Source organism: Leucobacter sp. UCMA 4100, from assembly GCF_027853335.1.
In the GTDB taxonomy this organism is placed as follows: Bacteria; Actinomycetota; Actinomycetes; order Actinomycetales; family Microbacteriaceae; genus Leucobacter_A.
This window is the reverse complement of record NZ_JAFEUS010000002.1, coordinates 2,236,973-2,352,315: the sequence shown is the minus strand read 5'-3', so window position 1 is coordinate 2,352,315 and position 115,343 is coordinate 2,236,973. Positions and strand designations below refer to the sequence as shown.

The 115,343-nt window shown below is 61.1% G+C and carries 106 protein-coding genes, 4 tRNA genes and 1 other RNA gene (2 of these 111 running past the window's edge); 29 read left to right on the top strand and 82 right to left on the bottom strand.

The features are described 5' to 3' along the window. From JSO19_RS10915 to JSO19_RS10900, 4 genes are all read right to left on the bottom strand, one after another. Positions 1-1,468: the 5' portion of a polyribonucleotide nucleotidyltransferase gene (locus JSO19_RS10915; protein WP_270911700.1), read on the bottom strand. It extends 815 nt beyond the left edge of the window; the window shows 1,468 of its 2,283 coding nt (coding positions 1-1,468); the start codon lies at positions 1,466-1,468; its stop codon lies off the left edge, out of view. A gap of 329 nt (positions 1,469-1,797) precedes the next feature. Continuing rightward, positions 1,798-3,393, bottom strand: coding sequence for a phosphoglycerate dehydrogenase (gene serA / locus JSO19_RS10910; RefSeq protein WP_270911699.1), 1,596 nt, complete (start codon positions 3,391-3,393; stop codon positions 1,798-1,800). Between the two features lie 80 nt (positions 3,394-3,473). Next, positions 3,474-3,875, bottom strand: coding sequence for a hypothetical protein (locus tag JSO19_RS10905; protein WP_270911698.1), 402 nt, complete (start codon positions 3,873-3,875; stop codon positions 3,474-3,476). Next, positions 3,872-4,324 (bottom strand): hypothetical protein, encoded by a 453-nt coding sequence (locus JSO19_RS10900; RefSeq protein WP_270911696.1) that lies wholly within the window; start codon positions 4,322-4,324, stop codon positions 3,872-3,874. Before JSO19_RS10900 ends, JSO19_RS10905 begins: the two co-directional genes overlap by 4 nt. Positions 4,325-4,467: 143 nt before the next feature. Here JSO19_RS10900 and JSO19_RS10895 point away from each other — a divergent pair, with 143 nt between their 5' ends. After that, positions 4,468-5,361 (top strand): hypothetical protein, encoded by an 894-nt coding sequence (locus tag JSO19_RS10895; RefSeq protein ID WP_270911695.1) that lies wholly within the window; start codon positions 4,468-4,470, stop codon positions 5,359-5,361. A gap of 8 nt (positions 5,362-5,369) precedes the next feature. Here the strand turns inward: JSO19_RS10895 and JSO19_RS10890 are convergent, their stop codons facing one another. The 5 genes from JSO19_RS10890 to ilvD all read right to left on the bottom strand — a co-directional run bounded on the left by JSO19_RS10890 (position 5,370) and on the right by ilvD (position 11,573). After that, on the bottom strand, positions 5,370-6,245 hold the full coding sequence (locus JSO19_RS10890; RefSeq protein ID WP_270911694.1) for an EamA family transporter: 876 nt from the start codon (positions 6,243-6,245) through the stop codon (positions 5,370-5,372). 223 nt (positions 6,246-6,468) lie between these two features. After that, positions 6,469-7,494 (bottom strand): ketol-acid reductoisomerase, encoded by a 1,026-nt coding sequence (gene ilvC / locus JSO19_RS10885; protein ID WP_270911692.1) that lies wholly within the window; start codon positions 7,492-7,494, stop codon positions 6,469-6,471. 50 nt (positions 7,495-7,544) lie between these two features. Continuing rightward, positions 7,545-8,051: an acetolactate synthase small subunit gene (ilvN, locus tag JSO19_RS10880; RefSeq protein WP_217134393.1), complete on the bottom strand. Its 507-nt coding sequence runs from the start codon at positions 8,049-8,051 to the stop codon at positions 7,545-7,547. A 3-nt stretch (positions 8,052-8,054) separates the two neighbouring features. Further along, positions 8,055-9,836, bottom strand: a complete 1,782-nt coding sequence (locus tag JSO19_RS10875; RefSeq protein ID WP_270911690.1) for an acetolactate synthase large subunit — start codon at positions 9,834-9,836, stop codon at positions 8,055-8,057. Between the two features lie 45 nt (positions 9,837-9,881). Beyond that, complete coding sequence (gene ilvD / locus JSO19_RS10870; RefSeq protein WP_270911689.1) at positions 9,882-11,573, bottom strand: dihydroxy-acid dehydratase; 1,692 nt, start codon at positions 11,571-11,573, stop codon at positions 9,882-9,884. 159 nt (positions 11,574-11,732) lie between these two features. Here ilvD and JSO19_RS10865 point away from each other — a divergent pair, with 159 nt between their 5' ends. Together JSO19_RS10865 and nhaA are read left to right on the top strand one after the other, a co-directional pair. Beyond that, on the top strand, positions 11,733-11,921 hold the full coding sequence (locus JSO19_RS10865) for a hypothetical protein (protein WP_270911688.1): 189 nt from the start codon (positions 11,733-11,735) through the stop codon (positions 11,919-11,921). A 163-nt stretch (positions 11,922-12,084) separates the two neighbouring features. Next, positions 12,085-13,335 (top strand): Na+/H+ antiporter NhaA, encoded by a 1,251-nt coding sequence (gene nhaA, locus JSO19_RS10860; protein ID WP_270911687.1) that lies wholly within the window; start codon positions 12,085-12,087, stop codon positions 13,333-13,335. A gap of 36 nt (positions 13,336-13,371) precedes the next feature. Here nhaA and folE read toward each other — a convergent pair whose 3' ends face one another. After that, positions 13,372-14,016 carry a GTP cyclohydrolase I gene (gene folE / locus JSO19_RS10855; RefSeq protein WP_270911685.1) on the bottom strand — a complete coding sequence of 215 codons (645 nt, stop codon included), beginning with the start codon at positions 14,014-14,016 and terminating at the stop codon, positions 13,372-13,374. A gap of 465 nt (positions 14,017-14,481) precedes the next feature. Between folE and wecB the strand changes: the two genes are divergently transcribed. The 3 genes from wecB to JSO19_RS10840 all read left to right on the top strand — a co-directional run bounded on the left by wecB (position 14,482) and on the right by JSO19_RS10840 (position 17,479). Then, positions 14,482-15,870 (top strand): non-hydrolyzing UDP-N-acetylglucosamine 2-epimerase, encoded by a 1,389-nt coding sequence (gene wecB, locus JSO19_RS10850; protein ID WP_270911683.1) that lies wholly within the window; start codon positions 14,482-14,484, stop codon positions 15,868-15,870. Then, a complete protein-coding gene (locus tag JSO19_RS10845) occupies positions 15,867-17,234 on the top strand; it encodes a glycosyltransferase family 2 protein (RefSeq protein WP_270911682.1) in 1,368 nt (455 codons plus the stop codon). Before wecB ends, JSO19_RS10845 begins: the two co-directional genes overlap by 4 nt. Before the next feature lie 89 nt (positions 17,235-17,323). Beyond that, positions 17,324-17,479, top strand: coding sequence for a hypothetical protein (locus JSO19_RS10840; protein ID WP_270911681.1), 156 nt, complete (start codon positions 17,324-17,326; stop codon positions 17,477-17,479). A 171-nt stretch (positions 17,480-17,650) separates the two neighbouring features. Here the strand turns inward: JSO19_RS10840 and JSO19_RS10835 are convergent. Further along, positions 17,651-17,725, bottom strand: a tRNA-Lys gene (locus JSO19_RS10835). A 96-nt stretch (positions 17,726-17,821) separates the two neighbouring features. Between JSO19_RS10835 and JSO19_RS10830 the strand changes: the two genes are divergently transcribed. Beyond that, positions 17,822-18,634: an inositol monophosphatase family protein gene (locus JSO19_RS10830; protein WP_270911680.1), complete on the top strand. Its 813-nt coding sequence runs from the start codon at positions 17,822-17,824 to the stop codon at positions 18,632-18,634. Further along, positions 18,631-19,011, top strand: coding sequence for a DUF3054 domain-containing protein (locus tag JSO19_RS10825; RefSeq protein ID WP_270911679.1), 381 nt, complete (start codon positions 18,631-18,633; stop codon positions 19,009-19,011). Before JSO19_RS10830 ends, JSO19_RS10825 begins: the two co-directional genes overlap by 4 nt. A 9-nt stretch (positions 19,012-19,020) precedes the next feature. On the opposite strand, the gene ssrA is transcribed toward JSO19_RS10825, so the two are convergent. From ssrA to prfB, 5 genes are all read right to left on the bottom strand, one after another. Beyond that, positions 19,021-19,391, bottom strand: a transfer-messenger RNA (tmRNA) gene (gene ssrA, locus JSO19_RS10820). A gap of 102 nt (positions 19,392-19,493) precedes the next feature. Then, entirely contained in the window at positions 19,494-19,970 is a 477-nt protein-coding gene (gene smpB, locus JSO19_RS10815; RefSeq protein ID WP_270911677.1) for an SsrA-binding protein SmpB, read from the bottom strand. A 94-nt stretch (positions 19,971-20,064) separates the two neighbouring features. After that, a complete protein-coding gene (gene ftsX, locus JSO19_RS10810) occupies positions 20,065-20,979 on the bottom strand; it encodes a permease-like cell division protein FtsX (protein ID WP_217134364.1) in 915 nt (304 codons plus the stop codon). Beyond that, positions 20,976-22,169: a cell division ATP-binding protein FtsE gene (gene ftsE, locus JSO19_RS10805; RefSeq protein ID WP_270911676.1), complete on the bottom strand. Its 1,194-nt coding sequence runs from the start codon at positions 22,167-22,169 to the stop codon at positions 20,976-20,978. Before ftsE ends, ftsX begins: the two co-directional genes overlap by 4 nt. Before the next feature lie 81 nt (positions 22,170-22,250). After that, on the bottom strand, positions 22,251-23,363 hold the full coding sequence (prfB, locus tag JSO19_RS10800; protein WP_217134361.1) for a peptide chain release factor 2: 1,113 nt from the start codon (positions 23,361-23,363) through the stop codon (positions 22,251-22,253). Between the two features lie 209 nt (positions 23,364-23,572). Here prfB and JSO19_RS10795 point away from each other — a divergent pair, with 209 nt between their 5' ends. Together JSO19_RS10795 and JSO19_RS10790 are read left to right on the top strand one after the other, a co-directional pair. Next, entirely contained in the window at positions 23,573-24,040 is a 468-nt protein-coding gene (locus JSO19_RS10795) for an Lrp/AsnC family transcriptional regulator (RefSeq protein WP_217134352.1), read from the top strand. A 2-nt stretch (positions 24,041-24,042) separates the two neighbouring features. Beyond that, a complete protein-coding gene (locus JSO19_RS10790; RefSeq protein ID WP_270911672.1) occupies positions 24,043-25,437 on the top strand; it encodes an aspartate aminotransferase family protein in 1,395 nt (464 codons plus the stop codon). Positions 25,438-26,969: 1,532 nt separating this feature from the next. Here JSO19_RS10790 and rpsO read toward each other — a convergent pair. The 5 genes from rpsO to JSO19_RS10765 all read right to left on the bottom strand — a co-directional run bounded on the left by rpsO (position 26,970) and on the right by JSO19_RS10765 (position 32,511). After that, a complete protein-coding gene (rpsO, locus tag JSO19_RS10785; protein WP_270911671.1) occupies positions 26,970-27,239 on the bottom strand; it encodes a 30S ribosomal protein S15 in 270 nt (89 codons plus the stop codon). A gap of 132 nt (positions 27,240-27,371) precedes the next feature. Then, entirely contained in the window at positions 27,372-28,538 is a 1,167-nt protein-coding gene (locus JSO19_RS10780; RefSeq protein WP_270911670.1) for a dipeptidase, read from the bottom strand. Further along, positions 28,538-29,650 (bottom strand): DUF917 domain-containing protein, encoded by a 1,113-nt coding sequence (locus tag JSO19_RS10775; RefSeq protein ID WP_270911668.1) that lies wholly within the window; start codon positions 29,648-29,650, stop codon positions 28,538-28,540. Before JSO19_RS10775 ends, JSO19_RS10780 begins: the two co-directional genes overlap by 1 nt. 5 nt (positions 29,651-29,655) lie before the next feature. Then, complete coding sequence (locus JSO19_RS10770; RefSeq protein WP_270911667.1) at positions 29,656-31,197, bottom strand: hydantoinase/oxoprolinase family protein; 1,542 nt, start codon at positions 31,195-31,197, stop codon at positions 29,656-29,658. Positions 31,198-31,203: 6 nt separating this feature from the next. After that, a complete protein-coding gene (locus JSO19_RS10765; RefSeq protein ID WP_270911665.1) occupies positions 31,204-32,511 on the bottom strand; it encodes a purine-cytosine permease family protein in 1,308 nt (435 codons plus the stop codon). Between the two features lie 117 nt (positions 32,512-32,628). On the opposite strand from JSO19_RS10765, the gene JSO19_RS10760 reads away from it, so the two are divergent. From JSO19_RS10760 to JSO19_RS10750, 3 genes are all read left to right on the top strand, one after another. Continuing rightward, positions 32,629-33,744, top strand: a complete 1,116-nt coding sequence (locus JSO19_RS10760; RefSeq protein WP_270911663.1) for a DUF917 domain-containing protein — start codon at positions 32,629-32,631, stop codon at positions 33,742-33,744. A 188-nt stretch (positions 33,745-33,932) separates the two neighbouring features. After that, positions 33,933-35,132: a PucR family transcriptional regulator gene (locus JSO19_RS10755; protein ID WP_270911662.1), complete on the top strand. Its 1,200-nt coding sequence runs from the start codon at positions 33,933-33,935 to the stop codon at positions 35,130-35,132. 93 nt (positions 35,133-35,225) lie between these two features. After that, on the top strand, positions 35,226-36,065 hold the full coding sequence (locus tag JSO19_RS10750; protein ID WP_270911660.1) for an inositol monophosphatase family protein: 840 nt from the start codon (positions 35,226-35,228) through the stop codon (positions 36,063-36,065). Between the two features lie 123 nt (positions 36,066-36,188). On the opposite strand, the gene JSO19_RS10745 is transcribed toward JSO19_RS10750, so the two are convergent. Beyond that, positions 36,189-37,640, bottom strand: coding sequence for an NCS2 family permease (locus JSO19_RS10745; RefSeq protein ID WP_270911658.1), 1,452 nt, complete (start codon positions 37,638-37,640; stop codon positions 36,189-36,191). 178 nt (positions 37,641-37,818) lie between these two features. Continuing rightward, positions 37,819-38,190 (bottom strand): FKBP-type peptidyl-prolyl cis-trans isomerase, encoded by a 372-nt coding sequence (locus JSO19_RS10740; RefSeq protein WP_270911656.1) that lies wholly within the window; start codon positions 38,188-38,190, stop codon positions 37,819-37,821. A 120-nt stretch (positions 38,191-38,310) separates the two neighbouring features. Here JSO19_RS10740 and JSO19_RS10735 point away from each other — a divergent pair, with 120 nt between their 5' ends. Then, a complete protein-coding gene (locus JSO19_RS10735) occupies positions 38,311-39,174 on the top strand; it encodes a fumarylacetoacetate hydrolase family protein (protein WP_270911654.1) in 864 nt (287 codons plus the stop codon). A gap of 395 nt (positions 39,175-39,569) precedes the next feature. Here JSO19_RS10735 and JSO19_RS10730 read toward each other — a convergent pair whose 3' ends face one another. The 8 genes from JSO19_RS10730 to JSO19_RS10695 all read right to left on the bottom strand — a co-directional run bounded on the left by JSO19_RS10730 (position 39,570) and on the right by JSO19_RS10695 (position 47,744). After that, positions 39,570-40,976 carry an aspartate ammonia-lyase gene (locus JSO19_RS10730; protein ID WP_270912138.1) on the bottom strand — a complete coding sequence of 469 codons (1,407 nt, stop codon included), beginning with the start codon at positions 40,974-40,976 and terminating at the stop codon, positions 39,570-39,572. 106 nt (positions 40,977-41,082) lie between these two features. Beyond that, entirely contained in the window at positions 41,083-41,955 is an 873-nt protein-coding gene (locus JSO19_RS10725; RefSeq protein WP_270911652.1) for a M48 family metalloprotease, read from the bottom strand. 6 nt (positions 41,956-41,961) lie between these two features. After that, positions 41,962-42,528: a LemA family protein gene (locus tag JSO19_RS10720; RefSeq protein ID WP_270911651.1), complete on the bottom strand. Its 567-nt coding sequence runs from the start codon at positions 42,526-42,528 to the stop codon at positions 41,962-41,964. A gap of 51 nt (positions 42,529-42,579) precedes the next feature. Further along, positions 42,580-43,881, bottom strand: a complete 1,302-nt coding sequence (locus JSO19_RS10715; RefSeq protein WP_270911650.1) for a D-arabinono-1,4-lactone oxidase — start codon at positions 43,879-43,881, stop codon at positions 42,580-42,582. Then, the gene (locus JSO19_RS10710) at positions 43,878-45,131 is read right to left on the bottom strand and encodes an alanine racemase (protein WP_270911649.1); all 1,254 of its coding nucleotides are present in this window, start codon (positions 45,129-45,131) and stop codon (positions 43,878-43,880) included. The genes JSO19_RS10715 and JSO19_RS10710 overlap by 4 nt, the downstream gene beginning before the upstream one ends. A 135-nt stretch (positions 45,132-45,266) precedes the next feature. Beyond that, complete coding sequence (locus tag JSO19_RS10705) at positions 45,267-45,506, bottom strand: hypothetical protein (protein ID WP_270911648.1); 240 nt, start codon at positions 45,504-45,506, stop codon at positions 45,267-45,269. Between the two features lie 158 nt (positions 45,507-45,664). Beyond that, a tRNA-Leu gene (locus JSO19_RS10700) sits at positions 45,665-45,741 on the bottom strand. A 185-nt stretch (positions 45,742-45,926) separates the two neighbouring features. Beyond that, positions 45,927-47,744 (bottom strand): phosphoenolpyruvate carboxykinase (GTP), encoded by a 1,818-nt coding sequence (locus JSO19_RS10695; RefSeq protein WP_270911647.1) that lies wholly within the window; start codon positions 47,742-47,744, stop codon positions 45,927-45,929. 160 nt (positions 47,745-47,904) lie between these two features. On the opposite strand from JSO19_RS10695, the gene JSO19_RS10690 reads away from it, so the two are divergent. Further along, complete coding sequence (locus JSO19_RS10690; RefSeq protein ID WP_270911646.1) at positions 47,905-49,377, top strand: helix-turn-helix transcriptional regulator; 1,473 nt, start codon at positions 47,905-47,907, stop codon at positions 49,375-49,377. Positions 49,378-49,647: 270 nt separating this feature from the next. Here JSO19_RS10690 and JSO19_RS10685 read toward each other — a convergent pair whose 3' ends face one another. The 8 genes from JSO19_RS10685 to JSO19_RS10650 form a co-directional block, all read right to left on the bottom strand. Then, entirely contained in the window at positions 49,648-50,982 is a 1,335-nt protein-coding gene (locus JSO19_RS10685) for an NAD(P)/FAD-dependent oxidoreductase (protein WP_270911644.1), read from the bottom strand. A gap of 258 nt (positions 50,983-51,240) precedes the next feature. Further along, the gene (locus tag JSO19_RS10680; protein WP_270911642.1) at positions 51,241-51,714 is read right to left on the bottom strand and encodes a DUF501 domain-containing protein; all 474 of its coding nucleotides are present in this window, start codon (positions 51,712-51,714) and stop codon (positions 51,241-51,243) included. A gap of 24 nt (positions 51,715-51,738) precedes the next feature. After that, the gene (locus JSO19_RS10675) at positions 51,739-52,170 is read right to left on the bottom strand and encodes an FtsB family cell division protein (protein WP_270911640.1); all 432 of its coding nucleotides are present in this window, start codon (positions 52,168-52,170) and stop codon (positions 51,739-51,741) included. A 60-nt stretch (positions 52,171-52,230) separates the two neighbouring features. Further along, entirely contained in the window at positions 52,231-53,511 is a 1,281-nt protein-coding gene (gene eno / locus JSO19_RS10670; RefSeq protein ID WP_270912137.1) for a phosphopyruvate hydratase, read from the bottom strand. A 70-nt stretch (positions 53,512-53,581) separates the two neighbouring features. Next, positions 53,582-54,880 carry a histidine--tRNA ligase gene (gene hisS, locus JSO19_RS10665; RefSeq protein ID WP_270911639.1) on the bottom strand — a complete coding sequence of 433 codons (1,299 nt, stop codon included), beginning with the start codon at positions 54,878-54,880 and terminating at the stop codon, positions 53,582-53,584. A 92-nt stretch (positions 54,881-54,972) separates the two neighbouring features. Continuing rightward, positions 54,973-56,583, bottom strand: a complete 1,611-nt coding sequence (locus JSO19_RS10660; protein WP_270911637.1) for a solute symporter family protein — start codon at positions 56,581-56,583, stop codon at positions 54,973-54,975. After that, positions 56,580-56,957 (bottom strand): DUF485 domain-containing protein, encoded by a 378-nt coding sequence (locus JSO19_RS10655; RefSeq protein ID WP_270911636.1) that lies wholly within the window; start codon positions 56,955-56,957, stop codon positions 56,580-56,582. Before JSO19_RS10655 ends, JSO19_RS10660 begins: the two co-directional genes overlap by 4 nt. 60 nt (positions 56,958-57,017) lie before the next feature. Continuing rightward, on the bottom strand, positions 57,018-59,006 hold the full coding sequence (locus tag JSO19_RS10650) for an AMP-binding protein (RefSeq protein WP_442915687.1): 1,989 nt from the start codon (positions 59,004-59,006) through the stop codon (positions 57,018-57,020). A gap of 104 nt (positions 59,007-59,110) precedes the next feature. On the opposite strand from JSO19_RS10650, the gene JSO19_RS10645 reads away from it, so the two are divergent. Continuing rightward, complete coding sequence (locus JSO19_RS10645) at positions 59,111-59,989, top strand: LuxR C-terminal-related transcriptional regulator (RefSeq protein ID WP_270911635.1); 879 nt, start codon at positions 59,111-59,113, stop codon at positions 59,987-59,989. A 23-nt stretch (positions 59,990-60,012) separates the two neighbouring features. Here JSO19_RS10645 and JSO19_RS10640 read toward each other — a convergent pair whose 3' ends face one another. Beyond that, a complete protein-coding gene (locus JSO19_RS10640; RefSeq protein WP_270911634.1) occupies positions 60,013-60,678 on the bottom strand; it encodes a MazG nucleotide pyrophosphohydrolase domain-containing protein in 666 nt (221 codons plus the stop codon). Positions 60,679-60,832: 154 nt separating this feature from the next. Between JSO19_RS10640 and JSO19_RS10635 the strand changes: the two genes are divergently transcribed. Next, positions 60,833-61,309, top strand: a complete 477-nt coding sequence (locus JSO19_RS10635; protein ID WP_270911632.1) for a hypothetical protein — start codon at positions 60,833-60,835, stop codon at positions 61,307-61,309. Between the two features lie 84 nt (positions 61,310-61,393). Here the strand turns inward: JSO19_RS10635 and JSO19_RS10630 are convergent, their stop codons facing one another. The 8 genes from JSO19_RS10630 to JSO19_RS10595 form a co-directional block, all read right to left on the bottom strand. Further along, entirely contained in the window at positions 61,394-62,008 is a 615-nt protein-coding gene (locus JSO19_RS10630) for a GNAT family N-acetyltransferase (protein WP_270911631.1), read from the bottom strand. 51 nt (positions 62,009-62,059) lie between these two features. Beyond that, positions 62,060-65,653, bottom strand: a complete 3,594-nt coding sequence (gene mfd / locus JSO19_RS10625; protein ID WP_270911630.1) for a transcription-repair coupling factor — start codon at positions 65,651-65,653, stop codon at positions 62,060-62,062. After that, a complete protein-coding gene (gene pth / locus JSO19_RS10620; RefSeq protein WP_270911628.1) occupies positions 65,650-66,240 on the bottom strand; it encodes an aminoacyl-tRNA hydrolase in 591 nt (196 codons plus the stop codon). The genes mfd and pth overlap by 4 nt, the downstream gene beginning before the upstream one ends. A 116-nt stretch (positions 66,241-66,356) precedes the next feature. After that, entirely contained in the window at positions 66,357-66,953 is a 597-nt protein-coding gene (locus tag JSO19_RS10615; RefSeq protein ID WP_270911626.1) for a 50S ribosomal protein L25/general stress protein Ctc, read from the bottom strand. A 153-nt stretch (positions 66,954-67,106) separates the two neighbouring features. Further along, positions 67,107-67,565: a MarR family winged helix-turn-helix transcriptional regulator gene (locus tag JSO19_RS10610; protein WP_270911625.1), complete on the bottom strand. Its 459-nt coding sequence runs from the start codon at positions 67,563-67,565 to the stop codon at positions 67,107-67,109. A 111-nt stretch (positions 67,566-67,676) separates the two neighbouring features. Then, positions 67,677-68,654 carry a ribose-phosphate diphosphokinase gene (locus JSO19_RS10605; protein ID WP_217134266.1) on the bottom strand — a complete coding sequence of 326 codons (978 nt, stop codon included), beginning with the start codon at positions 68,652-68,654 and terminating at the stop codon, positions 67,677-67,679. Beyond that, positions 68,651-70,096 (bottom strand): bifunctional UDP-N-acetylglucosamine diphosphorylase/glucosamine-1-phosphate N-acetyltransferase GlmU, encoded by a 1,446-nt coding sequence (glmU, locus tag JSO19_RS10600; protein WP_270911624.1) that lies wholly within the window; start codon positions 70,094-70,096, stop codon positions 68,651-68,653. The genes JSO19_RS10605 and glmU overlap by 4 nt, the downstream gene beginning before the upstream one ends. A 44-nt stretch (positions 70,097-70,140) precedes the next feature. Next, a tRNA-Gln gene (locus JSO19_RS10595) sits at positions 70,141-70,212 on the bottom strand. An 84-nt stretch (positions 70,213-70,296) separates the two neighbouring features. Between JSO19_RS10595 and JSO19_RS10590 the strand changes: the two genes are divergently transcribed. Both JSO19_RS10590 and JSO19_RS10585 read left to right on the top strand, forming a co-directional pair. Next, positions 70,297-70,797: a MarR family winged helix-turn-helix transcriptional regulator gene (locus JSO19_RS10590; RefSeq protein WP_217134256.1), complete on the top strand. Its 501-nt coding sequence runs from the start codon at positions 70,297-70,299 to the stop codon at positions 70,795-70,797. A 53-nt stretch (positions 70,798-70,850) separates the two neighbouring features. Then, entirely contained in the window at positions 70,851-72,788 is a 1,938-nt protein-coding gene (locus tag JSO19_RS10585; RefSeq protein ID WP_270911623.1) for an ABC-F family ATP-binding cassette domain-containing protein, read from the top strand. Positions 72,789-72,944: 156 nt separating this feature from the next. Here JSO19_RS10585 and JSO19_RS10580 read toward each other — a convergent pair whose 3' ends face one another. After that, complete coding sequence (locus JSO19_RS10580; protein WP_270911622.1) at positions 72,945-73,256, bottom strand: XRE family transcriptional regulator; 312 nt, start codon at positions 73,254-73,256, stop codon at positions 72,945-72,947. Positions 73,257-73,374: 118 nt separating this feature from the next. Further along, entirely contained in the window at positions 73,375-74,772 is a 1,398-nt protein-coding gene (locus JSO19_RS10575) for an NAD(P)-binding domain-containing protein (RefSeq protein ID WP_270911621.1), read from the bottom strand. 291 nt (positions 74,773-75,063) lie between these two features. On the opposite strand from JSO19_RS10575, the gene JSO19_RS10570 reads away from it, so the two are divergent. From JSO19_RS10570 to JSO19_RS10555, 4 genes are all read left to right on the top strand, one after another. Next, a complete protein-coding gene (locus tag JSO19_RS10570) occupies positions 75,064-76,407 on the top strand; it encodes a transcriptional regulator (protein WP_270911620.1) in 1,344 nt (447 codons plus the stop codon). 115 nt (positions 76,408-76,522) lie between these two features. Then, the gene (gene adh, locus JSO19_RS10565; RefSeq protein WP_270911619.1) at positions 76,523-78,046 is read left to right on the top strand and encodes an aldehyde dehydrogenase; all 1,524 of its coding nucleotides are present in this window, start codon (positions 76,523-76,525) and stop codon (positions 78,044-78,046) included. 95 nt (positions 78,047-78,141) lie between these two features. Beyond that, a complete protein-coding gene (gene adhP, locus JSO19_RS10560) occupies positions 78,142-79,161 on the top strand; it encodes an alcohol dehydrogenase AdhP (protein ID WP_270912135.1) in 1,020 nt (339 codons plus the stop codon). A gap of 73 nt (positions 79,162-79,234) precedes the next feature. Then, positions 79,235-79,648, top strand: a complete 414-nt coding sequence (locus JSO19_RS10555) for a DUF779 domain-containing protein (protein WP_270911618.1) — start codon at positions 79,235-79,237, stop codon at positions 79,646-79,648. A gap of 31 nt (positions 79,649-79,679) precedes the next feature. Here the strand turns inward: JSO19_RS10555 and JSO19_RS10550 are convergent, their stop codons facing one another. From JSO19_RS10550 to metG, 5 genes are all read right to left on the bottom strand, one after another. Then, a complete protein-coding gene (locus JSO19_RS10550; RefSeq protein WP_270911617.1) occupies positions 79,680-79,865 on the bottom strand; it encodes a hypothetical protein in 186 nt (61 codons plus the stop codon). A 26-nt stretch (positions 79,866-79,891) separates the two neighbouring features. After that, positions 79,892-80,797 (bottom strand): GHMP family kinase ATP-binding protein, encoded by a 906-nt coding sequence (locus JSO19_RS10545; protein ID WP_270911616.1) that lies wholly within the window; start codon positions 80,795-80,797, stop codon positions 79,892-79,894. 84 nt (positions 80,798-80,881) lie between these two features. Then, positions 80,882-81,760 (bottom strand): 16S rRNA (adenine(1518)-N(6)/adenine(1519)-N(6))-dimethyltransferase RsmA, encoded by an 879-nt coding sequence (gene rsmA, locus JSO19_RS10540; RefSeq protein ID WP_270911615.1) that lies wholly within the window; start codon positions 81,758-81,760, stop codon positions 80,882-80,884. Continuing rightward, positions 81,744-82,631 (bottom strand): TatD family hydrolase, encoded by an 888-nt coding sequence (locus tag JSO19_RS10535; protein ID WP_270911614.1) that lies wholly within the window; start codon positions 82,629-82,631, stop codon positions 81,744-81,746. The genes rsmA and JSO19_RS10535 overlap by 17 nt, the downstream gene beginning before the upstream one ends. Positions 82,632-82,645: 14 nt before the next feature. Then, entirely contained in the window at positions 82,646-84,220 is a 1,575-nt protein-coding gene (gene metG / locus JSO19_RS10530; RefSeq protein ID WP_270911613.1) for a methionine--tRNA ligase, read from the bottom strand. A 65-nt stretch (positions 84,221-84,285) separates the two neighbouring features. Here metG and JSO19_RS10525 point away from each other — a divergent pair, with 65 nt between their 5' ends. After that, positions 84,286-85,629: an aminotransferase class III-fold pyridoxal phosphate-dependent enzyme gene (locus JSO19_RS10525; protein WP_270911612.1), complete on the top strand. Its 1,344-nt coding sequence runs from the start codon at positions 84,286-84,288 to the stop codon at positions 85,627-85,629. After that, positions 85,626-86,624, top strand: a complete 999-nt coding sequence (locus tag JSO19_RS10520) for an asparaginase (protein ID WP_270911611.1) — start codon at positions 85,626-85,628, stop codon at positions 86,622-86,624. The genes JSO19_RS10525 and JSO19_RS10520 overlap by 4 nt, the downstream gene beginning before the upstream one ends. Positions 86,625-86,639: 15 nt before the next feature. Here the strand turns inward: JSO19_RS10520 and JSO19_RS10515 are convergent, their stop codons facing one another. The 15 genes from JSO19_RS10515 to prmC all read right to left on the bottom strand — a co-directional run bounded on the left by JSO19_RS10515 (position 86,640) and on the right by prmC (position 99,392). Next, positions 86,640-87,257: a phosphoribosylanthranilate isomerase gene (locus tag JSO19_RS10515; protein ID WP_270911610.1), complete on the bottom strand. Its 618-nt coding sequence runs from the start codon at positions 87,255-87,257 to the stop codon at positions 86,640-86,642. Between the two features lie 27 nt (positions 87,258-87,284). Continuing rightward, complete coding sequence (locus JSO19_RS10510; RefSeq protein WP_270911609.1) at positions 87,285-88,145, bottom strand: PP2C family protein-serine/threonine phosphatase; 861 nt, start codon at positions 88,143-88,145, stop codon at positions 87,285-87,287. 42 nt (positions 88,146-88,187) lie between these two features. Further along, entirely contained in the window at positions 88,188-88,967 is a 780-nt protein-coding gene (locus JSO19_RS10505) for a YaaA family protein (protein WP_270911608.1), read from the bottom strand. 18 nt (positions 88,968-88,985) lie between these two features. Beyond that, entirely contained in the window at positions 88,986-89,249 is a 264-nt protein-coding gene (locus tag JSO19_RS10500) for a F0F1 ATP synthase subunit epsilon (protein WP_270911607.1), read from the bottom strand. Between the two features lie 2 nt (positions 89,250-89,251). Then, positions 89,252-90,706 (bottom strand): F0F1 ATP synthase subunit beta, encoded by a 1,455-nt coding sequence (gene atpD, locus JSO19_RS10495; protein ID WP_217134222.1) that lies wholly within the window; start codon positions 90,704-90,706, stop codon positions 89,252-89,254. Between the two features lie 26 nt (positions 90,707-90,732). Further along, a complete protein-coding gene (locus tag JSO19_RS10490) occupies positions 90,733-91,623 on the bottom strand; it encodes a F0F1 ATP synthase subunit gamma (protein ID WP_270911606.1) in 891 nt (296 codons plus the stop codon). Between the two features lie 71 nt (positions 91,624-91,694). Beyond that, entirely contained in the window at positions 91,695-93,323 is a 1,629-nt protein-coding gene (atpA, locus tag JSO19_RS10485) for a F0F1 ATP synthase subunit alpha (protein WP_217134218.1), read from the bottom strand. A 48-nt stretch (positions 93,324-93,371) separates the two neighbouring features. Beyond that, the gene (locus tag JSO19_RS10480) at positions 93,372-94,148 is read right to left on the bottom strand and encodes a F0F1 ATP synthase subunit delta (protein WP_270911605.1); all 777 of its coding nucleotides are present in this window, start codon (positions 94,146-94,148) and stop codon (positions 93,372-93,374) included. Continuing rightward, positions 94,149-94,691, bottom strand: a complete 543-nt coding sequence (locus JSO19_RS10475; protein WP_270911604.1) for a F0F1 ATP synthase subunit B — start codon at positions 94,689-94,691, stop codon at positions 94,149-94,151. A gap of 37 nt (positions 94,692-94,728) precedes the next feature. Further along, positions 94,729-94,962, bottom strand: a complete 234-nt coding sequence (gene atpE / locus JSO19_RS10470; protein ID WP_217134833.1) for an ATP synthase F0 subunit C — start codon at positions 94,960-94,962, stop codon at positions 94,729-94,731. 42 nt (positions 94,963-95,004) lie between these two features. Next, entirely contained in the window at positions 95,005-95,805 is an 801-nt protein-coding gene (atpB, locus tag JSO19_RS10465; protein WP_217134214.1) for a F0F1 ATP synthase subunit A, read from the bottom strand. A gap of 171 nt (positions 95,806-95,976) precedes the next feature. Next, entirely contained in the window at positions 95,977-96,456 is a 480-nt protein-coding gene (locus JSO19_RS10460; protein ID WP_270911603.1) for a 3-oxoacyl-ACP reductase, read from the bottom strand. A 21-nt stretch (positions 96,457-96,477) separates the two neighbouring features. Continuing rightward, on the bottom strand, positions 96,478-97,599 hold the full coding sequence (locus JSO19_RS10455) for an MraY family glycosyltransferase (RefSeq protein WP_270911602.1): 1,122 nt from the start codon (positions 97,597-97,599) through the stop codon (positions 96,478-96,480). A 3-nt stretch (positions 97,600-97,602) separates the two neighbouring features. Beyond that, complete coding sequence (locus JSO19_RS10450) at positions 97,603-98,430, bottom strand: L-threonylcarbamoyladenylate synthase (RefSeq protein ID WP_333735213.1); 828 nt, start codon at positions 98,428-98,430, stop codon at positions 97,603-97,605. An 80-nt stretch (positions 98,431-98,510) separates the two neighbouring features. Next, positions 98,511-99,392 carry a peptide chain release factor N(5)-glutamine methyltransferase gene (gene prmC / locus JSO19_RS10445; protein WP_270911600.1) on the bottom strand — a complete coding sequence of 294 codons (882 nt, stop codon included), beginning with the start codon at positions 99,390-99,392 and terminating at the stop codon, positions 98,511-98,513. Between the two features lie 104 nt (positions 99,393-99,496). Here prmC and cysK point away from each other — a divergent pair, with 104 nt between their 5' ends. After that, positions 99,497-100,435 (top strand): cysteine synthase A, encoded by a 939-nt coding sequence (gene cysK / locus JSO19_RS10440; protein WP_270911599.1) that lies wholly within the window; start codon positions 99,497-99,499, stop codon positions 100,433-100,435. Between the two features lie 10 nt (positions 100,436-100,445). Next, on the top strand, positions 100,446-101,015 hold the full coding sequence (gene epsC / locus JSO19_RS10435) for a serine O-acetyltransferase EpsC (RefSeq protein ID WP_270911598.1): 570 nt from the start codon (positions 100,446-100,448) through the stop codon (positions 101,013-101,015). On the opposite strand, the gene JSO19_RS10430 is transcribed toward epsC, so the two are convergent. The 10 genes from JSO19_RS10430 to argS form a co-directional block, all read right to left on the bottom strand. After that, positions 101,012-102,415: an MFS transporter gene (locus tag JSO19_RS10430; RefSeq protein ID WP_270911597.1), complete on the bottom strand. Its 1,404-nt coding sequence runs from the start codon at positions 102,413-102,415 to the stop codon at positions 101,012-101,014. The two genes, epsC and JSO19_RS10430, sit on opposite strands and share 4 nt — an antisense overlap. A 77-nt stretch (positions 102,416-102,492) precedes the next feature. Next, on the bottom strand, positions 102,493-102,984 hold the full coding sequence (locus JSO19_RS10425) for a hypothetical protein (RefSeq protein WP_270911596.1): 492 nt from the start codon (positions 102,982-102,984) through the stop codon (positions 102,493-102,495). Between the two features lie 34 nt (positions 102,985-103,018). Next, entirely contained in the window at positions 103,019-104,242 is a 1,224-nt protein-coding gene (locus tag JSO19_RS10420; protein ID WP_270911595.1) for a pyridoxal phosphate-dependent aminotransferase, read from the bottom strand. Positions 104,243-104,370: 128 nt separating this feature from the next. Next, positions 104,371-105,447: a peptide chain release factor 1 gene (prfA, locus tag JSO19_RS10415; protein ID WP_270911593.1), complete on the bottom strand. Its 1,077-nt coding sequence runs from the start codon at positions 105,445-105,447 to the stop codon at positions 104,371-104,373. 47 nt (positions 105,448-105,494) lie between these two features. Then, the gene (rho, locus tag JSO19_RS10410; RefSeq protein ID WP_270911592.1) at positions 105,495-107,750 is read right to left on the bottom strand and encodes a transcription termination factor Rho; all 2,256 of its coding nucleotides are present in this window, start codon (positions 107,748-107,750) and stop codon (positions 105,495-105,497) included. Positions 107,751-107,916: 166 nt separating this feature from the next. After that, entirely contained in the window at positions 107,917-108,828 is a 912-nt protein-coding gene (thrB, locus tag JSO19_RS10405; RefSeq protein ID WP_270911591.1) for a homoserine kinase, read from the bottom strand. A gap of 96 nt (positions 108,829-108,924) precedes the next feature. Further along, a complete protein-coding gene (locus JSO19_RS10400) occupies positions 108,925-110,247 on the bottom strand; it encodes a homoserine dehydrogenase (protein ID WP_270911590.1) in 1,323 nt (440 codons plus the stop codon). 32 nt (positions 110,248-110,279) lie between these two features. After that, positions 110,280-111,659, bottom strand: coding sequence for a diaminopimelate decarboxylase (lysA, locus tag JSO19_RS10395; protein ID WP_270911588.1), 1,380 nt, complete (start codon positions 111,657-111,659; stop codon positions 110,280-110,282). 185 nt (positions 111,660-111,844) lie between these two features. Next, positions 111,845-112,609: an LmeA family phospholipid-binding protein gene (locus tag JSO19_RS10390; protein WP_270911586.1), complete on the bottom strand. Its 765-nt coding sequence runs from the start codon at positions 112,607-112,609 to the stop codon at positions 111,845-111,847. Continuing rightward, a complete protein-coding gene (gene argS / locus JSO19_RS10385; protein WP_270911585.1) occupies positions 112,609-114,270 on the bottom strand; it encodes an arginine--tRNA ligase in 1,662 nt (553 codons plus the stop codon). Before argS ends, JSO19_RS10390 begins: the two co-directional genes overlap by 1 nt. 118 nt (positions 114,271-114,388) lie before the next feature. Here argS and JSO19_RS10380 point away from each other — a divergent pair. Beyond that, a tRNA-Arg gene (locus JSO19_RS10380) sits at positions 114,389-114,461 on the top strand. Positions 114,462-114,540: 79 nt separating this feature from the next. Here the strand turns inward: JSO19_RS10380 and JSO19_RS10375 are convergent. Together JSO19_RS10375 and JSO19_RS10370 are read right to left on the bottom strand one after the other, a co-directional pair. Then, positions 114,541-114,831 carry a hypothetical protein gene (locus tag JSO19_RS10375; RefSeq protein WP_270911584.1) on the bottom strand — a complete coding sequence of 97 codons (291 nt, stop codon included), beginning with the start codon at positions 114,829-114,831 and terminating at the stop codon, positions 114,541-114,543. Then, a complete protein-coding gene (locus tag JSO19_RS10370) occupies positions 114,828-115,130 on the bottom strand; it encodes a hypothetical protein (RefSeq protein ID WP_270911583.1) in 303 nt (100 codons plus the stop codon). Before JSO19_RS10370 ends, JSO19_RS10375 begins: the two co-directional genes overlap by 4 nt. Positions 115,131-115,215: 85 nt before the next feature. On the opposite strand from JSO19_RS10370, the gene JSO19_RS10365 reads away from it, so the two are divergent. Further along, on the top strand, positions 115,216-115,343 hold the 5' end (the start) of the coding sequence (locus JSO19_RS10365) for a LysR family transcriptional regulator (protein WP_270911581.1). Its footprint extends 706 nt past the window's final position; only the first 128 of its 834 coding nucleotides appear in the window; its start codon is at positions 115,216-115,218; its stop codon lies beyond the right edge, outside the window.

Genomic DNA, 115,343 nt, shown 5'->3' with positions numbered 1-115,343 from the left:
ACAGGGTCGAAGCGCAGACCGAACCCATTGAGGTCGAGCCGTTCGAACTCAGCGCCTCTGATACCTGGCGAATCGCGTACGGGAACTCTTCGCGGGTCGGAAGAACCGGAACGAGCGCGCGCTCTGCGAGGAAGCCGTGGCCGATCTCGCGACGCTTCGGGCTGCCAACGCGGCCGGTCTCACCGGTCGAGTACGGCGGGAAGTTGTAGTGGTGCATGTAACGCTTCGACGTGACCGGCGAGAGCGAGTCGATCTGCTGCTCCATCTTGAGCATGTTGAGCGTGGTGACGCCCATGATCTGGGTCTCGCCGCGCTGGAAGATCGCTGAGCCGTGCACGCGAGGCAGAACCTGCACCTCTGAGTCGAGCGAGCGAAGATCGCGCAGGCCACGGCCGTCGATACGCTGGCCCTCGGTGAGAATGCGACCGCGAACGATCTCCTTCGTTACCGACTTGTACGCCGCTGAGACCTGCTCTTCGGCGCCCGCAGGCAGCTCGCCAGCCTCAACCTTGGCCGCGACAGCCTCTTTAACGCTTGCCTTGAGCGCATCGTCAGCATCCTGACGCTCCTGCTTGTCGGCAATCTGGTAAATCGAGGTGAGCTCGGCGCGTGAGAGCGCGTCAACGGCCGCGAGAACCTCGTCGGTGTAGGGCATGAACACGGGGTATTCCTGCGCCTCGCGTGAAGCCTGGGCAGCCATCTCTGATTGTGCCTTGCAAAGCTGTGCAAGGAAGGGCTTTGCAGCTTCGAGGCCCGAAGCCACAACGGCCTCGTCGGGGCGCGTTGCGCCGCCCTTGATGAGGTTCCAGCTGCCCTCGGTTGCCTCAGCCTCAACCATCATGATGGCGACGTCTTCGACACCGTTCTTATCGGTGACGATGCGGCCAGCAACCATGAGGTCGAAGACGGCAAGCTCGAGCTGCGCTGCGTTCGGGAAGGCAACCCACTGGCCTGCCTCGCCACCCTGCCCCGGAATGAGCGCGAGGCGAACGCCCGCGATCGGTCCCGAGAAAGGCAGCCCTGAGATCTGGGTTGACGCCGATGCCGCGTTGATCGCGAGTGCGTCGTAGAACTCACCGGGCGCGATCGAGAGTACGGTCACAACGATCTGAACCTCGTTGCGCAGGCCGTCAACGAATGACGGGCGCAGCGGGCGGTCGATGAGGCGGCACACGAGAATCGCCTCGGTCGAGGGGCGACCCTCACGGCGGAAGAATGAGCCGGGAATCTTGCCGGCAGCGTACGAACGCTCTTCAACGTCGACGGTGAGCGGGAAGAAGTCGAAGTGCTCCTTCGGCTGCTTCGATGCGCTCGTTGCCGACAGGAGCATCGTCTCGTCGTCGAGGTACGCGGCAACCGCGCCCTGAGCCTGCTGCGCGAGGCGGCCGGTCTCAAAGCGAATCTTGCGTGAACCGTACTTACCGTTGTCGAGAACGACCTCTGAGAACTTAATTTCTGGACCCTCCACGGGCACTCCTAACTGTTTCAGCACGCTCGCGACGCACACCAGTGCGTCGCATCAAGCGGGCGCTGATCAACAGTAGAAAACCACTCACGTACTCTGGTGAGGGATTTGCCACCGGTGACCAGCTCGCTACCCGCGTGCTTGCGTCATATGTGAGCGAGCATAACGCTCGCACAGCCAGAATAGCAGTACTCCTGAAAGATGCCCCAGAAGCCGGGTTACCGGGTGAGCCCGCGCGCGTCTCGAATCGTGCGCAGACGACAAAGGGGCGGATCCGCACGCGAACCCACCCCTTGCAAAACCCCGCGCGCTAGGCCGCGAGGCCACGCGCCTTAGAGGTCTTCAATAATGTCGATCACGTGCACCTGCGGGGTGCCAACAGCGTCGCGCAACGAATCGGCGAGCTCGTCGCTCACGGGTGAGTCGACGGTGAGCACGCTGAGCGCGATGCTCTGCTTGTCGTCGCGGGCGATCTGCAGGGCCGCAATGTTGATGCCGGCCTCGCCGAGCAGCACACCGTAAGCCGCGACGATGCCGGGGCGATCTTCGTAGCTCAGGATAACGAGGTGATCAGCCAGCGGCAGCTCGAGGTCGTAGCCGTTCACTTCAACGATCTTCTGAATCTGCTTCGGTCCCGTGAGCGTGCCCGAGATCGAAACCGTCGAACCGTCTTCGAGGGCACCGCGCAGCGTGATGACGTTGCGGTACTCCTCTGATGCGGTCTCGGTGATGAGTCGGGTCTGAATGCCACGCTGCTCAGCGAGCAAGGGGGCGTTCACGTACGAAACGGGGTCGTTCACGATCTGCGTGAAGAAGCCCTTGAGCGCAGCGAGCTCGAGCACGCTGACGTTGTGGGCAGCGATCTCACCGCGGGCGATAACGTCGATCGAGGTGACGCGGCCCGAGGCGAGCTGCGCGAACGCCTGGCCGAGCTTCTCGGTGAGCGGCAAGCCCGGGCGTACATCTTTCGCGATAACGCCGCCGGCAACGTTCACGGCGTCGGGCACGAGTTCACCGGCGAGCGCGAGGCGCACCGACTTCGCGACCGATACTCCGGCCTTTTCCTGAGCCTCGTGCGTCGAGGCACCGAGGTGAGGGGTCACGTTCACGTTGGGGAGGCCCGTCAGGCGCTGATCGGCCGGAGGCTCTTCCATGAACACGTCAAGCGCCGCGCCAGCAATCTCGCCGGCCTCGAGGGCTGCCTGCAGGGCCGCCTCGTCGATGAGACCACCGCGCGCAACGTTGACCACGTATGCGCTCGGCTTCATCGCCTTCAACTGCTCGGCACCTATCATGCCGAGGGTCTCTGGCGTGCGAGGCATGTGGATCGTGAGGAAGTCTGCGCGAGCGACAAGCTCATCAAGCTCGACAAGCTGCACGCCGAGCTGGCCCGCGCGGGTCGCCGTGATGTAGGGGTCGTACGCAATGAGGTCAACACCAAAGCCCTTGAGACGCTCGGCGACAAGAGCGCCGATGCGGCCGAGGCCAATGATGCCGACGGTCTTCTCGTAGAGTTCAACGCCGGTGTACGAGCTGCGCTTCCATGCACCGTCAGCGAGCGACTGGTGCGCACGCGGAAGGTGGCGTGCGAGCCCAAGAATGTGTGCCACCGTGAGCTCTGCGGCACTCGTAATGTTTGAGGTGGGCGCGTTCACAACCATGACACCCGCGGCGGTTGCCGCCTTGATATCAACGTTGTCGAGACCAACGCCAGCGCGTGCGATCACCTTCAGCTTCGACGACCACGAGACGGCCTCTGCGTCCATTTGCGTCGCCGAGCGCACGAGAATCGCGTCGGCATCGGCGAGTGCGGCTTTGAGCGCGCCCCGATCGGTACCGTCGACGTGCACGACGTCAAAATCTGGGCCGAGGGCCTCGATGGTTGCTGGTGAGAGTTCTTCTGCGATCAACACGACCGGTTTCGCCACGGTATATCCTCATTCAGTTACTTTGAGCCTCCCGCTGAATACGGGCACAAGCTCTATTGTACGCCGCGAAACAAGAAGCCCTAACCCAAATACGTCGTCGTTGGCACGAGGTGCATCATGTCGAGTTGCAGCACCGCGACCACGGTGAGCCCTGCGACCATGAGCAGAAGCTTTGTTGAGCGTTTCTTCCCCACGCCGATCAGCAGCGACACGAGCAGCGTGAGCGAGGGCACCGCAACGCCAACGACGAGCCACACGCGCCCAATATCAGAGAGCCCGTCAGCGAGAATCGTGGCCAGCTGATCCATACCGATCCAGTTGCCGATCGCCGCAGAGATCGCGTAGGCGTAGAGCCCGATCACCGCGATGCAGCCAACCCAAAACCAGATCGTGTGCGAAAGCTTCGACGGCGCAGCTGCCTCGTGCGCCTCGACCTCTTGCGCAGCTGGTTCGTTCGTCTCGACGTCCTGTGCGTTGGTCATTGTCCGCCACCCCCGTAGAGCATCGGGAGCGGAACAAGAATAACCACTCCCAGAATGAGCGCTACCGCGAGCGCGAGATGACCAGCCTTCTTCGTGAGCTTCAGCGAGGTCACGAACCACACGAGTGGCGCAAAGGGAGCCAGCCAGAAAATAAACTGCTGCAAGAAGCTGCCGACAATACCGCTCCCGCTCGCGGCGGCTTGGTTGATCGACGAGTATGCCTTCGCGATTTCAAGCCACCCCCACGTGTACAACAGGTAAAGGCCGCCGAATACGCCGAGCAGCATGAGGACAACGTTACTCACGCGCTCGGTCTCGGTACCGGGCTCGACTTCGCTCTCGTCATTCTTGGGAGCGACGGTTGGGGGCGCTGGCGCAGACTCGGGTTGCACGGTCCACCCAGCCGCCAGACCACTCACGCGTGGTTCTACGGGCTCAGGATTCGTCACGGTTTCGAGTGTACTAGCCCCGTCTGGGCGCAAGCTTCAGTGAGCAGAAGACGCAACAGCTAGCAGACAGATGACCCGTAACGTATGATCAAGCATGAGTACACCATTCGGGCTGTTGGAGTCCGCCTTGTCTAGGAGCACCCATGACCGAGTCGCCAAGGAAGAAAAAGGTCGTCAAAGCGTCTGAGGTACAACCGAAGAGCAGTACCAGTGCGCAGGGCTCAGCCCGCCCCTCTGACGGGCCGATCTGGACCCCCACCGAAGAGGCCGCGCGCAAAGCGAAAACCTCACGCTTCATCGCGTGGGGTTCGTGGGCTATCGCCATCATCACCGAGATCGCGACGATCATCTGGGTTCTCCCCCACGCCAGCGAAAAGCTCTGGTTGCTCCTCGTCATGCTCATCCCGATCGCGCTCTTCGCGATCGCGGGCAACCTCATGTGGAAGAAGGCGAATCGCCTCTCCCCTGCTTCACGAGAAAACGCGTTTGCCTTCTTCGTGCAGAACCAGCTCGGCGCCATCATGACGGTGATCGCGTTTCTGCCCCTCGTCATCGTTATTCTGCTCGACGAGAACATGAGTGGAAAGCAGAAGGCGGTCGCTGGCGGGCTCGCGGGCCTCGCCCTCGTGCTCATCGCGACGCTCACCGGCATTGAGCGGGACGGCGGGCCGTCACAAGAGCAATACGCCGAAGAAGAAAACATCATGCTTCAGCTCACCGGCAAAGACGAGGTGTTCTGGGTCAAGAACGGTTCGGTCTTCCATGTTTGCGAGGCAGTACCCGACGTGAACAAAGAATCAGCCGACGGGCGCATCTTCACTGGAAGCGTTGCCGAAGCGCACGAAGCTGGCAAGGATCGACTCACGAAACGCTGGCAGAGTGAAGCGGTCAAGCACTGCGGCTACACGCAAGAAGACGTTGACAAGGTCACGCAAACTGAACCGCAACCGCTGGAAGATCCACCGGCAAAAGACGGCGAAGACTCCGGAGACGACGAAGTCGAACCAGACGATCAGGGTTCAACAGACACGCAATAGCCTCGTGCTCAGCCTTCGACGAAGGCCTCGGGCGATTCAGCACCCTTACCCGAGAACCAAACGATACCAGCGCCAGCGAGAATCACGAGCAGCATGCCTACGAGGGCACTCGCCGAGATCACCTGTCCCAGCACGAGCAGTCCAAGAATCGTGCCAACCACCGGGTCAAACGCAAAGAGCACCCCGACAATGCGCGCCGACGTGAGCTTGCCCGCCAACGTGTCGACCGAGTACGGGATCGCTGTGCCGAGAATGGCCGAACCGAGCAGCATAAGCCACTGACCTGGTTCAGCCGCGATACCGGCGGGAACCGAAAAAGGAAGCGTGAGAACCGCTGCCGCGAGCACCGCTAGCGCAACGTCTGAGACCCCACCGATGCTCTTGCCAACGCGCACGGCGAGCAAGGTATAGAGCCCGAAGCTCAACCCAGCCCCACCAGCGAAGAGCAGGCCGAGCGTGTCGAAGGGGCCACCAAAACCGGCGATGAGCACGACCCCCGCAAAGGCGACCAGTGCGAGCACACCTTCCATCACACTCCGCGAAGCAAAGAGCGCAACGATGCAGGGGCCGAGAAAATCGATCGTCGTTGCAACGCCGAGAGGAATGCGGTCGATCGCAAAGTAGATACAAATGTTGCCGGCCGCCATCGAAGCGCCAAAGGCGACAATGGGAAGCCACTCGGCCATCGTACGGCCACGCACCTTGGGCCGAAAGACGAGCAATAAGACAACCGCAGCAAGCGCCATGCGGAGCCCGCTCGTTCCAAGCACACCAAGATCATCAAACAGCTGCATCGCAATAATCGACGAGAACTGCGTTACGGTCGCACCCAAAACCAGCAGTAAAACCGCCCGAATCGTGCTCGCACGATGCACCTGCCCCATGGTTCCTCACTTCATCGTCAAGAAGGCGGTTTTGCGACCGCAGAAAAGAAAAACGTGGGGTGCGGATTCCTCCGCACCCCACGAGAAGTGCTCTGTGAGAGCCAACGTTGCTAGCCTACCGTGTCCCGAAGGCGCAGACGGCTAGCGCGCAGCGCTACCCTCAACGCGTGCGGATCGCACACGATCCGCACAAAAAGCTGAGCCTTCTGAGATTACGTTGAGGCTAGCGCGCAGCGCTACCCTCAACGTAATCTTCGTCCTGGTCCTGCCACGAGAAGAGACCGCGCAGCTCGCGACCGGTGGTCTCGATCGTGTGGGCCTCTGCCTTCTTGCGAAGCTCGAGGAACTCGGGAGCACCGTTGTTCTGGTCTTCGATGAAGCGGGTCGCAAATGCGCCGCTCTGGATGTCTGCGAGAACGGCCTTCATGTTCTCCTTGACGCTCGGGTCGATGACGCGGGGGCCCGATACGTAGTCGCCGTACTCAGCGGTGTCTGAAACTGACCAGCGCTGCTTGGCGATGCCGCCCTCCCACATGAGGTCAACGATGAGCTTCAGCTCGTGAAGTACCTCAAAGTACGCGATCTCGGGCTGGTAGCCGGCCTCAACGAGGGTCTCAAAGCCGTACTGCACGAGCTGTGAGGTGCCACCGCACAGCACTGCCTGCTCGCCGAAGAGGTCTGACTCGGTCTCTTCGGTGAAGGTGGTCTTGATAACGCCAGCGCGGGTGCCGCCAATGGCCTTTGCGTATGACTTTGCGGTCTCCCAGGCGTTGCCGGTTGCGTCAACCTCAACCGCGATGATGTCGGGAATGCCACGGCCTGCGACGAACTCGCGGCGAACGGTGTGGCCCGGAGCCTTCGGAGCCACGAGAATGACGTCAACGCCCTCGGGAGCGTCAATGTAGCCGTAGCGAATGTTGAAACCGTGTGCGAATGCGAGGGTCTTGCCCGGCGTCAGCTGGTCTTTGATCGACTCGGTGTAGATGTGACGCTGGTGCTGGTCAGGCGCAAGAATCATGATGAGGTCGGCCCACGCTGCTGCGTCGGCGACGTTCATGACGGTGAAGCCTGCCTCTTCGGCCTTCTGGCGCGACTTTGATCCGTCTTTGAGCGCAATGGTAACTTCAACGCCCGAATCGCGAAGGTTCATCGCGTGAGCGTGACCCTGCGAGCCGTAACCGACGACGGCTACCTTCTTACCCTGAATGATCGACAGATCGGCATCGTTGTCGTAATAAATCTCAGCCACTTGAATGTCTCCTTAGTAGTGGTGGTGTTTTCGCGTCACCGCGAATCAGTTTACTTAAATACTCGTTCGCTAATCGATTTTGCGCCACGCCCGATTGCGATGAGCCCAGACTGTGCGATTTCTTTCACTCCGAATGGTTCGAGCACGTTCAAGAACGCGCCGACCTTGCCAGAGTCACCCGTCACCTCAATGACGAGTGCATCGGGTACGACGTCGACCACCCGAGCACGGAACAGGGTTACTGCTTCGAGTACTTGTGAGCGGCTTTGGTTGTCAACGCGAACCTTGATGAGCATGTGTTCGCGTTGTACCGAGCTTTCGGGATCGAGCTCAACAACCTTGATCACCTCTACGAGCTTGTTCAGCTGCTTCGTGATCTGTTCGAGCAGGACTTCGTCCTGATCGACGACGACGGTAATTCGCGACAGACCCGGCACCTCGGTGGGGCCTACCGCGAGAGATTCAATGTTAAACGCACGGCGTGCGAACAGGCCCGCAACTCGGGTGAGGAGGCCTGGCTTATCTTCAACAAGAAGACTCAATACGTGTCGAGCCATGGGTTACTCCTCCTCGAACCATTCTGGGCTGTGGTCTTTCGCATACTGCACGGCGCTGTTTGAGACGCCCTGCGGCACCATCGGCCACACCATCGCCTCGGCACTCACGACGAAGTCGATGATGACCGGCCGGTCATTGGTATCGAGCGCCGTCTGGATGGCCGCATCGATCTCGTCTTCGTGCTCGACGCGAATGCCGAGGCAGCCGTAGGCCTCTGCGAGCTTCACGAAGTCGGGCACACGGACCGTGCCGTGGCCGGTGTTGAGGTGCGTGTTTGAGTACCGCTCGTTGTAGAAAAGGGTCTGCCACTGGCGCACCATGCCGAGCGACGAGTTGTTGATGACGGCAACCTTGATGGGAATGTTGTTGATGACGCAGGTTGCGAGCTCCTGGTTGGTCATTTGGAAGCAACCGTCGCCATCAATGGCCCACACGGTGCGCTCTGGTTCGGCGACCTTCGCACCCATGGCTGCGGGAACCGAGTAGCCCATGGTGCCTGCGCCACCCGAGTTGAGCCACGAGTTAGGGCGCTCGTACTTAATGAACTGAGCAGCCCACATCTGGTGCTGGCCAACGCCCGAGGCGTAAATACCCTCGGGTCCCGTCATCTCACCGATGCGCTGGATGACCTGCTGCGGCGACATCAGGCCGTCGGTCGTCTTCTGGTAGCCGAGCGGGAAACGCTTGCGGTTCTCGTTCAGCTCGATCCACCACTCGCTCTGGTCTGCGAGGCCCTCGTCGCGGCTAATGCGCTCGACAGCCCCGGTGAGGTCAGTGATGACGTCGCGCACGTCGCCCACGATGGGCACGTCGGCGATGCGGATCTTTGAGATCTCGGCGGGATCGATATCGGCGTGGATCACCTTCGCGTTTTGCGCAAACAGGTCAACCTTGCCGGTCACCCGGTCGTCAAAGCGAGCGCCGAGCGTGATAAGCAGGTCAGCCTCTTGCAAGGCGAGAACCGCCGGAACGGTTCCGTGCATGCCGGGCATGCCCAGGTGCTGCTCGTGCGAGTCGGGAAATGCGCCGCGAGCCATGAGCGTCGTCACGACGGGAGCTCCCACGAGCTCAACGAGTGTGCGCAGCTCTTCGGCGGCGTGCGCACGAATGACGCCTCCACCGACGTAGAAAACGGGCTTGCTCGCCTGAGCAATCAGCTCTGCGGCGGCCTGAATCTGCTTTGAGTTGGCCTTCGTGTTCGGGCGGTATCCGGGCAGATCAAGCACGGGGTTCCACTGGAAGTCGAACTCGTCTTGTTGGGCATCTTTGGTGATGTCAACGAGCACGGGACCCGGGCGACCGGTCGAGGCGATGTGGTACCCCTCGGCGATCGCGTTCGGAATGTCGGCGGCACTCTTCACGAGAATTGAGTGCTTGGTGATGGGCATCGTGATGCCCACGATGTCGGCCTCTTGAAAGGCGTCAGAGCCCATGAGGTTTGAAAACACCTGGCCGGTGATCGCGAGCATCGGCACCGAATCCATGTAGGCGTCGGCGATGGCGGTCACGAGGTTGGTCGCGCCGGGGCCCGAGGTCGCAATGCACACCCCGACCTTGCCGGTTGCTGCCGCGTAGCCCTCGGCCGCGTGGCCCGCGCCCTGCTCGTGTCGAACGAGAATATGGCGCAGCTTGGTGCTGTCCATGAGGGCGTCGTACACCGGAATGATCGCGCCGCCCGGCAACCCAAATACATCGGTGACCCCGAGTGACTCGAGGCTGCGCACCACGGCCTGAGCGCCAGATATGCGTTCGCCCGGTTGTGTGTTTCTCGATTGCAGAGTCATCTCTCTTGCTTTCCTAAACGTTGTTGACGGTAATTTGGGCATGCTCTATCCGGTAATCGCACCTTCTGATGCAGAGCGCACCAGTTTCGAGTACTTCGCAAGCACACCCTTTGTGTAGCGAGGTGGTAGAGGGGCCCAGCCTTGTCGGCGGGCTTCGAGCTCGTCAGGGTCTACCAGAACTTCGAGTGTTTGTGCGGAGATGTCGACCCGGATGGGGTCACCGTCCTGCACCAAAGCAATGGGACCACCATCTGATGCTTCGGGTGCAATGTGGCCGATACACAGGCCGGTTGTGCCGCCCGAGAAACGTCCATCAGTCAAAAGTAGCACATCTTTACCGAGACCCGCGCCTTTAATTGCCGCGGTAATTGCAAGCATCTCGCGCATGCCAGGACCGCCCTTCGGCCCTTCGTAACGAATGACCACGACATCTCCGGCAGAGATGTGTCCCTCAGTCAGCGCATCCATCGCTTCGCGCTCGCGGTTGAATACCCGAGCCGGCCCTTCGAAAAGCTCGGCGTCGAAGCCGGCGGTCTTCACCACTGCCCCGCCTGGCGCGAGCGACCCCTTGAGCACCGTGAGCCCACCATTGGCGTGCAGCGGGTTATCGAGGGTGCGAATGACCTTGCCGTCGATCGCGGTGTCGATGCCCGCGAGGTTCTCGGCAACCGTTTTGCCGGTGACCGTGAGCGCGTCTCCGTGCAGGAGGCCTGCGTCAAGCAGCGCTTTCATAATGACGGGCATGCCGCCAACCCGGTCGAAGTCCTGGGCGACGTACTGGCCAAACGGCTTCATATCTGCGAGGTGCGGCGTCACCGCGCCAATGCGGGTGAAGTCGTCAAGGGTGAGGTCGACCTCTGCTTCGCGAGCGATCGCGAGTAAGTGCAGAACAGCGTTCGTCGATCCGCCGAGCACCATCGCGACCGTGATCGCGTTCTCGAATGCCTTCTTTGTGAGAATGTCGCGCGAAGTAATGCCCTGCCTCAGCATCTCGACAACCGCCTCGCCAGAGCGGTGTGCGAAGTAGTCGCGGCGGCGGTCGGCGCTCGGAGGCGCGGCGCTGCCTGGCAGACTCATGCCGAGTGCCTCAGCAACGCAGGCCATGGTGTTGGCGGTATACATACCGCCACAGGCCCCCTCGCCAGGAGCGATCGCACACTCGACCCGTTTGAGGTCGTCTTCTGACATCGTGCCGGCCTTGCAGGCCCCAACCGCCTCGAAGGCGTCGATGATCGTGACCTGCTTTTCGGTACCGTCTGAGAGCTTCACCCAGCCGGGAGCAATCGAGCCCGCGTACAGGAAGACGCTCGCGAGGTCGAGGCGCGCGGCGGCCATGAGCATGCCCGGCAGCGACTTATCACAACCGGCAAGCAGTACCGAGCCGTCGAGACGCTCTGCCATCATGACCGTTTCGACCGAGTCGGCAATCACCTCGCGCGAGACGAGCGAGAAGTGCATCCCTTCGTGGCCCATCGAGATGCCGTCAGACACCGAGACCGTGCCAAACTGCAGCGGATAACCGCCGCCCGCGTGCACACCTTCTTTTGCGCCCTGCGCGAGGCGATCAAGGCTTAGGTTGCAGGGGGTAATCTCGTTCCATGAACTCGCGATGCCGATCTGGGGTTTGTCCCAGTCTTCATCACCCATTCCGACGGCCCGAAGCATGCCGCGTGCTGCGGCCTTCTCGATACCGTCGGTCACGTCACGACTGCGCGGTTTGATATCGATCTCTGACATAGCGACAGTCTATTACGCGCCGCATGCCGCTTCGGCGCATCAAGCGGCATCTGACACGTTTTACCTCACCCGTGCACGAGAAGAAGTTCGCCGAGAGCCACCCTCACGCGTTACGCTGGCATAACACCACCCTGAAGGTTATAAGGAGAGAGCGGCGACATGAAGATCGGTAAGTACGTCACGAACCTCGGAGTCCTGAGCGCGCTGACGGGTGTGTACGGCGTCTCGAAGCAGACCAAGTCGATGCCCGCTGACTGGCGTCGGTACGTCGTTTGGACCGTGTGGATCTTGGGCGTTGTTCTCGCCATCGGCTCGGTCGCAAAAGATACGCCCGAAACCGATCGCTAGCCGAAGTTGCAGGGATGACACTGCCCCAACGTCATCAACATTTTTTCGCTCAACGCACCCAAAACCACGCGAACTGTGCGTTAGAGTAGACACTTAGGTGAGTCGGGAAGTCTGGTCGACATCTATTTTGTAAACCCTGATGTATTGACGAAGGAGTCTTCCCTTGCCAACCGAAACCACCAACTCTGGCGAGCACTTTTCACCCGGCTTCATTGCCCGCATGACCGAACGAATGCGCGGTGACGTCACCGCCGGTGTCATGCTCGTGAGCGCAGCCCTGCTCGGTTTCATTCTTGCGAACACCCCACTCTCAGGCTTCTATGAGGGGCTCCGCGACTTCCGCTTCGGCCCCGAAACGCTCGGGCTCAACCTCACCGTCGGCCAGTGGGCTTCTGACGGCCTCCTCGCCATCTTCTTCTTCATCGTGGGCCTCGAGCTGAAGCGCGAGTTTGTCTCGGGTGACCTGCGTAACCCTCGCACCGCGCTCGTGCCCGTCGCCGCAGCGTTCGGAGGCGTTGCCGTTCCAGCGCTCATTTACGTCGCGTTCAACTGGGGCACCTCTACCCTGCATGGGTGGGCCGTTCCCACCGCAACCGACATTGCGTTCGCCGTGGCTGTGCTGGGTCTCATTGCTCCGCGCATCCCGACAACACTGCGGATCTTCCTGCTGACCCTCGCGGTGGTCGATGACCTCATCGCGATCGGGATCATCGCCGTCGCCTACACCGATGGTCTCAACTGGGGCGCACTGCTCCTCTCGCTCATCCCCATCGCACTCTTTGCGATTCTCGTGCAGATGTTCGGTGGTTTCTTTGTGAAGTCCAAAATTTCTCCGTGGATCATCCTCCTGCCCATCGGAATCGTCGTCTGGGCTTTGTTCCACGCCTCGGGCATTCACGCAACGGTCGCTGGCGTCGTGCTCGCTTTCACCGTGCCCGTCTCGACCAAGCGAGACATCGAAGTTTCAGAGACGTTCGTGCACCGCTTCACGCCCCTCTCGGTAGGTGTTGCGGTTCCCGTGTTCGCGTTCTTCGCTGCTGGTGTCTCGGTTATGGGCGACCACCACTTCCCCGCGAGCCCCGTCGTCTACGGCATCATCGCCGGCCTCGTCATCGGGAAGCCACTCGGCATCGTGCTCACAACAGTGTTGCTGACGAAGCTCACCCCAGCGCGCCTCGCGGGAGAGGTGAACATGCGTGACCTCATCGGTATCGGTTGCCTCGCCGGGGTCGGGTTCACGGTTTCACTGCTCATCACCGAGCTCAGCTTCACTGATCCGATCGATACGAATACCGCTCGCCTCTCGGTCATTGTTGCCTCGCTGCTCGCAATCGTCGTCGCGACGATCATGCTCGCTCGAAACAGGCCACGTGGCGCGACCCGTGTACTCGCGACGGTCAAGGGCACCGACTAGTCACTGCGCTATGCGTTCAGGCCCGACGGCGGGCAGTTACCCCCGTGACGAACCGCCGTCGGCTGCCCCGAGCATGCCCGTTGTTGCGCAGAATGAAAGAAAAGCCGGGTCTTGAGCCGCTTCGCCTCTCAGCTCACGAGTCACAATACGAGCTTCTCGTGCCCTCACACCACGTGCAGCCATGCACATGTGTTGAGCTTCAATCGTGACTGAGAGTGCTTGTGGCTCCAACTGCTGCATGAGGTAATCGGCAACCCGGACCGTCAGCGTCTCTTGCAGGCCAAGATTATGGGCAAAGCTTTCAACCACCTGCGCGAAGGCCGAAAACCCCCCGATGCGTTCACCCGGTATATAACTGATGTGCACACTACCCTGGAACGGAAGCAGATGATGCTCGCAGAGCGAGACAAAGGCGATATCGCGCACACTCACGGGACCCTGCATGTGGTCATCGTTCACGAACACGCTCATCGGTTCTGGGCGCCCTCCTGTCAGCTCAGCGAGCGACAAAGCTACCCGTCCCGGGGTTGCCGCAAATGCTTCTGACCCCGAGTCGTAGCCGAGTGCTTCAAGTAACTCGCCCACGGCATGCTCGGCACGCTGAAGGTCGACCTTTCGCTCGGGCGTCACCGATTCAGGCACTGCTCGCAGGTGCGACGGGGCGGGCCGTGAGTGGGTCACAGGGCATCGTTCCTCTCGGGTGGTTCACACCAGGATACAAGCTCGTGGAACGCACGATTCGCTGTTCTTGCCAAGTTCCCTGAGCGTTTGAACCGTACCGCTGTTATTCCCTTGTCGCAAGAGCGCCAGGAGCGCTCTGCCCCACATACATGCGCTCAATGTCAAGATGTTCATTGCCAGCCGTTATCGTCTCGACACATACCGGGCGATACACCAGCTATGCTCAGCCGCCTCCCCCTTCGTAGCCGACGAAGAAACTCAGGCAAGCGTCGGCACTCTCAGGGTCGGGCGTCAGCACGCTCGTAGGCCTGCATCACCCAGTCAAGTCACGGTTCGTTCAGGGCTTTCACACAGCCCGCTCACACCGTGACAACACTCATGCTTTGTGCGTGCAGCACCCACCCCTATGATCTTTATGGCTCTGCCGCTTCAGCAGACCTCACCCGATGGAAAGAGCACCGACTTATGGCGCAGCACACATACGCCACCGTAACCGACAAACTCGTTACCGAGGCCGAAATGCAGGCACGTTCGCAGGGAGGACGCATGTCGATTCTCGTCGCCGTTGGGACCCGCCCAGAAGCCATCAAAATGATTCCTGTGGTTCGCGCGTTACAGGAGTCGAACGACTTTTGCCCCGTGGTCGTCAGCACCGGTCAGCACGCCCAACTCGTCGATCAGCTCTTTGGGCAGGCGGGGCTCCGCATCGACGCGAATCTCCACGCCGGGCGCAAGGAATACGGTATTGCCCCGACGCTCAATCAGATGGTCGCACGAATCATTCTCGGCATCGATCGACTCTGGAACGAGCAGGCGCTACCGAGCGACCTCGCTGCCAACGGCCATCGTGACCCTCGCGGGGCAATCGCTTGCCTCGTGCACGGCGACACCAGTTCAGCGGCAGCAGCTGCCCTCGCAGCATTCAACCTGCAACTCCCCGTGGTTCACGTCGAGGCGGGGCTCCGTACTTCGAACCTCATGGAACCGTTTCCCGAAGAGGGTAATCGGCAAATTATCTCTCGGCTCGCAGCCGTACACTTCGCTCCGACCTCGGCGAACAAAGCCAACCTCATTCGCGAGGGCGTTGACTTCGACCGCATTGTTGTCACGGGCAACACCTCCATCGACATGCTGCGGCATGCTGCTGAGCACGAGGGCGGATTCGGGCCCGGGCTTGAGCCTCTCGAGGCTGACTCAACTCGGCGCCTCGTGCTCGTCACAGCACACAGGCGTGAAAACTGGGGTGAAGGGCTTGAACGCATCGCTGCCGCGGTGCAAACTCTCGCTGATCGTCACCCAGAAGCAGACTTCGTCGTGCCAATGCACCCGAACCCCACCGCGCGTGAAGCGTTGAATTCAGCTCTTCACGATCGCGAAAATGCGTACCTCGTCGAGCCGCGTGAATACTTCGACTTCATGCGACTGGTGTCACGCAGCACGCTCATCATTACCGACTCTGGCGGGGTTCAAGAAGAGGCCCCGGCGCTCGGCATTCCCGTGCTCGTGACCCGCAGCGTCACCGAAAGAAGCGAGGGGGTAAAGGCAGGGACGCTGACGCTCGTGGGAACCGATCATGACACGATCGTTACCACTGCAGAGCGCGTGCTCGGTTGCAGCGACGAACAGCTCGCCGTGAGACGCGCTTCCGCCCCACAAAACCCATACGGCGATGGTCACGCAGCAGAGCGCATCGTGACGGCCCTCACGCAGATTCGCTGGGGTGGCCCCATGCCTGATCTCTTCGAGGGCGAAACGCTGCGACAGGCCGTCTTTCGGCACATCGGCCGAGCCGACGTGCCTCAAAGGAAGCCGCTCCGAACAGGCGAAGATGACACCGCAGGGGTCATCCAGTGAACACGCTCGATGACGCCTGGGCCTACATCGCCAGCTTCTACCTCGGGATGCCCCCTTGGGCGGTTCCCCTCTTTTGGACGGCAGCGGTCGTGGTGCTGAGTTCAACGCTCTCGCTCGCGATTCTCATCGTGCAGGCCCAGCGCACGATCCGCCACATCGAACGGAGGCCCGAGCACGGAACCGGCGACCGTTTTCAAAGCAACTATCTCTGGGTGTTCGTGGTTCCTGCGCTCAACGAAGAAATCACGATCGCCGACGCTGTCGAGCGGCTTCGAGAGGTACAGGTTGATCACCGGCACATCATCGTGGTCAACGATGGGTCAGACGACCGAACGGGCGAGATTCTTAAGGGGCTCTCGGGCTCAGACCTCACGGTTCTCACGAGGGTCACCCCACAGGCCAGGCAAGGAAAGTCTGAGGCACTCAACGCCGCGTGGCGCCACCTCAGGAGTGAAACGCTCATGCGTGAAGACTTGCGGGGCTGGGACGCTCGCCGCGTCATCGTAACAATCGTTGACGCTGACGGGCGCATTGATCCGCGGGCTGGACGCGTCGCAGGCCACTTCGAAAACCGTCTCGTCGGAGGCGTGCAGTCGCTCGTTCGCATCTACAATCGCCGCTCGCCCCTCACCTGGGCGCAAAACCTCGAGTTTGCGGTCTTTGGGTTCGTCTATCAAATGGGACGCATGTCTTGGGGCACTGCCAATATGGGCGGAAACGGGCAGTTTAACCGCTTACAGGCGCTCAACGAGGTCGCTGTTCAAGGGAGCACAGGCCTCGCCGGCCCTTGGCGAGAGGGCCGCCTCACCGAGGATCAAGATATTGGTCTGCGCATCATCGAGGCTGGGTGGCGTGGCCGCCAATCAACCCTCGTCACGATCGAGCAGCAGGGGCTCAACTCGCTCGGTGCGCTCTACCGGCAGCGCACCCGCTGGGCTCAGGGAAGCTGGCAAATGCTTGACCTCGCTGGGCGCCTCGTACGCAACCCCAGTGTGAGCTTTATCGGCAGGTGGGACCAGTTCTGGTACCTCATGACACCCCTCCTGCAAGCGTTCATGGGCGCGACCGTACTCATCACGGTGATACTGCTCGCATCGGGCATCGTGAGTGTTGTGTGGAGCCTGCCCATCTTCTTGCTCGTGTACGGCTTCTCGGTGGTTCCTGGCGTCGTTGGTGCTGTGTTCGCGAGGCGCTCCGCCAACCCGCTGCGCATCATTGCCCACATTGTCGCTGCGCACGGCTATGTGCTCTACAGCTGGCTTATTTTTCCCGTTGTCTACCGTGCGCTCTGGCGCCAACTGTGCGGCAGGACCTCATGGACGAAGACGAAGCGTGAGGCGCTCGAGCCACCTACTGCTGTTTAAGTGCGACCTTCGGCTCTGCACGAGACCTCTGCTCTGCCCCGCCAAGCGCCACCATCGCCCCGGCACGAACGAGACACTAGATTAGTCATATGGACGATGCAACGTTGATGCTGATTTTTTCGATCACGATGTGGCTCTTGGGCTTTATCATCAGTGCGATCATTCTGTGGGCCATTGTGCGTGGCGCTGTGCTCTCTGCACTCCGTAAGCACTCAGAAGAAGAACGTCACCGGCTGAGGCGTTAGGCGGGGCACTCATGTCGCTGCTTCTGCCCATGATCTCATTGGCATGGTCATTCGAAGCCTGTTTCAAGCAAGAAAGACTAGCCTGACGTCAGAAAGTAGTGAGTTAATAGTGATTTGAGTGATTCTTGGGAAACAAAAAAGCCGCAAGATCGGTGTGATCTTGCGGCTAGTTGGTGCGCCCCCCGGGGCTCGAACCCGGAACCCACAGATTAAGAGTCTGTTGCTCTACCATTGAGCTAGAGGCGCATGTTTTGTTCTCTCTTGAACAAGATGAAACTCTATCACGGTTATTTTTCAGAGTGCAAATTCACCCCTTCGGCGTGTTCTCGATAGGCTTACGATGTGACCGAAAACCATACTCAATACGCCGCAGATCTCGAGTTTGCCAAGCAACTCGCCGACCTTGCCGACAGCATTTCGCTGCCCCGGTTCGAAGCAGCCGACTTCACCGTCGCAACAAAAGCAGACCGTTCATTCGTGACCGATGCCGACACCGCCGTTGAGGCCGCCCTGCGTGCGCACATCGAGCAGCACCGCCCAGACGACGGCTTTCTCGGCGAGGAGTCCGGACAGGTCGACCAGGGTTCCCGACAGTGGATCATCGATCCGATCGACGGCACCTCGAACTTCTTGCGCGGCGTACCCAACTGGGCCACGCTGATCGCGCTCGCGGTCGACGGCAAGCCCGTCGTTGGCGTCGTCTCGGCGCCCGCGTTTGGACAGCGCTGGTTTGCAGCCTTGGGCGACGGTGCATGGAAGTCTGTGCGCGGCGCAGCACCCACACAGCTCGGGGTCTCACAGGTCTCATCACTCGATGAAGCCTCACTCAGCTTCCAAAGCATTGAGCAGTGGGAGCAGGCGGGCCACCTCAGCCCCTTGCTCGACCTCACACGGGCCGTATGGCGCGATCGGGCATACGGAGACATGTGGTCATACATGCTGCTCGCAGAGGGCGTTCTCGACATTGTGGGCGAGTTTGACGTGAAACCGTACGATCTCGCGGCGCTCATTCCCATCGTGACCGAGGCTGGCGGTACTTTTACTGACATCGAAGGCGCCACCTCAGCGTGGAACCTGAGCTCGCTCGCCACGAACGGCCACCTGCACGACGCAACCGTTTCGTTCATTGCCCACGCCAAGGAGTCGCACCGATGAACGCCCGCTCATTCATTCCTGCCTTCGTGCTCGACGCCGTGCTCGTATGCATTTTCGCTGCGCTCGGCCGCAACTCCCACACCATGGGCATAAGCATTGGCGGCGTACTCACGACCGCATGGCCGTTTCTCGCCGGCCTCGCGGTGAGCTGGGCCGCGAGTCTCGCGTGGAGGGCTCCGCTCGCGCCGATCCGCACCGGGCTGCCGTTGTGGATCGGGACCGTTGTTATCGGCATGCTACTGCGGACCCTCACAGGAGCCGGTACGGCGTTCGCCTTCGTTCTCGTCGCAACGGGAACGCTCGGCGTCATGCTCGTCGGTTGGCGTGCACTCTCGGCCATGATTCGACAGGGTAAGACGAAAACCCCACAGCGCTGATGTATCACCCAGTGGAGCCGCCGGGAATTGAACCCGGGTCCACTTCGGAAATTCCGTGTCTTCTACGAGTGTAGTTCGTTGAAGCGTTCTACTCGGCCCCATCCTTTGTAACGAACACCTAGGATGACAGGCCCAGCCTCAGAAAAAGTCCCCACGTGCCCTGAGACTCAGCACGTGAGCAAGCCCTCTTAATGACGCCAGGATCCGGGGCGAAGGCAAACCCGGCCTGACGGACTTGGGTCTCGCGCTTAGGCAGCGAGAGCGAAGTCGGTGCGCTTAGCGTTTGCACCTAGTGATTGCGAAGAGCGTTTACGAGATAACTTCGCCTCCTCGACCCGCTTCCCACGGTCTCACACGACGTGTCGAAACCGATCGGCCCCTGGCGTAGTGCCGTGAAGGCAACCTGCGGGTGATATTCATCAGCGCTATGGAGTTTTCAAGATAACCAAGCATCAGCCTGGGCACATCATGGTAGCAGAGTTTTACTCGCCCATGCGGTTTTTGGTGCGCATTGCGCGCTCAGCCTCACGCTTGTCTTGCTGTTCACGCAGTGTTTGCCGCTTGTCGTACTCACGCTTACCTTTTGCAAGGGCGATCTCGACCTTTGCGCGACCGTCAACGAAATACAGTTTCAGCGGCACGATGGTCATGCCGCCCTCTCGGGTTTTGCCCCAGAGCTTGTCGATCTCTTGACGGTGCAAGAGCAGCTTACGCTTGCGACGAGGCCGGTGATTGGTCCACGAGCCGTTCAAGTACTCGGGAATGTAGGCCGACTCCATCCAGGCTTCACCGTTCTCGATGAAGATAAACCCGTCAACGAGTGATGCCCGCCCCATGCGAAGCGACTTCACCTCGCTGCCGGTGAGCACAAGCCCCGCCTCGAACGTGTCGAGAATGTGATAATCATGCCGAGCCTTCTTATTCGAAGCAATCAGCTGCGTTCCGCTCTCTTTGGGCATGGTCACCCCTTTCTCTGGCGTTACGGTACGTCTCTTGGGTGCCCCGCATACGCGAGGCACAACACATCAGCATAGCGCGCTCACGCGCGAAGCGTTACACCTTCAGGTATCTCGTGATCGCGATCTTCGCCGCGATTGCCGAGAGAATCACGCCAACGCCCACAAGAATGGGCGGCACGATAAGCACATCAGAAACCGTGATGTACGACGTGAACTGCGCGGTCACAGCGAGATAATCTTGCACGAAGAACTTCACGAGCGCCACCGAGGCACCGCCGGCAAGCAACGCGCCAATGAGCGCCGAGATGATGCCCTCGAGCACAAACGGTGTCTCGATGAAGCGGTTCGAAGCACCGACGAGGCGCATGATGCCGATCTCTCGACGTCGCGAAAAGGCCGAGAGCCGAATCGTGGTCGAGATGAGGAGCATCGCCGCCACGAGCATGAGCCCGGCGATACCGATTGCGGTGTAACTCGCAATGGCGAGAACCGTGAAGATTTGATCGAGCAGACTGCGCTGATCGGAGACGCTCTGTACGCCTGGAACCCCAGAGAAAGTCTCAATAATCACGTTCGAGTCAGAGTGGTCTTTCAACTTCACCCAGTAGGTCTCGTTGAGTTGCTCTGGCGTCGTGATCTCAGCGATCGGGTTCCCGTCGAACTGCTTCGTGAACTCGTCGTAGGCCTGATCTTTGTCAACGAAGAAGAACTCTTCGACGTACGGCGCGAGAGCTTCAGAGTCGAGCGCGTCTTCAATCGCTTGCTTCTGCTCGTCGTCGGTTGCCGTACCGCCACAGGTTTGGCTCTCATCGAAGTCGGTGCAGAGATACACGGCGACCTGCGCACGGTCGTACCAGAACGACTTCATCTCTTGTACCTGCAACTGCATGATGATCGCCGCACCCACGAAGGTCAGCGAAACGAAGGTCACCAGAATCACTGAAACTACGACCGAGAAGTTGCGGCGAAGGCCCTGAAAGACCTCGCTCATTACGAGTCCAAGTCTCATCGTACGGGCCCCACATTCGTCTCATCGTCGTTCTCGTCTTCAATGCCCAGCTGCTTCGCGAAGCCGCCGGCCTCAGCGAGTGCCGCCGGATCGAAGGCAGGGTCAGAGGGCTGCAAGAAAGCAGGGATCTCGGGCTGCTCCTGTTGTTCCGGTTGCCCCGCCACGTCTGCGGGGGGTGCGGGGTCGGGAGTCGCAATCTTCGTGGCTTCGTCAGGGAGCTCGTACGGCAAAGCCTCGGCCTCTGGAGCGAGCCCCGGTGTTCCGGTCGCTTCGGTGAAGCCCGGGTACTCGCGACCGCCCTGCGGCTCACCGTCGGTCTCAGGCCATGCCACAGCACCAAGAAGGTCGTTCGATTCGGCGAGCTCATCGAGGGCATCACCCTCGGGCGCCGCTGCCTCGGCAGGGACCACGGGAGCCTGCGGCGAGAGCGCGGCACGAACCGCTTCTTCACTCGCGCGCAGCACCTGCTGCCTGCCGTCAAGAGCATCTTTGAGGGGGATCGCGGCCGTTGTGCCGTACCCGCCTGAAATCTCGTCGCGCACGACAACACCCTGGGAAAGCTCAATCACGCGCTGCTGCATGATGTCAACAAAGACTGCCTCGTGAGTCGCCATCACGACCGTCGTGCCTGCTGCGTTAATCGCGCGCAGCAACTGCATGATGCCGAGGCTCGTTGCGGGGTCGAGGTTACCCGTGGGCTCGTCAGCGAGCAGGATTGCGGGTTTGTTGACAATCGCTCGCGCAATAGCAACGCGCTGCTGCTCGCCACCCGACAACTCATGGGGGAAACTCTTTGCCTTGTGTGACAGCCCGACCATCTCGAGCACATCGGGCACTGCTTCCTGGATGAAGCCACGTGACTTGCCGATGACCTGCAACGAGAAGGCGACGTTGTCGAAGACATTCTTATTGGTGAGCAGACGAAAGTCCTGAAAGACAACGCCGAGGTTGCGCCTAAAGTAGGGAACCTTTCGAGACGAAATCTTATTCAGGTTCTGGCCGAGCACGTGAACCGTGCCGTTCGAGGCTTTCTCTTCACGCAACATCATGCGCAAGCAGCTCGACTTACCCGAGCCCGAAGCACCCACGATAAACACGAACTCGCCGCGGTTAATATCGAGGTTAATGCCATCGAGCGCAGGCTTTTTCGCACCCTTGTACTTTTTAACGACGTTCTCAAACAGAATCATGACGCTTCGATAGTACGCTTGTGCCCCTTAAAAGTTGTGGGCGGCGCGCCACCTCGGGACAACGCTCAGGTTTGTCTCGGGTTAGCCGTGACGTTGCTGCATCGAACGCCAACGAATTCCCGCCGAAATGAAGCCCTCAAGATCGCCGTCAAAAACGGCCTGCGGGTTGTTCACCTCGTGCTCGGTACGCAGGTCTTTCACCATCTGATACGGCGCGAGCACGTACGAACGCATCTGGTCGCCCCAGCTCGCCGTAATGTTTCCCGCAAGCTCTTTCTTCTTCGCGGCCTCTTCTTCGCGTTGCACGATGAGCAGCCTCGACTGCAGCACGCGCATCGCTGCGGCACGGTTTTGAATCTGGCTCTTCTCGTTTTGCATTGAGACGACAATGCCGGTGGGAATGTGAGTAATGCGCACAGCCGAGTCGGTCGTGTTGACCGACTGCCCACCGGGCCCTGAGGAGCGGTAGACGTCGACACGAATGTCAGACTCAGGAATATCGACCTCTTCTGCCTCGGGCAAGAGTGGAATCACCTCGACGGCTGCAAAGCTCGTCTGGCGCTTCCCCGCAGAGTTAAAAGGACTCATGCGCACAAGCCGGTGCGTTCCCGCTTCGACCGAAAGGCTTCCGAACGCGAAAGGGGCATCGAACTCAATCGTCGTCGACTTAATGCCCGCCTCTTCGGCGTAGCTCGTCTCCATGACTGTCGTGCGGTAGTCGTTGTGCTCGCCATAACGCAAATACATGCGCTGCAGCATCTCGGCGAAGTCGGCAGCGTCGACGCCACCTGCACCCGCGCGAATCGTCATAACGGCGGCGTACTCGTCGTACTCGCCCGAGAGCATCGTTTGCACCTCAAGCTGCTGTACCGCCTGCTCAATCTGGGCGAGCTCGTCTTTCGCTTCCTGCGCGGTGCCCTCGTCATCGGCTTCTTCTGCGAGCTCGATCAGCACCTCAACGTCATCAATGCGTGCGCCGGCGGCACGCACCTTCTTCACCTGCGCCTGCTTGTGGCTCAGCTGGCTCGTGACTGCCTGTGCCGCCTCTGGATCGTCCCAGAGGTTGGGCGCCGCCGCTTTCTGCTCCAGTTCAGCAATCTCGCGGTCGATGGCTTCCAGGTCAAGCACGCTCTCGATGTCTCGGTAGGTGCTGCGCACATCTGCGATGCGGGCCGATAGTTCGTGGTCAATCATGATGTTCTTAGCCTACCGGGTCGCCAGCTCGTGCCCCACGATTTGCAGGAGAAGCGGCAGGAGTATGGAAAGACGACTTCGATCCGCCGCTTTCGAGTCTGCCCTCTTCAACCGCAAAAAATGACAGAACTACTGATTTCGTCACTATCGAACCCGCGTAACTACGGAATCCTTTGCATTTTCGGTTTGAAAGTGTCAGAATCAGAACTGTGAGAAACGCAAAACCCATTCCACCCCTCGACGAAAAGTCAAAGGCCATCATCGAGCACCTTCAGGTCGATGGCCGGCGCTCTTACGCCGAGATTGGGAAATCCGTGGGTCTCAGCGAAGCCGCTGTGCGGCAACGCGTGCAGAAGCTCACCGATGCCGGCGTGATGCAGATCGTTGCAGTCACCGACCCTATGCGACTCGGCTTCGGCCGCACCGCAATGATCGGCATGCGTGTGACCGGCGATACCAGGGTGGTCGCCGCCAAGCTCTCAGAACTCCCTGAGGTTGCATACCTGTTTCTGAGCGCCGGATCGTTCGACATCATGGCTGAAATCGTGAGCGAAGACGATGCGGGCCTCATCGAGACCCTGAACGACAAGATCAGGTCAATCGAAGAGGTCGTCTCTACCGAAATGTTCGTATATCTCGAACTGACCAAACAAAAGTACGATTGGGGTACCAGATAACCATGGCATTTGATCCCACGGGGCCGCAGGACGTTCCTGCGCTCCAAGCCAAAGCCAAGCGGCACATGTGGCCGCACTTTACGAGCCAGAAGGTGCTCGATGACGGCATCCCCGTCATCACGCGCGCAGAAGGCCACCACATCTACGACGCTGCAGGCAAGCAGTACATCGACGGCCTCGCTGGCCTGTTCGTTGTTAACGCTGGCCACGGCCGCGATCGCATCGTCGAGGCTGCTGCTAAGCAGATGAAGCAGCTCGACTTCATGCCGATCTGGTCGTACGCTCACCCCGCAGCGGTTGAGCTCTCAGAGCGCCTCTCGAGCTACGCTCCCGGCCAGATGAACAAGGTCTTCTTCACCACCGGTGGTGGCGAAGCAGTCGAGTCGGCGTTCAAGCTTGCGAAGCACTACTGGAAGATCCAGGGCAAGCCCATGAAGCACAAGGTCATCTCGCGTTCGGTCGCCTACCACGGCACCCCGCAGGGCGCCCTTGCGATCACCGGTATTCCCGACATGAAGAAGTTCTACGAGCCCATTACCCCGGGCGGCCACCGCGTGCCAAACACGAACTTCTACCGTGCCGACGAAATGGGTGCTCCTTCAGAGAACATCGAAGAGTTCGGCCAGTGGGCAGCGAACCGCATTGAAGAGGCTATCCTCTTCGAGGGCGAAGACACCGTCGCCGCCGTATTCCTCGAGCCAGTACAGAACTCGGGCGGCTGCTTCCCGCCACCTCCCGGGTACTTCAAGCGCGTTCGCGAGATCTGCGACAAGTACGACGTGCTCCTCGTCTCAGATGAGGTCATCTGTGCGTACGGTCGTGTCGGCGACTTCTTCGCTTCGAAGGCACTCGGCTACGAGCCTGACATCATCACCTCGGCTAAGGGCATCACCTCGGGCTACGTTCCCCTCGGTGCCATGATCGTCTCTGACAAGGTTTCAGAGCCGTTCAACTCGGTTGAGAACACCTTCTACCACGGCTTCACCTTCGCGGGTCACCCCGCGGCAGCTGCTGCGGCTCTCGCAAACCTCGACATCTTCGAGGAAGAGGACCTCAACGGCCGCGTGCGCGAGAACAGCCCGCTGTTCCGTGCCGAGCTTGAGAAGCTGCTCGACATCGACATCGTCGGTGACGTGCGCGGTGAGGGCTACTTCTTCGGTATCGAGCTTGTCAAGGATAAGACGACCAAGGAGACCTTCAACGAAGAGGAATCAGATCGCCTCCTGCGCGACTACCTCTCGCCCGCTCTCTGGGATGCAGGCCTCTACTGCCGCGCCGACGACCGTGGAGACCCAGTCATCCAGCTCGCACCTCCGCTGACCATTGGCCCAGCAGAGTTCGCCGAGATCGGTGGCATCCTGCGCAGCGTTCTGAAGGACGCTTCGTCGAAGATCTAATCTGATCAACCCAAGGCGCGCACTGCTCGCCTCGAACTGCCCGTCCCGCTTCGTGTGGGGCGGGCAGTTTGCGTTTGAGCATCTGGTTGAACAACGCGGGTGAGAATCGTGCTGGCGTATCGTTGAGCTTCGCTTACAGGCAGGCGGTACTCTCTAACCAGCTGCCGCTCCTGGCCCTTTTCTTGATCAAACGGGAGCCCCTTTCGAGCATCTCACCATCCATCGGCAGGGGCCACTCCGAAGGCTTGTAAGCGAACTCGCATCGTGCTGAGGCTCACTGCTTCGCGAAACCCCCAACGCACCAGACGTTTACCGGTCACGCCACGAATCCAGTCTTCTCGGTCTTTCTCATCGCGAAGCACTTCCCAGCTTGTTCGCCCACGGAGCATCTCTTGCTTCCGATACTTCACTGCACCATCTACCTCACCAAATACGTTCAACCCCAAGAATTCAAAGTCAACGTAGTATGTCTGGCGAGGCCCACTAACTTCAACCTGCGACGCTACTTCAAAGCCAAGTCTCGTAAGCTGTAGGCGACTGAGACTCTCAACTGGCGAGTCGGCCCGACAGTCGGCTAGGGCGTGCAAGAGTCTAGCCTGGCGTGTTCCGCTTAAACCTCTTCTCCCATCCCCCTGGATACGCTCATACAGCTCGCGCTCACTTGCTTGACCATTCACGCCCGCTCGGCTCAAGACAGCGAGGCCTGCGTCAAGGGCGACAATCGCTTGCTCCGGTGTCGCGAATCTCGCCATGTCATGCAGCGTACGCACGAGCCCCGTGCAGCGCAGGCCTTCGACCAGTGTCACATCAGCTGGGTCGATTACGTTGCGATGCCTTGCTACGCCCGGTCTACGACCAGGCGTAGCATCGGTCAGTTGAACCAGGTGTACAGGCTCATCGTTGAGGTCAAAACCCAGCAGTCCATGTATGAGAGCGGCCGTGTGATGAGAAAAAATCGCTCGGTTACCACCGCTCCGAAATGAAATTGCAAGGGCCCTCGCCAAATGCCGCTCTTCGGAATACCAATCACGCCATATTTGCCCACTCACCGAAAAGCCCTCTCCCAGCCCGACTCGGCGCCCGTCGCGCAGCGATGCACGTAACTCACGTGCTGAAAGGCCCTGAGCAAGCAAAGCACGCGAAGACCTCACAGCTTCTCGTACTCGTTGGAGGCGCTTTCTACTAGGCATATAACGAGCGTTTCAGCTTTTCGGCTGGCTGGTTCGTTTCTCTACAGGTATTGGCTTTGGGAAAGTCGATTTGGTGATGTGAACGACGATTTGCGGCGATCGGGTAATCAAGTGATCGACCTTTCCGGCTGTTCAGTCACTGCTCGGTGAGCGTTGCCCGATAGTTCTGCCACCGAGAGAGCACCGGTTCGTCGAGAGCGCATGGGTTCAACGCGATTTTCGTGCACTTTCGATGAGCCGGTGCCCCCTCGGCGAAGCAAGAGTGCGGGCGCAACAGTAATAACAGCGAACGCCCCCACCGCATCAGCGGCAGGGGCGTTCGAAAAACGTGAGGCGAAAGCCTTAGCGGCGCAGGCCGAGGCGCTCGATCAGTGCACGGTAGCGCGCGATGTCGACATCGTGCAGGTACGCGAGCATGCGGCGGCGCTGACCAACGATGAGCAGCAGACCGCGGCGCGAGTGGTGATCGTGCTTGTGGGTCTTGAGGTGCTCGGTGAGATCCTTGATGCGCTGCGACATGATCGCAATCTGCACCTCAGGCGAACCGGTATCACCCGGCTTCGTTGCGTACTCTTCGATGATGGCCTTCTTCACGTCAGGTGCGAGTGACATGCGGGTGATCCTTTCTCTCGTTGCGCGGCGCCGATGCCAGGGTGGCATGAGCTCTCTCGATCCGCGGCCGATTGATACGGCAAACAACCTTGCTATCTTAGCATTCCCTCACTGCGAAGCCCAAATACCTCTTCAGGCTCTTTCACGCGCTGCTGAGTCCCGCACAAACTCATCATTTTCATCAAGTACACGCAGCACGTTTTCGTGGGCCAACTGGCTCAAGTCGTTGCTTGACCATCCGCGCCGCTGCAATTTGTCCAGAAGTTCGGGATAACAAGAGACGTCTTCAAGACCACGAGGCATTGAATCAACGCCATCGAAATCGCTTCCCAACCCCACATGCTCGATGCCAAGTACATCGCGGGCGTGACAGATATGATCAACCACGTCATCGATCGTCGCAACTGGTTTCGGGTGCGTAGCTCGCCACCGCTCGAGTGCCTCATGCTTCCACTGATCAAGCCTAGGCGCATAGTCCGCATATTCTTCGGTCACGCTGATCGATTCAGAGAACTCTGCGTAGGCCCGTTCGTAGTCAGCGACCGCTTGATTCACAAACGCAGGCACAAACGAGAGCATCAGCACTCCCCCGTTCTCACGAAGTTGCAGCAGTCGCTGATCGGAGACGTTGCGCGGATGTTTTACGAGCGACTGACAATTCGAATGGGAAAATATCGCTGGAGTCTGTGTCATCTTGAGTGCACGCTCCGCGCTCCTGTCTGAAACATGAGAGAGATCCACAAGCACACCAATACGATTCATCTCACGAATCACGATCTCCCCGTATGCGCTCACACCGGCCACTTCAGCAGCGCCTGTAGCTGACTCTGCCCAACCGCAATCATCGTTATGGGTGAGCGTCATATACCGAACGCCAAGCTTGCGAAAGATTCTCAAGAGCGCGAGGTCCGAGTCAATGCAATGACCTCCTTCGACACCGATCATTCCAGCAATTCGCCCCTGACCCACCGCTTGGCGAACCGCCTCAGCATCGTCAACAAGCACCAGTTCTTCATGGGTTTCTATTAGCGTATGAATCGCATCAATTTGCTGAAGTGTTGCTACAGCGGCTTTACGTCCGCTGAGGTGCGAGGGAACAAAGGCCGACCAAAACTGCAGCCCAACGTTGCCCTGTTGAAGACGAACAAGATCGGTGTGCAACTCAGGACGCGGTGAAGCAATATTGAGGTTGCTGTACCGTTCACGAACGCGCAGCTGCCAAGCCAAATCGTTGTGCCCGTCAACGATGAACGGAGCGGAAGGAGGTGATGCGACACCGGCGGGTTTCGTCACATTCATTACTTGCTCCAATCGCTTGGGCTCAGAACTTCAAGAGGTTGCCACGGCTGGTCGATACCGAAAGCTTGGGGGCCAAAGGTGTTCAGAGCCGCTTCTGAACGCATAATCTCAGGGGTCGAAATCCCGAATACAGTGACTCGTTGTCCATATCGCAAGGCCTCGGTATTAATCGCGGCGGCACTTTCTTGATCCATGACGGTGATGAGATCAGGCACGATAGCAACAGCCTCGCCGTTTCGATAGGCAATCGAGTTCTCGTTTTTGAAGTGGATCGTGAACTCTTCACGCTCATCAAAACTTTGCAGCCGCGCGGTTCCCATAGAAAACCCGCGCTCAAAGCGCCTCTCAACATCGATGATTTTTCCGGTAAAAAGCACTACCCCGTGACCATAAATAGTGTCTTTGAGAAAGGCCTGCAGCTCAATAAAAGGGTTGAGATGCTTTTCGTTCGCTTCCCGAAGAACCTTGCCGATGTTCATGCCGAGTGTCAGCGTGTTATAGACCGCAGTACGTTTCACGTCAGCACCCGACATCGGGTATTCAGCGATATACGCACACCCACCCATCTGAATCGTTACGGCCCTTGCGAAATGCTCCATTCGCTTGTTATCGCTACCCGTGTCAACGATGCAGGAGTACCCGTGTTCGTCTGAGACCGCGAGAGGGGAACCGTTCACTCCGTAGACGCCGAACGTCTCCATATCGAGGTCAGGGAAAGCCCGTCCCATGCCATCACCGTCGATGACCGGTAGATTCGCGGTCGCACCCACCAATAGCGGAATCATGGAGTTTAGGCCGCCACACTCCATTGGAATCGTCGCATCTGCAGTTCGTCCCAAGTGCCGCTCAAGCGCACGAAGAGAATGCACTGCCTCATCGCCCGTGGGGATTTTCTCAACCACAACGGTGGGGGCGCCCATCATCGCTGTTGAGACCACAAAATCGTCAGTTCCCAACTCATCAGGATCGAGTATTTCAATCTTTTTCCCGTCCTTGAGCTGTTCTTCAACGAGTAAACGCCCGATGAGCGGATCGCCGCCACCTCCCGTTCCCAATACAGAAGCGCCTCTCGCGAGGTCCCGAAGCTGGTCAATATCGAGGTAAAAGCCCATGGTCCTTATGCCTTCTTTCCGAGTGGGAGGTCACCGACCGCTTTCACGCGAATACGCGAAGCGTTGCCGGGGAGATATGCGAGGGGTAGTTCATCAACATCGACGATGCTGATCGATGATGGGTCGGCGCCTGAAGCGATCGCTTTATCGATCGCTTCTTCCCTCGCACGCTGCATGATGGTGTCACGTTGGCCCGCAGGGATAGGAACGATACGGTCAATCTCACCGCCAACCTGCGAGATTGCGGCTCCGATTGCATTTGCAACGCCCGCATGTTCAGGGTGAATGACTTCGCTAGCACCAGGAAGTGTATTTGGCACGAGAAAACCGCCTCCGCCAACCGCGATGACAGGGACCGTATCGGCGCTTGTTCGCATCCGATCGACAGCCTCTTCAAGATGGTGTTTGATGTAGCGATCGGCATTCTCGAGAAGGTGAGGGTCGACATTCACTTCTGCCGTTCCAAAAGAGGCACGACCAAGTGCCACCATGATGTCTGAGACTGTGAGGGTATCACCGCCAAAAATTTGAGCTTTCTGTGGCAGCCGATACCCAACGCTCTCTGGCCCAACTGTTCCGTTCGGTTTGACGATACTGCCCCCGCCAATCCCGATCGAGTACACATCTGGCATCCGAAAGTTGGTACGGATGCCGGCAACATCCACTTCAGCAGTCGCTTGTCGCGGGAAACCATTCGACAGCACGCCGATGTCTGAGGTTGTGCCCCCAACATCGACGATAAGGCAGTCTTTAATTCCTGAGAGGTACGCTGCCCCACGCATCGAATTCGTTGGGCCCGACGAGAAGGTTGCGACGGGATAGCGGCGAGCTTGCTCAACGTCCATCAATGTTCCGTCATTCTGACTGAGGTAGAGAGGAGCCTCGATACCGAGCCCTAACAGCGCCGTTGTTAACGAGCCGCAGATGTGGTCTGAGAGTTCACGAAGGGCAGCGTTAATGATGGTCGCATTCTCACGCTCAAGCAGGCCAACTCGTCCGATCTCATGCGACAGGCTCACAGCGATATCTGGATGCTCAGCAGTGATAATCTCCTGCGCTTCGAGCTCAAGCTCTGGCGCCATGGGCGATGAAACCGAAACGAGTGCGAGCGAGGTCGCTCCCGCGTCAAGGGCTTGGGCAACAGCATCGCGAAGTTCAGATGGGTCGAACTTCGAGATAGGTCTGCCATCAAATTCATGCCCGCCTCGAATGATAAAGCCTTGCCCATGGACAGCCTGTTTAATGCGTTCAGGCCAGCCGACAAACGGCGGGAGTCCAGTCGTGGCTGGATAACCGAGTCGAATTGCTGCGGTCGGAGCAAGCCTATCCGCCTCAATGAGCGCGTTAATAAAATGGGTTGTACCGATCATGACCGCTTGGATATCGGCGGCTTCAAAAGGCGATGCTTTGTGCAAGGCTTCTACTGCCTGGATAATCCCTTGGTTCACGTCAGTGAGGGTTGGGCTTTTGATTCCAGCCAAAATGGTGGTGCCGTCAAGCAGCACGGCATCAGTATTTGTGCTGCCAACATCGATTCCAATTCTCATATGGTGTTAAACCTCCTGTGTAGCGAGTTCGCGAGTGCCGCGAACGAGTCCAAGTTTTCCTGCGATCACGTAAAGCAGAATCGAGAGCATGAGTGAGTTCAACGAGGCGATCCCAAAGGGAATAATCGCGCCGAGTACCGCAGAGGCAACCCAAACAATAAGTGTTGCTGGAACCCAACCAGGCTGAGTTTCTGGCAGGTTTGGCGCGGACTCACTCAGTTGCTTTCGCCATGTCTTCACGATGTAATACTCAGCGACCATAATTCCTGCGATAGGCGGAAACGCGACCCCGAGAATGACAAGGAACGAAGTGAAGTAACCGAGAATTCCTGCTGCGGCGAGTAATGAGCCGGCAAGCCCAATGAGCAGTGTCGCTTTTCCTCGGTTCAGGCTCTTCCCGAACACACAATCGACGAAATTGACGACCCCTAGCGAGGCTCCGTAGAGGTTCCAGTCGTTCATCTTTATCGTGCCCGCAACAATAATGATGCTCCCGATGAAGCCGCTCGTGGAGGTGACGATCGAGATAATATCGTTTGTTTTGAGCGCATGCGCAAGCAAGACACCGACGAGTGCAACACCAATTTCGCCAACGGTAACGCTGACAACGGTCTGTTTAACGACGTCACCGGCACTGCGGTTGAAGCGAGTCATATCTGGGGTGATCACCATGCCAACGATGAATCCACCGGCAACAAGCGTCGCTCCCGCAGCAATGGTCAGCTCAGGCCCCGGAGCTGGCTGGGTGATCAGGTCTCCAAACTTATGTTTTTGGAGTTCAACCCAGACTGACCACCCCGCAAGACCAAGAAACGCTGGAATCGTGATGTACGCCGTCCATGCCATCGATTCGAACCCGTAGATCACAATGACGGTCACCCCGAGGCCAATCACCATGGCCCAGACCCAAGGCGGAACTCCTGGAACGAATGAGGCAAGCCCGTCTGCAGCTACACCGCTCTGAATACCAAACCATCCAATGAGGCTGAGTGAGATCACAAGCGAAATGAGCGCAGAACCATACTTACCAAACCCGGTCCAGCGAGCAAGGACTGATGTCGAAAGCCCTTCACGCTGCCCGAGGATGCCGGTCATTACTGCGACGACTTCAAGTATGATCGTGCCGAAAAGAATGGCAAGCATCGCGTCGCCGAATGTCATGCCAAAGCCAAGTGCTGCCCCGAGAAGGAACTGCGAGAGCGCCGAGAGCTGCCCGAAGCGCTGCACCGCCACTTTGACCCAGTGTTGTCGTTTTGCGATAGGAACCCGTTCAAGTGCGAAATCATCCGCACCAACGGTTTTTTGTTCTGACATCTGTGTCTCCCTTGATCACCAGTCAGGGTCACATCATTGTGGCCTCTTCTCAGAAGAGTAATCAGACGCGAAAACGCAAACAATGTACAATGTGCACACAGATAAGGAATAGTGCACATGATTTCTGAAACACCCAGCATCGTCGCTGCGTGGGAGGCAGGCGCGCAGCTTGTCGCTTCAGGTGGCGGTGGTCAAACGTGGGCAAGCCGTCTGCTTGCCGAACAACTCCTTGATCCGTCTTCTACACTCAAACCGATCTCGCCAGATGATCTCGCAGCCGAGGCTACTTGCACTGCTGTGGGGCTCATCGGTTCGGTAGAGGCGTTTCAAGAAAAGCCTTCAGGCGGGTGGCTGCTACGTAAAGCCGTTGAGGCTCTCGACCGATACACGCGTAAAACAACCGAAGCAGTCGCGACCTACGAGGCCGCAGGGGCAAACGCAATGCTTGGCATTGCGTGCGCAACCTCGACCGGTTTACCCCTCCTCGATGCAGATCTCATGGGACGAGCTTTCCATTCGATGGCCCAGACAAGCTTCACGGCGCACGACCGTGACTGCTTACCCGCGGTTGTGGTTGGAAGCACTGGCATGGTCACCCTCTTTGACGGCCTCGATAACGCCGACTTTGAAGCGACGATACGTCCTATCCTGCAACAGTTCGGAGGTTGGGGAGCCTTTGCGGGCTACCAGCACCCAGCATGGGTGTACCGTGATTCAGCCCTCACCGGTGCGTACACGCGCCTCGAGCGCCTCGGTTCTGCCTACCTCTCTGCCCGTCGTTCCTTCGCACGACTGTCAACCGCGCTTACCTCACTCGCCCCGTCACACGGGCTCAGGTACCTCGGGGGCGGCTACGTCACCGAGTGCGATTGGTCAGTTACTCCCCTCCGTACGACGTTCGCTCCCGAGGGGCGTATCGCCATAGCAATCCAAGAAAACTCGACATTCGCACCTCGCGCCGAACGTCTGCGCATTGACGCCAGGCATGAGTTTCTCCTCTGCAGCGCCGATGGAACGGTGCTCGCGCAATCTCCAGACTCCATCTCGGTCTTGCACTCAAGGACCGGTTTACCGCTCCAAACGACCGAGGTCAGGCCTGGTATGCGGGTCGACGTTATCGCAGTTGAGGCTCCAGAAAAGTGGAAAAGCAATGCAGGGCTTACTCTGTCTGGCCCTGCTTACCATGGCCTTCGCCTTCCTGATGACCACGAAAGGGTTTCGTTGTGGGCATAACACTCGAAGAGCTGTGCAACCAACAGTTTGCAGATCGGCACCGAATACTGACAACCGGCGGGCGGCCTTTCAGCACAATTCTGCATGGCGGCTTTTCGTCCAGCGGTGAGCCAACAGTCTCAGCGCCTTCATCGGCTGAGGAAAGTCTCGCGATTTTACCGGCCGAGCACGCGAGAGTGCTTGAGTTCATGATTCCAAAGCTCCTCAGGCTCCAGGCAAACGCAATCCTCATCGTAGGTACCGCCGAAGTCCCCAGTTCTACGCTTGCCCTTGCCGCCACGAACCGAATGTCGATTGGCCTCATCAGCGACGGCTCGTTCGCAGAAATCATCGAACAATCGGTGCGGTACCTCAGCCTGATAGAGGCTACGTTGCTTGACGGTTGGCCCAGCGCAGAAGACAGGGCCGAACCACAACGCCTGGTTGACAGCGCAGCCGATATTTTGCATGCAAATCTCGAAATGACGTTTCCTGATGGCTCTTTCTATACCGCGACTCGAGTTGAGCAACCGATAGCTCACACCTCGTTCACCGATGAAGGTTTTGTACTCACCGCAACGTTCGAACACGACCTAAGCCGTGAGCTCCAAGCCCGTTGCGAAGCGGTGTTCGCTGTGGCAGTACTCGCTGCTATTCCTCTCGGGCAACAAAGATCATTTGAGTCTCTCGAGAGCCAGCGACACAAGTACGAATTGCTCGAAGCATTTGCACGAACCGATTCGTCTGCTGCGCTCGAACTCCTATCGCTTCAAGCGAGTGAACTAGGGTGGAAAGTTTCAGGGTGGCACATCGTCGTGGCTGGCCAACTGAATTCGCTCGAACGAACGCGAAAGCTCTTCGCGACGCTCCGAAGTCTAGAGGTCATCGCATCAGATCTTGTCACTCACGGTGACAGCTTTCTCATTATTCTCACCTATCCATCCACCATAAAACCGCAGCTCGATCTCAGCACCGTGGTCCGTGGCGAGCTCGGAGTTTCCCAACCAATGTATGGCCCGCAGGGCCTTGGGGCCGCTGCCGATGCCGCCCAGCGCCACGCGCTCTTTGCCCGCGAGGCTGGGCTCGCCGTCTCGGTGCAGCAACACAGCATCTCTGATCCTTTACTCTCGCGACTATTCGACCACCCAGAAACGTATGAGCTCTGCAAACGAAGGCTCGCTCCGCTTCTCAGCGAGGGAAAAGAGGAGCTGTTACGGACGCTCTCAGTGCTTCTCGATAACGAGTCAAATGTCGCAGCAAGCGCACGCATTCTGCATATCCATCGAAACACGGTCATGCAACGCATTCAATCCATTGAACGAGCGCTCTCGGTCTCGCTCGAAAAACGCACCGACAAGATGATGCTGCGTTGCGCTATTCTCGGGCTCAGTTTCGACCCGAATCAGTAGGCTGAGCAACCGCAGTAAAGGCACATCAGCCCAGCCGCTCATCGCTTTCGCCACTCCAGTTGTTCGCTAGGCAGACGGCGTAGGCTTGATGACATGACCCTTGATCCCTCACCCGCGCTCCTCACTTCCCTCACCGTCATCGCCGAGGCCGCGGCACGCGAAGCCGCCGCCGAGATCATGCGACTCAAAGCTGAGGGGGTGGGCGTGGCCGACACGAAGAGCTCTAACGTCGATATCGTGACCGAGGCCGATCGCTTAGCCGAGCAGATGATCGTCGACGCGATCCGCCGTGAACGGCCAAACGACGGGGTGTTTGCCGAAGAGGGTCACGCGCACGAGTCGACGACCGGCATCACCTGGGTGATCGACCCGATCGACGGCACAGTCAATTATTTGTACGGGATCGGGGCCTTTTGCGTGAGCATCGCGGCAACGGTTGCAGACGAGTACGCCTATGAAGACGGCCGTCGGGCTGTCGCTGCCGTGGTGTTTAACCCGACGACGGGCGAGATGTTTCGTGCGAGCGAGGGCGGTGGGGCAACGCTCAACGGCCAGGCGATCGGTGTTTCGAAGCCCGAGACGCTCGCGGCCTCGCTCATCGCGACCGGCTTTGGCTACACGTCTGAGCGGCGCACGATGCAGGCCGCGGCGCTCAGCGCCCTCATCGCCCACGTGCGCGACATTCGCCGCATCGGCAGCGCCGCCTACGACCTGTGCCTCGTCGCAAAGGGCAGCCTCGACGGCTACTACGAGATCGGTATTCAGCCTTGGGACTGGGCCGCTGCAGCCCTCGTCGCAACCGAGGCCGGCGCCCTCACCCGCGGCATCACCCCTCAGACTCCAGCGGGCACGACGCTCTTCATCGCGGGCGCGCCCGAAACTGTCGAGCGCCTGCAGGGCAAGCTCGCGGGCCACGTGCCAACCCAGCTCTAGCGGCGGATCGGGCCAAGCCCTCCCCCGCTCACGAACGCCGGGCAGCAAACCGCGCTGCCACATACAGCAGAGGGGCCGCGATCTTTCGACCGCGGCCCCTCGCCATATCGGGTATTCCTCTCGTTAGCTCAGCAGCGACTCGATTGGGCCGCGCGCAAAGAAGACGACGAAGCCGAGCGCGACGATCCACAGCAGCCAGTGAACCTTCTTGGCCTTGCCCGCGAGCACCTGCACGAAGACCCACGAGACGAAGCCCGCACCGATGCCGTTGGCGATCGAGTACGTCATCGGCATGACGGTAATCGTGAGGAAGACCGGCAGGAGCACGGCAAAGTCACTGAAGTCGATGTGCTTGATCTGTGCCATCATGAGCGCACCAACGATCACGAGCGCCGCGGCCGCGACCTCGGTGGGAACGATGCCGGTGAGCGGGGTCAGGAACATCGCGGCGATGAACATGAGGCCCGTGATGATGTTGGCGAAGCCGGTGCGTGCACCCTCGCCGATACCTGCGCCCGATTCAACGAAGACCGTGTTTGACGACGACGAGGTGAAACCACCGGCCACAGCGCCAACACCCTCGACCACGAGGGCCGACTTGAGGCGCGGGAAGTTGCCCTTTTCATCGGCGAGACCAGCCTCGCGTGAGAGGCCTGTGAAGGTGCCCATGGCGTCGAAGAAGTTCGTGAAGAGCAGGGTGAAGACGAGCATGATGACCGTGATCACCCCAACCTTGCCGAAGTCAAAGCTGACGGCGCCGATGAGGCTCAGGTCAGGAACACTGAACGGTGATCCTGAGAGCGAAGGAATCGTGAGCCCCCAGCCGCCGGGGTTCTCCTGTGCCGAGCCGAGGTGCCAGATGGCCTCGACGATCACGGCGAGCACGGTTCCGGTGAGCAGGCCGATGAGCAGGCCGCCCTTGACCTTGCGTGCAACGAGCACGCCCGTAATGAGCAGCGTAATGACGAAGAGCAGGGTCGGAATGGTCGCGACCGAACCACCGATGCCGAGCCCGACGGGAGGCGAGTTCTGGGTGGTTGAGGTGACAAAGCCCGAGTTCACGAAGCCGATGAAGGCGATGAAGAGGCCGATACCAACGGTGATCGCGAGTTTCAGCTCGACGGGCACCGCGTTAAAGATCATGCGACGAAGGCCAGTGACGGCGAGCAGCACAATAAGCGCACCGTTGATCATGACGATGGCCATGGCCTCAGGCCAGGTCACCTGCCCCACGACCGAGAATGCGAGGAAGGCGTTGATGCCGAGACCCGCGGCAAAGCCGAAGGGCAGGCGGCTGACAACGCCGAAGAGAATGGTCATAACGCCAGCGGTCAGAGCGGTGACCGCGCCAACCTGATCAAAGGCAAGTTCGTTACCAGCCACGTCAGGCTTGCCCGAGAGAATAATCGGGTTCAGGACAACGATGTAGGCCATGGTCACGAAGGTGACAAGGCCGCCGCGAACCTCAGAGCCGAAGCTTGATCCGCGTGCAGAAATTTCAAAATACCGGTCGATTCGACCCTTAAGCCCCCCAGGGGTATTACTGTCTGGTGTTGCAACGTTTGGCTGCGTCACGCTCGTCCCTCTCGCATATACTGCCCGGGCGCAAGGTTTTGCGCCACATCACAGGTTACGAGAATAGCACTCACCGGGCCAGATACTAGACACAGAGCCATTCAACGATGAAGCCCGGTCACGCTGAGTAGCGAACCGGGCTTCATCGTGGGGCACTGCCCCGAGACGGATGGTCGATTTATGAGACGCCGAGCAGGTCGATCACGAAGATGAGCGTCTTGCCTGCGAGAGGGTGCATACCGCGTTCGCCGTATGCCTGCGCCGGGGGGACCACGAGCTTGCGGCGGCCACCGATCTTCATGCCGGGAATGCCCACCTGCCAGCCCTGAATGAGGGCGCTCAGGGGAAAGTCGATTGACTCGCCACGGCTCCACGACGAGTCGAACTCTTCGCCCGAGTCGTACTCAACGCCGAGGTAGTGCACCTTGACCTTCGATGAGGCCTTGGCTTCTTCGCCCGTGCCAACAACGAGATCTTCAATCACGATTTCGGTGGGGGCTGGGCCCTCAGGAAATTCGATCTCTGGTTTGGTGAGTGCTGATTCTGTCATACCTCTATTGTGACCCGATTGGTGAGACTCGCCCACCCCTGTTCGCTGATAGGAAAAGCCTGAATCGTTGTAAGGAATCGCACAAGCCACGACCTCACCATTTCGGGTAACCTAGAAGCGATGAAACTTGCACATATTCACACTGGTTCAGACGATTTCTTCGAGCTTGCCGTCGTAGTGGGTGAACGATTCGCCCCGATGTCGGCGTTGGATATGCCTTACAAAGATCTGCAGCAACTCATCGAAGCTGGCCCCGAAGCGCGCACTGAGGTTGAACGCGCCGCAGCAGCGCTCGCTCCTGATGCTTGGTCGCAGGTAACCGAGGCTAAGCTCGCCCCCGCCGTCATGCGCCCACCCATCACTCTCGCGGTCGGCCTCAACTACGATGAGCACGCGAGTGAGCTCAGCCTCGATAACGATGCTGGCCCCGTTCTCTTCACCCTCTTCCCAAACTCGCTCGCCGCACACGATGGCGACGTGGTGATCAACCCCGACATCAGCGTCGAGATTGACTACGAGGCCGAGCTCGGTGTGATCATCGGCAAGCCTGCCCGCGACGTAACCCCCGAAGAGGCCCTCGACTACGTCTTCGGCTACACCGCCATCAATGACATCACCGCCCGCGACATCCAGTTTCGCGAGCCACAGTGGTCGCGTTGCAAGTCGTTTGACGGCTTCACGCCCGTCGGCCCGTTCGTCGTCACGACCGACGAGATTCCAGACCCGCAAACTCTCGCGATTACCTGCGACGTCGACGATCTTCGCGTTCAAGACTCAACCACCGAGTTCATGATTCGCACCGTTGCCCAGCTCATCTCAACGATTTCTGAGGGAGCAACGCTCATGCCCGGAACGCTCATCTCGACGGGTTCGCCAGGCGGTGCGGGCCGTTCACGCAAACCACCGCTCTACTTGAAGCCGGGCATGGACGTCACGGTCACGATCGAAAAGATCGGCGCGCTCACCTCGCATATCGTCGAGTAGCGCCCTTCGCCTAGCCGGCGTTGCCGTGCTAAACGAGGCGGGCGGATCGCGGCAGTACCTGCCCGCGACAAGCTCCAGCCCTAAGCCCCGCCCTCCTCTTTCCCGAGGGGCGGGGCTTTCGTGTTGGTGCAGGTTTACCTCCCGCCCCGACCCGTGACTTGCATCGGGAGCACACGAACTATTGCCTGATTTTTCACTATTTTCACCCGGTTTCAGGGCTTTGAGGCCATAAAATCAGGCAATAGTTATTGGGGTGGGCTTCGGCCTCAGACTCGGTTGAACCGTGCGCACATACAACTGCTCCCCGGGAGCTAGCGACTACGATAGTCGCCAGCTCCCGGGGAGCAGTTCAGCCCTCACGAGGGCGAGCATGTTGCGTCGCGCCTGGGCGTCGCCTACTTCTTGTCGAAGCCAGCAGCACCGGTCAGGTGACCCGGCTCAAGCAGGCGGTCGAGCTGTGCCTCGTCGAGCAGGCCCTTCGCGAGCACGAGGTCGCGAATGTTGCCGTTCGTTGCGAGTGCCTCTTTCGCGAGTTTCGCCGACTCGGTGTAGCCGAGCACAGGAGCGAGAGCCGTGATCACGGTGACCGAGCGGGCCATCATGTCGTCGATGCGGTCTTCGTTCGCGGTGATGCCGTCGACGCAGTTCACGCGGAAGGTACGGCAAGCACGCTCAAGCCAGGTGATCGACTGGAAGAGTGAGTGTGCGATGACGGGCTCGAAAGCGTTGAGCTGCAGCTGGCCCGCTTCGACCGCCATCGTGACGGTGACGTCGGCGCCGGCGACTGAGTATGCGACCTGGGTCACGGCCTCAGGAATAACCGGGTTGACCTTGCCTGGCATGATCGATGAGCCTGCTTGGCGTGCCGGCAGGTTAATCTCACCGAAGCCAGCCTGGGGCCCCGATGAGAGCAGGCGCAGGTCGTTTGAGATCTTCGAGAGCTTCATCGCGGTGCGCTTGAGCGCGCCCGAGAAGGTGATGAAGACGCCGGTGTCAGAGGTCGACTCAATGAGGTCGCCATCGTTCGTGAGCTCAACGCCCGTGATGTCGCGCAGGTGGCGGATCACGGCGTCGCGGTACCCGGGGTCTGCGTTCAGGCCCGTACCGATCGCGGTTGCACCGATGTTGACTTCGTGGAGCAGCTGCACGGCTTCGCTGATGCGCTCAATGTCTTCGCGCAGCGTAACGGCGAAAGCGTTGAACTCCTGGCCGAGGGTCATGGGAATCGCGTCTTGCATCTGCGTGCGACCGACCTTGACGATGTGAGCGAACTCTTTCGACTTCATTTCGAACGAGTCTGAGAGCAGTGAGATCTCTTCGAGCAGGGCGCGAATCGAGAAGTCGAGGGCAATCTTGATTGCGGTGGGGTAGGTGTCGTTGGTCGACTGGCCCTTGTTCGTGTGGTCGTTCGGGTGAATCTGCGAGTAGTCGCCCTTCGCCCAGCCGCCGAGCTCGAGTGCACGGTTCGTGACGACCTCGTTCACGTTCATGTTTGACGAGGTGCCAGCACCACCCTGAATCACGCCAACGACGAACTCATCAATGAGTGCGCCGTTCTTGATCTCTTCGCAGGCCTGGTCAATGAGGTTCGAACGGTGTGCGTCGAGCACGCCGATCTCGAGATTGGCGCGGGCCGCTGCCTGCTTCACGCAGGCGAAGGCGCGAATGAAGGCTGGGTACACCGAAATCGGGCGAAGCGTGATCGGAAAGTTCTCGTGCGCACGAGCGGTGTGCACACCCCAATATGCGTCTGCCGGAATTTCCACGCTACCGAGCGAGTCGGTCTCGGTGCGTGTTTGCATTGCAACGTTTTCGGTCACTTTTAACAGCTCTCCATTTACTTTGACGTGTTGTGACAACCTCTGTCACTGAACACATCAACCATACTCCCCGAACGTGAGAAAACCGTTACATTTTGCCGCCCATGTCGAGAAGCCTCATGATGCGCTTTTCGATGGGCGGGTGGGTCTGAAACAGCGACTGCATCGTGCTTGGTTTGAGCGGGTTCGCGATCCACAAATGTGCCATGCTCGAACTCTGTTTTTGCAGCGGTTGCCCGTATGTCGAGAGCTTGTGCAGGGCACTCGCGAGCGCCTCTGGGTGTCTCGTCGTGAGCGCGCCGGTCGCATCGGCGAGGTACTCGCGCTGGCGCGAGACGGCGAGCTGCACGAGCCCCGCGATGAGGGGTGCGATAAGCATCGCGATGAGCCCAAACACGAACACAATGGGGTTCTGGTTGTTGTTATTGCGTGAGAAAAACGCCATGCGCATGAACACGTCGGCGAGCATGCCAATCGCGACAACGAGCCCGTACACGATCATCGAGACGCGAATGTCGTAGTTGCGCACGTGACCGAGTTCGTGCGCCATGACTCCCTCAAGCTCTGCGTCGTTCATCATTTCGAGCAATCCCGTGGTCGCCGCGACGATCGCGTGCTCGGGGTCGCGCCCGGTCGCGAAGGCGTTGGGAGCGGGGTCGTGAACGATGTAGACCTCGGGCATCGGGGTGCCCGTCGCGATCGAAAGGTTTTCGACGATGCGGTACAGCCTTGGGTTATCGACTTCTTCGATTTTCACGGCCCCCGCCATCGAGACGGCCTGCTTGGAAGCGGTGAAGTACTGAATGAGGGCATACCCAAGCGCAAACACCATGGTAAACACCACGATGGTCATGTCGTTGTAGATCGTTGCGGCAAGCCACCCCAACCCACCGACGAGCGCGAAAAAGCTCAGAATGATGAGAAAGGAGTTGATCTTGTTGCGACGAATCGCCGAATACATAGGCGCCTAGAATTCGATGCGCGGCGGCTCCGAGATGGCCGCCACGTTCTCAACCTCAAAGAACTCACGCTCGGTGAAGCCCATCATGCGGGCGAAGAGGTTGTTCGGGAAGGTCTGAATCTTGATGTTCAGCTCGCGCACGCCGCCGTTGTAGAAGCGGCGCGCAGCCTGAATCTTGTTTTCAGTGTCAACGAGTTGGCTCTGCAGCTCGAGAAAGTTCTGGCTCGCCTGCAGCTGCGGGTATGCCTCGGCAACCGCAAAGATCGACTTCAGCGCCTGCTGCATGTGGTTCTCGGCCGCGGCGGCCTCGACCGGTCCCTGAGCCGAGACGGTTTCTGCCCTGGCTCTCGTAACCTGCTCAAACACCTCTTTCTCGTGCGAGGCGTAACCCTTCACCGTCTCAACGAGGCCGGGAATCAGGTCGGCTCGGCGCTTCAGTTGCACCGTAATGTCGCTCCACGCCTCTTCGACGCGGTTGCGCAGCTTGACGAGGGAGTTGTACGTTGCAGCAACGTACAGCCCCAGCACGACGACAAGCCCAAGAACAATGAGCAGTACCAATGAGGTGTCCATGCGCCCATTGTAAGGCTTCGGGCCTCATTTTCATCTGGTTCTCGCTGTGAGTTAGGCCCCAAGCACCCGGTCAAGATAGGGGTTTACAAAGATTCGATGCGGATCGAGCCGGTCACGCACGGCCGCAAACTCACCAAATCTCGGGTACTGATCGGCAAAGTAGGCCGAGTCGAGCGAGTGCATCTTGCCCCAGTGGGGCCTGCCTCCATACGAGCGCATGATCGCCTGCACCTCTGCGAAGTACAGGCGGTGATCCTCTTTGTAGAAACGGTGAACGGCGATATAGCCGCTCTCGCGCCCGCTCGCGGTCGAGAGCATCAGGGAGTCAGAGGCTGCGTTGCGCACCTCAATCGGGAACGAGATGTTGAGCCGCTTGCGGGAAATCATGTGCTCGATGTCGCGCACAGCGTGCGGCACGGCCTCGAGCGGAACCGAGAACTCCGACTCGCGAAAGCGCACCCGCCGGTTCGTAATGAACACCCGGTACGAGCGGTCGGTGTAGTCACGCACCGATGAAACACCGTTGATGAGCCTATTGATCGTGGGAATCGACCTTGGCACAACCCGTTCGACGTTGACCACTGCCTCGAGCAACGTGTTATTCACGAATTCCTCATCGAGCCAACGCGCAAAGGCGCTCGGTGCGCTGATGCCCGCGCTCTCTGGCAAGCGGGTGTTGAACTTCGTGCGCACCGTGTCGGTGTGCGGAAACCAGAAGAACTCGAAGTGGTCGGTGCTGCGCGCAAGCTCGTCGTAGTTGTCGAGCACCTCTCGCAGCTGGGCGGTTCCCTCCTGCGCGCGAAGCAAAAAACTCGGCACGCACTGCAGCGTGATCGTCACGATCACTCCGAGAGCGCCGAGACTCAGCGCCGCTGCGTCGAGCAGGTCACGGTCACTCTCGTCAATCTCGAGCACCTCGCCCTCCCCCGTCACCAGCGTGAGCCCGACAATCGCGGTCGCAAGACCCCCGAGGCCGAGGCCCGTGCCGTGGGTTCCGGTCTGCGTGGCGCCACTGATCGTTTGCCGATCGATGTCGCCCATGTTCGCGAGTGCGAGGCCAAGCGGATCGAGAATGCCAGGCAGCTCCCACAGGTGCGTACCAGCCCACAACGTCACTCTGCCCCGCCCTGCATCGGCGCTCACGAGACCGCGCAGGTTGCTCATATCGATGCGGATCCCGTCGGTCGCCCCGATTGCCGTAAACGAGTGCGATGCGCCGATCGGCTTCACCCCGTGCCCCGTCTCGGCGGCTCGCCGCACCGCGAGCTGAACCTGTTCGACCGTTTTCGGTGCGATCGAGAGTGCGGGCGTGCACCGCTCTGTGCGTGCCCAGTTGCGCCACGTTGCGCTCATGAGAAGACCTTTCCCTCGCCTCGATAGGTTGGCACCTCACCAACCTTCTCGTCCTGTGAAACGAGTGCGACCTGAGCGACATGCTCCATCACCTCGCCAGACTTTGCGTGCCGCATCCACACGCGGTCACCGACCCCGAGCGTCGCCGCGTTGGCGCCGAGGAGCGGCGTCTGTACCTCGCCTGCACCCTCGCGGCCCGCAAAACTGAGCCCCCGTGGCCAGACGGGCTGAGGCAGCCTATCGGGTCCAGCGACCCCCGAAGCGATCCACCCGCCTGCAAAGACCGTCGCGGTCTCTGGAGTCGCCTTGCGCACGACGTCGAGCGCGTAGCCGACGGCCGGCGCCGGGGTGAAATGCTGATAGTGATCAAAAATGTGCGGCCCGTACAGCCCGCTTCCCGCGGCGACCTCGGTGATCGCGGGTTCAGAGACGGTGCGCTCGACCGATCCTGTGCCACCACCGTTCACGAACTCAAGCCCGGCGATCTCGCGCACGAGACCGATCGCTCGCGCTCGTCGCTCGCGCAGCTCGTCGGCACTCTTGGCCTGAATCACGCGCATCGCGGTTCCCATGAGGGGATTGCCCTTCGGCGCGTTCTGCACGCCTGCGATCTGTGCCTCGTATGACATGACAGCGACAAGCGTGAAGCCCGGCCTCGCGGCCACGGTCTCGGCGAGCGAGCGTAGTTCTTCGGGCTCATGTACCGGCGAGCGAAAGACCCCGACGTTGCCGAGCAGTGGGTGCCGCCATGACGAGTCGAAGTCGAGGCAGACGCGAATCGATTGACGCCCCGCCGCCGGCACGACAGAGTCGATGAGGTCGAGCTGCTCGACCGAATCAATCATGATCGTGACTCGTCTCGCTGCTCGCTCATCGGCAGCAAGCGCCGCGATGGCCGCGCGATCGGCCGTCGGGTAGGCCACGAGCACGTCGTCAATCGTCGCCGACAGCCACACCGCCTCTGCGAGCGAGTACGCGAGCACCCCTCGATATCCGGGCAACTGCAGGACGGTCTCGAGCACCTCGCGAACGCGGATCGACTTCGATGCCACCCGAATCGGCAACCCACCGGCCCGCCGCAAGAGGTCGTGCGCATTGTGCGTGAGCGCGTCGAGCTGGATCGCGACGAGTGGGGCCGAGAACTCCCGAGTGGCATCGTTCATGCCACCCCAGTAGCCGTCAGGGTTCAGTCGCCAGGGTTCTGCGTATGCCCGGTCACGCAACTTTGCGTCGTCGAGAGAGAAGACCATGGCCTGATTCTAGGCGACAACCTCCCGCGCGAGCACAAAGCGCACCCCTTTTGGCGTTTCTCACGAAAACCGGCAGCAAGAAGTGGTTGAAGAGCCCTTCGGCTCACAACGACTCAAACGCCGCAGAATGCGCGTTTACTGATCGAGCCGCAGAGAGACGACATCGCCCGTCTGATCATCAACTGTCACGTGCACGGTTGTTCCCGGCTCAGACAAAGCCCCTTCGAGCCATACCGTCTTCGGTGTGGTCGGCTCTGACTCGGCAGCATTGAATCCAGATGACGTTCCAAATGCCCAACCCGCAACAAAAGTAACCGCCGCTACGACTGCCGCCACGACCAACGCTCTCGGTTTGATCCGCTGTGTTTCTTGCATCGATATACCCGCTTCCAGAGCAAGCCCGTTTCGCTACCTCGCGAACGCTCACGCGCCTCGCTCATATGTTTGAATGTAGCCACGACCACCGACACCGACAAGGGTCGGTTACGAACGATAAAAATGCCAAGGGGTACCGGTCTTACCCGCACCGTTTCTGGTACCCCCAGTCGGACTCGAACCGACACTGAAAAGATTTTAAGTCTTCCGCCTCTGCCAATTGGGCTATGGGGGCGCATGCGCTCAGTCAATTCTAGAGTGTTCACGACCTTCGCCGCTGAACGGCGTGCCGTGGGTACAGCAAAGGCCCCGGGTAGGGCAGTACCCGGGGCCTTACGCTCCGACGAGTGCGTCGGAAGTTGCTGGTGGCGCTCGCCCTACCCCGCCTAGCGTGCAGGGATCATGGCTCGCGCCAGGCGGTTACGCCGAGAGGCGATCGCGCAGTGAGTCGAGCTGGCCCTGCAGCGCAGCTGGCAGGCGATCACCGAACTGAGCAAAGTACTCGTCGGTGAGGCCGCACTCTTCGAGCCACGACGCGGGGTCAACGGCAAAGAGCTTCTCGAGCTGCTCGCCGGTCACGTCGGTGCCCTCAAGCTTCAGCTCATCATCGGCAGGAACGCGGCCGATTGCGACCTCGCGGCCCTCAACTTCGCCCTCGACGCGGCGCATCGCCCAGTCGAGCACGCGCGAGTTATCGCCGAAGCCTGGCCACAGGAAGCTGCCGTCTTCGTCGCGACGGAACCAGTTGACCTGGAAGATCTTCGGTGCCTTGTCGCCGAGCTTCTCGCCCATCTCGAGCCAGTGGCCCCAGTAATCGGCCATGTTGTAGCCGCAGAAGGGCAGCATCGCGAAGGGATCGCGGCGAAGCTCGCCCACGTTGCCCTCCTGAGCCGCGGTCTTCTCTGACGAGATGGTCGCGCCCATAAAGACGCCGTGCTCCCACGAGAGCGACTGAGCGACGAGCGGCACGTTGGTCGCACGACGTCCACCGAAGAGGATCGCGTCGATGGGCACGCCATCCTGCTCGAACCAGTCATCTGCGAGGGTCGGGGTCTGCTGAATCGGCACCGTGAAGCGCGAGTTCGGATGAGCAGCGGGACTCTCTGCGTCTGGGGTCCAGTCGTTGCCGAGCCAGTCGATGAGGTGATCGGGAACCTCGTCGGTCTTGCCCTCCCACCACACGTCACCCTCGTCGGTCAGTGCGACGTTCGTGAAGATCGTGTGGCCCCAGAGGGTTTCCATTGCCACGGGGTTCGTCGACTCACCGGTTCCGGGAGCAACGCCAAAGAAGCCTGCCTCGGGGTTGATCGCGTACAGGCGGCCGTCTTTACCGGGGCGAAGCCATGAGATATCGTCGCCGATCGTCTCGACCTTCCAGCCAGGAATCGTGGGCTGCAGCATCGCAAGGTTCGTCTTGCCACACGCCGAGGGGAACGCTGCGGTGAGGTGGTACGCCTTACCCGAAGCCTCGTTCGTGAGCTTCAGCAGCAACATGTGTTCTGCCATCCAGCCCTCGCTACGCCCCATGACGCTGGCGATGCGAAGCGCGAAGCACTTCTTCGAGAGGAGTGCGTTGCCGCCGTAGCCCGAGCCGTATGACCAGACCTCGAGGGTCTCTGGGAAGTGCGTGATGTACTTCGTGTCGTTGCACGGCCACATGACGTCTTCTTCGCCCTCTTCGAGGGGCGCGCCGACCGAGTGCACGGTGCGAACCCACTCGCTACCAGGGGTGATGCCGTCGAGAGCGTCCTGGCCCATGCGGGTCATGATGCGCATGTTGAGCACGGCGTATGGCGAATCAGTGAGCTGAATGCCGAGCTGCGAGATTGCACCACCGACGGGGCCCATCGAGAAAGGCACAACATACATCGTGCGGCCCCGCATCGACCCGTCGAAGAAGGGCTTGAGCTCTGCCTTCATCTCAGCGGGAGCGCGCCAGTTGTTCGTGGGACCTGCATCGGCCTCGTTCTCTGAGCAGATGAAGGTGCGGTCTTCAACACGCGCCACGTCTGCCGGATGTGAGCGCGCAAGGAAGCTCCCCGGGCGCAAGTCTTTGTTGAGGGGAATCAGCGTTCCCGCATCGACCATCTCTTGCGCGATGCGATCCCACTCGGTCTGCGAACCGTCGCACCATTCGATGCGAGCCGGCTCGGTCTGCTCAGCGACCTCAGTCACCCACTTCAGAATTTCAGGATTGGTCGTGGTAGCGTGCTCTGCAACAAGCTCAGCAATGCTCATATAGATACTGGTTCCTCTGCCCATGAACTGTATTCGTGATTAGTTCCGGATCAAACATCGTGTGAAATCCGGGTGAACATTTCAATATTCTCAGACCGATACTGGCAAACCCCGCAAAATCGGTTGTCAATTTTTGCAGAATTTGCTTTATAGTAAAAATATGACTCCTACGAGCGCACTCCAAGACGCTTTTGGCGATTCCAATCACCTCATCAGAGGAAAACGCATTCGCTTTTACCGAACGCGAGCGGGCCTCACGCTCGAGCAGCTCGGCGCCAAAGTCGGCGTCGGCCCCAGCCAACTCTCGCTCATCGAGAACGGTCGACGCGAACCAAAACTCTCGCTCCTCGAAGCCATCGCACGTGAGCTCGACACCACGCTCGCCGCCTTGCTCAGCGACGAAGCACCCGATCGCCGCAGCGCATTCGAGATCGAACTCGAACGCGCCCAGCAGGGTGTGCACTACACCGCCCTCGGCCTGCCCGAGATCAGAAACGTACGCGGGCTCACCGATGAAACCCTCGAGTCGCTCGTTGGGCTACACCGCGAACTGCTCAGGCGTGCGCGGGCTGCCAGCGCAACGCCAGAGGAGGCGCGACGGGCGAACACCTCGATCCGCCACTTCATGCGTGAAAAAAACAATTATTTGCCAGAAATCGAAACACTCGCGACCGATCTCATGGCCTCGGTCGGCCACGTGAGCGGCGCCGTCACCCACCGCACCGTAGCCGTGCTTGCCGAGTCACTCGGGTTTACACTCATCTTCGTCGATGACCTGCCATCGAACACGCGCAGCATCACCGACCTCGAAAACGGACGCATCTACCTTCCGCCGGCCTCGATTCCCGGCGGCCACGGCCTGCGCGCCCTCGCATTTCAGGCGATGGCACACCGCGTGCTCGGACACAACCCTCCAGCAAGCTACGCCGAGTTTCTCGAACAGCGGCTACAAATCAACTACTTCGCCTCTGCCTGCCTCATGCCGGAAGCCGCGACCGCGACCTTCTTGCAAAACGCAAAGGCCGACCGTAACCTCGCGATTGAAGACCTGCGCGACGCTTTCGGTGTCACGCACGAGGCTGCCGCACACCGCTTCACGAACCTCGCCACAAAGCACCTCGACCTGCAGGTGCACTTCTATCGCGCGGACGCGCACGGAGCGCTACTGCGCGGCTACGAAAACAACGACCTTCCCTACCCCGTCGACGCGAGCGGATCGCTCGAGGGGCAAGTCGTGTGCCGCTACTGGGCCGGCCGAACGGGCTTCAAACGCCGCAACCGCACGAGCGAGTTCTACCAGTACACTGACACCCCCGAGGGCACCTACTGGGAGACGAGCCAGATTGGCGACCTCGGCAACTCGGGCGCCTTCTCGATCACCTGTGGCGTGAAGTTTGACGACGCAAAGTGGTTTCGCGGGCGCGACACTCACGTGCGCACCGTCTCAACCTGCCCCGACGAGAACTGCTGCCGCAAGCCGAGCGACGCCCTCGCCGAGCGCTGGGAAGGATCGGCGTGGCCGAGCGCGCGCATGCACGCGCACATTCTCTCCCCTCTTCCCACCGGGTCGTTTCCGGGCGTTGATGACACCGAGATGTACGAGTTTCTCTCGGCGCACGCGCCTGAGCTGTAGCGGGGTCGCCGCGTTAGGCGGCGTGCGTGCGGGCACGGGTGCCGGGCTGGCGTGCCGGCCTCGGGTGCCAGGCTGCCCAGGCTTGCGTGCGGGCCTCGGGTGCTGGGCCGATCCGCCGAAAATTTCGTTTACTTGACGAAAAGCAGGGTGTAATCGCCAAAACACCCTGCTTTTCGTCAAGTAGACTGCGAAAGGCCGCGCAAAGCCACCCAAACGCACGAACGCCCCCAGAGCCAAAGCTCGAGGGGCGTTCGGTAGGCCGGTGAGGCGCTAGTCAGCCTTGGGACGTGACGCGAACTCTTCGAAGATCGCGCGCGGCTCAAGAGACGCCTCGATGTTCACGATGTCGCGGCCCAGGAAGAAGTGGCCAACCCAACCGCCGAACACGCGCCACTTGCGTTCCCAAGTGGGAATAGCGAGGCCGTGGTAGAAGCGGTGCGCGAGCCAAGCGATGTAGCCGCGAAGCGCGAACTTGCCCGACTGGAACACGCCGGTGTTCATGCCGAGGCCTGCGACAGCGCCCTGGTTCTTGTGGTTGTACTCGGCAGGTGCTTCGCCGCGCAGTACAGCAACGATGTTCTTCGCAAGCAGTCGACCTTGGCGCACAGCGTGCTGCGCGTTTGGCACGCAGAATCCGCCAGGGCCAGGGGTCGACGAGATGTCGGGGGTCTGCGAGGTGTCGCCAGCAGTCCATGCGCCTTCAACAACCTTGCCGTCTTCGGTCGTGATCTGCAGCGTGGGGCTGCCGATGACGTGGCCGCGAGGTCCAATAGGCAGGTCGGTGCCGCGCAGGAATGGCCGGGGCATAACGCCCGCAGTCCAGACGATGAGGTCTGACTCGTACTTCTCGCCCGTCGAGAGCTCGATGTTACCGTCGGCTGCCGACGAGAGCTGCGTGTCAAGGTGAATCGTCACGCCGCGACGGGTCTGGTCTTTGACCACCCAGTCTGCGGTACCTTGCGAGACCTCGGGCATGATGCGGCCCATAGCCTCAACGAGGTGGAAAGCCGTCTCGTCGAAGGTGATCTCGGGGTAACGGCGCAGGAGGTTCGTTGCGAACGAGCGCAGCTCGGCAACAGACTCGATGCCGGCGAAGCCGCCGCCAACGACCGTCACGGTGAGCAGGCGTGCGCGCTCCGGTGAGCCCTTCGGCAGCAGTGCGGCGCGCTCGAAGTTTCCAACCATGCGATCGCGAATGGCCATGGCCTCTTCGATGGTCTTCATGCCAATGGCATTCTCGGCGATGCCTGGAATCGGGAAGGTGCGCGAAACCGAACCGGTCGAGATGACGATCTGGTCATACTCGAACTCGTAGGGCTCGCCAGCGTTCGGGGTGATCGTCGCGGTCTTGGTCGCGTGCGAGATACCGGTGACCTTGCCTGCAATGTTTGCGGTGCGCTTGAGGTGACGACGACGAGCTACGACGGCGTGACGGGGCTCAATCGAGCCTGCTGCAACCTCGGGAAGGAAGGGAAGGTAGGCCATGTACGGCAGCGGGTCAACAATCGTGACCTCAGCTTCGCCCGATCGGAGCCACTTCTCGAGCTTCCACGCAGTGTAGAAACCTGCGTAACCACCACCGACGATCAGAATCTTTTTAGCCACGAGGCTATTCTCCTTGCGTGTGATATTCAGAGGGGCGCCCTTCGAAACTTCGTTGAGCGCTGCAGACGTTTGGTATACGCCTAACCCCACTATCCTAAGGCATAACGAGCCCAGATCACGATTTCCTGAGAACGATTCAGCGGCGGATCTTGAGCTGGTTACGCCCCGATCACAGACGCCCGTTGTCTTCGCCCCGGGAATATGATGACGAAACTCGCAGGAATCGCCACGTATCGGTATGACCGACGTGCGATGTCGTTAGAGCACAAGCCCTGAATCGCGAATGGCGAGGTCGCCAATCGGGTTGACGCCGGGGCCTGCAGCGAGCGCATGACCGATGAGCGCGTGGAGGCACTTGACGCGCGTCGGCATGCCGCCAGCGCTCACGCCTTGCACTTCAGGAACCTCGGCGACCTGGTCACGGTCGGCGACGTACGAGGCGTGCGCAGCCTGGTACGCCTCAGCGACCGACTCGTCGCTCGCGAGCAGTTCGTTGTACTCAACCATTTTGCCCTCGGCCTCGAGGCGTGAGGCCGCCTTCACCGCTTCGGGGTGGGTGAGGTAATAGAACGTCGGAAACGGGGTTCCGTCTTCGAGCCTCGGAGCGGTCGCAACGACCGCTGGAGTGCCAGCTGAGTCACGCGCGGCAATGCCGACCACTCCCCTGGCCTGGCGGCCGAGCTGTTCGCTCACGGTGTCAATGTCGGCCTGGGTTGCATCGTCAAGCTGCACGATCGTTCCTTTCGCGCGGTGGCGTTAGCGGGTGGTGAGGAGTTCTTCGGGCTCGGCGGTCGTCGTTCCGGCGCCGAGAACCGAGGCCGCGAACTCGGCTGTCCAGCGGCGCTCGGTCGGGGTGAGCTCCGTGCTCACCGAAAGTTCTTCGTCTTCGGGAATGATCACACCGTCTTCGATTACGGTGAGCTGCACCTCTCCTGGCATCACGTAGAAGAGGCGTTCCCTGGCCTGTGCCCGAATGTACACGGGGTCTTGCCATTTATGTTGTTCTTGCTCGATCTCGTCGAGCGATGCGCGGCGCTGATCGACGCTCTCTTGCAACTGCGCGATTTCACGCTGCTGCTGCAGGTAAGTCGAAAAGCTGGGCGCGAGTACAACCGCAGCGATCAGCACGAGGCTCAAGATGGTGGCGGTGAGGCCACTCATCTTGAGGCTCTGAAACCACAGGCGCATGTCGCCCCGTGAACGGGGTTCACGGGCGACACGCTCCTCGCGCCGACGCTTCACGGTGTCTTAGCCCTGAAAGCGCGGGAACGCTGCGCGGCCTGCGTAGCGTGCCGCATCGCCGAGGTCTTCCTCGATGCGCAGCAGCTGGTTGTACTTCGCTACACGCTCCGAGCGCGCGGGAGCGCCCGTCTTAATCTGGCCGCAGTCGGTCGCAACCGCGAGGTCAGCAATCGTGACGTCTTCAGTCTCGCCTGATCGGTGCGAGAGAATCGCGGTGTAGCCAGAACGCTGTGCGAGCTGCACGGCGTCGAGGGTCTCGGTGAGCGTACCAATCTGGTTCACCTTCACGAGCAACGAGTTCGCAGCACCCTTGGCAATGCCGTCTGCGAGGCGTGCGGGGTTCGTCACGAAGAGGTCGTCTCCAACGAGCTGCACCTTGTCGCCGAGCGCCTCGGTGAGCTTGACCCAGCCTTCCCAGTCGTTCTCGTCGAGGGGATCCTCGATCGACACGAGGGGGTACTTCGCGCAGAGATCGGTGTAGTAGGCGATCATGTCGTCTGAAGAGCGTGACTCGCCCTCGAACTGGTAAGCGCCCTCTGAGAAGAACTCGGTCGATGCGACGTCGAGTGCGAGTGCGACATCGGTGCCGGGCTTGTAGCCAGCACGCTCGATTGCCTGCACGATGAGGTCGAGTGCCGCAGCGTTGTTCGGCAGGTCCGGGGCGAAGCCGCCCTCGTCGCCGAGCGCGGTCGCGAGGCCATTCTCTTGCATGAGTGACTTGAGTGAGTGGTACACCTCAACACCCATGCGAAGGCCCTCTGAGAAGGTCTCGGCGCCGATGGGCACCGCCATGAACTCCTGAATATCAACACCCGTGTCGGCGTGAGCTCCGCCGTTAATGATGTTCATGAGCGGCACGGGAAGCGTGCACGCGGTAGGGCCACCGATGTAGCGGTAGAGAGGCAGACCTGCCGAATCGGCTGCGGCATGTGCGACCGCGAGGCTCACGCCAAGAATCGAGTTTGCGCCAGTCTCGCTCTTGTTCTCGGTTCCGTCGGCGGCGATGAGTGCCGCGTCAACGAGACGCTGATCGTCGGCAGCAATATCGTCTACTGCGGGGCCGAGCACGGTGTGAACCGCATCGACAGCCTTTTGCACGCCCTTGCCGAGGTAGCGACCCTTGTCGCCGTCCCTCAGCTCGTATGCCTCGAAAGCGCCGGTGGAGGCGCCTGAGGGAACCGCTGCGCGGCTCACTGCTCCGTCGCTGAGCGCGACCTCAACCTCAACGGTCGGGTTGCCTCGCGAGTCAAGAATTTCTCGTGCAATGACTGCATCGATATATGCCACCATGAACTCCTCGTAAATTACATCGGGGTTGAACGCCCTGGGCGCCAATAATTACTCTACCGTGACGGCGTTAGCGATCACCCTGTGAACGAACATCGAGATCGTTCGCGCTCAGGGTGTCGGGGCGCACGTTTGCGAACTCGTGAAAGCCTTCTCCGGCGATTCGATCAAGCATGGCCTTCATGTTTTTCACACGCTTTTCAAGGCGCACACGGTGCCCCTTGGCGACGAGCTCTCGTTTAATGCTCATGAGCTGCGCCTTCGGCACATCGGTGTCGTAGACGAGCGCGATCGAGGCTGGCCCAGCATTCTCAGGAAGCTCGATGAGATCAACGACACGTTCGAAGCCGATCGAGAAGCCGACCGCGGGCACGTCTTGCCCGAGGAACCGGCCGACCATGCCGTCATAGCGACCGCCACCACCAACCGAGCTCCCCGAAGCCGGGTGGGCGACCTCAAAAATCGTGCCCGTGTAGTAGCCCATGCCGCGCACGAGCGTGGGATCGAAGCGCAGGGTCACGTTACTCGGAATCGCGTGCTCCAGAGCCTCGCCCAGATCAACAAGGTTCGTGACGCCCTCGCCGCCGAGACCCTCGGGTAGCGCGGCAACAATCTCTTCACGCGTGAGTGCGATGCCTTCACCGGCGATTTTCGGGGCAACAGCCTCGAGTACCTCACCCATGCGAGCGGCGGCGGTTGCGTCAAGCTCTTCAAGCTCTTCGACAACGCCCGAAGCACCGATCTTGTCGAGCTTATCGATCGTGATGAGCGCACGGTCATGCACCTCGGCCTCAAAGCCACAGTGCGCAAGCAGGCCGAAGAGCACCCGACGGTCGTTCACCCGGATCGTCACGTCGGTGAGGCCGAGCTCGGCAAATGCCTGCGATGAGGCCGTCAACAGCTCGATCTCGGCCATGAGCCCGGGCTCGCCAATGATGTCAATGTCGGCCTGCACAAATTGCCGGTAGCGCCCCTTCTGCGGGCGCTCAGCGCGCCACACTGGCGCGATCTGGATCGAACGAAATACGGGCGGCAGCTGCGCACGGTTCGTCGCGTAGAAACGTGTGAGTGGCACCGTGAGGTCGAAGCGCAGCCCCAGATCGGCAATGCGCTCGACGCCCTCATCGGCGGCCGCATGAAAGTCATCGGCCGTGAGCCCGCGCTTGAGCACCGAGAACGAGAGCTTCTCGTTGTCGCCGCCGAGGCCTGCGTGAAGCCGCGAGTAGTCCTCGAGCATCGGGGCCTCGATCTCGTCGAAGCCGTGGGCGCGGTACACCCCGCGAATAACGCTGAGCGCATGCTCGCGACGCGCCTTATCTTGAGGAAGGAAATCGCGCATGCCACGTGGGGCGTTTACCGTCTTTGCCATGCTCACTATTCTTTCACGAGCGAGCGGGCCGAACAAACCACGCGAGGGTGCTCCGGGCCAATGCTGCCCGGAGCACCCTCGCGCCCACCTTCCTAGTGCTTCACGGGTGGTTCAGCGCCGAAGCCCGTGAGTGAACGCACCTCCATCTCGGCGGCGAGCGCCTTCGATTCGCGCGTCGGGTCGGTGACTGAGCCGATCCACGCCAGTAAGAAGCCGACGGGAATCGAAATGATTCCCGGGTTCTTGAGCGGGAAGATCGCAAAGTCGACCCCGGCTCCGAGCATCGCTGTCTCGTCTCCTGAGACCACCGGCGAGAGGGCGATGAGCCCGACCGCGGTCACGAGGCCGCCAACCATCGACCAGACTGCCCCGCGGGTCGTGAACTTCGACCAGAAGAGCGAGAACAGGATCGTTGGCAGGTTCGCCGAGGCCGCGACAGCGAAGGCGAGCGCGACAAGAAAAGCGATGTTTTGCCCCTGCACGCCAATACCGCCGACGATCGCGAGAGCGCCAATGACCACCGTGGTGACGCGTGCGACCTTCACCTCCTGCTGCGGCGATGCCTGCCCCTTACGCATGACGCTGTTATAAATGTCGTGCGCGAACGAGGCAGATGCGGTGATCGTGAGCCCAGCAACGACCGCGAGGATCGTCGCGAATGCCACTGCCGAAATGAACCCGAGCAAGAGCGGCCCGCCCAGGAACTGTGCGAGGAGCGGAGCAGCGGAGTTTTGCCCGCCCGGTGCTTGGGCGATCGTCTCTGGCCCCACGAAGGCACCGGCCGCAAAGCCAAGCACGAGGGTGAAGAGGTAGAAGATACCGATGAGCCAGATGGCCCACACGACTGAACGTCGCGCCTCTTTCGCCGTGGGCACCGTGTAAAACCGCATGAGCACGTGAGGAAGCCCAGCCGTACCCAAGACGAGTGCGAGCGCGAGTGAGACGAAATCGATCGGGTGCGCACCGTACTGCAGCCCGGGAGCGAGAATCGCATCGCCGTGCTGGTTCTCGGGGTTCACGACCGCGGCTTCAAGGACCGCCGCAAAGTTGAAGCCTTTGAGGGCGAGTACCCAAATCGTCATCGCGCCGGCACCAGCAATGAGCAGCACTGCCTTAATGATCTGTACCCAGGTGGTTCCCTTCATGCCACCGATGAGAACGTAGAGAATCATGACGACGCCCACGACCGCAATGACGAGCGATTGGCCTATCTTGTCGTTGATGCCGAGCAGCAACGAGACGAGCCCGCCAGCGCCAGCCATCTGGGCGAGCAGGTAGAAGAACGAGACCGCGAGAGTCGTAGGCGCTGCCGCCATGCGCACGGGGCGCTGCTTGAGCCGGAACGAGAGCACGTCGGCCATCGTAAACTTCGCGGTGTTGCGCATGAGTTCGGCAACGAGCAGCAGAGCAACAAGCCAGGCGACAAGAAAGCCGATCGAGTACATGAAGCCGTCGAAGCCATTGATCGCGATGGCACCGCAGATGCCAAGAAACGATGCGGCCGAGAGGTAGTCGCCCGCGATCGCGAGGCCGTTTTGGCGCCCGGAGAATGAGCGGCCTCCCGCGTAGAAGTCGGCCGCGCTCTTGTTTGTTCGCCCGGCCCGCACGACGATCACCATGGTGACCGCCACGAAGGCGAGAAAAATGCTGATGTTGAGCACGGGGCTCTGTTCGGTGTTTGAGCCGTTCACGAGATGCATCATGGGGTGACCTCCCACTGTGCCTGCTCGCCCGACTCGATGCTCTCAAGCTGCGCACGAAGCGCCTCCGAGCGGGGATCAAGCTGCCTGTTTGCGAAACGAACGTAGCCCATGGTGATACCGAAGGTGGTCACGAATTGACCGAGGCCAAGCCAGATACCGACGTTCAACCCCCAAAAGGGCTTCGCCATGAAATCGTGAGCGTATGCACCCAAGATCACGAATCCGATAAACCACACCATGAAGGCGAAGGTTAAGGGAAACACGAATCGGCGCAACCGGTGCTTGAGTTCTTGAAACTCCGGTGTTCGTTGGAACTGTTCGTAGTCGATCGGGTGAGCGCCCTTGCTCTCCTGATCAGACGGGTGATATGACATCGAGGCCTCCTTGCCTGTCAGTGCTTTTTGAGGGTGGATCGGGGATCCCGACCCCGCGCTCTACGGCAGCGTCACGACGCGCGTTGGCGGGGCCGAAACGGTGTGCTTGAGCGAGGCAATGAGCTCGTCAACCACCGTCGGGTCTTCGATCGTCGCCGGAACCGTATAGGGCTCACCGTCGACGATCTGACGAATGGTCTTGCGTAGAATCTTGCCCGAGCGGGTTTTCGGCAGTCGTTCGACGACCGTGACATCTCGAAACGATGCGACGGGGCCGATGTGCTCGCGAACGAGCGCGATGAGTTCGGTCGCGAGCTGCTGATCGTCGATGCCCACGCCGTGCTTGACGGTGACGAAGCCCGCTGCGCGCTGGCCTTTGAGCTCGTCGCTCACACCGATAACGGCGCACTCGGCCACGGCACTGTGTTGTGTGAGCACCTCTTCGAGCGAGCCGGTTGAGAGACGGTGGCCAGCAACGTTGATGACGTCGTCGGTGCGGCCCATGACAAACAGGTACCCGTCTTCGTCGTAGTACCCGGCGTCACCGGTCGAGTAGTAGCCTTTGAACGCCGAGAGGTACGAGTCGATGAAACGCTGGCGGCTGCCCCATATCTCGAGCAGGGCTCCCGGGGCGAGTGGCAACCGAATGCCGATATTGCCCTCAACGTTGGGCTCGGTGATGCGTTTGCCGTTTGAGTCGAGAATGTGCACGTCGAAGCCGGGCATGGGTACCGTCGTCGAACCGGCCTTTGCCGGAAGCTCTTCAATGCCGAGCGGGTTGGCGCAAATCATCCAGCCCGTTTCAGTCTGCCACCAGTGATCGACAACCGGAACGCGCAGTCCATCGTTCACCCAGTGCCAGGTCTCGGGATCCATGCGTTCGCCAGCGAGGTAGATCGCCTCGAGCTTCGACATGTCGTAGCGCTTCAGGTGCTCGAGCTCTGGGTCTTCGCGGCGAATCGCGCGCAGTGCTGTTGGCGCCGTCGAGAGCAGCTTCGCCCCGTGCTCTGAGAGCACGCGCCAGAAGGCACCGGGGTCGGGGGTTCCGACGGGCTTGCCCTCGTACAGAATCGTCGTGCCGCCTGCGATGAGTGGCCCGTACACGATAAACGAGTGGCCTACGACCCAGCCCACGTCAGAGGCGGTGAACATGGTGTCGCCAGGCCCAAAGTTGTAAATGTTCTGCATGGCCCACTGCAGGCCGACCGTGTAGCCACCGCTGTCGCGCACGACGCCCTTCGGGCTTCCGGTCGTTCCCGAGGTGTAGAGAATGTAGAGCGGATCTTCTGCACGCATGCTGACCGGCTCGGCAGGGGTGCTCTTCGCTTCGAGCTCTTCCCAGTCATGCCACGATGCGCTGCTGCCAGCGTTGTACTCGGCCGCGGTGCCCGGCACAGCGTCTCGCTGACGCACAATAACCGATTCGACCGAGCAGTCGTCGCCAACGAGTTCGAGCGCCCGAGAGACGAGCGGCAAGTACTCGACGACGCGGCCCGGCTCGAGCCCACCGGCCGTCGTGACGATGACCTTGGGCTTTGCGTCAGCGATACGCACGGCAAGTTCGTTCGCGGCAAAACCACCAAAGACTACCGAGTGGATCGCTCCGATGCGCGCGCACGCCAGCATCGCGATGACCGCCTGAGGCACCATCGGCAGGTAGATGAGCACGCGATCACCCTTCGAAACGCCCTGGTCGCGTAGGACCCCCGCAAAGAGCGCTACGGCATCGCGAAGCTCGCGGTACGTGAAGGTGAGTTTCGTTCCTGTCATCGCTGAGTCGTAAATGAGGGCCGCGTTGTCGCCCCGCCCCGCATCAACGTGGCGGTCGAGCGCGTTCTCTGAGACGTTCAGTTCGCCGCCCGGAAACCAGCGCCACTCATATTCGCCGCGCTCATCGAGGGCACGCGTCGGTTCAGTTTTCCACTGGGCCCGGGTCGCAACGTCAAGCCAGAACCCCTCGGGGTCGTCTTGGCTTCGCTGCCACACGGGCCGATAAGCGGCACCGGGGGTTACGGTGGCGGTGTGCGCGGGTGCTGATGCGATTGACACTGGTTTCTCCTTTGAAATGAGTGAATTCGAGCCTGCCCAAAGAGCATTTGTCTGATAGTAATGACGCGGGTAAGTTGGGAGTACCCTCGAAAGTAGGTAGTCCAATGAAGAACACCCTCGACGCTAAGGCGCTCGAAACGTTGCTGGTGCAGGCGGTGAAAGATTTTGCAGCGGCGACGCAGTTTCCTATCGTTTTTGGTGGGTATCAGATCGGTGGCATCGCAACCGTTTCAGCGGTTGAGGGCAATCGCACCTCGAACCTTGATGGCCTTCGTGTGGCCGCGGAGCGCGGGCTCGGGGGCCGCGCTCTTGTTGAGGCGAGACCGCGTTTCACCACCAACTACGAGCGCTCAATGCACATCACGCACGACTACGACGTGCCCATTCTTTCTGAGGGAATTACCGCCCTCATTGCGGTTCCCGTCGTCGTTGGCGGTGAGGTAAGGGCGGTGCTCTACGGCGGCGCACGCCAGAGAAGCGGCCCAGGGGCATCGCAGCCCGGCACCTCGTTTCTACAAACCACGAGCACCATCGCCCAGCGTTTTTCGCGTGAACTGAGTATTCACGACGAGGTTCAGCTCAGGCTGAAGGCGCAGTTACTTGAGCAGCCGACCGTACCCGGCCCGTTGCTCGAGGGACTCAGACAACACCACGCCGAGTTGCGACGCCTCGCGACCGATGTGCGCGACCGAGCCCTGCGCCAACGTCTTCACGATCTTGAGCAGTCGTTGACAAACCTCGGGGTGACCGCGATGCCTGATTCGACGCCGACTGCTGCGGTGCTCACGGTGCAGCTTTCACCGCGCGAAATCGACGTGCTCACGCAGGTCGCACTCGGCTACTCGAACCTCACGGTCGGCAATGTGCTCGGCCTCACCGAGAGCACGATCAAGAGTTACCTGAAGAGCGCCATGGCAAAGCTCGACGCTTCGAGCAGGCACGAGGCCGTGGCTCAGGCGAGGCAACTCGGCATCATCGTGTGACGCACAGGCGATTCACGCAACGCTCAAGAGGCCGCGTCGGGCAGCCGTTCATCGGCAAATCGTTTCGTCGCGGCGCGCATGGCCCGGTCTACGTCGATTCCTTGTTCGTTTGCCTCGTGCACAAGTCTCATCATCGCATCACCGATCTCCCGCTCGTCTCGCACCGGCTCGGCCGGTGCTTCGAGCAGCTCAGCGCGGCGTAGTCTCTCGACGACCTTGGCGGCGCGAGCGAGGCTTGCCATGCCCGCAGGAACCCCCTCGAGCGGGTGGCGGGAGCCCCGCTCTGCACCCTCGGCCGCCTCTTTCAGGTGCTCCCACTCGGCGTTAAGCTCGGCTTCGGTCATGTACCCGGCATCGCCAAACACGTGAGGGTGCCGCGCAATGAGCTTGTCGGCGAGCGCCCCAGCGATCGCGTCAAACGAGTACCCCTCGCCATCGCGTTCAGCGAGAGAAGCATGAAAAAGCACCTGGTACAGCACATCGCCGAGCTCTTCGGCGACGTGCTGCGCGCTTCCCCGCTCGATGGCGTCAACGGTTTCGTAGGCCTCTTCGACGAGGTACTTGGTGAGGCTCTCGTGGGTCTGAACCTGGTGCCAGGCGCAGCCTTCGGTAGAGAGCATCGTTCGCACGACGGCTTTGGCCCGTTCGACCCCGTCGAGCTGTGGCTCGGGAGCGTTATTGTCGTTCACACACGAATCGTATCGTGCAAGGCATCGAGTGCGCAGAAGGCTTCAATATTCGAAAGTCTATTCTTTTGTGAGGGAAGTTCCTGTAGCGTTGTCACGGTGCTCGACCGATGTCGGGCGCACACCATGTACGCGTACGCAAGGAATATCGACACCCATGAAAAAGATGCCACGCTTCGCTGCCGTTACCGCGGCAGCAGCCATGATGCTCACCCTCTCGGCCTGCGCAGGCGGCCAGAGCACCGCACAGGCGTGCACCATTCTTGAGAAGTCTCCCATCACCACCGGTGACGGCTTCGACAAGAGTCTCGAGGATGCAGTGCAGAATGGAGGCACCATCAATGAGGCCTTCGCACCGATCAGCGATGAGCTCAAGAAGCTCACGAAAGACATCACCAATGACGAACTCGCGCCGACCGTGAAAGAAGCGAACGACGCGCTTACCTCGCTGCTGAAGACCGCTGGCGACATGAACTTCCCCGCTATGGCCGACATGGACATGACCGATCCCGAAGCCATGGCTGAGCTCGAAGAGATTCAGGCAAACTTCGAAAAGCTCGAGGCCGAGGTTACCCCGGCGAGCGAGAAGCTCAACACGGCCTTCACCAAGATCAACGAGGTCTGCTCGAAGTAGTGTGAGCACGAGACCGGCTCACCGGTCACCGTGTCAGGCCCTCGGTGTGGCCGTCGCAAGACGGCTCATCACCGGGGGCTTTCCTTATGCCATCTGCGGGTCACGCCACATCGTCGTGAGCGTCAGACCAGTGGGCAACGCGATGGTTCCGTGTGGCTCAAAGCCCAGCGCCCGATACCGGGCGTCGTTCGCGGGGTTTGACGACTCAAGGTACGTCGGCTCTCCGAGCGCATCGAAGTGCGCAAGGTTCTCAGCGAGTAAGCGCATGCCGATACCCTGCCCCCTTCGCGAGGGGTGCACCCCGAGCAGGCTCAAATAGTTGTGCGGTTCGGTGGGGTGCGCCGCTTCGAAGCGCTCACCGATCTCAAGCAAGGTTGCGTACCCGCTCTCGCCGAGGAGCGAAGTCGCGAAGTGCTCGAACTCGGCTGACTCGTCAGCCGAGAGTTCTTCGCCTCCCGGTGGCAACCAGACGCTCACCGCAGCCGAACCGTCGATCGCGTAGGTCATGCCGTAGCGCTCTGCAGCAGAGCGCACGAACAACCCCCAGTAGTTCGTCGAGAGCCTCAGGTCGTCTGGGTCTGGCACGAGCAACGGAGCCCAGGTCGGATCACCCGAGAACGCGAGCGCGATCGTTTCAACCGCGGCGTCCATTGCGCCCCGCTCCCGTGCAACATGCTCGGCACTGCTGTGAGAAGCCATCCGCTCCCTTTCCCTCTTGTCGACCACGCTAGCCCGGCTTGGCGCGCGAGGCTAGGCCTCGGCGGGATCCGCCTCGAAGAGATGACGAACCACGTCACTCGCCCACGTGAGAATATCGTCACCCTCGGTGCTGCCTCGCTTCGCCACGGGGCTCGACGAGGGGCGCGGCAACGGAACCTGCAGCACACCGGTCTCTTTCGAGTACTGCGCACCAGGGTACATGCGAGCCATGCGCATGCGGCGCGAGTCGAGCATGTCAACGCGTTCGATGCGCAGCTGCCCCGCTGCGGCGATAACCTTCGTCATGCCGAGCAGCTGGGCGCGGCGACGCAGCGCTGAGACCTGTGCAAGCTTCTCGACGGGCTCCGGCGGGGTACCGTAGCGATCGGTGAGCTCTTCGAGCACGAGGCTCATGTGCTCCTCTGGTGCCTGCGGATGCGCCGCGGTTGCGAACTTCTGGTACGCCTCGAGACGCAGCCGGTCACTCTCGACGTAGCTCTCGGGAATGCGCGCGTCGACCGGCAACTCGAGAATGAGCTCGCGGTCTTGTTGCACCTCTTCGCCTTTGAACGTGCTCACGGCCTCGCCGATCATACGCAGGTAGAGATCGAACCCGACGCCCGCGATGTGGCCCGACTGCTCGCCACCCAGCAGGTTGCCGGCTCCGCGCAACTCGAGGTCTTTGAGCGCGACCTGCATGCCGGAGCCCAGTTCGTTGTTCTTGGCGATCGTTTCGAGGCGCTCGTAGGCGGTCTCGGTGAGCGGTTTCTCGGGGTCGTACAAGAAGTAGGCGTAGGCGCGTTCACGGCTGCGCCCCACGCGCCCGCGCAGCTGGTGCAGCTGGCTGAGCCCGTACTTGTCGGCCTGGTCAATGATGATCGTGTTGGCGTTGGCGATATCGAGTCCCGTCTCGATGATCGTCGTCGACACGAGCACGTCGTACTTGCGTTCCCAAAAGTCGATGACGACCTGCTCGAGCTGTGCCTCAGAGAGCTTGCCGTGCGCGACCGCGATGCGCGCGTCAGGCACGAGCTCCTGCAGCCGCGCTGCGATGCGGCCAATCGACGAGACCCGGTTGTGCACGAAGAAGATCTGGCCCTCGCGCAGCATTTCGCGGCGGATCGCGGCAGCAATCTGCTGGTCACTTCTCGGCCCGACGAACGTCAAAATCGGGTGCCGTTCTTCGGGCGCGGTCGCGAGCGTCGACATCTCGCGAATACCCGTCACCGCCATCTCGAGGGTTCGTGGAATCGGGGTCGCGCTCATCGCGAGAATATCGACGCCGTGCTTGAGCTTCTTGAGGGTGTCTTTGTGCTCGACACCGAAGCGCTGCTCCTCATCGATAATGAGAAGCCCAAGGTCGTGGTACTTGACCTTCTCAGAGAGCAGTCGGTGGGTGCCGACGACGACGTCAATGGTGCCCGCAGCAAGGCCCTCGAGGGTCTCTCTGGCCTCTTTGTCGGTCTGGAACCGAGAGAGGGCGCGGAGCTGAATCGGGAACCCCGCGAAACGATCCTGGAACGTCTCGAAGTGCTGCTTGACGAGCAGCGTCGTGGGCACGAGCACCGCGACCTGCTTGTTGTCTTGCACGGCTTTGAACGCCGCACGCACCGCGATCTCGGTCTTACCAAAGCCCACGTCACCAGAGATGAGGCGATCCATGGGAATCGGCTTCTCCATGTCGCGCTTGACGTCGTCGATCGCGGTGAGCTGGTCAACGGTCTCGACAAACGGAAAGGCCTCTTCAAGCTCAAGCTGCCAGGGGGTGTCGTTCTGGAAGGGGTGCCCCTTCGCCTGCATGCGTGCCGAGTAGAGCTTCACGAGCTCGACGGCGATGTCGCGCACCGCCTTGCGAGCCTTCGTCTTGGCCGTCGACCAGTCGTTGCCGCCCATCTTCGACAACGTCGGCTCTTCGCCTCCGACGTAGCGCGAGAGCTGGTCGAGCTGATCGGTTGGCACGAACAGTTTGTCTTTGGGCATGCCGCGCTTCGTCGACGCGTACTCAATCACGAGGTACTCTCGCTGGGCCTTCCCCGCGCCCTTACCGACGCCGGTGGGCACCATGCGCTGGGTGAGCTCGACGAAACGGCCGATGCCGTGCGTCTCGTGCACCACGTAGTCACCTTTGACGAGCTTGAGCGGATCAACGACGTTCTTGCTGCGGCGGCCCGCAAGCTTCGCGGGCGCCCCCGCACGGTCAGCGAGCGAGCGTCCGAAGAGCTCACCCTCGTTAAGCACGACGAGCTTTGCCTCTGCCGACTCGAAACCGCTCCAGTTCACGCCTGTCACGACGTACACGAGCGCCTCTCCAGGCCCCGCGGGAACCTCGGCGAGGCTCTCCCGCTGCTCGACAGCGAGTCCCTGCTCGAGCAGCAACTCGGCCGCGCGCTGCTGGAGCCCCGGCCCCTGCACCGTGACCACGGCACGCCAGCCAGAGGCTAAGCGCGTGCGCAGGTGGCCCGCAAAGAACTCGGTCGCCAGCTCACCCGGAGCGGGCTCTGGAAGCACCTGGGCCGCGACAACGATGTCTTCGCCAAAGTCGTCTTCTTCGGTCGCAAACGACGAGATGGTCCACCAGGGGCGTTCGACAGAAGCCTTGCGCACCTCTGGCAGCGAGATAAGCCCGCTCTCAGCGAGCTGAATGGGCGCTTCTCCCCCGGCAGCCGTGACGCTCCACGAGGCCTCAAGAAACTCTCGGTTCGTCTCGGCGAGACTAATCGCGCGCGAGGTGACTTTCTCGGGAGCGATGACCGTGACCGATCCGCCCTCTGGCAGCAAAGCTGTGAGCGGCTGCATCCCGGGCGCGAGCTGCGGCATGAGACTCTCCATGCCCTCGACCGGAATGCCCTGGCTGATCTTCTCGAGCATTGCCGAGTATTCGGGCAGTTCGGTGAGTAGCTCAGCGGCACGCGACCGAACGTCGTCGGTGAGCAGCAGCTCCCGGGCCGCGGTGATCTCGATCTCTTGCACCGGCTCGCCGACCGAGCGCTGGTCAGAGATCGCGAAGTGACGCATGTCGTCAACCTCGTCACCGAAAAAGTCGATGCGCACGGCATGGTCGAGCGAGGGCACGAAAATATCAACAATGCCGCCCCTCACGGCGAACTCACCGCGCCTCGTCACCATGTCAACGCGCGTGTAGGCCATCTGCACGAGCCGCTCGAGGATCTCGTCAAGCGTGTAGTCCTCACGCCCGAGCGTGAGCTTCAGCACGTCTGCCATGGCAGCGTGTGGCGAAACCGGCTGCAACACGGCCCGCGCCGACGCCACGACGATGAGAGGCGAGCCCGAACCATCGTGCTCGCGAATGCGACGTAGCGCGCGCGAGCGTTTACCGACCGTCTCAGTTGAGGGGCTCAGCCGCTCGTGCGGCAGGGTCTCCCACGCACTGAACTCGGTCGTGAGGGCCTCAGGCATGAGGCTCGCGAGCTCGGCACGCACGCGGTCGGCCTCGCGACTCGTCGCGGTAATGACGAGGTGTGCGCCGTGATCGTTCTCGCCACGAAGCCTTCGAACGAGTCCCGCGATGAGCGGGGCGCGAACGCCCTCACGGCACGAGAAATCAACGTCATCGCGCCCGTACTCGAGCGCCCTCGCATACGACGATGACTCGGCGAGTAAAAGATCGAGACCGCTCAGGCTCACGCTTTGCCCTTTCCATGAATTTCTTGCTGGGCCTGCAAAAGCCCGGCATCAACAATGCGCTCAACGGCATCGGCCGCGAGTTCGAGCGTCACGCCAAGGTCATCGCGCTCACCGGACGCAAAGGGCGAGAGCACGAAATCAGCAGGGTCTTGCCTGCCGGGCGGGCGACCCACCCCGATGCGAACACGAATAAAGTCTGGGGTTCCGAGCGCCTTGGCAATGTCACGCAGGCCATTGTGGCCACCGTGACCGCCGCCGCTCTTGAGCTTCAGCGTGTGGGCCTCAATATCGAGCTCGTCGTGCAAGACGATGATGCGCTCAGACGCGATGCCATAGAACTTCGCGAGCGACGAGACGGGGCCGCCCGAGAGGTTCATGAAGCTGTTGGGCTTGGCGAGAATGTATTTCGGGCCCCCGGGCATAACCCGGCCCTCGAGCACCCGCGCTCCCGCTTTGTGAGCCGAGTACGATCCGCCAATGCGGCCGGCGAGCACGTCAAGCGCCATCTGGCCCACATTGTGCCTGGTTGACTCGTACTTTGCCCCGGGATTACCGAGCCCTACAACCAGCCACGCGTCGACCGCCACAGTTCCTCTTCTCTTTCGCCAAAACACTCCCTAACGATACCGTGTCTCGCTCAGAGTCACGGGCAACGAAAAAGCTCCCGGGCTTACACCCGGGAGCTTTTGCGTAAAGGCTTGCGTTACTCTGCTGCCTCGGCAGGTGCCTCTTCAGCTGCAGCCTCAGGCTCTTCGCTCACGCGTGCCTCAACGATGTTGACCACGAGGGCCTCAGCATCGTCAACAGCGCTTGCGCCAGCGGGAAGCTTGATGTCCTGTACGAGGAAGCGGGTGCCTGCCTCGAGGCCCTCAACGTCAATCTCAATAACCTCAGGAATCGAGGTTGCAGGAACGTTGAGTGCGAGGGTGTTGAGCTCGAGCAGCATGGTCGCGCCGTTGAAGGGCTCGCCAACAACCGTTACGGGAACCTCAACCTCAACGGTCTCGCCCTTCTTAATGATGAGCAGGTCGACGTGCTCGACATAGTGGCGCACGGCCTCTTTCTGAACGTCCTTCACGAGAACGAGCTGCTTCTTGCCGTCGATGTCGAGCTCGATCACCGAGTTTGCGTAGCGCACGATGAGCGAAAGCGCGTGAGCGTCGACCGAGATGTGCAGGGGCTCTGCACCGTGGCCGTAGACAACCGCTGGGGTCTGGCCGAGTGCGCGGAGCTTACGAGCGGCGCCCTTACCGAAGTTCTCGCGGGGGGCTGCTTCAAGCTTGAAAACGTCTGCTGACATGAGTTTCTCTCTTTCCGGGGTGTGACCCCTTGATGTAACGGCTCACACGAATTTGCCCAGAAGAGCGATCCCGCGTCGATAACGGATGCTGGTGCATCCCTCGCCGAAGTACATGAGCATCTTACATGATTTCGGGCGCGGCATGCTGAAAACCTAGTCGCGGTGCAGCGCCTTCGAGAGTTCGGTCATGACGCCCGTCACCTGCGCAACCTCGGCACTCGTGAGCCCCTCGAGTGAGCTCTTCACCATGTTTACCCCGGCCTGTACGAGAAGCCCAAACGAGTGTTGCCCCTGCTCGGTAAGCCCCACCGCGAGTGCACGGCGATCAGCTTCGACGCGGTGCCGCTCAATGAGACCCGCCGCGTGCAGCCGCGTAAGCACCTTACTCATGGTCGGCCTCGTCATTTGCAGCATGTCGGCGAGAGCGCTCGGCTGCAGATACTCGTCAGACATCCCGATCATGTACAGCGCCCGCACGTCTCCCTCGGGAATCTCAACCCCCACAGCACGGGCAATGCGCCCCTGCACCGGAACCGAGTTCCAACTCGCCACCAGCTCGATCGTTGCTTGCAGAACCGACTGGGCCTCGCGGGTTGCCTTACGCGTGATCATGCCACCACCATTGCAGAAACAGTTTCTCTCAGCAACCACCTTCTGGGCTGAGCATACGAAATGGCGCCCACACTCACGAGTGGGCGCCATTTCACGAAAGACCAAGAGCGACTAAGCGGCGCCCTCAAACATGCTCGTTACCGAGCCGTCTTCGAAGACCTCATTGATCGCACGAGCGAGCAGCGGCGCAATCGAGAGCACCGTCAGCTTCTCGAACTGCTTCTCCGGCGGAACCGGCAGCGTGTCGGTCACCACGACCTCGTCGATAAAGTCAGCGTTCAGAATCTCGGTCGCTTTGCCCGAGAAGATCGCGTGCGTTGCCGCGATCGTGACACCGAGCGCACCGTTGTTCTTGAGCGCTTCAGCGGCCTTCGCAATCGTGCCGCCCGTGTCAATCATGTCATCGACCATCACGCACCAGCGGCCCTCGACGTTACCCACGATGTCGTGAACCGACACCTTGTGAGCGACGTTCGGGTCGCGGCGCTTGTGGATGATGGCGAGCGGCGCGCCGAGCTTGTCACTCCACACGTCAGCCACACGGGCACGACCGGTATCGGGCGAAACCACCGTGATGTTTTCACGGCTGAGCTTCTTCTGGAAGTAGTCGAGCAGCACGGGCATCGCAAAGAGGTGATCGACCGGGCCGTCAAAGAAGCCCTGAATCTGCGAGGCGTGAAGGTCAACCGACATGATGCGGTCGGCGCCAGCCGTCTTGAAAAGGTCGGCAATCAGGCGAGCTGAGATCGGCTCGCGACCGCGGCCCTTCTTGTCCTGGCGCGAGTATGGGTAGAAGGGCGCAACAACGGTAATGCGCTTCGCAGAGGCTCGCTTCAGCGCATCGACCATGATGAGCTGCTCCATGAGCCACTCGTTAATGGGGTGGGTGTGTGACTGCATTACAAACGCATCAGCTCCACGAACGCTCTCACCGAAGCGCGCATAGATTTCACCGTTTGCAAAGGTGCGAGCATCGGTTTCAACGAGCTCTGCACCGAGTTCTGCCGCAACATTTTGCGCAAGCTCCGGGTACGCGCGACCCGAAATGAGTACCAGTTTCTTTTCACCGGCGAGCTTGATGGCGGTCATGATTCCTGTGATTCTCCTGCCCTTTCAGCCGCTTTGGCTGAACTCGACCCTGGGCGCTTGTCAGCAACCCAGCCCTCAATGTGTCGCTGCGGCAGAACTCCCATAGAGAGAGACCCGGCCGGAACGTCTTTGCGCACTACGGTACCAGCCGCAGTGTAAGACCCGTCGTGCACCGTCACGGGAGCGACGAGCACGTTCTTCGAACCAATGCGCACGCCGTCACCCACGACGGTCTCGTGCTTCTTCACACCGTCGTAGTTCGCGACGATCGTGCCAGCCCCGATGTTCGAATCGGTGCCAACCGTGACGTCGCCCACGTAACTCAGGTGCGGCACCTTCGAGGCATCGCCGATCTTGGCGTTCTTCGCCTCAACAAACGCGCCAATCTTTGACGACTCGCCGAGTTCTGTTCCCGGGCGAATGTACGAGAACGGCCCCACGCTTGCACCCTCACCGATCACGGCGAGGTGCACCTCTGAACGGCGAACGTGCGCACCCTCACGCACCTCGGTGTCGACGAGGGTCGTGTCTGGCCCAACGATCGCGTGAGAAGCGATCGAGGTGGCGCCCTGCAGGTACGTGCCAGGAAGGATGACCGTGTCGGCGCCGATGGAGACCCCGGCCTCGATCCACGTCGTTGATGGGTCTTGAATCGTAACCCCAGCCTGCTGGTGCTTGCGCACGATGCGGCGGTTGAGCTCGCGGCCAACGTCGGCAAGCTGCGCACGGTCGTTCACGCCGGCGATGAGCCAGGTGTCGGTCGTCGCAACCGCGTCAACCGCGCCACCCGAAGCGAGAATGCGAGCCGCGGCATCGGTGAGGTACTTCTCACCCTGCGCGTTATTCGTATCGATCGTCGCGAGCGTGTCTTGCAACGTGCGGCGATGGAAAACGTAGATGCCTCCATTGACCTCGGTGATGCGACGCTCTTCATCGGTCGCGTCTTTCTCTTCGACAATGCCGCGCATGCGCTGATCATCACCGCGAAGAATGCGACCGAGCCCGGTCGGGTCATCGAAGAGCGCCGAGAGCAGGGTCATCTTGCGGCCCTCGCTGAGGTGACCGTCGATGAGCATCTGCAACGTATCGTGGTCGATGAGCGGTGCGTCACCAGAGAGCACAACGACCGAACCATCAAAGTCGTCAGGCAATGCCTGCAGCGCCTGCTCGACCGCGCGGCCGGTGCCGGGAACCTCGTCCTGGTCGACGATGATCGTGTCGGGAGCGTGCTCGACGATCGCCTGGGCGACCCGATCACGTTCGTGCCGCACTACCGCGAGCACATGCTCGGCGCCAAGACTGCCAGCGACATTGAGTACGTGCTGAATGAGCGAGTGGCCAGCAATGGGGTGCAAGACCTTGGGCAGTGACGACTTCATGCGGGTGCCCTGGCCCGCAGCCAGAATAACAACGGCAAGACCGTCTGAAGGCCGCTGTGACATGCGTTCCCTTTCAGGTGACTTCACACCAAGAGCTCCCGGTGCCGCTCCGCCCCTAGGATTCGAACCTAGACTTAACAGCTCCAAAGGCTGTCGTGCTGCCATTACACCAAGGCGGATCATGCCAAAAATCGGCACCACACTATTCTGCCAGATTTCGAGCCAGACAACGAACTGAGAGGAAAACTTGCGATAATAGATTCATGAAGAGAGAAGATATCGTCGACCAGATCGTGGCCGAGTGGAGTAGCGAGCGCCCAGATCTCGACCTCGACCCGCTCGGTGTCTTCTCGCGTATCACACGAATCTCGAAGCGCCTGGCCAAGGCACGCTCGAACGCGTTCGAGCGATCAGAGCTGAACGCGTGGGAGTTCGACGTGCTCTCAGTGCTGCGCCGTTCGGGTGAGCCCTACCGCAAAAGCCCCAAGGTGCTCGTGCGCGAAACGATGGTTTCAAGCGGCACCATGACGAACCGTATCGACGGCATGGTCAAGCGTGGCCTTGTGAACCGCCTGCCAGACCCCGGCGACGGGCGCGGCGTGCTCGTCGAAATCACCGCGCACGGCCTTACGCTCGTCGACGCGGCGATCACGCGCCTCACCGACGCCGAGGAACAACTGCTCGCGGGGCTCTCGCGAGCAGAGCGCGACCGGCTGACGCAACTGTTGCGCAAACTCTCGCTCGACCTCGAAGCGACCGAGTAGCGCACCGCTTTTCCCAGCGGGCCGCCCGCCAAGCGGCTACGATTGTGAGCGATATGGCACACCTACTCGGCGGCGAACGCCTACACCTACGCTACCCAACCCGCACCGTCTTCGAGGGCATTACCGTCGGGGTACACGAGGGCGACCGCATCGGCATCGTCGGCCGTAACGGCGACGGCAAGTCGAGCCTGCTCGGCATGCTCGCGGGCCTCGTCGAGCCAAACGAAGGCAAGGTCACCATGCGAGGCGGCGTCACGATCGGGGTGCTCAGCCAGCAAGACACGCTCGACCCCGACGCAACGGTCGCAGAGTCAGTCGTGGGCGATCGACCCGAGTACGAGTGGGCTGGCGAGACCCGCACCCGCGAGATCATCGCGGGCTTGCTCGGCGACCTCGACTGGAACGCCAACGTCGAGTCGTTGTCTGGCGGCCAGCGCCGCCGTGTCTCACTCGCACAACTGCTCACGGGCGACTGGGATATTCTCATGCTCGACGAGCCAACGAACCACCTCGATGTCGAGGCCATCGCCTGGCTTGCCGAGCACCTGAAACGTCGTTGGCCCGCAGGCCAGGGTGCACTACTCACCGTCACGCACGACCGCTGGTTTCTCGACGAGGTGTGCACCGCCACGTGGGAGGTGCACGACGGCATCGTCGAGCCCTTCGAGGGCGGCTACGCGGCCTACATTTTGCAGCGCGTCGAGCGCGACCGCCAGGCGGCCACGATCGAGCAGAAGCGCCAGAACCTCGCACGCAAAGAGCTCGCCTGGCTGCGCCGCGGAGCGCCTGCCCGCACCGCAAAGCCGAAGTTTCGCATCGAGGCCGCAAACGAACTCATCGCTGATGTTCCCGAGGTGCGCGACGCCACGGCCCTCAAGTCACTCGCGGTAGCGAGGCTCGGCAAAGACGTCGTCGACCTCGTCGACGTCGGTGTTTCGTTCGGCGACCGCGAGGTCTTTCGCGACGTCGAGTGGCGCCTCGCCCCGGGCGAGCGCACGGGCATTTTGGGCGTCAACGGTTCAGGCAAGTCAACCCTGCTGAGCCTCATCACGGGCACCCTCGAACCCACGAACGGCACCGTCAAACGCGGCAAGACCGTCGAGGTACGCACCCTCACGCAACGCATCGATGAGCTCAAAGAGCACCTCGATGAGCCCGTGCGCACCGTCGTCGGGCGCCTGCGTCAGAGCTACACCGTTGGCAGCGGATCGAAGGCCCAAGACCTCTCGCCCAGCCAACTGCTTGAGCAACTCGGCTTCCGTTCAGAGCAGCTCTCGACTCGCGTCAAGGATCTCTCGGGCGGTCAACAGCGCCGCTTGCAGCTCCTGCTCGTCTTGCTCGACCAGCCGAACGTGCTCATTCTCGATGAGCCCACAAACGACATGGATACCGACATGCTCTCGGCCATGGAAGACCTGCTCGACACGTGGCCAGGAACGCTCATCGTAGTCTCGCACGACCGCTACTTCTTGGAGCGTGTCACTGATCAGCAGTACGCCCTCATCGGCCAGCGCCTGCGCCACCTGCCCGGCGGCGTCGACGAGTACCTCTCGCTGCGCGCGGCCGAGGCGAAAGGCCAGGCGTCGACCCCCGCCGCCGCTGGTGCTGCTGCGGCTGGCGCTGGCGGCACGGGTTCGGCGGGCGGCTCCGGGCCTGCCGGCGGTTCGGGCTCGGCTGGCGCGGTTGGAGCGGCTGGAGCATCGCCCTCGGCGGGCGGCTCTGGCTCTACTCGCGGATCGGGCTCAGGCGCCGGGTCACCTTCACTGTCAGGAGCCGAGCGCCGCACGCTCGAAAAGGAGCTCCAGTCGATAGAGCGCAAGATGCAGCGACTCTCGGCAGATGCCGACGCGAAGCGCACTGCCCTCGCCGAGCTCGACCAGTCAGACTTTGAGCTGCTCGGTGCCGAGATGGCCACCATCACCGACATCGAGACCGAGGTCGCAACGCTCGAGGAGCGCTGGCTCGAGCTTTCGGAGCAGCTCGAGGCGTAGCAGCGTTGCGGGCCGCGTGGCGGCTGCGCCGACGCGTTTACTTGACCAAAAGCAGGGTGTTTTGCTCTCAACACCCTAACTTTGCGTCAAGTAAACGCAAAAAACACGAATATCAGGCAGGCGGCAGGGCCGCAGCCCCCGCAGCCCCGCACGCAGTTAGTCGGTCGGCTGCGGCTGGCCGCCCTCGCCCTCCCAGGTGTTGAGGCGCTTGAGCGTCGTGCGCGTGAACTTGCGGCGCACACCGTAACCGGCCTCTTCGTCTTCGGGAATGAAGAGCGCGCCGTACTTCTCGAGCGACTCGACGAGGCGCGCTTTCTGGGCTTCTTCGAGGTCGGCCTTGCCGCGCTCGAAGTTGCGAACTTCGTCTCTGGTCAGGCCCGCGCCCTCGGCGATGGTCTTCGGTGACACCTTCGTGAACGCGCGGGCAGCGCGGGCAAGATCTGGGGTGAGAATAACTGCATCGTCCATACCCCCATTCTTACGCCAGAGCACCCCGAAGTCAAAGAACTTCGGGGTGCTCTCAAGCGCGGTTAGATTACCGGCTCAGCGGGATCGGGGCGACCACGCTGCTAAGCCCGGCGATCCGCTATACGGCCAGCGAAGCCTGCTCTGGCGACAGGTCGTCGTTGTCGATGTCGGTCGCGAGGTAGCGCTCGAGGCTGTCGTCGAGCTCCTTCATCCACGGGGTGTGGTGGTTCGCTGCGACGGTTCCGGTCATGACCGAGCGGTAGCAGCGGTCGCGGTAGCCCATGATGTCTTCGCGTTTGTCGTTCATCCAGCTCACGAAGATCTTGTTGACCTCGTCGAGATCGAACATCGGGTAGTCGGTCTGTTCGTTGAGGTCGCGCACGTAGTCGCTCTGGAAGTAGACCTCGTCTTCAGCGGTCTCGAGCGCTTCGAAGCGCCCAGCCCACTCGGCGATCGAAGCGGCGCGTTCGTCGACCGAGGGCATCGGGGCATCGCCGAGAATGAGGTCGCGCACGTACCAGGCCTGCGCGTCGAACATGTTGAACGTAAACCACTGGTCCTGCGCGCCAACGTAGAAGAGGCCGGGGTTATCCTGCCACACGACGCCACGGTACAGGCCCTCGGGGTACACGGTGTTCGGGCCTGAGAGCGCGAGCTCCTTCGGCAGGAACGGGTACTTGTGCACGTAGCCGGTGCAGAAGATGACGGCGTCGAACTCACGCGAGGTGCCGTCGATGAAGTGCACGGTCTTGCCCTCGAAGCGCTCGATGCCGGGGCGCTCTTCGAAGTCCTCTGGCCAGTCATAGCCCATGGGCGCGGTGCGGTAGCTCGCGGTTACCGAGCGTGCACCCATCTTGTAGGCCTGGCTACCGATGTCTTCGGCCGAGTAGCTCGACCCCACGACGAGCACGTCGCGACCGACGAGCGACTCTGCCCCGCGAAAATCGTGGGCGTGCGTGATGCTGCCGGGAAAGGTGTCGATCCCCTCGAAATCTGGGGTGTTCGGGAACGAGAAGTGCCCGCTTGCTACGATCACGTGGTCGAAGACCTCGCGCGTCGTCGCTCCGGTGGGCAGGTGCTCGCTCGCAACCGTGAAGGTGTTGTCGGCCTCGTTGAAGTCGACCCAGCGCACGACGGTCTCGAAGCGTACGAGCTTGCGTACCTTCGACTGCTCCATGCGACCAGCGATGTAGTCCCAGAGCACCGGGCGAGGTGGGTACGACGAGATCGCGCGACCGAAGTGCTCGTCAAAGGTGTAGTCGGCGAACTCGAGGGCCTCCTTGGGGCCGTTCGACCAGAGGTTGCGGTACATGCTTGAGTGCACGGGTTCGCCGTGCTCGTCAAGGCCGGTGCGCCACGTGTAGTTCCACTGTCCGCCCCAGTCAGCCTGCTTTTCGAAACATACAATATCAACCGCACCCTTGCCGTTACGCGCTGCAGATTCGAATGCCCGCATCTGGGCCATGCCGCTCGGGCCGGCTCCAATAATTGCTACCTTCTTCTTGTTAGATTCCACGTATCATCCTTAGTCATTCGTATCACTCGGTATCGGTTGCCCGCGATCGTGCCTCGCCCAAATATGGTGGATCAACCACGCACAGGGCGTGAGCAACATCTGTGTCTACCTGGAGACCAAAAGCCTCAACCAGTTTTCACAGGCAACTTCTTTAGCATAGCACTTCGGCAGAAAATAGGCTTTTTTGGGGTTCTCAGGTGCGATTTTTCGAGCGTTCGCAAGCCCAAAAACATCCCCTGGTAACCCCCTGCTAAACACCGTAGACTCGCCTCAACCAAACCGAAGGAGTCGTTGGTGTTCACTGAGTGGCGTGCCCTGCGTCAGGGCGAGTCGACGTCTCAGCGCCGTCGCGAGATCGAGCATGCCTACGAGCGCTTTCTCAGTGGCGACGCCGAGGTCGAACGCACCCCCGCCAGGCCCCGCCGAGGGGTGCTCACTCCGATGCGAGAAATCATTCTTCACTCGTGGCAGCGCTCACTCGATCACCTCGTCGATCCCGAGGCGCAACCGAGCAGCCCAGACCTCACGGCAGACGAGCTCGCGGCGTTGCGCGAGGTACACCCGCTCGCAACGGCTTTGCCGATGCTTGAGCGACTTCTCTTTCGCGAGGCCGAAGATTCGGGCTTTATTGTCGCGGTCGGCGATGCCCAGGGCAGATTGCTGTGGATCGACGGCGATCGACGCCTCCGCGCTCTCGCCGAAGACATGGGTTTTGCCGAGGGAACCGACTGGTCTGAACGGGCCGTTGGCACGAGCGCCCCGGGCAGCGCACTCGCCCTCGACCACCCGCTACAGCTCTTCGGCGCCGAGCACTTCAGCCGTGCGGTGCACCAGTGGAGCTGCGCGGCGACCCCGGTGCACGATCCCGAGACCGGCGCGATTCTTGGCGTGATCGATATTACGGGCCGTGAGACGGTTGCCGAGCCGCACGTGCTGCCGTTCGTCGAGGCGACGAGGGCTGCCGTCGAGGCTGAGCTGAGCCTCGAGGCGATGCGTCGCAGGGTCGAGGCAGAGAGCTTGAAGACCGCGCGCAGGCGCAAGCCCGAGCGCGCGGCCAGGCGTTCACCGCAGCTCATGGTGCTCGGCAGGGAGCCAGCGCTGCTCACCGCCGGGGCAGAAACCCTTGAGCTCGGCCGTCGTCACGCCGAAATCCTGGTGGCACTCGCCGGTGCGCCGCAGGGGCTCACCTCAGGTGCCCTTACCGACGCGGTCTATGGCGAGGCCGGGAGCACCGAGACCCTCCGGGCAGAACTCGCGAGGCTACGCAAGCTCCTCTCAGCGCACCGCGTACCCATCGAGGTGCGCGCGAAACCCTACCGGCTCTCGCAGACCATCTCGGTCGATGCCCATGACACCCTCGCGGCGTTGGGCCGGGGCGCGCACCGACTCGCACTCTCGGGCTACGGCGGCGAGGCGCTGCCCGGTTCTGAGGCGCCGTGTGTCGAGGCGCTTCGTCACGACCTCGAGATGACGCTCAGGCAGTCCATGCTGCAGTCAGCTTCACCCGAGCTGCTCTTCGAGTATGCCCAGCAGTGGGCCGAAGACGATGCTGAGGTGTGGCAAACACTGCTGCAAATCCTGCCCCCGCTCAGCCCAAAACGGGCTCGGGTCGTGGCAAAGCTCGACGCTCTCTAGGCGGCTCCTGGCGCCCGTGCTACGAAGATGCAACGGTGCCGGTCGTAGTCTCTCGATACCGTAGCCCCACCTCGCTGCGGAGCACGAAATGACAACGTCGCCAAAGGAGAGCATCATGACCCTGTACGCTTCACCAGGCCAGCCCGGCTCGCTCGTCACCTTCAAGGGCCGCTACGAACACTACATCGGTGGTGAGTGGATCGCACCCGTCAAGGGCAACTATTTCGAGAACGTGACCCCCGTCACCGGCCAGGCATTTTGCGAGATCGCCCGTGGCACGGCCGAAGATATTGAGGCTGCGCTCGACGCGGCCCACGCGGCGGCTCCTGCATGGGGCAAAACGAGCCCGGCCGAGCGAGCGGTGATCCTCAACAAGATCGCCGATCGCATGGAAGAGAACCTCGAGATGCTCGCCGTGGCCGAGACATGGGACAACGGCAAGGCTGTGCGCGAGACGCTCAATGCCGACCTGCCGCTCGCGATCGACCATTTTCGCTACTTCGCTGGCGCTATTCGCGCACAAGAGGGCGGCAACTCGCAGATCGACGACAACACCGTCGCCTACCACTTTCACGAGCCGCTGGGCGTCGTGGGCCAGATTATTCCGTGGAACTTCCCGATTCTCATGGCCGTGTGGAAGCTCGCTCCGGCCCTCGCGGCCGGCAACGCCATCGTGCTGAAACCCGCAGAACAGACCCCCGCTTCGATCCTCGTCCTGTTCGAGCTCATCGGCGACCTGCTGCCCGCTGGCGTCGTGAACATCGTGAACGGTTTCGGCGCCGAGGCGGGCAAGCCGCTCGCGTCGAACCCGCGCATTCGCAAGATCGCGTTCACCGGTGAGACCACGACGGGCCGCCTCATCATGCAGTACGCGTCAGAGAACATCATTCCCGTGACCCTCGAACTCGGTGGCAAGAGCCCAAACATCTTCTTCGAAGACGTCATGGCGAACGACGACGCCTACTGGGACAAAGCCCAGGAGGGGTTCACGATGTTCGCCCTCAACCAGGGCGAGGTGTGCACCTGCCCGTCACGCGCGCTCGTGCAGGCGTCGATTGCCGACGACTTCTGGGGCGCGGCGGTAGCCCGCACCGAGCTCATCAAACGCGGTCACCCCCTCGATACCGACACGATGGTCGGCGCCCAGGCGTCAAACGACCAGTTCGAGAAGATCAAGTCGTACCTCGACATCGGGCGGCAAGAGGGCGCCGACGTACTCACGGGCGGCGGCGTTGAAGATCTCGGGGGCGAGCTCGCGGGTGGCTTCTACATTCAGCCGACCATCTTCAGGGGCGACAACTCGATGCGCATCTTCCAGGAAGAGATCTTCGGGCCCGTCGTTTCGACCACCTCGTTCACCGACTACGACGACGCCATTCGCATCGCCAACGACACCCTCTACGGCCTTGGAGCCGGCGTTTGGAGCCGCAATGGCAACACCGCCTACCGCGCTGGGCGCGACATTCAGGCCGGCCGCGTCTGGGTCAACAACTACCACGCCTACCCCGCCCACGCCGCGTTCGGTGGCTACAAATCGAGCGGCATCGGGCGCGAGAATCACCTCATGATGCTCGACCACTACCAGCAGACGAAGAACCTGCTCGTGAGCTACACCGAAAACGCGCAGGGCTTCTTCTAAGCCTCAGGCCAAACAAACGCAATACCAGAACAACCAGCAACCGGGCCGCAACGCAGCGGCCCTAGAAAGGATCACCCATCATGACCACCAACACCATGCGCGCGGCCCAGGTGCCCGCGTTCGGCAAGCCACTCGACGTTGGCGAACAGAACGTCCCCGCCCCCGGCCCCGGTCAGGCGCTCGTGCGCGTACTCACAACGGGCGTGTGCCACACCGACCTGCACGCGGTCGAGGGTGACTGGCCAGTGAAGCCGAGCCCGCCCTTCATTCCCGGCCACGAGGGCGTCGGCCTTGTCGAGGCCGTTGGCGAGGGCGTCACGAACATCGCGGTCGGCGACCTCGTCGGCAACGCCTGGCTGTGGTCGGCCTGCGGCCACTGCGATTTCTGTCGCACGGGCTGGGAAACGCTCTGCGAGCAGCAGCAAAACGGCGGCTACTCGGTCGACGGTTCGTTCGCCGAGTACATGCTCGTCGACGCAACCTATGCCGCGGTCGTGCCCGCTGGTTCTGACCCCGTCGAGGTCGCCCCGGTGCTCTGCGCTGGCGTTACCGTGTACAAGGGTCTCAAGATGACCGGCGTGCTGCCGGGCCAGTGGGTCGTTATTTCTGGCATCGGTGGCCTCGGCCACATCGCCGTGCAGTACGCGGTCGCGATGGGCATGCGCGTTGCCGCGGTTGACATTGCCGACGACAAGCTCGCGCTCGCAAAGAAGCACGGCGCCGAGGTGACCGTGAACGCACTCTCAGAAGACCCCGTCGAGGCGATTCAGCGTGAGACGGGCGGAACCCACGGCGTGCTCGTGACCGCCGTGCACCCGTCGGCGTTTGGGCAGGCGATCGGCATGACCCGCCGCGGTGGAACGATCGTGTTCAACGGTCTGCCACCCGGCGACTTCCCCGCCCCGATCTTCGACATCGTGCTCAAGGGCCTCACGATTCGAGGCTCGATCGTCGGCACCCGTCAAGACATGATTGAGGCGCTCGACTTCTATGCGCGCGGCCTCATTCACCCGACCGTCTCAGAGCGACCGCTCGACGACGTGAACGACGTGTTCGACGAGATGCGCGCCGGCAAGATCGACGGCCGCGTCGTGCTGCGGCTCGCGCAGTCCTAACAGCTGAAGGGGTGCGGATCAGCGCACGCAGCGTCGATCCGCACCCCTCTTCCGCGGCGAAGGAGAAGACATCATGACGAACGAAGGCCAGGCCGGGCTCGTCGAAGCGCGGCCTGAGGTCGAGGGCGAGACCGAGAGCCGGCTCTCGTTTACCGAAGGCGCGATCGAACTCATCGAGCAGCTCTGGTCACTACATGGGCCGCTCATGTTTCACCAGTCAGGCGGTTGCTGCGATGGCAGCGCGCCGATGTGTTACCAGGAGGGCGAGTTTCGGGTTGGCGGCCAAGACATTCTGCTTGGCACGCTCGCGCTTAATCCCGACGCATCAGGCAAAGCCCGCGAGATCGGCTTTTGGATGTCGCGGGAGCAGTTTACGCTCTGGGCCCACACGCACCTCACGATCGACGCGGTCGTGGGTCGTGGCAGCGGTTTCTCGCTCGAGGCACCAGAGGGCAAGCGCTTTCTCATCAGGTCGAGGTTGCTCTAGGCGGGCCTCGAACGGCGCGTGCGCGTGGGTGCTACTGGCAGCAGGAGCCGCCGCAGCATCCGCCCGCAGCGCTCTCGGTGGCATCGCTTCCCTGCCCCAGCAGGTTCTCGGCGCCCTCGGGCACGACCTCCTGCGGCTCTTGCTGCTGCCCGAAGACTGGTTCGCCCGTCACTGGGTCAACGAGGATGGTCTCAACGAGGTATCCAGAAAGGTTCATGGCGGGCTCCTTCAGGGTCAGTGCCTCTAGCGTATCGCCTGCGGCACACGCAGTGCACGCTCAACCACTCGAGCGCCTCCGACGGGCCCCTGAGCCATGATCGACTCAATGCCCTGCGAGCCGTACAGCGAGTGCAGGTGCTCGGCCGCCTTACGGTCTTCAGCGAGGAGTGCCACCGCAGAGGTGGTCGCGAGCGTGATGCCCGCAAGCGCCCCATCGGCCTCGCCCATCTCAAGGTGCAGGAGTGCGTCAGACGAGAGCTTCAGCGAGGCCATCTGCAGGTCGTTCTGCATGACCTCGGCGAGCTGCCGCGTGCCACCGGAGCGCACCGCGTGCAAGACCGCAGCGTCGACCGTCGGGTGCTCGGTTCCCTGCCCCAGCTCGTTTCGGTGCGTATCGCGATGCTTCGTGAGCGCGGTCACGACCTCGTCTTCACGCAGCCGGTCGCTGCTCGGCACGATAACCCAGTGGTATGTGCCGATGCTCAGCGCCTGCGTGAACTCGTCGCCGTGCCCCGTGCCCACCGCGGTACCGCCGCCGAGGGCGAAGGCAACGTCTGCGCCGAGATCGAGCCCGATCTTCTTCAGCGTGTAGCGGTCGTAGCCGAGACGCCAGAGTTCGTTGCAGGCAACGAGGGCGGCAGCCGCGTCAGCCGATCCGCCGCTCATGCCAGAGCCGCGCGGGATCTGCTTGTCGATCTCGAGGTGCACGGCCCCCGCATAGTTGCTCACGCGAGCGAGCAGTTTTGCGGCGCGCATGGCTAAGTTACGCTCGCCGCCAGGGATCTCGTGGTGAGTGCCAAGCATCGTCAAGCTGAAGGTGTCACTCGGGTAAGCAAACACCGTGTCAAACAGTGAGACAGCCTGGTACAGCGTCGCGATGACATGTGAACCATCGGGTCGCTCTTCGCCAACCCGAAAGCAAACGTTCACCTTGCCAGGCGCACGCGCTACCACTCTGTCGCTACGTCGCGGACCGATCATATATACAAGGTACCGCGACAAGGTGTCGAACTCCTAAACGAGCACCCGGGTAATTTGCAGGTAGTCGCTGATCGAGAGCGATTCGGCACGAGCTTGCGGATCGAGGCCCGCCCGCTGCACGAGTTCACTCACGCTCTCGGTGGTTGAGCCGGGAATTGCCGCCTGCAACGACTGCCGAATCATTTTGCGCCTGCCCGCAAAAGCGGCGTTCACGAGAGCAAAGGTTGTTACGCGCTCAGCCTCGGTTCCGATCGGCTCTGCGTGCTTCGTGAAGCCAACGAGCACCGAGTCGACACCGGGAACCGGCCAGAAAATCTTGCGGCTCACGGTTCCCGCAATGCTCCAGTCGCCGTACCAGGCGGCCTTCGCCGAGGGCGAGCCGTACTCTTTCGAGCCGGGGCCCGCGGCGATCCGGTACCCCACCTCGGCCTGCACCATGACGAGGCCGCTCTGCAGCTCGGGAATGAGCTCGAGCAAGTGCATGAGAATGGGCACCGAGACGTTGTACGGCAGGTTTGCGACAAGCACCGTCGGAGCCGGCTGCCCCTCGAGGTGTGAGCGATCAAGGTCGAGGGCGTCGCTGAGCACCAACCGCAGCTTGGCGTTCGGCTGCATCTGCGCCTGGGTTTGCGGCAGCTGGGCGGCGAGCCTCGGGTCAATCTCAATCGCGGTAACCGAGGCCCCCACCTCGGTCAGGCCCAGCGTGAGCGAGCCGAGCCCAGGGCCGATCTCGATGACCTCATCATGTTCGGTAACGCCAGCGAGCCGCACGATCTTGCGCACCGTGTTGGGGTCGTGAACGAAGTTTTGCCCGAGCTTCTTCGTCGGGGTCACGTCGAGCCGCGCTGCGAGCTCGCGCACCTCGGCGGGGCCGAGCAGCGTGGCAACGGCGTCGCTATGCTCCTGGCTCATCGTTCTCCCATTCGCCATACACGTTCTCGGTGTTTTGCGCGAGGCGCACGCACAGCGCTTCGAGGTCAGTCTCGAGCACCTCGGCCATACGGCGCACGGTGTTCGGCATGAGGTACGGCGCGTTCGGCCGACCACGGTGCGGCTCTGGGGTGAGGAACGGTGCGTCGGTTTCGACGAGCATGCGCGATGCCGGCGTGACGGCGAGCGCCTCGCGAAGAGCCGGCGCGTTCTTAAACGTCACAGTGCCGGCAAACGAGAGGTACCAACCATTTTCGGCGCAGAGTTTTGCAAACTCGGCGTCGCCAGAGAAACAGTGGAACACGGTGCGCTCGGGCGCTCCGACGCGCAGGAGCGTCTGTACAACGGCTTCGTGAGCATCGCGGTCGTGAATTTGCAGCGCAAGGCCGTGGCTCTTGGCAATATCGATGTGCGCTTCGAACGATTCGATCTGCGCGTCACGACCCTCTTCGCCCGTGCGAAAGAAGTCAAGCCCGGTCTCGCCAATGGCGCGTACACGAGGCTGGGCCGCGAGACGCGCGATCTCTGAGAGGTGCTCGCTCAGCAGCCCGGCCTCTGCGAGGCGCGGAGCCTCGTTCGGGTGCAGCGCAACCGCGGCAAGCACGCGCTCGTCTTGCGCGGCAAACGCAGCACCCCACCGGCTGGTTTCGAGATCGGTTCCGACCTGCACGACTCCGCGCACCCCGACGGCCTCGGCTTTTGCGAGCGAGGTCTCGGGGTCGAGCACCTCGGTCCCGTCTTCAAACTCGAGGTGGGTGTGGTTGTCGTAGAGCGGAATGGGAAGCGGCTCGGGCTGCTCGGGCCAAGAAAGGTCTCGGCCGTCGCGCCCCGTGCGTTTTCTGATCATATTCATGAAGGGGGTTTCACCTAGTCCTGTTCAACACGCGGAAAGAGCACCGCGAGTGAGCCCTGCGGGGTTCCCGCTGGCAACTGACCCCACGTTCCCGCGTCACGAAGCGGCTGCTCGCGCAGCTCGCCGAGCGTTTCTTTCGCCCCGAGCGCTACCCAGAGCTTCTCGGTTGCCTCAGGAATAACGGGCGAAAGCAGCACCGCCAGGGCGCGAAGCCCCTCGGTCACCGTCGCGAGAACCGTGCCGAGACGAGCGCGCTTGGCCTCGTCTTTCGCGAGCACCCAGGGCTCCATCTCGGTGATGTAGCCGTTCAGTGCATCGACGACCTCCCAGATCACCGAGAGCGCCTCGTGAATCTCAAAGGTGTTCACATGCGCATCGGCCTCTGCCGCTGCACGCGCTACGAGATCAACGATCGCTTGGTCAGCGTCGCTGAGTTCTGCTGCCTCAGGCTGCACGCCATCGAAGTACTTAGCGTTCATCGCGAGCGTGCGGCTCGCGAGGTTGCCGAACCCGTTCGCGAGTTCGGCGTGGTACCTCGCCGTAAGGTCTTCCCAGCTGAATGAGCCGTCGTGACCGAACGAGACGGCGCGCATGAAGTAGTAGCGAAACGCGTCGGCGCCAAACACGTCGATGATCTCGTTCGGGGCGATGCCCGTGAGCTTCGACTTCGACATCTTCTCGCCGCCAACAAGCAGCCAGCCGTGGGCGAAGACGTGCTTGGGCACCTCGAGCCCTGCCGCCATGAGCATCGCTGGCCAGATGACGGCGTGAAAGCGCAGAATGTCTTTGCCGACGATGTGCACCCCGGGCCAGCGGCGCGCGAAGGTCTCGGGATCGTTGGGGTAACCGGTAGCCGTCACGTAGTTCAGCAGCGCGTCAAACCAGACGTAGGTGACGTGTTCCTGGTCCCAGGGAATCGGGATGCCCCAGTCAAACGATGAACGCGAGATCGAAAGGTCTTCGAGGCCCTGCTGCACGAACGCGACAACCTCGTTGCGAGCCGACGCAGGCTGCACGAAGTCGGGACGCTCTTCGTAGAGCTTGAGCAACGCATCGCCGAATGCGCTCATCTTGAAGAAGTAGTTCTTCTCCTTGAGCAGTTCGAGTGGCTTCGAGTGGATCGAGCACACCTTCTCGCCCTCGAATGCCCCCTCGCCGTCAACGATCTCGCTCTTCGGCTTGAACTCCTCACAGCCGACGCAGTAGAGCGCTTCGAACTCGCCCGCATACACGTGGCCGTCGTCGTAGAGCTTCTGCAGGAACGCCTGAACGCCCTCTTCGTGGCGTGGCTCGGTCGTGCGAATGAAGTCGTCGTTTGACATGTTCACGGTATCGAGCAGTGGGATCCACTCGTTCTTCACGAGACGATCGGCCCATTCCTTGGGCTCGGCACCGTTTGCGGTCGCGGTGCGCAAAATCTTCTGGCCGTGCTCATCGGTTCCCGTGAGCAGCCAGGTGTCGTCGCCTGCCTGGCGATGCCAGCGGGCGAGCACGTCGGCGGCCACCTCGGTGTAGGCGTGACCAATGTGCGGGGCATCATTCACGTAAAAAATAGGGGTCGTGATAAAAAACGAATCGGGCTTCGGCATACGTTCTATTCTAGGAGACTTCGGCCCACCGAGTTCTCTCTGTTTCAAGGAGTAGACTTTACGACATGAGTAACCACGAATCCCATGCAACTCAGTCACTCTCGCGCAAGGTCGTTACCGAGGTTCCCGGCCCGAAATCACGCGAGCTCCACGAACGCCGCACGAAGGTGATCCCTCCCGGCGTCATGGCTCTTCTTCCCGTCTACATTGAGCGCGCACACGATGCCATTCTCGTCGATGTTGACGGCAATCAGTTCATCGACTGTGGTGCCGGCATTGGCGTCACCACCGTGGGCCACACGAACGACGCGGTTGTCGAGGCAGCTCGCGAGGCTATGGGCAAGGTCACCCACACGCTCTTTACCGTGACCCCCTACGAGGGCTACGTTCAGGTTGCCGAGTACCTCGCGAAGACCGCTCCGATCTCGGGCGAGAAGCGCACGATGCTCGTGAACTCGGGCGCCGAGGCCGTTGAAAACGCCGTCAAGATCGCTCGCATGTACACGGGTCGTCCCGGCGTTGCCGTGCTCGAGTACGCCTACCACGGCCGCACGATGCTCACTTCGACCATGAACCACAAGGGCTCGCCCTACGCTACGGGCTTTGGCCCCCGCGCTGGCGATGTGTACCGTGCCCCCAACTCATTCCCGTTGCACGACGGCCTGACCGGCGAAGAGGCTGCCAAGCGCACCATCCAGTGGCTCGAGAAGACCGCTGGCGCAGCCGACCTCGCGTGCCTCGTTGCCGAGCCTATTCAGGGCGAGGGCGGCTTCGTTGTTCCCGCCGAGGGCTACCTGCCCACGCTGGCCGCATGGTGCCGCGAAAAGGGCATCGTCTTCATCGCCGATGAGATTCAGTCGGGCATCGCCCGCTCGGGCAAGGTCTTCGCGACCGAGCACTTTGGTTTCGAGCCAGACATGGTGCTCACTGCCAAGGGCATTGCGGGCGGTCTGCCGCTCGCGGGCGTCACGGGTCGCGCAGAGATCATGGATGTTGCTCCGGCCGGCGGCCTCGGCGGCACCTTCGGTGGTAACCCCGTCGCTTGCGCGGCAGCCGTTGCCGTTTTCGAACAGCTCGAAGAGGGCACCCCGCTGCGCGAAGCACAGCGTGTGGGCCGCGTGCTTGGTGCCGCCCTTGAAGACCTCAAGGCTCGTCACGAGGTGATCGCCGAGGTTCGTGGCCACGGCGCGATGCTCGCAATCGAACTCACTGAGCCCGGCACGCTGAACCCGCTGCCAGAGCTCGTGAACCACATCACGCAAACCGCCGCTCAGAGCGGCGTGCTGCTGCTCAACGCAGGCCTGCACGGTAACGTTCTGCGTTTCCTGCCCCCGGTCACCATTACCGACGAGCAGATCGCTGAGGTTGCCGAGGTCATCGACCAGGCCATCACGTCATACCAGGCATGACGAACCCCCTCGAAACGGCGTCACTCGCCGAATCGGTAGAGCTCGCGGTCGTGACTCGCGGTGATTTCATCGAGTCACGACACGCGGGCTCTGCGGTCGTGCTCTCGCCCGAGGGTGAAACCCTCGTGGCGATGGGCGCGCCCGAAACCCCCTTCTTTACGCGATCGGCGCTGAAGCCTCTCCAGTCGCTCGCGATGCACTCGGTGGGGCTCAGCCTCGCCAGTGACGAAGAGCGTGCCCTCTCGCTTGCAAGCCACGATGGCTTCAAACGCCACGCAGAGGTGGTCTGGCGCATGCTGAGCGCCGGCGGCCTGAGCGACAAAGCGCTGCTCTGCCCTCCCTCTTGGCCTTCAAACGCGGCCGAAGCGCGTGCCCACGCAAGCCGTGGCGGATCGCGTGAGCGTATGCTGCACTGCTGCTCGGGCAAGCACGCCGCGATGCTGCGCACCTGCCAGGTCAACGGCTGGGATCTCGGCACCTATCTCTCGCCCACGCACCCGCTTCAGGCGACAATCAAAGAGACCGTGCAGCGCTTCACCGGCGAGGTACCCTACGTTGCCGTCGACGGCTGCGGAGCGCCGACCCACGCGGTATCACTGACCGGCTTTGCTCGCGCAATGCGTCGTATGGCCACGAGCGAGCCACAGTCTCCCTTCCCCCTGCACCGTCACGCCTACGAGCTCCTGCGCTCTGCCAGAGCCGAGGGCTGGGCCGTGTGTGGCCCCGGTTCGAATGACACGGCACTCATCGACCGGCTCGGGGTGTTCTCGAAGCTCGGCGCCGAGGGCAGCGTCGTTGTCATCACGCCCTCTGGGTACGTTGCGGTCGTGAAAACGCTCGATGGTTCGCAGCGGCCGCTGCACCTCATTGCCGGCGAACTCCTGACCCGGGTTGGCGCAATCTCGCAGGAGGCCTTCGAAGCGGTCAAACCAGAGTTGCACCTGCGCGTCTCTGGCGGCGGGGCACCCGTCGGCGAGATTCGCGTGGCGTTCTAGGAGCAAACCGCCCGGCTACTGCCCGAGCGCGGCCTTCGCGAACGCACGGATGCGCTCGATCGACTTCACCCCGCGCGTCGATTCAACGCCGCTCGAAACGTCAACGCCCGTAGGCTGCAGCACGCCCATGCAGTCGGCCACATTGCCGGGAGTGAGCCCGCCTGCAAGCAGCCACCAGCCCGTGGGGCGCGCGTCGCCGAGCTGAGCCGGGTCAAAGGGAATGCCTCCACCGGGCTCCACCGCGTCGATGAGGAGCCGCTCTTCGTTCCAACGCTGCCGCTCAGCTGTGCCGAGTGCGAGATACTCGTCGATGGCGAAGGCTCGCAGAGTCTTGAAGCCAGCCTGCTGTGCGGCTAGAACATCGCTCAGCGGCTCGTACCCGTGAAATTGGACCGTGGTGAGCCCAGCGGCCTCTGCTGTCGCGAGCACCTCGTCCAGGGGCTGTGCGCGAAACACCCCGACCGTTTCGACGCCCTCGGGAACACGCTCGATGAGCGTTCGGGCGCGATCCGCCGATACAAGCCTCGGGCTCGGCGCGAAGACAAAGCCCACCGCGCTCGCCCCCGCGGCAATCGCGGCGTCGACGGTCTCGTCGGTCGAGAGGCCGCAAATCTTCACGAAGGGGGTATGCATGGGTTCCATGGTAGCGCCCCTCGATGCCTAGATTCGGGGAACCTCTTCGGTGTCTGACGGGTCATTGAGCGGCAGGCGTGTGCGGGAGAGATCGCCTGTCTCTCGCATATCGCCAACGGCGTGCACATCGATGACGACGACCGTCACGTTGTCGCGCCCTGAGTTTTGGAGGGCCTGCTGCAGGAGCTCCTCGGCGGCATCTTTCGCGGTGCGTGCCGTTGAGAGGAAGTGGCGAATGCCGAAGTCGGTGAGCTCTTTGGTGAGCCCGTCAGAGCAAATGAGCATGCGCTGCCCCGGAATGAGCGCGAGCTCGATGTAGTCGGGAATCGGCTCCTCGTTGAAGCCGACCGCCCTCGTAATCACGTTTGCGTGCGGGTGCGTCTCGGCCTCTTCCGGGGTAATTGCCCCGGTATCAATGAGGTGCTGCACGACCGAATGATCGGTCGTCACCTGGCTGAGCGAACCGCGGAAGAACTGGTACACCCGAGAGTCACCAATATTGAGCACGAGCCACGAGGCACGGTCTTCGTTCTTCACGAGGGCGAGCCCCGTTACGGTCGTCCCAGCGCCGAGATCAGTCTCGCCAACGCGCTCCTGAATATCAAAAACCGATTCCCTGAGCACCCGGTCAATGTGCTCGGGCGTCAGGTCAGTGAGGTCTTGCAACTCTGAGAGCCTCGTCGCGACCGCGTCAGATGCGATCTCGCCGGCGGTGTGACCACCCATGCCATCGGCGACCGCGAAGATCGGGGGCACAACCGTGTAGCTATCCTGGTTGTTTTCGCGCCTCAGCCCGGTATCGGTAATCGCGTGCCAGGACAGTTCGATGACGAGATGGTCTGACAGGGCGACGCGCTGGTATGAACCGTTACGGCCTACTTCAGTCAAGCTTCTCTCCGCTCATCGTTTCCCACCCACCCATGCTACACGCTAGCGTGCGGCGACAACGCCGAGCGTCGTCACGAGTGTCGCGTGATGCGGTTCACCAGTCTCGGTGATTTCGAGACCCTCGTCATTTGCCCACGCCAAGAATTCGGCCTGCGACGTGATGGTCGCCTGCGAGCGGGCGAGACGCTTCACGAGATCTCCCTTGGCCCGCTTATTGAAGTGATTGAGGGCGCGCACTCCCCCGTCTTCGGTTCGCTGAACGATGTCGAGTGTCAGCCACTCAACCGTGTCAGGAATCGGAGCGAGTGCAGCGTAGTCTTTCGACCGGAGGTCAAGCATGAACGCCTCTGGCCACTCGAAGTCGGCAAACGCTTCGAGCCAGGTCTTCTTCAACGTCGCCCCGAGCTCATCGGTGAGCCGTGACGATGCTGAAAGCCGGTAAGGCGGAATTTCGTCTGAGGCACTTACGAGACCGAAGAGAGCCGATTGAATGAAGACGTGGTCTGCGATCCACCCGCGAGATGCCTCATCGAGCTCATCTATCTCGATCTCATCAAAGAGCACCCCGACGTACCGCTCGATCGCAGCGAGCCCCTGAGCATCGCTCAGTCGCAGGTTGTGCTGAAGTTCGCCGGTGGCCTTCGCTCCAAGCTTGAAGGCCTTCTGTGCGCGCTCGGTGTCGCCGCTGACCGCGACGACCGCGTCGAGAACGCGTTTCCTGGTCTCACCCAGGTCTGCTTGGAAGAGCAGATTTTCTGCGCGAAAAATGGCGTTGCCGCCGTCAGGTCGCTTGGACTCTGACGGCGGCAACAGCACACGCATGAGAATAGTAGTTCGCCGTTAGGCGACGAGGGAAGCCTGCCCGGCAACAACCTCAACTGAGTTGCGGTTAACCGAGAAGAAACCACCCTCTGCGTTCACAACCACGACAGAACCGTCGGTGGTGGTGATGCGAACTGCACCATCACCGAGCACGGCGAGGAGCGGTTCGTGACCGGCAAGAATACCGATCTCGCCCTCGACCGTTTTTGCGACGATCTGGGTTGCTTCGCCTGACCAGACCTGACGGTCGGCCGACACGATGTTGACGCTGAGGGCAGCCATGATTAGCTTTCCTTCTGAATGCGAGCCCAGTTTTCCTCGACGTCAGAGATACCACCGACGTTGAAGAATGCCTGCTCTGCGACGTGGTCGAGTTCGCCCTTGCAGATCGCGTCGAACGACTCGATGGTCTCCTTGAGCGGAACGGTCGAACCTTCAACACCGGTGAACTTCTTCGCCATGTAGGTGTTCTGCGACAGGAACTGCTGAATGCGACGTGCGCGTGCAACGGTGATCTTGTCTTCTTCTGAGAGCTCGTCAACACCGAGAATCGCGATGATTTCCTGGAGTTCCTTGTTCTTCTGAAGAATCGCCTTCACGGTGGTCGCGACGCGGTAGTGGTCTTCACCCAAGTAACGCGGATCCATAATACGTGACGATGAGGTCAGCGGATCAATTGCCGGGTACAGACCCTGCGATGCAATCTCACGTGAGAGCTCGGTCGTCGCGTCAAGGTGCGCGAACGTCGTGGCGGGAGCCGGGTCAGTGTAGTCATCGGCAGGAACGTAAATCGCCTGCAGTGAGGTAATCGAGTGGCCACGGGTCGACGTAATGCGCTCCTGAAGGATACCCATTTCGTCGGCGAGGTTCGGCTGGTAGCCCACGGCTGAAGGCATACGGCCGAGCAGGGTTGAAACCTCTGAACCAGCCTGCGTGAAGCGGAAGATGTTGTCGATGAAGAGCAGCACGTCCTGCTTCTGCACGTCACGGAAGTACTCAGCCATGGTGAGGGCTGAGAGCGCGACGCGAAGACGGGTCCCGGGTGGCTCATCCATCTGGCCGAAGACCAGTGCGGTCTTGTCGAACACACCAGCTTCATCCATCTCGTGAATGAGGTCGTTACCCTCACGGGTACGCTCGCCAACACCGGCGAACACCGACACACCACCGTGATCCTGCGCAACACGCTGGATCATCTCTTGAATCAGAACGGTCTTACCAACACCGGCACCACCGAAGAGACCGATCTTACCGCCCTGTACGTAGGGGGTCAGAAGGTCAATCGACTTGATGCCCGTTTCGAAGAGCTGAGTCTTCGACTCGAGCTGATCGAATGCGGGAGGCGTGCGGTGGATGCTCCAGCGCTCGTTGACCTCAATGGTCTCGCCCTCGGGAAGGTTGAGCACGTTGCCGGCTACGTCGAACACCTTGCCCTTGGTGATGTCACCAACGGGAACGGTGATCGAATCGCCAGTGTCGATGACTTCCTGGCCACGAACGAGGCCGTCAGTCGGCTTCAGCGCGATGGCGCGAACAAGGTTGTCGCCGAGGTGCTGGGCTACCTCGAGCACGAGAGTGAAGGCTTCGCTCTCTTCACCAAAGTTGACACGGGTTTCGAGTGCGTTGTACACGGCCGGAATGGCATCGTGCGGGAACTCGATGTCGACAACAGGGCCGGTAACTCGGGCGATACGCCCGACAACCTTGGCCTCAGTCGCCTGAACAGCGGTTTCGGTCATTGCTTTCTCTTTCTCTGTTGCGTGTGTTAGCCGGCAAGCGCGTCAGCGCCGCCCACAATCTCTGAAATCTGCTGGGTAATCTCAGCCTGGCGCGCGTTGTTCGCGAGGCGCGTGTAGTCGCTGATCAACTTGTCTGCGTTGTCACTTGCCGACTTCATGGCCTTCTGCGTTGCGGCGTGCTTAGCGGCGGCCGACTGCAGCATCGCGTTAAAGATACGAGACTCGATGTATGCGGGAAGCACGGTGTCGAGTACGTTCTCTGGGCTGGGCTCAAACTCATACAGCGGCTCGATGTCGCTCGTGGGTGCAGCGACACCCTCGACGATCTCGAGTGGCAGCAAGCGGTTAACCTGAGCAACCTGGCTGACCATGCTCACGAGACGGTTGTACACGAGGTGAATCTCCTGTACCCCGCCCTCAGCTGCTTCACGGCTGAAGCGCTCGAGCAAGACATCACTGATCTCTTTTGCTGTCGAGAACTCGGGTGCCTCGGTACCACCGATCCACGAGCGCTCGGCTGCACGGTTTCTGAAGTTGAAGTAGCCCTGAGCCTTGCGGCCAATGAGGTAGTAAACAACCTCTTTGCCCTCGTCACGAAGGTGCTCGCTCAGCTGCTCGGCTTCACGAAGAACCTGTGAGTTAAAGGCACCGGCAAGGCCACGGTCTGAGGTAAAGACCACAACCGCTGCTCGCTCAACCGTCTCAGCCTCGGTGATGAGGGGGTGGCTGATGTTCGAGTAGTTTGCGACGGCTGAAACAGCACGCGTGAGGGCACGGGTATACGGATCAGATGCTTCAACCCGAGCCTTTGCCTTCTGAATGCGTGATGCCGCAATCAGCTCCATCGCACGGGTGATCTTCTTGGTCGTCTGGGCAGACTTAATTTTCTGCCGGTAGACCCGAAGTTGCGCTCCCATGTCTCTCCTGTGTCTAGAGTTACTGATCGAGAAGTGTGGTGCGGGGCAGCCTCAGCTGCCCCGCTGACCAACTACTTCTTGTTAACGACCAGCTGCTCCTGGTTGATGTCTTCGTCTGCGAGTGCGTCAAACTGCTCGTTGAGCGCCTTGCCCTCTGAAGTGCGGAACTCGAGCTTGAACTTCTCGATGAGAGCCGTCAGCGTTGCAACGGTTTCATCGTCGAGCACGTTCGTCTCACGAAGCGTCGTGAGTGCCTGCGAGTTGTTTGCAACGTAGTCGAGGAACTCGCGCTCGAAGCGCAGGACGTCTACGACTGGAACATCGTCAAAGTAACCCTTGGTACCAGCCCAGATCGACACGGTCTGATCTTCAACCGGGTACGGCGTGTACTGAGGCTGCTTGAGCAGCTCGGTGAGGCGTGCACCACGATCAAGCTGACGGCGGCTTGCAGCGTCGAGGTCTGATGCGAACATCGAGAATGCTTCAAGCGCACGGTACTGAGCGAGCTCAAGCTTCAACGTACCTGAAACCTTCTTGATCGACTTCACCTGAGCGTCGCCACCAACACGTGAAACCGAGATACCAACGTCAACCGCTGGGCGCTGGTTTGCGTTGAAGAGGTCGGACTGCAGGAAGATCTGGCCATCGGTAATCGAAATCACGTTGGTCGGAATGTATGCCGAGACGTCGTTTGCCTTGGTCTCAATGATCGGAAGGCCGGTCATCGAACCTGCACCGAGGTCGTCAGAAAGCTTTGCGCAACGCTCGAGGAGACGTGAGTGCAAGTAGAAAACGTCACCGGGGTATGCCTCGCGGCCCGGTGGGCGACGCAGCAAGAGTGACACAGCACGGTAGGCCTCAGCCTGCTTCGAAAGGTCATCGAACACGATGAGTACGTGCTTACCGTCGTACATCCAGTGCTGGCCGATAGCCGAGCCGGTATACGGAGCAAGGTACTTGAAGCCTGCGGGGTCTGACGCTGGTGAAGCAACGATGGTGGTGTACTCCATCGCTCCTGCGTCTTCGAGTGCACCCTTCACCGAAGCGATGGTTGAACCCTTCTGACCGATTGCGACGTAGATGCAACGAACCTGCTTCGTGGGGTCACCCGACTCCCAGTTAGCGCGCTGGTTGATGATCGTATCGATCGCGAGAGCGGTCTTACCGGTCTGGCGGTCGCCAATGATGAGCTGACGCTGGCCACGGCCAACGGGGATCATCGCGTCGATTGCCTTCATGCCGGTCTGCAGCGGCTCGTGAACCGACTTACGCTGCATAACGCCGGGAGCCTGGAGCTCGAGCGCACGACGACCCTCGATGCCGGTGATTTCACCGAGGCCATCGATGGGCTTGCCGAGTGGGTCAACCACGCGACCAAGGTAGCCCTCGCCAACCGGAACCGAGAGCACCTCACCGGTGCGAGTTACTGGCTGTCCCTCTGCGATCTCGGTGAACTCACCGAGCACAACGACACCAATTTCGTTCTCTTCAAGGTTCTGGGCGAGGCCCAGGGTGCCGTCGGCAAAACGAACAAGCTCGTTGGCCATGACGCCGGGGAGCCCCTCGACGTGTGCAATACCGTCGGCTGCGTCAATAACCGTTCCAACTTCGGTGCTCTCAGCACCAGCGGGCTCGTACGAGGCCGCAAAATCCTTCAAGGCGCCGCGAATTTCATCGGGGCTGATGGTGATTTCTGCCATTGTTTTTCCTCTAGTCAACCGGCCAAGCCGGAAAAGATGTAGTACCCGCTAGCCTGCGAGCTGGAGTCGAAGATCGTCGAGACGTGCTTTGACGCTGCCGTCAATCACGTTGTCGCCAATCTGAATTCGCACACCGCCCACGAGAGACGGATCGATGACGGTCGTCAGCTTCACCGCACGACCCGACTGGGTCGAGAGTAGTGTCTGCAGGCGCTCGAGACGAGCTGCATCGAGGGGTGCGGCGAGCGTTACCGTAGCAAGTTCGGCGCCTCCCTGGTCTGCGATGATCTTTGCGAAGTCACGAAGAACACGACCAATGCGACGGCCACGCGGCTGAGCCACGGTGTGCTCAACAACCTCAAGTGCGTTTGCCGAGACTTTGCCGTTGAACAGTTCGTGAACGACCTTGACCTTCTGCTCAGCTACACCCAGCTTGCTTCCGAGTGTGAGCTCAAGCTCGTGGTTTCCGCTGATCACTGTTTCGATGGCGAGAAGCTCTTCATCAAGACCGGGCTGAACCGAAGCGGCAGCACGAATTCCGAGCTCTTCAACACCTGCAACGAACTCGTCGGTGTTCGACCAGCGTTCGCCAGCTGCGGCGTTCAGTACGGCCTGAGTGCCCGCACCTGCCTCGGCGAAGACCTTTGCAACGAGTTCTTTTTTACTCTGCGCATCACCCGCGGGGTCGGTGAGCCCACCGACCAGGGCTGGCGAGCCCTCGAGCACAGCTGAAGCCTGCAGGAGCTCGCTACCGAGACCTGCCTGCGACTGTGAGTCGAGAACGCTGCGAGCCGCCGCTAGAGCGCTCCGTGAAGCACTGCCCATTTAGCCCACTGCCTTCGTGTTCTCAAGATCCGCAATGAAGCGGTCGACGAGGGCGGTAGCCTTTGCGTCTTCGCTGAGTGATTCACCGACGACGCCTGAGGCGAGGTCAATTGCGAGAGTGCCAACTTCCTTCTGGAGTGACACGTACGCGGTCTGACGCTCGGCTTCGATCTGTGTCTGAGCCGACTGAACAATGCGAGCCTGTTCGGTCGTTGCGTCTTCCTTCGCCTTTGCAACAATCTTGGTTGCATCCTGGCGAGCTGAATCGCGAATCTCAGCTGCTTCCTCGCGGGCGCCAGCAAGCTGGGCGTTGTATTCCTGCAGAGCGGCTTCGGCCTTGGCCTGAGCTTCGTCAGCCTTTGCAATGTTCCCTTCAATGGCCTCGGCGCGAGCGTCGAGCATTGCGGTGAACTTCGGAAGGAAAACCTTCCAAAATGCAATAAGGATGATGACGAAGATGATTGCCGACCAGAAGATGTCGTAATCCGCAGGAAGCAGTGGGTTTGGTTTACCCTCTGCAGCAGCAAGTACTGCGTTATTCATCGAGCCTCCCTTTCGAGACTAGGAAAAGTTGGAAGACTTACTGGAAGATGAAGTGGGTTGCGATACCGATGAGCGCGAGCGCCTCGGTGAACGCGATACCGATCCACATGAGTACCTGGAGGCGGCCTGCGAGCTCTGGCTGGCGAGCAACGCCTTCAATGGTCTTGCCAACAACGATGCCAAGGCCGATTGCGGGGCCGATTGCAGCGAGGCCGTAGCCTACGGTTGAGATGCTGCCCGAGATTTCTGCGAGAACAGTCACGTGAGTGATTTCCTTCCTTGAAGAGAACTACGCCGGTTGACGTAGCCCGAATTAGTGTTCTTCAGCCAGCGCGAGCTGGATGTAGACGCCAGTGAGAATGGTGAAGATGTAAGCCTGGAGGAATGCCACCAGGATTTCGAAGAGGGTGAATGCAAAGCCCACGACGAAAGTGCCAACACCGAAGAGCTTCATGAAGCCATCAGCGTTGAAGATGAAGAAGTTCGTTGCCGAGAAGAACAGCACGAGCAGCAAGTGGCCGACGAGCATGTTCATGAGCAGACGCAGCGTGAGCGTTGCCGGGCGAAGAACGAAGGTCGAGAAGAACTCGATCGGAGTAACAATGATGTACAGGGGCTTGGGAACGCCTGCTGGGAAGAGCGAGTTCTTGAAGAAGTTCTTCGGGCTCTTCTTCACACCCGCGTAAATGAAGGTGATGTAGGTCACGACCGCAAGCACGAGCGGAACGCCGATCACCGACGAGACACCAATGTTGAGGAATGGAATGATGCCGGTGATGTTGAACGCCAGAATCATGAAGAAGATCGAGGCAAGAATAGGCATGAAGCGCTTTGCATCGGCTTTACCGAGCAGGTCTTCAGCAATGTTCACGCGTACGAAGTCGAGTGCCATCTCAGTGATCGACTGACCACGGGTCGGGATCACACGCATGTTGCGAGTGCCGAGCCAGAAGAGAACGAGCAGAACGACCATCATGAGAACACGAATCATCATGATGCGGTTCATTGCGAAGATGGTGCCTTCGAAAAGTACGACGTCTGGGAAGAACTCGTCGATCGTTGGCGGGTGGAAGCCTCCCTCAAAGGGAAGAGCTGCCAAGGTCACGAGGTGCATAGCGGTTGCGGACAGCGCCAGTCTCCTGTTTCTCGGTGCGAGTACCTACTCACACAACTGCGATCATGGGACGAGATTCTTCATACCTGCTGATAATGCGCACACTTGAAGAACCTCGCCCATACTATCAACTTCTCGCCGCGAGCGAAACCTGTACGGGTAATAGGTTGTCTAGCGGCCAGAAACGAGCGGAATTCTTGATTTCAAGACGACAAAAGCGTCGATTGCGAGCGAGACGAGTACGCCAACGATCACGGCAATGAATAAAATGGTCGGGTCAAGCCATGGCTGTGATTTGAGCAGTAGAGCCGCAACAATGAAAAGAACAAACTTCAGTAGCCAGCCGCCGACCACGATGCCAAAGAACATTGGCACGTACAGGTCACTCTCAACAAAGCGGTTGGCAAATGCGATACTGCCGAGCGTCAAAGCGAAGAACACCCCGGCTCCTGCGGCGCCGAGCACCCCGCCGATAAGCCCTCGTTCCTCACTGACCAGCCAGCCGATAAGCCCAAACACGACCACCATGAGCACGGTCGCGACAACTGACCATTTGAGGGCCTTCACGAAGACGGGCTGCGAGACCGGCATTTCGCGCTCGGTCGGTTCTGGCTCTGGCTGCGGCATGGCGTTTGGCGTGAGTTCAGTCATGTCGTGGGATCCTCTCAAGGGTTACGAGTGTAACCGTAGCAATGTCTTTGCACGTGATGCTGGCACGAGGGTGACAACAAGACACAGCCCGCAGCCGATCACGAGAACAAGAATGGGAATGGTGTAGCCCTCGAGGGTAAAAGTGAGCAGGCAAGCGAGCGAGATCACGAGGGTCCACAGGTGAAAAATCATTGCCGCTTGCGTGTGCGAGTGGCCAAGATCGATGAGCTTATGGTGCAGATGGTGCCTGTCAGCACTGAAGGGACTCTTCCCCGCCCTCAGCCGGCGCACAACGGCAAGCAGGAGATCAGCGAGCGGCAGTGCGAGTACCGCAAAGGGCAAGATGATCGGAATCCATGAGGCAATCACCACGTCGGTGCTGAGCGAAGCCGGGTTCAACTGCCCGGTGACCATGATCGTTGATGTTGCCATGAGCAACCCGATCATGAGGGCCCCCGCGTCGCCCATGAACATTTTTGCTCGGTGCCAGTTGAACGGTAAGAAGCCAACGCACACTCCCACGAGCAACGCTGCGATGAGACTCGCAAAGCTCACCGACTCAGCACTGCCGAGGTCGCGTGCGAGCAGCATCGTATAGACGAAGAAGGTGAGGTTTGCGATGAGCGAAACGCCGACGACGAGACCGTCGAGCCCATCGATGAAGTTCATGGCGTTCATCACCGTCACCATAAGGAAGACCGTCAGCACCATGTTGATGTATGGTGACGCCACGATGAGGGTGTTGCCGAGCGGCAGCGAGAGAATCTGCACTCCCTGCCATGCGAGCAAACCGGCTGCGACCAGTTGAGCTCCGAGTTTCAGCATCCAGTCGAGGTCGATGAGGTCGTCGATGACACCGACCACGACGATAATCGTGACCGCGATAAGCAACGCCCACAATTGGCTGGTGTTTTGCAAAACGACGGCGAAGTCGTTGCCCCCGAACCACACCACACCGAGCATTCCGGCGAGTAGCCCTATATACATCGCGACCCCGCCAAGGCGTGGGGTCGGGTTCTGGTGCATGTCGCGTTCGCGAACCTCTGGAGCGAGCTGGTACTTACGGCTTACCCACAGCACCACGACCGAGGCGACCGCGGTTACCGCCGCCGCGAGCGCGCCCACCCATAGATACGGAATCACGAATTAGTTGCTCGATGCCTCGGCTGCCGGAGCTTCCTCGGCCGGCTGAGCTTCGGTCGGCTCTGCCCCGGTCGCCTCTGCGTCGGTCGGTTCTGAGTCAGCCAGCTCAGCGTCAGCCGGCTCTGCTTCGGTCAGCTCTGGCTCGGGCTCTGCTGGCGCTACGGGGCGCTTCGGGGCGACACTCACCTCGAGTTCGGGGCACACCTCAACGAGGTCTGCGATACCGACCGGGCCCTGTCGCAGAATGCGAAGCTTGCCCTCGCTCACGCGGGTGGCGTCGACAATGGTCGACGATTCGCCCGTAGGCACCTCGCCCGCGTCGAGCACGGCGGCAACCGAATCGCCGAGCATGTCGTCAGCCTCTGCCGCGTTCTTTGCCGCGGGAACGCCGTGCTTATTAGCGCTCGAGACCGCGAGTGGGCCTGTTTCGCGAAGAATCTCAAGGGTGACGTCGTGCGCGGGAATGCGCAGAGCGACGGTTCCCCCGGTATCGCCGAGGTCCCAGCTCAGCGAGGGCTGGGCCGGCAGAACGATCGTGAGTGGCCCAGGCCAGAACGCTGCCGCGAGTCGCTCAACGCACTCGGGGACGCTCTCGGCAAGGGCGCCAACCGCTGCCATATCGGCGACCATAACGGGAGGTGGCGACTGCCTGCCCCGCCCCTTCGCTTCGAGAAGTTTCGTTACGGCCTGCGGGCTAAAAGCGTCGGCCGCAACACCGTAAACGGTATCGGTGGGCAACACGATAAGCTCGCCGCGCCCAATTGCCTGACGCGCCGTACGGGCACCGATGAGCAACTGTGAGGCATCTGAGCAGTCAAAGAGTTCGGCCATGGGTCAAGAGTTTACTCCCAGTGCCTGAACTCAAGCTTTTGATGCGTGGGCGCGTTGCCGTCTCACAGGCGGCTGCGCACTCACGCTCTCGCGGTTGTCGCTCGGTCACGAAAGGTGAGATCACGGTGGGTCGCCGCCGAGGTCCATCCGTCAGCAGCCAAAATATCGCGCACTGCGCTGCCCTGCATCTCAGCGTGTTCAATGACGATGAGCCCTCCAGGACGCAGGTACTCGCGGTAGGTTCGGCTGATAATGCGGATGAGCGAAAGCCCGTCTTCGCCGCTGTAGAGCGCCAGATGCGGATCGTGATCACGCACCTCTGGATCTCGCGGAATAGCCCCGGAAGGAACATAGGGAGGGTTTGTCGCGATGACCGACAGCCTGCCCTTGAGTTGTTGGATCTCGGCGGGTGGCGAAGCGACGTCGCCCGCCAGAAGCGTCACCCTTCCGCCACCCAGGCGCGCAACGTTACGCTCTGCCCATGCCCTGGCGTGGTCGTCTTTCTCCACAGCCCACACTCGGCTTCGCGGCACTTCGGTCGCCATCGCGAGTGCGATGGCGCCGCTCCCCGTGCACAGATCAAGCGCGAGCGGCTCAGGCGTCATGTCTGCATGTAACTCATCGATGGCAAATTGCACAACGGTCTCTGTCTCTGGCCTGGGTACAAAAACACCGGGCCCTACGTCAAGTTCGCAGTGACGAAACGGAGCCTTGCCCGTGAGGTGCTGCAGTGGCACCCGTTGCGCACGCTCGCCCGCAAGTGAGTCGATGCGCTCTCGTTGCGCGAGTTCGAGCGTCCCTCCCATAATGGCGAGCGACTGCACCCTCCCCCGGCTTTCACCCAGGACAGAGCCTACGATGAGCTCAGCATCGGCCTGGGGGTCAGGAATACCAGCGGCCTCCAGAGTGTTGCAGAGTGATAGGAGCGCTTCATGAATGAGAAGCGAGTGTTCAGATGACAATGTGTGACACCATTCATAAGTTTACATTTGGCCTTCAATAACATTTCGCTATGATGGTTTCGTGCCATTCGGCGCTCAATGTATCGCACAACGAAAGGTAACCCATGTCGCGGGTATACAACAACATTACCGAGGCCTTCGGTAACACGCCCCTCGTGAAGCTCAATCGCGTCGCAGACGACGCGGGCGCAGAGGTCTACGCGAAGCTCGAGTTTTACAACCCCGCCGGAAGCGTCAAAGACCGTATCGGCATCGCCATCATCGACGCCGCCGAACAGTCGGGCGCGCTGAAGCCCGGCGGCACCATCGTTGAGGGCACGAGTGGCAACACCGGCATCGCACTCGCGTTCGTCGGGGCCGCACGCGGTTACCGCGTCATCCTCACCATGCCTGAGACCATGAGCATCGAGCGTCGTAAGCTCCTCCGCGCATACGGCGCAGAGATCGTTCTCACCGAAGGGCCCCTCGGCATGAAGGGCGCCGTCGCAAAGGCCGAAGAGATCGTCGCCGAGACCGAGGGCGCCGTGCTCGCCAACCAGTTTGGGAACGCCGCGAACCCCGCGATCCACCGTTCGACCACCGGCCCAGAGATCTGGAACGATACCGACGGCAGCGTCGACATTTTTGTCGCAGGCATTGGCACCGGCGGCACCATCACCGGCGCAGGCAGCTACCTCAAGGAGCAGAACCCTGAGGTCAAGGTCATCGCGGTCGAGCCGATCGATTCGCCGCTGCTCACCGACGGAAAAGCGGGCCCACACAAGATTCAGGGGCTCGGCGCCAACTTCGTTCCCGACGTACTCGACCGAGAGGTCTATGACGAGGTATTCGACGTAACCCTCGATGACTCGATCCGCACCGCTCGCGCGCTCGGCGCGTCAGAGGGCGTTCTTGCGGGCATCTCGGGCGGCGCCGCGGTCTATGCGGCGACCGAGGTCGCAAAGCGCCCCGAGAACAAGGGCAAGAAGATCGTCGTAGTCATTCCCGACTTCGGCGAGCGGTACTTCTCGACCGTATTGTTTGAGGATCTCAACCAGGAGTAAGACAGTAACTGTGGGTATGTTCAGTCGCATTCGCGAGGATATTGCAGCGGCCAAACAGCATGACCCGGCGGCCCGAGGAAGCGTAGAAATCTTCTGCGTGTACTCGGGCCTTCATGCCGTTTGGTGGCACCGTGCTGCCAACGCGCTCTGGCGCAGAGGCATGCGCTTTGTACCGCGCGTCATCTCACAAATCGTGCGCTGGTTCACTGGCATCGAGATTCACCCGGGAGCAACCATCGGTCGACGCCTCTTCATCGACCACGGCATGGGAGTGGTCATTGGCGAGACCGCCATCGTCGGCGACGACGTGCACCTCTACCATCAGGTCACCCTGGGCGGCACCGGCCACGAGAAGGGCAAGCGTCACCCGACCATTGGCGACCGGGTCACGATCGGGGCCGGCGCAAAGGTACTCGGCAATATCAGCATCGGTCACGATAGCGCTGTGGGCAGTAACGCGGTTGTCGTGCACAACAGCGAACCGTGGACGACGCTCGTGGGCATCCCCGCAAAGCCAAGGCCACGCCGCGGCGCACCCGTCGCCGAGATGCCAGACACGGCCGACTTTTACGTCATCTAGCGGCCCGAGCCGCGGTTCTTTTCGTTCCACCGAAGCGTTTTGCGCAGCTCAATGACGAGCAGGCAGAGCGCTGGGATCCACACCAGGTACTGTGTCGCGAATGCCCAGCGGAAGGCATCCATCGTGAAGGTCTCGGGCGACCCCGCACCTTGTGCGTCAAGCACGATACCCACGAGCAGCATCGCGATGAGCGCGGCAATAAAGCCGCCCATGTTCGCTGTGCCCGTCGAAAGCCCGATGAAGCGTCTCGGGGAGTGCGACCGCACGATCTCAAAAGCGATCATCGAGGCGGCGCCACCCATCGAGGTAATCGTCGTCACCGTCAGCACAAGCCACAGGGGCGGGGTACCTGGCCAGAGCAGCAGCACACCCCACGCAACGGCGATGACACACATGACGCTCATCGCAATGTGCACACGATGCTCGAGGTACCGCGAAGTGGCGCGACCAAGCACGAGACCCGCGAGGCCACCCGTAATTGCCATGCCGAACAGCACCGTCGATGCCGCGGTCGGGCTCATACCGATGCCGTATACGAGCAACGGAGTGCCCCAGAGCAGCAGCATCAAGTGCTGCGAAAAGGGCGTCGAGAAGTGCACCCAGAACGCGAGGCGCACGCCGGGAATGCCGAGCACAACGCGCATGTTTGCGAAGAACCGCTTGAGCGCGTTTGCCTCGGCGGCCACCGGAAGCGCAATGAGGCCCGTGTTCGAGGGCAGCGACGCGAGGCCAATACTGCCGTCGGCGAGCAACAGTTCGGCGCGCTCAGAAAGGTTGCCCCGCTTTCCACGGATCCGCTCGACCGTCGTGGGCTCACCCGGGGTATCGCGTAGCGTCATCGCACCGACGAGCACGACGAACAGGCAGGCAACCGCGATTCCGGTAAAGCCTGCGGCCCAGCCGAACACTCCTACAGCCAGTGAGAGCGGAAAGAGCGAAACGACCTGGCCTAGTGTGCCGAGCATACCCGTCAGCTGACCGAGCATTGGCAGCTTGCGAGCCGGGAACCAATCGGGCAGAAGCCTCATGAGGCTCGTAAAGATAAACGCGTCGCCGGCGCCGACAAGCATTCGGGCGACAATCGCGATCCACACCTCTCCTGCAAAAGCCATGCCGAACTGGCCCATGGCCATGAGCAAGCCGCCCGAGAGCACCACGCGTGTTACGCCAAAACGGTCGAGCAAGAGGCCGACCGGGATTTGCATCACCGCGTAGACGACGAGCTGCAACACCGCGAAAATCGAGAGGGTCGCTGCACCGATCGAGAATTGATCTTGCGCCGTCGGGCCAAGGGCCGAGAGCGACGTGCGATTGATAATCGCAATGATGTACATGAGCTCTGCGACGCCCCACACGAGCCAGGGGAGAAACCTTGGGGCGGTATCTTTACGGCGACTCACAGTATTGAGTCTAACTCTCGACACGTGCCGCTCTGTGCAGACGCGGCGATACCGTTCCCAGATTTTTGGTCAAACCATCACTCACGGGTGTTCAGGACGCTTGTCCCCCGCACCCCACCGACAACAAAAGCCTCGGCGTCGTCAACCGCGCCCGCACTCATGCGCACGAGGCTGATCACCTCGGTTGCTTCGTCGAGATCGATGGTCTTTTGCGCCCCATCGCATGCAACCTCAACCGGCCCATTCGATACGGTAGAGCCATCGGCGCCGACTAGGGAGAGCACAAACTCGGCGTTGCCCTTACCGAAGCAAGCAACGATGCCCTCAGTTGGCCGTACCTGCGCGTCGAGGGTCACGCTGAAGTTCGCGTCGTCATCTTCGGGAGCGGTATTCGACGTGACCCTGGACGAAAATGACCCCAGATTATCTTCGTCAGCAGAGAGTTCTTGCATGAGGGCTTCGGCCTTTGCTTCCGCCTCAGGCAGGGTGTCCTGGTGCGGCTGCGCACAGCCCGTGAGCAACGCAGCGACGCCGAGCACCGTGCAGGTCATCATCATTCGAGTACCCATGTACTGAAGCCTAGTGGGAGACCCCGCGCGAGATCTAGTGGTCGACGCGCACCGTATCGAGGTACCCGGCAATGCGCGAAATGGCTTCGGTGAGCACAACGGTGTCGGGCAGTGTCACAAAGCGTACGTGGTCTGGCGTCGGGTAGTTGAAGCCGCGCCCGTTCGTAATGAGCACGTTCGTTGCCCGCAACAGATCGATGACAAACGCCCGGTCGTCTTCAATGAGATAGCGCTCTGGGTCGAGTTTGGGAAAGAGGTAGAGGGCACCGTCTGGCTTCACGCACGTCACACCCGGAATCTCGGTGAGCAGTTGGTGCGCGAGCTCGGACTGCTCAAGCAGTCGCCCGCCCGGAGCCGTGAGGGCGCGGATCGAACTGTCGTCACTGAGCGCCGCGGGAATCGCGTACTGCGCGGGAACGTTGGCACACATACGCATGTTGGAGAGCAGTGTGATGCCCTCGATGAGCTCCTGTGCCCGCTCCTGATTGCCTGAAAGCACCATCCAGCCGCTTCGAAAGCCTGCGATGAGGTACGCCTTCGAGAGACCACCAAAGGTAATGCAGAGCGTCGACTCGACAAGCTTCGCAGCGTGCACGTGCTGTGCCCCGCGGTAGAGGATCTTCTCGTAGATCTCGTCAGCGAGCAGCACGAGGCCGTACCGCTCGGCTAGCTCGGCAAACTTGCGCACCAGCTCTTCTGAGTAGACGGCACCGGTGGGGTTGTTCGGGTTGATGAGCACGAGCGCGCGAGTCTTCGGAGTAATGAGCGACTCAATCTCTTCGAGATTGGGTTGCCAGTTGTCAGCCTCATCGCACACGTAATGCACGGCGCGGCCGCCTGAGAGCGTTACCTGCGCTGTCCACAACGGATAGTCGGGCGCGGGAATGAGCACTTCGTCGCCGGGGCCAAGCATGGCCTGGAGCACGATCGAGATGAGCTCGCTCACGCCGTTACCGATAAACACGTCATCGGGCGAGACGCTCGTGAGCCCCTCACCAGCCATGAACTCGGCAACCGCTTCGCGGGCCGCAGGAATGCCACGTGAGTCACTGTACCCCTCAGCAACCTGGAGCGCGTTCGTTACTGCTTCGCGCACCGCCTCGGGCGCTTCAAAGCCGAAGGGCGCCGGGTTACCAATGTTGAGCCGAAGCACCTTCTCACCGGCACGCTCAAGACGCTCAGCCTCTTGCAGAATCGGGCCACGAACGTCGTAGCGAACACCTCGAAGTTTCGGCCGACTGGCCGATGCGCTGCTCATTCACACAGGCCATTCTAGCCCGCGGTGCTGCGGGTGGCGATTCAGCTCGGTTTTGGGCAACGAAAAGGGCGCCGGAGGTTTCCCACCGGCGCCCTTTCCTTGCCAGATCTGAGCCTGGGCTTTACGTGCTAGTCGTTGCCGAGCTCTGCGAGTCGCGACTCTTCGTCGGCACGAATGCACGACTCGATCACAGCATCGAGCGCACCATTCATCACGTGATCAAGGTTGTAGGCCTTGAATCCCGTGCGGTGGTCGGCAATACGGTTCTCAGGAAAGTTATACGTGCGAATGCGCTCTGAACGATCCATCGTACGAATTTGGCCGGCGCGGTAGGCGCTTGCCTCGGCAGCGGCCTCTTCCTGCTTGCGAGCGAGCAGTCGTGCACGGAGCACGCGCATGCCCGCCTCACGGTTTTGCAGCTGGCTCTTCTCGTTCTGCATTGCAACGACGATGCCGGTCGGAATGTGTGTGATGCGCACGGCCGAGTCGGTCGTGTTCACCGATTGACCGCCCGGGCCTGATGAACGATACACGTCGATCTTGAGGTCGTTCTGCTGAATGTCGACCTCTTCTGGCTCATCGACCTCGGGGTACACGAGCACGCCCGTGGTTGAGGTGTGAATGCGACCCTGCGACTCGGTCACGGGAACGCGCTGCACGCGGTGCACGCCGCCCTCGTACTTGAGGTGCGCCCATACCCCCTGCGAGGGGTCTTGAGCGTTGCCCTTGATGGCAATCTGCACGTTCTTGTAACCGCCGAGATCGTTCTCGTCTTTCTCAAGAATCTCGGTCTTCCAGCCCTTCGACTCTGCGTAGTGCATGTACATGCGCAACAGGTCGGCACCGAAGAGGGCCGACTCAGCGCCGCCCTCACCACCTTTGATCTCAAGAATGACATCACGAGCGTCGTCTGGGTCACGCGGAATCAGCAGGCGACGAACCTTCTCCTGAGCCACCGCGAGCTGCTCTTCGAGCACGGGCACCTCTTCGGCGAACATGTCGTCTTCTTTCGCAAGCTCGCGAGCCGCTTCGAGGTCGTCACCGAGCTGTTGCCACTGTTCATAAGCGGCCTTAATTTTCGACAGCTCTGCGTAGCGACGGTTCACGCGCTTGGCGCGCACCTGGTCGCTGTGCAGCTCTGGGTCAGCGAGCTGCGTTTGCAGGTCTTGGTGCTCTTCGAGAAGCGTATGCACCTGATCAAACATGATTCTCCTTGAATTCTCTCTCGGTGTGCTGTCGGGGCGGGGCTACGCTAGAGCGCGCCCTGCGACTTCTGCAGCAGTGCGAGAAACTCAGCGTTTGACTGGGTCTTCTGCATGTTCGAGAGAATGGCCTCGCTCGCCTGGCTCTCCGGCTGCGCGCCGAGCGCGCGGCGAAGCTTCCAGGTCGCGTCAACCTCTTGGCTGGTCAGGAGCGTCTCCTCGTGACGGGTCGCCGAACCATTGAGGTTCAGTGCGGGGTACATGCGACGCTCGGCGAGCTCGCGCGAGAGGCGCAGTTCGCTGTTTGCCGCGGTGCGCAGCTCCTCGCAAATGACCTCGTCGGCACGTGAGCCTGTCTCGGTCAGTACCGTCGCGATAATCGTGAGCGATCCGCCGTGTTCTACGTTACGTGCTGAACCGAAGAGCTTTTTCGGTGCTGCGAGCTGTGAGGCGTCGATGTGGTTCGAATGGCCACGGCCCGAGCTCTGCGTCGAAGCGTTGTAGGCGCGGCTCAGTCGCGTGAGCGAGTCGAGCAGTACGACCACGTCGTGGCCGAGCTCGACGAGACGCTTTGCTCGCTCGATGGCGAGTTCGGCGACCGTGGTGTGGTCGTCTGCTGCGCGGTCGAAGGTCGAGGCGATGACCTCACCCTTCACCGTGCGCTCCATCTCAGTGACCTCTTCGGGGCGCTCGTCAACGAGCACCATCATGAGGTGAGCATCGGGGTGGTTCGCCGATACCGAAGCCGCGATCTCTTGCAGTGCGACCGACTTGCCCGAACGCTGTGCGCCAGCGACCAAAACGCGCTGGCCCTTGCCGATCGGCGCTACGAGATCGATGACTCGCGGGGTGACCTTGTCGGCGGTGGTCTCGAGACGCAGGCGGTCGACGGGGTGCAGCGGAGTGAGCTCTGCGAAGTCAACACGCTGCATGTCTTCGGTCAGGGCCGCACCGTTGACCGAGTCGATCTTGACGATTGCGTTGTACTTCTGGCGCCCGCCGTTGTCGTTCTCGGCTGGTTTGCGGATCGAGCCAACGATCGCGTCACCCTTGCGCAGGCCGTAGCGCTTCACCTGACCGAGCGAGACGTACACGTCTGACGGCCCGGGCAGATAACCCGAGGTGCGCACGAAAGCGTAGTTATCGAGCACGTCGAGAATGCCTGCGATCTGCAGCAGCACGTCTTCGTCAGTGAGCTCGGGATCGATGAGATCTTCGTTCTGCTGGCCGCGGCGCTTGCGGTCGCGCTGGCGGGTGCGGCTGCGTGACGACTGCTGGTCGTCACGGTCCTGACGCTGCCCCTGGCCCTCGCCCGACTGCTCGTTCTTTTCGCTCTGCTCAGACTTGTCGTTCTTCGCGTCGTTCTTATTGCCACGACCGTTCTGCTGGCCGTTGTTCTGCTGCGCCTCGCCCTTTTCTGCATCGTCCTGAGACTTAGCGCGGCTGCGTGAACGAGAGTTGCGACGGTTATCGCCCTTTGCCTGCTCGTCGGTGTTTGCCTGCTCTCCCTCAGCCTTGCCATCGGCCTTCGCGGCCTCGGTGGCTTCAGCGGCCTCAGCAGTATCGGCATCGCTCTTTTGCGCGGCGTTCTTTGCCGCAGCGCCCTTAGCGGCTGCACTCTTCGTGGCCGCACCCTTCGCGGTCGACGCACGGCGTGACGAAGTCTTAGTCTCGGCTGCGGGTTCCTGTCTCTCGGCCTCTGAGGTTCCCTCTGCCGCGGCCGCGGCGTCCTGCGCCTCAGCCTTCGCGGTTGTAGCACGACGCGTACGTTTGCGGGGAGCCTCTGCCTCGGCAGCTGCCGCAGCCGGTTCTTCAGCATTGTCTGCTGCTGATGCTTCGGCAGTCGCCTCAGTCGCGGTCTCTGCCTCTGCCTTCGCGGCTGGCTTGCGTCGGCGTGTCGCGGGCTTCTTTACCTCAGGCTCGGCCTGGGTCTCGGTGCTTTCAGCCACTGCCGGGGTCTCGGTTACCGCGGTTTCTGTCGCGGGAGTCTCTGCTGCTGGAGCTTCAGCTGCTGGTTCAGCAGCCTTCTTGCGCGCTCGAGAAGCCCGCTTCGGGGCTTCTGTCGCTGCGTCTTCGGCAGCTTCAGGAGCTTCGGCCTTCGTGGCCGCAGCCTTCGTCGTCTTGGCAGGTGCGGCTTCTCCAGCGGCTGCTTCGTCGGCCTTCGGCTGCTCTGCGTCGGTGACCGTCGCTTTCTTCGAGGTGGCCCTGCGCGGTGCGCGCTTCGGGGCCGTTACGGCTTCGCCGGTCTCGGGCGTTGCTGAAGCTTCTGGTGTTTCCGGTGATATTTCGTTGGAGTTCTGCTCCACGGTGATCCTTTCGGGGGTGCATGCTGGGGAGATCGCTGTGTTCGATCTGCAACTACCATGTGCATGCGTTGTGTGCCCTTTGTGCCGGGCGGGCATGACACCGCAACGCGTTATTCGCGTGATGCGATGGGGAAATGGTTGTTCCGGTGAGCGAGTGCTCTGAGTACTAAACCTGTTCTACTGTAGCACCCAACGTGTCAACCGCAAGAAGCTTTCGCTCCCAGGTTGCGTCATGGGCTTTGACGAGGGCAGCTGCCTCGAGTCGTTCTGCTGGCCCATTGCACAGTACGAGGATCGACGGGCCGGCTCCCGAGACCACTGCAGCGTGGCCCGCGGCACGCAGCGTATCAACGAGAGCCTTGGTGCGCGGCATCGCGACGCCGCGGTAGTCCTGGTGCAGTCGATCTTCGGTCGCCTCAAAGAGCAGCTCCGGGCTCTGCGTGAGCGCCGCGACTAGCAACGACGAACGTGAGAGATTAAACACCGCGTCGGCGTAGGGAACCTGCTCGGGCTGCAGGCTCCGGGCGAGTTCGGTCGACATCGTGAACTCTGGCACAAGCACGAGTGGCGACACTCCCCTGTGCACCGAGAGCTTCTTCGACCGGGGCCCATCTTCGTTTGTCCACGCGATGGTGAGCCCGCCAAACAGGGCCGGCGCGACATTGTCGGGGTGCCCTTCGAGCTCGGTCGCGAAGGTGAGTAGATCGTCGGCGCTCAAGGCAACGGAGCCTTCAAGGAGGCCGGCGGCAGCCATGACCCCAGCAACAATGGCTGAGCCCGACGAGCCCATGCCCCGGCTATGCGGAATACGGTTAACCGTTGTAAGGGCCATACCGGGCATGTCGCGCCCGAGGCGCTCATAGACGTGGGCAATTGAGCGCACGATGAGGTGCGACTCGTCGGTCGGGATGCTCTCGGCACCGATGCCCGTGACCGTTACCTGAAGCCCGGGTTCGCTGAGCTGTTCAACGGTGAGCTCGTCGCCCACCGACAACGCAATGCCCATGGTGTCAAAGCCTGGCCCAAGGTTCGCGCTCGTCGCGGGAACCCTCACGTGAATGCGTTTGGTCACTGGCACGTGTCTCTTCTTTCAAGTCTTGAGGCCGTTTCACTGAACGGCCGTAATGGTTATGACCCACCGCAAGCATCACTCACTGCGGCGAGTCACAACTGCTTAGTTGCCCTCCATGCGCAGCACGCTTGTGACGTGCCGCACAACGTCGCTCGCGTCAAGCGCGCGCACGGTTGCAGCGAGTGCCGCTTCGCGCGCGGTGTGGGTACCAATGACCAGCGTAGCGTTTCTTGGCCCTTCGCCGTCGCGTGAAGATTTGCTGGGGGCCTGCTCCACGCTCGCGGCGCTGACCCCCTGCTCGGCAAGAATGCCCGCGACAGAGGCAAGCACGCCTGGCTCATCGGCGACCTCGAGCATGATGAGGTACCGCGTGTAGACGTCTTCGACGGGCAAAATTTCGTACTGGGCATGGTTTGACATCTGAATGCCTGGCCCTCCAGCGACGTGTCGTTTCGCGGTCGAAACGAGGTCGCCCAGCACCGCGCTCGCGGTTTCGACACCGCCAGCGCCCGCACCGTAAAACATGAGTTCGCCCGCGGCCTCTGCCTCGACGAAGACCGCGTTCTTGCCCTCGTGCACTGCGGCAAGCGGGTGGTCACGGTTGATAAGAGCCGGGTATACCCGGGCTGAAACTCCGAGGCTCCCGTCGGGCGCTTCGACGCGCTCGGCAATTGCGAGCAGCTTGATGACCTGGCCGGCGTGCTTTGCGGTCTCGATCTGTTCTGCCGTAATCGCCGTAATGCCCTCGCGGTGCACGGCATCGACCGGCACGTTCGTGTGGAAGGCCATCGAGGCAAGAATCGTCGCCTTCTGCGCGGCATCGTAGCCCTCGACGTCGAGCGTTGGGTCAGCCTCGAGAAAACCGAGCTCAGCAGCGACCTTCATCGCATCCTCGGCACTGTCGCCAAAGCGATCCATGCGGTCGAGAATGTAGTTCGTCGACCCATTCACGATACCAAGCACACGGGTGATGTGATCGCCTGCGAGGCTCTCGCGAAGTGGCCTGAGAATGGGAATGGCGCCTGCGACGGCCGCCTCGTAAGTGAGCTGCGCACCAACGCGCTCGGTTGCCTCTGCGAGCTCTGCACCGCACTCGGCGATGAGCGCCTTGTTCGCGGTCACCACGTCGGCTCCAGCCTCGATCGCCTGCAAAATCAGCGTACGAGCGGGCTCGACCCCTCCCATGAGCTCAACAACGATGTCGGCACCGAGCACGAGCGTTTCGGCATCGGTCGTGAAGAGTTCACGCGGCAGCTCGACGTCTCGCTGAGCATCGATGTCACGCACGGCAATACCTGCGAGCGTGAGACGCGCGCCCACGCGTGCGGCCAGCTCATCGCCCTGCTCAATAATGAGCCTGGCTACCTGCGATCCAACCGATCCTGCTCCGAGCAATGCCACTCGAAGGTCTCTGTACCCGTTCACTGGGGCTCCATTTCTGTCACGTAAGGGGGAGGTTACGAGATCACGCTCTGCGCAACGAGGTCGGCCTCTGTTTGGCCTCGCACGATGAGCCGTGATGCTCCGTTGTGCACGGCGACCACGGGTGGCCTCGGCACATAGTTGTAGTTGCTTGAGAGCGCCCAGCAGTACGCACCCGTTGCCGGTACCGCAAGCACGTCGCCCGGCTGCACATCGCCCGGCAGCCACTCGCGCTCGATGAGCACGTCGCCCGCCTCGCAGTGCTTACCAACCACTCTCGTGAGGATCGGCTCCGCGGTGCTGAGCCGCGAAGCGATGCGTGCGACGTAGACCGAGTCGTAGAGCGCGGGCCGAGCGTTGTCGCTCATACCGCCATCGACGCTCACGTAGAGGCGCTCTGCCGCGCCCTCGTCTTGAGGGTCTGCTTCGGTCAGGGTCACGGGTTTCGTGGTACCGACCGTGTACAGGGTCACCCCAGCCGGGCCGATGATCGACCTTCCCGGCTCGAATGACATGTGAGGAATGTTGAGGCCGTATTCGGCACAGCTTGCGGCAACCGCATCAGCGATGAGGGTCGCGAGCGCACCAATCTCGGGCGCTTCTTCAGCTTCTTCAGAGGTGTAGGCGATGCCGAAGCCCCCGCCAAGGTTGAGCTCGGCAACCGTGCCCCCGGCCTCGAGTTCGGCGTACACGCTCAGGAGGCGCCTGGCTGATTCAGCAAAACCATCGGTCGCGAAAATCTGCGACCCAATGTGACAGTGCAGGCCACGAAAATCGAGCGAGGCATACGAACGAATCTCCGTTGCGAGCGCGACGGCCTGAACGAGCGGCACCCCAAACTTTTGGTCTTCGTGACTCGTGGCAAGGTAGCTATGGGTCGAGGCGTGAACCCCGCTATTGACGCGCAAAAAGACAGGTTGCCTCGTGTTGGCTGCCTCGGCTGCCCGCGCAACGCGTGCGATCTCTTGGGGGCTATCAATCACGATCGATCCGACGCCAGCTTCGACAGCACGTCGAATTTCGGCGTCAGACTTGTTGTTGCCGTGAACGCCGATGCGTGACGGGTCGACTCCCGCCGCGAGCGCGACCGCGAGCTCTCCCCCGGTTGCAACGTCAACGCCGAGGCCTTCTTCGCTCACCCACTCGGCAATAGCCACGGCCAGCATTGCCTTCGAGGCGTAGTACACCGAGACCTCTGCGCCGTGACGCCCAAACGCGCGTTCGAACGCTTCGCGAGTCTCGCGCGCCCGAGTGCGTGTTTCGTGCTCATCGATGACGTAGAGCGGCGAGCCGTACTGCTCAATGAGCTCGCCCGCTTTCACTCCCTGCAGCTTGATCTGCCCGCACTGGCTGCCGCGGCGTGCGGTTGACGGAAAAACGCGGGCATCAATGTCTACGCGTGTTTCATCGGTCATCAGGGGGCCTCTCGCTCGATGGTGAGTCATGAATAAGGTTCTATCGAGCCGCCAGAGAATGGTGAGTTCTTCTGGCGAGCGAGCCCGGATTGACCCCTGAAGCCATTCGAACGAGGTTTGCGCCTCGAAACAACTTGATAAGGCTACCAAATTCCCGAAGCCCCGCGGGAATGTGTGACAGATCGCTAGTCGCAGCTGCCGAGTTCTTGGAGCGTTTCGTCGATTCCTATTCGTGGGTCGGCAGAGAGCGTAACCGAGAGCTTTTTGGTCGTCGAGAGTGAGAGCCCGTCGAGCTGAACCCCCGCGGGCATATAACTCGCAACGCAAATATCGACCCCATTGGCGAAATCAGCGAAGAGTGGAAAGTCTGCGAGCTGGTCCACTCCGAGCGACAGAATGCCCGCCGCGTCGACCGCGATCGGTTCAATATGGAGCTGATGATCGACCACAGAGGGCTCAAATGTTACAGAAACCGGAACTTTCTGCCCGAACAGTGATAGCTCATTGTCAATCGAGAGCTGGTCACCGTCAATAATGAGCCGCTGCCCCACACCCTTACTGAGCGTCTGCAGCACCTCGGTCAGTTCTTGCTCGGTAAACGTTGCCGTGAGTGTCGTTTCGCCAAGTTCATGCTTCGAGGGATCGCGAGGCAGATCGCGCGCGTTCGCGGTGACCGAAGCGCGAATCCCATCGGCGAAGGGCACACTCTCTGCGCTCATCTGCACCTTCGAAAAGGTCCCGAAGATGACCTGCGGCGTGAGGTAACCCGAAATCTCAACGTCGACTGGGTGGTCTTCGCTCAACCCCACCGCTTCACGAGCCAGGTCGGCCATCGTCTTTGGCACGACCTGACGCATCACAAGCTCGGTTCCCCCGAGCAGGAGGGCGAGGATCGAGACCGTCGTAACGGCCGCGATCCACCCCCGCTTTTTAGGACGTTTCGTGGCCATCACATGCGCTCTGGCGCGCTCACGCCGAGCAGGTCGAGACCGTTGCGCAGCACGATACCGGTGGCATCGTTGAGCCAGAGACGCGTGCAGTGCAGATCTTCAACGGGAGCATCGGCGAGGGGGATCACGCGGCAGCTGTCGTACCAGCGGTTAAATGACGCGGCAAGCTCTTCGAGGTAGCGTGCGATGCGGTGCGGTTCGCGCAGCTCGGCCGACCAGGCCACGATGCGCGGGTACTCCTGCAGCTTGCCGAGCAGATCGTTCTCGGTGTCGTGCACGAGCAGCTCAGGCGCGAAGGCGCTACGGTCGATGCCAGCTGCCGCCGCGTTCCGGGCAACGGCCTGTGAACGAGCATGCGCGTACTGCACGTAGAAGACAGGGTTGTCGTTCGTGCGGCTTCGCAGCTGCTCACCGTCAAGCGCGAGCGGCGAATCTGCTGGGTAGCGCGCAAGCCAGTAACGCAGCGCGTCAGAGCCGAGCCACTCGAGCAGGTCGTCGAGCTCAATAATGTTGCCTGCACGCTTCGAGAGGCGTGCACCGTTGAGGTTCACGAGCTGACCGATGAGCACCGAAATATCGGTCTCGGGGTTATCGCCAGCGGCGCCCGCGATCGCCTTGAGGCGACCAACGTAGCCGTGGTGATCGGCTCCGAGCAGGTAGATCTTCTCACCGAAGCCGCGATCCATCTTCGAAAGATAGTAGGCGGCATCTGCGGCGAAGTAGGTGAAGATTCCGTTGCCGCGGGTAAACACGCGGTCTTTGTCATCGCCGAAGGCCGTCGTGCGAACCCAGGTCGCGTCGTCTTCTTCGTAAACGTGGCCCTGCTCGCGCAGGCGCTCCATAGCATTTTCGATCGCGCTCGGCGCACCGTTCTCGCCCGGCGCATGCATCGTGCGCTCTGAGAAGAACACGTCGAAGTGCACGTTGAACCGCTCGAGTGAGTCTTTGATCTCGGCGAGCTGCAGCTGATAGCCGATCTCGCTCGCTTCGGCGAGTGCCTCGTCGCGCGGCAGGTCGCCGAGGTCGGGGCGGGCCTCGATGATGCGCTTGCCGAGGTTCGTAATGTACTCGCCAGGGTAGGCATCTTCGGGGGCCGGCTCGCCAAGGGCTGCTGCGAGAACCGAGCGACCGAACTTGTCCATCTGGGCGCCGGCGTCGTTAATGTAGTACTCGTTCGTCACCTCGGCACCCGCGGCACGCAGCACCCGGGCAATCGAGTCGCCGAGCGCGGCCCAACGGGTGTGCCCCATGTGCAGCGGACCGGTCGGGTTCGCCGAGACAAACTCCATGTTGATGTTGTGGCCTGCGAGCACATCGCTGCGGCCATATGCTTCGCCCTGTTCGACAACGAGCTTGGCGGTTGCCCCCGCGCTCGCCGCGTCAAACGTCATGTTGATAAAGCCTGGGCCTGCAACCTCTGCTTTGGCAATACCGTCGAGCTCTGCGAGCTTCGCGGCAATATCCTCGGCGAGCTCACGCGGGTTCGTGCCAAGACGCTTCGCGAACTTCATCGCCACGTTTGAGGCCCAGTCACCGTGATCGCGGCTCTTCGGTCGCTCGAGCTGCACGTCGGCCTCGGTTACCTCGATGTCACTGCCGCGTGAGGCAATGACATCGGTCACGATGGTGAGAAGTGCTGCTTGAAGATCTTTCGGTGTCATAGCTCAATAGTCTACTTCGATTCGGGCACCCACCGCGCTCAGGTCGCGAGCAGCAGCCGTGCCGAGCATTACACACCGGCCCCGGCGGTGCGCTAAGCTTGAAAAGTTGTAACGACCTGCCTCCGTAGCTCAGGGGATAGAGCGCCGGTTTCCGGTACCGTAGGTCGGGGGTTCGAATCCCTCCGGGGGCACGCATATACAGGGGTGGTGCGGCTCGGTTCTCATGTCGTGAGAGCCGAGCCGCACCACCCCTTTTCTTTCTTTTCGCACTTACCTCAGGTGCGCCTTATCGCGAGAGACCTCGTCACCCGGTTGTAGCCAGTTTGCAAAGAGTCTCATCATGATCGGGCTCACAACGAACGTCAGGAGACACACCAGCGTGAGTGAGAGCACCAGCGTGGTCACATACACCGGCACACGTCGAGTGATGGGCTCACCGACCCAGAGCAGCAAAGTAATCAAAGGGTAAACCGAGACCCAGTTGAGCAGCGCAACTTTATACCGTTGAGGCAACATGCGCTTGCGCGCCAGGGGAACGTCAGGTTCAACGCCGGTGGTCACTCGTGTGCCTCGGAATTCACCCACGCGACCTGATACGGGTGATCGGCCTTCCACTTGTGGATCACCTCGATAGCCCCCGGTGCCGAAAAGAGCGCGGCAAGGTCTTCGCGGCTTTCAACCGTAAACGTCAGCACGGCGGTTGCGATGAAGGCGGGAATCTGTTCTTCTCCTTCGACCGGAACATGGCGGGCTTTCGTGACATCTTTCACGACTCCTGTTTGCATCATCGACTGTTCAATATCTTGAAGGAACTGATCAAGGTCGGCGTCGGTGATGGATTGCGTAAATGATACGAGCATTGTGTGTTTGTACATACCATTAAGAAAAACACTCGTTCACGCCCACGTCCAATACCACTTGAGGCAACATTGATACCCTGCAGGAATGGATTACCTCGAAGTACGCGACCTCAACTATTTTGTTGTGGTCGCTGAAGAGTTGCATTTCGGCCGCGCAGCAGAGACACTGCACCTCGCCCAGCCGGCCCTCTCGAAAGCGGTCCAACGCTTAGA

Excerpts from the sequence above, each read along its gene's own strand:
- JSO19_RS10905 (WP_270911698.1), bottom strand. The coding sequence starts at position 3,875 with ATGACCAACGCACAGGACGTCGAGACGAACGAACCAGCTGCGCAAGAG.
- JSO19_RS10895 (WP_270911695.1), top strand. The coding sequence starts at position 4,468 with ATGACCGAGTCGCCAAGGAAGAAAAAGGTCGTCAAAGCGTCTGAGGTA.
- JSO19_RS10890 (WP_270911694.1), bottom strand. The coding sequence starts at position 6,245 with ATGGGGCAGGTGCATCGTGCGAGCACGATTCGGGCGGTTTTACTGCTG.
- ilvN (WP_217134393.1), bottom strand. The coding sequence starts at position 8,051 with ATGGCTCGACACGTATTGAGTCTTCTTGTTGAAGATAAGCCAGGCCTC.
- JSO19_RS10875 (WP_270911690.1), bottom strand. The coding sequence starts at position 9,836 with ATGACTCTGCAATCGAGAAACACACAACCGGGCGAACGCATATCTGGC.
- ilvD (WP_270911689.1), bottom strand. The coding sequence starts at position 11,573 with ATGTCAGAGATCGATATCAAACCGCGCAGTCGTGACGTGACCGACGGT.
- JSO19_RS10865 (WP_270911688.1), top strand. The coding sequence starts at position 11,733 with ATGAAGATCGGTAAGTACGTCACGAACCTCGGAGTCCTGAGCGCGCTG.
- wecB (WP_270911683.1), top strand. The coding sequence starts at position 14,482 with ATGGCGCAGCACACATACGCCACCGTAACCGACAAACTCGTTACCGAG.
- JSO19_RS10840 (WP_270911681.1), top strand. The coding sequence starts at position 17,324 with ATGGACGATGCAACGTTGATGCTGATTTTTTCGATCACGATGTGGCTC.
- JSO19_RS10825 (WP_270911679.1), top strand. The coding sequence starts at position 18,631 with ATGAACGCCCGCTCATTCATTCCTGCCTTCGTGCTCGACGCCGTGCTC.
- smpB (WP_270911677.1), bottom strand. The coding sequence starts at position 19,970 with ATGCCCAAAGAGAGCGGAACGCAGCTGATTGCTTCGAATAAGAAGGCT.
- ftsX (WP_217134364.1), bottom strand. The coding sequence starts at position 20,979 with ATGAGACTTGGACTCGTAATGAGCGAGGTCTTTCAGGGCCTTCGCCGC.
- ftsE (WP_270911676.1), bottom strand. The coding sequence starts at position 22,169 with ATGATTCTGTTTGAGAACGTCGTTAAAAAGTACAAGGGTGCGAAAAAG.
- prfB (WP_217134361.1), bottom strand. The coding sequence starts at position 23,363 with ATGATTGACCACGAACTATCGGCCCGCATCGCAGATGTGCGCAGCACC.
- JSO19_RS10790 (WP_270911672.1), top strand. The coding sequence starts at position 24,043 with ATGGCATTTGATCCCACGGGGCCGCAGGACGTTCCTGCGCTCCAAGCC.
- rpsO (WP_270911671.1), bottom strand. The coding sequence starts at position 27,239 with ATGTCACTCGCACCTGACGTGAAGAAGGCCATCATCGAAGAGTACGCA.
- JSO19_RS10780 (WP_270911670.1), bottom strand. The coding sequence starts at position 28,538 with ATGAATGTGACGAAACCCGCCGGTGTCGCATCACCTCCTTCCGCTCCG.
- JSO19_RS10775 (WP_270911668.1), bottom strand. The coding sequence starts at position 29,650 with ATGGGCTTTTACCTCGATATTGACCAGCTTCGGGACCTCGCGAGAGGC.
- JSO19_RS10770 (WP_270911667.1), bottom strand. The coding sequence starts at position 31,197 with ATGAGAATTGGAATCGATGTTGGCAGCACAAATACTGATGCCGTGCTG.
- JSO19_RS10765 (WP_270911665.1), bottom strand. The coding sequence starts at position 32,511 with ATGTCAGAACAAAAAACCGTTGGTGCGGATGATTTCGCACTTGAACGG.
- JSO19_RS10760 (WP_270911663.1), top strand. The coding sequence starts at position 32,629 with ATGATTTCTGAAACACCCAGCATCGTCGCTGCGTGGGAGGCAGGCGCG.
- JSO19_RS10755 (WP_270911662.1), top strand. The coding sequence starts at position 33,933 with ATGATTCCAAAGCTCCTCAGGCTCCAGGCAAACGCAATCCTCATCGTA.
- JSO19_RS10750 (WP_270911660.1), top strand. The coding sequence starts at position 35,226 with ATGACCCTTGATCCCTCACCCGCGCTCCTCACTTCCCTCACCGTCATC.
- JSO19_RS10740 (WP_270911656.1), bottom strand. The coding sequence starts at position 38,190 with ATGACAGAATCAGCACTCACCAAACCAGAGATCGAATTTCCTGAGGGC.
- JSO19_RS10735 (WP_270911654.1), top strand. The coding sequence starts at position 38,311 with ATGAAACTTGCACATATTCACACTGGTTCAGACGATTTCTTCGAGCTT.
- JSO19_RS10730 (WP_270912138.1), bottom strand. The coding sequence starts at position 40,976 with ATGCAAACACGCACCGAGACCGACTCGCTCGGTAGCGTGGAAATTCCG.
- JSO19_RS10725 (WP_270911652.1), bottom strand. The coding sequence starts at position 41,955 with ATGTATTCGGCGATTCGTCGCAACAAGATCAACTCCTTTCTCATCATT.
- JSO19_RS10720 (WP_270911651.1), bottom strand. The coding sequence starts at position 42,528 with ATGGACACCTCATTGGTACTGCTCATTGTTCTTGGGCTTGTCGTCGTG.
- JSO19_RS10715 (WP_270911650.1), bottom strand. The coding sequence starts at position 43,881 with ATGAGCGCAACGTGGCGCAACTGGGCACGCACAGAGCGGTGCACGCCC.
- JSO19_RS10710 (WP_270911649.1), bottom strand. The coding sequence starts at position 45,131 with ATGGTCTTCTCTCTCGACGACGCAAAGTTGCGTGACCGGGCATACGCA.
- JSO19_RS10705 (WP_270911648.1), bottom strand. The coding sequence starts at position 45,506 with ATGCAAGAAACACAGCGGATCAAACCGAGAGCGTTGGTCGTGGCGGCA.
- JSO19_RS10695 (WP_270911647.1), bottom strand. The coding sequence starts at position 47,744 with ATGAGCATTGCTGAGCTTGTTGCAGAGCACGCTACCACGACCAATCCT.
- JSO19_RS10690 (WP_270911646.1), top strand. The coding sequence starts at position 47,905 with ATGACTCCTACGAGCGCACTCCAAGACGCTTTTGGCGATTCCAATCAC.
- JSO19_RS10675 (WP_270911640.1), bottom strand. The coding sequence starts at position 52,170 with ATGCGCCTGTGGTTTCAGAGCCTCAAGATGAGTGGCCTCACCGCCACC.
- hisS (WP_270911639.1), bottom strand. The coding sequence starts at position 54,880 with ATGGCAAAGACGGTAAACGCCCCACGTGGCATGCGCGATTTCCTTCCT.
- JSO19_RS10660 (WP_270911637.1), bottom strand. The coding sequence starts at position 56,583 with ATGATGCATCTCGTGAACGGCTCAAACACCGAACAGAGCCCCGTGCTC.
- JSO19_RS10655 (WP_270911636.1), bottom strand. The coding sequence starts at position 56,957 with ATGTCATATCACCCGTCTGATCAGGAGAGCAAGGGCGCTCACCCGATC.
- JSO19_RS10645 (WP_270911635.1), top strand. The coding sequence starts at position 59,111 with ATGAAGAACACCCTCGACGCTAAGGCGCTCGAAACGTTGCTGGTGCAG.
- JSO19_RS10635 (WP_270911632.1), top strand. The coding sequence starts at position 60,833 with ATGAAAAAGATGCCACGCTTCGCTGCCGTTACCGCGGCAGCAGCCATG.
- JSO19_RS10630 (WP_270911631.1), bottom strand. The coding sequence starts at position 62,008 with ATGGCTTCTCACAGCAGTGCCGAGCATGTTGCACGGGAGCGGGGCGCA.
- JSO19_RS10615 (WP_270911626.1), bottom strand. The coding sequence starts at position 66,953 with ATGTCAGCAGACGTTTTCAAGCTTGAAGCAGCCCCCCGCGAGAACTTC.
- JSO19_RS10610 (WP_270911625.1), bottom strand. The coding sequence starts at position 67,565 with ATGATCACGCGTAAGGCAACCCGCGAGGCCCAGTCGGTTCTGCAAGCA.
- JSO19_RS10605 (WP_217134266.1), bottom strand. The coding sequence starts at position 68,654 with ATGACCGCCATCAAGCTCGCCGGTGAAAAGAAACTGGTACTCATTTCG.
- glmU (WP_270911624.1), bottom strand. The coding sequence starts at position 70,096 with ATGTCACAGCGGCCTTCAGACGGTCTTGCCGTTGTTATTCTGGCTGCG.
- JSO19_RS10590 (WP_217134256.1), top strand. The coding sequence starts at position 70,297 with ATGAAGAGAGAAGATATCGTCGACCAGATCGTGGCCGAGTGGAGTAGC.
- JSO19_RS10585 (WP_270911623.1), top strand. The coding sequence starts at position 70,851 with ATGGCACACCTACTCGGCGGCGAACGCCTACACCTACGCTACCCAACC.
- JSO19_RS10580 (WP_270911622.1), bottom strand. The coding sequence starts at position 73,256 with ATGGACGATGCAGTTATTCTCACCCCAGATCTTGCCCGCGCTGCCCGC.
- adh (WP_270911619.1), top strand. The coding sequence starts at position 76,523 with ATGACCCTGTACGCTTCACCAGGCCAGCCCGGCTCGCTCGTCACCTTC.
- adhP (WP_270912135.1), top strand. The coding sequence starts at position 78,142 with ATGCGCGCGGCCCAGGTGCCCGCGTTCGGCAAGCCACTCGACGTTGGC.
- JSO19_RS10555 (WP_270911618.1), top strand. The coding sequence starts at position 79,235 with ATGACGAACGAAGGCCAGGCCGGGCTCGTCGAAGCGCGGCCTGAGGTC.
- JSO19_RS10550 (WP_270911617.1), bottom strand. The coding sequence starts at position 79,865 with ATGAACCTTTCTGGATACCTCGTTGAGACCATCCTCGTTGACCCAGTG.
- rsmA (WP_270911615.1), bottom strand. The coding sequence starts at position 81,760 with ATGAGCCAGGAGCATAGCGACGCCGTTGCCACGCTGCTCGGCCCCGCC.
- JSO19_RS10535 (WP_270911614.1), bottom strand. The coding sequence starts at position 82,631 with ATGAATATGATCAGAAAACGCACGGGGCGCGACGGCCGAGACCTTTCT.
- metG (WP_270911613.1), bottom strand. The coding sequence starts at position 84,220 with ATGCCGAAGCCCGATTCGTTTTTTATCACGACCCCTATTTTTTACGTG.
- JSO19_RS10525 (WP_270911612.1), top strand. The coding sequence starts at position 84,286 with ATGAGTAACCACGAATCCCATGCAACTCAGTCACTCTCGCGCAAGGTC.
- JSO19_RS10520 (WP_270911611.1), top strand. The coding sequence starts at position 85,626 with ATGACGAACCCCCTCGAAACGGCGTCACTCGCCGAATCGGTAGAGCTC.
- JSO19_RS10515 (WP_270911610.1), bottom strand. The coding sequence starts at position 87,257 with ATGCATACCCCCTTCGTGAAGATTTGCGGCCTCTCGACCGACGAGACC.
- JSO19_RS10505 (WP_270911608.1), bottom strand. The coding sequence starts at position 88,967 with ATGCGTGTGCTGTTGCCGCCGTCAGAGTCCAAGCGACCTGACGGCGGC.
- JSO19_RS10500 (WP_270911607.1), bottom strand. The coding sequence starts at position 89,249 with ATGGCTGCCCTCAGCGTCAACATCGTGTCGGCCGACCGTCAGGTCTGG.
- atpD (WP_217134222.1), bottom strand. The coding sequence starts at position 90,706 with ATGACCGAAACCGCTGTTCAGGCGACTGAGGCCAAGGTTGTCGGGCGT.
- JSO19_RS10490 (WP_270911606.1), bottom strand. The coding sequence starts at position 91,623 with ATGGGAGCGCAACTTCGGGTCTACCGGCAGAAAATTAAGTCTGCCCAG.
- atpA (WP_217134218.1), bottom strand. The coding sequence starts at position 93,323 with ATGGCAGAAATCACCATCAGCCCCGATGAAATTCGCGGCGCCTTGAAG.
- JSO19_RS10480 (WP_270911605.1), bottom strand. The coding sequence starts at position 94,148 with ATGGGCAGTGCTTCACGGAGCGCTCTAGCGGCGGCTCGCAGCGTTCTC.
- JSO19_RS10475 (WP_270911604.1), bottom strand. The coding sequence starts at position 94,691 with ATGAATAACGCAGTACTTGCTGCTGCAGAGGGTAAACCAAACCCACTG.
- atpB (WP_217134214.1), bottom strand. The coding sequence starts at position 95,805 with ATGCACCTCGTGACCTTGGCAGCTCTTCCCTTTGAGGGAGGCTTCCAC.
- JSO19_RS10460 (WP_270911603.1), bottom strand. The coding sequence starts at position 96,456 with ATGACTGAACTCACGCCAAACGCCATGCCGCAGCCAGAGCCAGAACCG.
- JSO19_RS10450 (WP_333735213.1), bottom strand. The coding sequence starts at position 98,430 with ATGGCCGAACTCTTTGACTGCTCAGATGCCTCACAGTTGCTCATCGGT.
- cysK (WP_270911599.1), top strand. The coding sequence starts at position 99,497 with ATGTCGCGGGTATACAACAACATTACCGAGGCCTTCGGTAACACGCCC.
- JSO19_RS10425 (WP_270911596.1), bottom strand. The coding sequence starts at position 102,984 with ATGGGTACTCGAATGATGATGACCTGCACGGTGCTCGGCGTCGCTGCG.
- JSO19_RS10420 (WP_270911595.1), bottom strand. The coding sequence starts at position 104,242 with ATGAGCAGCGCATCGGCCAGTCGGCCGAAACTTCGAGGTGTTCGCTAC.
- prfA (WP_270911593.1), bottom strand. The coding sequence starts at position 105,447 with ATGTTTGATCAGGTGCATACGCTTCTCGAAGAGCACCAAGACCTGCAA.
- lysA (WP_270911588.1), bottom strand. The coding sequence starts at position 111,659 with ATGACCGATGAAACACGCGTAGACATTGATGCCCGCGTTTTTCCGTCA.
- JSO19_RS10390 (WP_270911586.1), bottom strand. The coding sequence starts at position 112,609 with ATGGCCACGAAACGTCCTAAAAAGCGGGGGTGGATCGCGGCCGTTACG.
- argS (WP_270911585.1), bottom strand. The coding sequence starts at position 114,270 with ATGACACCGAAAGATCTTCAAGCAGCACTTCTCACCATCGTGACCGAT.
- JSO19_RS10370 (WP_270911583.1), bottom strand. The coding sequence starts at position 115,130 with ATGCTCGTATCATTTACGCAATCCATCACCGACGCCGACCTTGATCAG.